Source organism: Halolamina sp. C58, from assembly GCF_051195095.1.
GTDB lineage: Archaea > Halobacteriota > Halobacteria > Halobacteriales > Haloferacaceae > Halolamina.
The window spans coordinates 1,427,384-1,539,791 of sequence record NZ_JBNTJY010000001.1 but is presented as its reverse complement, the minus strand read 5'-3'; the positions used below and the strand labels follow the sequence as shown (position 1 = coordinate 1,539,791).

General features: G+C 69.2%; 105 protein-coding genes and 2 tRNA genes (2 of these 107 cut by a window edge). 62 read left to right on the top strand and 45 right to left on the bottom strand.

Annotated features, from left to right (window positions below):
- From rpsJ to ACQUSM_RS07985, 5 genes are all read right to left on the bottom strand, one after another.
- Positions 1-205, bottom strand: the 5' portion of a protein-coding gene (rpsJ, locus tag ACQUSM_RS08005) for a 30S ribosomal protein S10 (RefSeq protein WP_053947221.1). It extends 110 nt beyond the left edge of the window; the window shows 205 of its 315 coding nt (coding positions 1-205); its start codon is at positions 203-205; the stop codon falls past the left edge of the window.
- Positions 206-1,474, bottom strand: coding sequence for a translation elongation factor EF-1 subunit alpha (gene tuf / locus ACQUSM_RS08000; protein WP_435117509.1), 1,269 nt, complete (start codon positions 1,472-1,474; stop codon positions 206-208). It abuts the gene before it with no gap.
- Between the two features lie 126 nt (positions 1,475-1,600).
- Positions 1,601-2,557 (bottom strand): homoserine dehydrogenase, encoded by a 957-nt coding sequence (locus tag ACQUSM_RS07995; protein ID WP_435117507.1) that lies wholly within the window; start codon positions 2,555-2,557, stop codon positions 1,601-1,603.
- Complete coding sequence (locus tag ACQUSM_RS07990; RefSeq protein ID WP_435117505.1) at positions 2,554-3,078, bottom strand: amino acid-binding protein; 525 nt, start codon at positions 3,076-3,078, stop codon at positions 2,554-2,556. The genes ACQUSM_RS07995 and ACQUSM_RS07990 overlap by 4 nt, the downstream gene beginning before the upstream one ends.
- Positions 3,079-3,243: 165 nt before the next feature.
- Entirely contained in the window at positions 3,244-5,433 is a 2,190-nt protein-coding gene (locus tag ACQUSM_RS07985) for an elongation factor EF-2 (RefSeq protein WP_435117503.1), read from the bottom strand.
- 335 nt (positions 5,434-5,768) lie between these two features.
- On the opposite strand from ACQUSM_RS07985, the gene ACQUSM_RS07980 reads away from it, so the two are divergent.
- Positions 5,769-6,512, top strand: a complete 744-nt coding sequence (locus ACQUSM_RS07980; protein ID WP_435117501.1) for a DUF5781 family protein — start codon at positions 5,769-5,771, stop codon at positions 6,510-6,512.
- Here ACQUSM_RS07980 and ACQUSM_RS07975 read toward each other — a convergent pair.
- The 10 genes from ACQUSM_RS07975 to ACQUSM_RS07930 all read right to left on the bottom strand — a co-directional run bounded on the left by ACQUSM_RS07975 (position 6,509) and on the right by ACQUSM_RS07930 (position 18,643).
- Positions 6,509-7,876, bottom strand: a complete 1,368-nt coding sequence (locus ACQUSM_RS07975; RefSeq protein ID WP_435117499.1) for a PQQ-dependent sugar dehydrogenase — start codon at positions 7,874-7,876, stop codon at positions 6,509-6,511. The genes ACQUSM_RS07980 and ACQUSM_RS07975 overlap by 4 nt on opposite strands.
- 36 nt (positions 7,877-7,912) lie before the next feature.
- On the bottom strand, positions 7,913-9,127 hold the full coding sequence (locus ACQUSM_RS07970; RefSeq protein WP_435117497.1) for an MFS transporter: 1,215 nt from the start codon (positions 9,125-9,127) through the stop codon (positions 7,913-7,915).
- A gap of 86 nt (positions 9,128-9,213) precedes the next feature.
- A complete protein-coding gene (locus ACQUSM_RS07965; RefSeq protein ID WP_435117495.1) occupies positions 9,214-9,837 on the bottom strand; it encodes a 30S ribosomal protein S7 in 624 nt (207 codons plus the stop codon).
- Entirely contained in the window at positions 9,834-10,262 is a 429-nt protein-coding gene (locus ACQUSM_RS07960) for a 30S ribosomal protein S12 (RefSeq protein ID WP_049979636.1), read from the bottom strand. Before ACQUSM_RS07960 ends, ACQUSM_RS07965 begins: the two co-directional genes overlap by 4 nt.
- Before the next feature lie 105 nt (positions 10,263-10,367).
- Positions 10,368-10,790, bottom strand: coding sequence for a NusA-like transcription termination signal-binding factor (locus tag ACQUSM_RS07955; RefSeq protein ID WP_435117492.1), 423 nt, complete (start codon positions 10,788-10,790; stop codon positions 10,368-10,370).
- Positions 10,791-10,860: 70 nt separating this feature from the next.
- A complete protein-coding gene (gene rpoA2 / locus ACQUSM_RS07950; protein WP_435117490.1) occupies positions 10,861-12,096 on the bottom strand; it encodes a DNA-directed RNA polymerase subunit A'' in 1,236 nt (411 codons plus the stop codon).
- Positions 12,089-15,013 (bottom strand): DNA-directed RNA polymerase subunit A', encoded by a 2,925-nt coding sequence (locus tag ACQUSM_RS07945; RefSeq protein WP_435117488.1) that lies wholly within the window; start codon positions 15,011-15,013, stop codon positions 12,089-12,091. The genes rpoA2 and ACQUSM_RS07945 overlap by 8 nt, the downstream gene beginning before the upstream one ends.
- Complete coding sequence (gene rpoB / locus ACQUSM_RS07940) at positions 15,014-16,846, bottom strand: DNA-directed RNA polymerase subunit B (RefSeq protein WP_435117486.1); 1,833 nt, start codon at positions 16,844-16,846, stop codon at positions 15,014-15,016.
- Between the two features lies 1 nt (position 16,847).
- The gene (locus tag ACQUSM_RS07935; protein WP_435117484.1) at positions 16,848-18,416 is read right to left on the bottom strand and encodes a DNA-directed RNA polymerase subunit B''; all 1,569 of its coding nucleotides are present in this window, start codon (positions 18,414-18,416) and stop codon (positions 16,848-16,850) included.
- Positions 18,416-18,643 (bottom strand): DNA-directed RNA polymerase subunit H, encoded by a 228-nt coding sequence (locus tag ACQUSM_RS07930; protein WP_049979642.1) that lies wholly within the window; start codon positions 18,641-18,643, stop codon positions 18,416-18,418. Before ACQUSM_RS07930 ends, ACQUSM_RS07935 begins: the two co-directional genes overlap by 1 nt.
- 252 nt (positions 18,644-18,895) lie before the next feature.
- On the opposite strand from ACQUSM_RS07930, the gene ACQUSM_RS07925 reads away from it, so the two are divergent.
- Positions 18,896-18,968, top strand: a tRNA-Asp gene (locus ACQUSM_RS07925).
- A 201-nt stretch (positions 18,969-19,169) separates the two neighbouring features.
- Here ACQUSM_RS07925 and ACQUSM_RS07920 read toward each other — a convergent pair.
- Positions 19,170-20,723 (bottom strand): alpha,alpha-trehalose-phosphate synthase (UDP-forming), encoded by a 1,554-nt coding sequence (locus ACQUSM_RS07920; RefSeq protein WP_435117481.1) that lies wholly within the window; start codon positions 20,721-20,723, stop codon positions 19,170-19,172.
- Positions 20,724-20,852: 129 nt separating this feature from the next.
- Between ACQUSM_RS07920 and folP the strand changes: the two genes are divergently transcribed.
- Positions 20,853-22,112: a dihydropteroate synthase gene (gene folP / locus ACQUSM_RS07915; RefSeq protein WP_435117478.1), complete on the top strand. Its 1,260-nt coding sequence runs from the start codon at positions 20,853-20,855 to the stop codon at positions 22,110-22,112.
- Here the strand turns inward: folP and ACQUSM_RS07910 are convergent, their stop codons facing one another.
- Positions 22,113-22,412, bottom strand: coding sequence for a hypothetical protein (locus tag ACQUSM_RS07910; protein ID WP_435117476.1), 300 nt, complete (start codon positions 22,410-22,412; stop codon positions 22,113-22,115). It lies immediately after the preceding gene.
- Entirely contained in the window at positions 22,409-23,545 is a 1,137-nt protein-coding gene (locus tag ACQUSM_RS07905; protein WP_435117474.1) for an ATP-binding protein, read from the bottom strand. The genes ACQUSM_RS07910 and ACQUSM_RS07905 overlap by 4 nt, the downstream gene beginning before the upstream one ends.
- Positions 23,546-23,620: 75 nt before the next feature.
- Between ACQUSM_RS07905 and ACQUSM_RS07900 the strand changes: the two genes are divergently transcribed.
- Entirely contained in the window at positions 23,621-24,103 is a 483-nt protein-coding gene (locus ACQUSM_RS07900; protein ID WP_435117472.1) for an Ig-like domain-containing protein, read from the top strand.
- 112 nt (positions 24,104-24,215) lie between these two features.
- On the opposite strand, the gene ACQUSM_RS07895 is transcribed toward ACQUSM_RS07900, so the two are convergent.
- From ACQUSM_RS07895 to ACQUSM_RS07885, 3 genes are read right to left on the bottom strand one after another with little or no spacing between them, the layout of a single operon-like run.
- Positions 24,216-25,016, bottom strand: coding sequence for a protein-L-isoaspartate O-methyltransferase family protein (locus tag ACQUSM_RS07895; RefSeq protein ID WP_435117470.1), 801 nt, complete (start codon positions 25,014-25,016; stop codon positions 24,216-24,218).
- 42 nt (positions 25,017-25,058) lie between these two features.
- Complete coding sequence (locus tag ACQUSM_RS07890) at positions 25,059-25,994, bottom strand: class I SAM-dependent methyltransferase (protein WP_435117468.1); 936 nt, start codon at positions 25,992-25,994, stop codon at positions 25,059-25,061.
- A 42-nt stretch (positions 25,995-26,036) separates the two neighbouring features.
- On the bottom strand, positions 26,037-26,666 hold the full coding sequence (locus tag ACQUSM_RS07885; RefSeq protein WP_435117466.1) for a protein-L-isoaspartate(D-aspartate) O-methyltransferase: 630 nt from the start codon (positions 26,664-26,666) through the stop codon (positions 26,037-26,039).
- 87 nt (positions 26,667-26,753) lie between these two features.
- On the opposite strand from ACQUSM_RS07885, the gene ACQUSM_RS07880 reads away from it, so the two are divergent.
- The 3 genes from ACQUSM_RS07880 to ppsA all read left to right on the top strand — a co-directional run bounded on the left by ACQUSM_RS07880 (position 26,754) and on the right by ppsA (position 31,400).
- Positions 26,754-27,899: a DHH family phosphoesterase gene (locus tag ACQUSM_RS07880; RefSeq protein WP_435117464.1), complete on the top strand. Its 1,146-nt coding sequence runs from the start codon at positions 26,754-26,756 to the stop codon at positions 27,897-27,899.
- 77 nt (positions 27,900-27,976) lie between these two features.
- Positions 27,977-29,077 carry an aldo/keto reductase gene (locus tag ACQUSM_RS07875; RefSeq protein ID WP_435117462.1) on the top strand — a complete coding sequence of 367 codons (1,101 nt, stop codon included), beginning with the start codon at positions 27,977-27,979 and terminating at the stop codon, positions 29,075-29,077.
- Between the two features lie 55 nt (positions 29,078-29,132).
- Positions 29,133-31,400 carry a pyruvate, water dikinase gene (gene ppsA, locus ACQUSM_RS07870; RefSeq protein WP_435117460.1) on the top strand — a complete coding sequence of 756 codons (2,268 nt, stop codon included), beginning with the start codon at positions 29,133-29,135 and terminating at the stop codon, positions 31,398-31,400.
- Positions 31,401-31,428: 28 nt separating this feature from the next.
- Here ppsA and ACQUSM_RS07865 read toward each other — a convergent pair whose 3' ends face one another.
- Positions 31,429-31,761 carry a putative quinol monooxygenase gene (locus ACQUSM_RS07865; RefSeq protein WP_435117457.1) on the bottom strand — a complete coding sequence of 111 codons (333 nt, stop codon included), beginning with the start codon at positions 31,759-31,761 and terminating at the stop codon, positions 31,429-31,431.
- A 64-nt stretch (positions 31,762-31,825) separates the two neighbouring features.
- On the opposite strand from ACQUSM_RS07865, the gene nikR reads away from it, so the two are divergent.
- A complete protein-coding gene (gene nikR / locus ACQUSM_RS07860; protein WP_435117455.1) occupies positions 31,826-32,329 on the top strand; it encodes a nickel-responsive transcriptional regulator NikR in 504 nt (167 codons plus the stop codon).
- Between the two features lie 9 nt (positions 32,330-32,338).
- Here nikR and ACQUSM_RS07855 read toward each other — a convergent pair whose 3' ends face one another.
- Positions 32,339-33,769 carry an amidohydrolase family protein gene (locus tag ACQUSM_RS07855; protein ID WP_435117453.1) on the bottom strand — a complete coding sequence of 477 codons (1,431 nt, stop codon included), beginning with the start codon at positions 33,767-33,769 and terminating at the stop codon, positions 32,339-32,341.
- Positions 33,770-33,856: 87 nt separating this feature from the next.
- Between ACQUSM_RS07855 and ACQUSM_RS07850 the strand changes: the two genes are divergently transcribed.
- The 5 genes from ACQUSM_RS07850 (at position 33,857) to mutL (ending at position 41,549) form a co-directional block, all read left to right on the top strand.
- Positions 33,857-35,203 carry a GTPase gene (locus tag ACQUSM_RS07850; protein WP_435117451.1) on the top strand — a complete coding sequence of 449 codons (1,347 nt, stop codon included), beginning with the start codon at positions 33,857-33,859 and terminating at the stop codon, positions 35,201-35,203.
- Positions 35,204-35,254: 51 nt separating this feature from the next.
- Positions 35,255-35,905: a DsbA family oxidoreductase gene (locus ACQUSM_RS07845; RefSeq protein WP_435117449.1), complete on the top strand. Its 651-nt coding sequence runs from the start codon at positions 35,255-35,257 to the stop codon at positions 35,903-35,905.
- 226 nt (positions 35,906-36,131) lie between these two features.
- On the top strand, positions 36,132-38,807 hold the full coding sequence (mutS, locus tag ACQUSM_RS07840; RefSeq protein ID WP_435117447.1) for a DNA mismatch repair protein MutS: 2,676 nt from the start codon (positions 36,132-36,134) through the stop codon (positions 38,805-38,807).
- Positions 38,808-38,880: 73 nt separating this feature from the next.
- The gene (locus tag ACQUSM_RS07835; protein ID WP_435117445.1) at positions 38,881-39,267 is read left to right on the top strand and encodes an NUDIX domain-containing protein; all 387 of its coding nucleotides are present in this window, start codon (positions 38,881-38,883) and stop codon (positions 39,265-39,267) included.
- Positions 39,268-39,269: 2 nt separating this feature from the next.
- Positions 39,270-41,549, top strand: a complete 2,280-nt coding sequence (gene mutL / locus ACQUSM_RS07830; RefSeq protein ID WP_435117443.1) for a DNA mismatch repair endonuclease MutL — start codon at positions 39,270-39,272, stop codon at positions 41,547-41,549.
- Positions 41,550-41,587: 38 nt separating this feature from the next.
- On the opposite strand, the gene coaBC is transcribed toward mutL, so the two are convergent.
- On the bottom strand, positions 41,588-42,751 hold the full coding sequence (coaBC, locus tag ACQUSM_RS07825; RefSeq protein WP_435117441.1) for a bifunctional phosphopantothenoylcysteine decarboxylase/phosphopantothenate--cysteine ligase CoaBC: 1,164 nt from the start codon (positions 42,749-42,751) through the stop codon (positions 41,588-41,590).
- Positions 42,752-42,806: 55 nt separating this feature from the next.
- On the opposite strand from coaBC, the gene ACQUSM_RS07820 reads away from it, so the two are divergent.
- Positions 42,807-43,565 carry an NRDE family protein gene (locus ACQUSM_RS07820; RefSeq protein WP_435117439.1) on the top strand — a complete coding sequence of 253 codons (759 nt, stop codon included), beginning with the start codon at positions 42,807-42,809 and terminating at the stop codon, positions 43,563-43,565.
- A gap of 11 nt (positions 43,566-43,576) precedes the next feature.
- On the opposite strand, the gene ACQUSM_RS07815 is transcribed toward ACQUSM_RS07820, so the two are convergent.
- Entirely contained in the window at positions 43,577-43,855 is a 279-nt protein-coding gene (locus ACQUSM_RS07815) for a hypothetical protein (protein WP_435117437.1), read from the bottom strand.
- A gap of 74 nt (positions 43,856-43,929) precedes the next feature.
- Positions 43,930-44,505, bottom strand: a complete 576-nt coding sequence (gene thpR / locus ACQUSM_RS07810) for an RNA 2',3'-cyclic phosphodiesterase (RefSeq protein ID WP_435117435.1) — start codon at positions 44,503-44,505, stop codon at positions 43,930-43,932.
- A gap of 83 nt (positions 44,506-44,588) precedes the next feature.
- On the opposite strand from thpR, the gene ACQUSM_RS07805 reads away from it, so the two are divergent.
- The 5 genes from ACQUSM_RS07805 to ACQUSM_RS07785 all read left to right on the top strand — a co-directional run bounded on the left by ACQUSM_RS07805 (position 44,589) and on the right by ACQUSM_RS07785 (position 48,521).
- Positions 44,589-45,332, top strand: a complete 744-nt coding sequence (locus tag ACQUSM_RS07805) for a tetratricopeptide repeat protein (protein WP_435117433.1) — start codon at positions 44,589-44,591, stop codon at positions 45,330-45,332.
- A complete protein-coding gene (locus ACQUSM_RS07800) occupies positions 45,332-45,631 on the top strand; it encodes a DUF424 domain-containing protein (protein WP_435117431.1) in 300 nt (99 codons plus the stop codon). Before ACQUSM_RS07805 ends, ACQUSM_RS07800 begins: the two co-directional genes overlap by 1 nt.
- A gap of 266 nt (positions 45,632-45,897) precedes the next feature.
- Complete coding sequence (locus ACQUSM_RS07795; RefSeq protein WP_435117429.1) at positions 45,898-47,172, top strand: aminotransferase class V-fold PLP-dependent enzyme; 1,275 nt, start codon at positions 45,898-45,900, stop codon at positions 47,170-47,172.
- Positions 47,173-47,640: 468 nt separating this feature from the next.
- The gene (locus ACQUSM_RS07790; protein ID WP_435117427.1) at positions 47,641-48,060 is read left to right on the top strand and encodes an iron-sulfur cluster assembly scaffold protein; all 420 of its coding nucleotides are present in this window, start codon (positions 47,641-47,643) and stop codon (positions 48,058-48,060) included.
- Positions 48,061-48,185: 125 nt separating this feature from the next.
- On the top strand, positions 48,186-48,521 hold the full coding sequence (locus tag ACQUSM_RS07785; protein WP_435117425.1) for an ArsR/SmtB family transcription factor: 336 nt from the start codon (positions 48,186-48,188) through the stop codon (positions 48,519-48,521).
- On the opposite strand, the gene ACQUSM_RS07780 is transcribed toward ACQUSM_RS07785, so the two are convergent.
- The gene (locus tag ACQUSM_RS07780; protein WP_435117423.1) at positions 48,518-49,246 is read right to left on the bottom strand and encodes an RAD55 family ATPase; all 729 of its coding nucleotides are present in this window, start codon (positions 49,244-49,246) and stop codon (positions 48,518-48,520) included. The two genes, ACQUSM_RS07785 and ACQUSM_RS07780, sit on opposite strands and share 4 nt — an antisense overlap.
- Before the next feature lie 133 nt (positions 49,247-49,379).
- Here ACQUSM_RS07780 and ACQUSM_RS07775 point away from each other — a divergent pair, with 133 nt between their 5' ends.
- Entirely contained in the window at positions 49,380-49,991 is a 612-nt protein-coding gene (locus tag ACQUSM_RS07775; protein ID WP_435117421.1) for a HalX domain-containing protein, read from the top strand.
- Here the strand turns inward: ACQUSM_RS07775 and ACQUSM_RS07770 are convergent.
- The 3 genes from ACQUSM_RS07770 to ACQUSM_RS07760 form a co-directional block, all read right to left on the bottom strand.
- Positions 49,988-51,424, bottom strand: coding sequence for a DHHA1 domain-containing protein (locus ACQUSM_RS07770; RefSeq protein WP_435117419.1), 1,437 nt, complete (start codon positions 51,422-51,424; stop codon positions 49,988-49,990). The two genes, ACQUSM_RS07775 and ACQUSM_RS07770, sit on opposite strands and share 4 nt — an antisense overlap.
- A gap of 96 nt (positions 51,425-51,520) precedes the next feature.
- Positions 51,521-52,801 carry an MFS transporter gene (locus ACQUSM_RS07765; RefSeq protein ID WP_435117417.1) on the bottom strand — a complete coding sequence of 427 codons (1,281 nt, stop codon included), beginning with the start codon at positions 52,799-52,801 and terminating at the stop codon, positions 51,521-51,523.
- A gap of 3 nt (positions 52,802-52,804) precedes the next feature.
- Complete coding sequence (locus ACQUSM_RS07760; RefSeq protein WP_435117415.1) at positions 52,805-53,992, bottom strand: amidohydrolase; 1,188 nt, start codon at positions 53,990-53,992, stop codon at positions 52,805-52,807.
- A 418-nt stretch (positions 53,993-54,410) separates the two neighbouring features.
- On the opposite strand from ACQUSM_RS07760, the gene ACQUSM_RS07755 reads away from it, so the two are divergent.
- From ACQUSM_RS07755 to rnhB, 3 genes are all read left to right on the top strand, one after another.
- Positions 54,411-54,719 carry a hypothetical protein gene (locus ACQUSM_RS07755; protein ID WP_435117413.1) on the top strand — a complete coding sequence of 103 codons (309 nt, stop codon included), beginning with the start codon at positions 54,411-54,413 and terminating at the stop codon, positions 54,717-54,719.
- Between the two features lie 204 nt (positions 54,720-54,923).
- Positions 54,924-56,207: a tRNA pseudouridine(54/55) synthase Pus10 gene (locus tag ACQUSM_RS07750; protein ID WP_435117411.1), complete on the top strand. Its 1,284-nt coding sequence runs from the start codon at positions 54,924-54,926 to the stop codon at positions 56,205-56,207.
- Positions 56,207-56,857: a ribonuclease HII gene (rnhB, locus tag ACQUSM_RS07745; RefSeq protein ID WP_435117409.1), complete on the top strand. Its 651-nt coding sequence runs from the start codon at positions 56,207-56,209 to the stop codon at positions 56,855-56,857. The genes ACQUSM_RS07750 and rnhB overlap by 1 nt, the downstream gene beginning before the upstream one ends.
- Here the strand turns inward: rnhB and ACQUSM_RS07740 are convergent.
- The 5 genes from ACQUSM_RS07740 to ACQUSM_RS07720 all read right to left on the bottom strand — a co-directional run bounded on the left by ACQUSM_RS07740 (position 56,854) and on the right by ACQUSM_RS07720 (position 61,922).
- A complete protein-coding gene (locus ACQUSM_RS07740) occupies positions 56,854-57,387 on the bottom strand; it encodes an NUDIX domain-containing protein (RefSeq protein WP_435117407.1) in 534 nt (177 codons plus the stop codon). The two genes, rnhB and ACQUSM_RS07740, sit on opposite strands and share 4 nt — an antisense overlap.
- Positions 57,388-57,427: 40 nt before the next feature.
- Positions 57,428-57,691 (bottom strand): hypothetical protein, encoded by a 264-nt coding sequence (locus ACQUSM_RS07735; RefSeq protein WP_435117405.1) that lies wholly within the window; start codon positions 57,689-57,691, stop codon positions 57,428-57,430.
- Between the two features lie 41 nt (positions 57,692-57,732).
- Positions 57,733-59,337, bottom strand: coding sequence for a preprotein translocase subunit SecD (locus ACQUSM_RS07730; protein WP_435117403.1), 1,605 nt, complete (start codon positions 59,335-59,337; stop codon positions 57,733-57,735).
- Entirely contained in the window at positions 59,337-60,206 is an 870-nt protein-coding gene (secF, locus tag ACQUSM_RS07725) for a protein translocase subunit SecF (RefSeq protein ID WP_435117401.1), read from the bottom strand. Before secF ends, ACQUSM_RS07730 begins: the two co-directional genes overlap by 1 nt.
- Before the next feature lie 108 nt (positions 60,207-60,314).
- Entirely contained in the window at positions 60,315-61,922 is a 1,608-nt protein-coding gene (locus ACQUSM_RS07720; RefSeq protein ID WP_435117399.1) for a long-chain-fatty-acid--CoA ligase, read from the bottom strand.
- Between the two features lie 101 nt (positions 61,923-62,023).
- Between ACQUSM_RS07720 and ACQUSM_RS07715 the strand changes: the two genes are divergently transcribed.
- The 12 genes from ACQUSM_RS07715 (at position 62,024) to cgi121 (ending at position 75,803) form a co-directional block, all read left to right on the top strand.
- Positions 62,024-62,710, top strand: coding sequence for an NfeD family protein (locus tag ACQUSM_RS07715; protein WP_435117397.1), 687 nt, complete (start codon positions 62,024-62,026; stop codon positions 62,708-62,710).
- 72 nt (positions 62,711-62,782) lie between these two features.
- Positions 62,783-63,919 (top strand): SPFH domain-containing protein, encoded by a 1,137-nt coding sequence (locus ACQUSM_RS07710; RefSeq protein ID WP_435117394.1) that lies wholly within the window; start codon positions 62,783-62,785, stop codon positions 63,917-63,919.
- Between the two features lie 80 nt (positions 63,920-63,999).
- Positions 64,000-65,145: a thiamine ABC transporter substrate-binding protein gene (locus ACQUSM_RS07705; RefSeq protein ID WP_435117392.1), complete on the top strand. Its 1,146-nt coding sequence runs from the start codon at positions 64,000-64,002 to the stop codon at positions 65,143-65,145.
- Between the two features lies 1 nt (position 65,146).
- A complete protein-coding gene (locus ACQUSM_RS07700) occupies positions 65,147-66,922 on the top strand; it encodes an ABC transporter permease (protein WP_435117390.1) in 1,776 nt (591 codons plus the stop codon).
- Entirely contained in the window at positions 66,923-67,972 is a 1,050-nt protein-coding gene (locus ACQUSM_RS07695; RefSeq protein WP_435117387.1) for an ABC transporter ATP-binding protein, read from the top strand.
- A gap of 38 nt (positions 67,973-68,010) precedes the next feature.
- Complete coding sequence (locus ACQUSM_RS07690) at positions 68,011-68,778, top strand: SAM hydrolase/SAM-dependent halogenase family protein (protein ID WP_435117385.1); 768 nt, start codon at positions 68,011-68,013, stop codon at positions 68,776-68,778.
- Between the two features lie 62 nt (positions 68,779-68,840).
- A complete protein-coding gene (locus ACQUSM_RS07685) occupies positions 68,841-70,766 on the top strand; it encodes an ABC transporter ATP-binding protein (RefSeq protein WP_435117383.1) in 1,926 nt (641 codons plus the stop codon).
- A 54-nt stretch (positions 70,767-70,820) separates the two neighbouring features.
- Positions 70,821-71,108 carry a GYD domain-containing protein gene (locus tag ACQUSM_RS07680; RefSeq protein ID WP_435117380.1) on the top strand — a complete coding sequence of 96 codons (288 nt, stop codon included), beginning with the start codon at positions 70,821-70,823 and terminating at the stop codon, positions 71,106-71,108.
- Positions 71,109-71,162: 54 nt separating this feature from the next.
- Positions 71,163-71,399, top strand: a complete 237-nt coding sequence (locus tag ACQUSM_RS07675; protein WP_435117378.1) for a hypothetical protein — start codon at positions 71,163-71,165, stop codon at positions 71,397-71,399.
- Between the two features lie 43 nt (positions 71,400-71,442).
- A complete protein-coding gene (locus tag ACQUSM_RS07670) occupies positions 71,443-72,843 on the top strand; it encodes an amidohydrolase (protein ID WP_435117375.1) in 1,401 nt (466 codons plus the stop codon).
- 63 nt (positions 72,844-72,906) lie between these two features.
- Complete coding sequence (locus ACQUSM_RS07665) at positions 72,907-75,300, top strand: ATP-dependent DNA helicase (protein ID WP_435117373.1); 2,394 nt, start codon at positions 72,907-72,909, stop codon at positions 75,298-75,300.
- The gene (gene cgi121, locus ACQUSM_RS07660; protein ID WP_435117371.1) at positions 75,300-75,803 is read left to right on the top strand and encodes a KEOPS complex subunit Cgi121; all 504 of its coding nucleotides are present in this window, start codon (positions 75,300-75,302) and stop codon (positions 75,801-75,803) included. The genes ACQUSM_RS07665 and cgi121 overlap by 1 nt, the downstream gene beginning before the upstream one ends.
- Before the next feature lie 59 nt (positions 75,804-75,862).
- On the opposite strand, the gene ACQUSM_RS07655 is transcribed toward cgi121, so the two are convergent.
- Both ACQUSM_RS07655 and ACQUSM_RS07650 read right to left on the bottom strand, forming a co-directional pair.
- Positions 75,863-75,935 (bottom strand) — tRNA-Gln (locus ACQUSM_RS07655).
- Between the two features lie 213 nt (positions 75,936-76,148).
- Positions 76,149-76,703 carry a DoxX family membrane protein gene (locus ACQUSM_RS07650; protein WP_435117369.1) on the bottom strand — a complete coding sequence of 185 codons (555 nt, stop codon included), beginning with the start codon at positions 76,701-76,703 and terminating at the stop codon, positions 76,149-76,151.
- Positions 76,704-76,830: 127 nt separating this feature from the next.
- Here ACQUSM_RS07650 and ACQUSM_RS07645 point away from each other — a divergent pair, with 127 nt between their 5' ends.
- From ACQUSM_RS07645 to ACQUSM_RS07620, 6 genes are all read left to right on the top strand, one after another.
- On the top strand, positions 76,831-77,412 hold the full coding sequence (locus tag ACQUSM_RS07645; RefSeq protein ID WP_435117367.1) for an IMP cyclohydrolase: 582 nt from the start codon (positions 76,831-76,833) through the stop codon (positions 77,410-77,412).
- A gap of 37 nt (positions 77,413-77,449) precedes the next feature.
- Positions 77,450-78,109 (top strand): metallophosphoesterase family protein, encoded by a 660-nt coding sequence (locus ACQUSM_RS07640; RefSeq protein ID WP_435117365.1) that lies wholly within the window; start codon positions 77,450-77,452, stop codon positions 78,107-78,109.
- A gap of 250 nt (positions 78,110-78,359) precedes the next feature.
- The gene (locus ACQUSM_RS07635) at positions 78,360-80,786 is read left to right on the top strand and encodes a ribonucleoside-diphosphate reductase subunit alpha (protein WP_435117363.1); all 2,427 of its coding nucleotides are present in this window, start codon (positions 78,360-78,362) and stop codon (positions 80,784-80,786) included.
- Positions 80,786-81,781 (top strand): ribonucleotide-diphosphate reductase subunit beta, encoded by a 996-nt coding sequence (locus ACQUSM_RS07630; protein ID WP_435117360.1) that lies wholly within the window; start codon positions 80,786-80,788, stop codon positions 81,779-81,781. Before ACQUSM_RS07635 ends, ACQUSM_RS07630 begins: the two co-directional genes overlap by 1 nt.
- Positions 81,775-82,224, top strand: a complete 450-nt coding sequence (locus tag ACQUSM_RS07625; protein ID WP_435117358.1) for an acyl-CoA thioesterase — start codon at positions 81,775-81,777, stop codon at positions 82,222-82,224. Before ACQUSM_RS07630 ends, ACQUSM_RS07625 begins: the two co-directional genes overlap by 7 nt.
- Before the next feature lie 55 nt (positions 82,225-82,279).
- Positions 82,280-82,597 carry an RPA12/RPB9/RPC11 RNA polymerase family protein gene (locus ACQUSM_RS07620; protein ID WP_435117356.1) on the top strand — a complete coding sequence of 106 codons (318 nt, stop codon included), beginning with the start codon at positions 82,280-82,282 and terminating at the stop codon, positions 82,595-82,597.
- Between the two features lie 70 nt (positions 82,598-82,667).
- Here the strand turns inward: ACQUSM_RS07620 and ACQUSM_RS07615 are convergent, their stop codons facing one another.
- Positions 82,668-83,846, bottom strand: a complete 1,179-nt coding sequence (locus ACQUSM_RS07615; RefSeq protein ID WP_435117354.1) for an aspartate kinase — start codon at positions 83,844-83,846, stop codon at positions 82,668-82,670.
- Positions 83,847-84,001: 155 nt separating this feature from the next.
- On the opposite strand from ACQUSM_RS07615, the gene ACQUSM_RS07610 reads away from it, so the two are divergent.
- The 8 genes from ACQUSM_RS07610 (at position 84,002) to ACQUSM_RS07575 (ending at position 94,217) form a co-directional block, all read left to right on the top strand.
- Positions 84,002-84,289 (top strand): translation initiation factor eIF-1A, encoded by a 288-nt coding sequence (locus ACQUSM_RS07610; protein ID WP_379731374.1) that lies wholly within the window; start codon positions 84,002-84,004, stop codon positions 84,287-84,289.
- Positions 84,290-84,424: 135 nt separating this feature from the next.
- A complete protein-coding gene (locus ACQUSM_RS07605; protein ID WP_435117352.1) occupies positions 84,425-85,849 on the top strand; it encodes a S8 family peptidase in 1,425 nt (474 codons plus the stop codon).
- 307 nt (positions 85,850-86,156) lie between these two features.
- Positions 86,157-88,022 (top strand): PINc/VapC family ATPase, encoded by a 1,866-nt coding sequence (locus ACQUSM_RS07600; protein ID WP_435117350.1) that lies wholly within the window; start codon positions 86,157-86,159, stop codon positions 88,020-88,022.
- 147 nt (positions 88,023-88,169) lie between these two features.
- Positions 88,170-88,373: an HVO_0649 family zinc finger protein gene (locus ACQUSM_RS07595; RefSeq protein ID WP_435117348.1), complete on the top strand. Its 204-nt coding sequence runs from the start codon at positions 88,170-88,172 to the stop codon at positions 88,371-88,373.
- Positions 88,374-88,448: 75 nt separating this feature from the next.
- Positions 88,449-91,439, top strand: coding sequence for an excinuclease ABC subunit UvrA (gene uvrA / locus ACQUSM_RS07590; RefSeq protein WP_435117346.1), 2,991 nt, complete (start codon positions 88,449-88,451; stop codon positions 91,437-91,439).
- Entirely contained in the window at positions 91,439-91,906 is a 468-nt protein-coding gene (locus tag ACQUSM_RS07585; protein ID WP_435117344.1) for a hypothetical protein, read from the top strand. The genes uvrA and ACQUSM_RS07585 overlap by 1 nt, the downstream gene beginning before the upstream one ends.
- Before the next feature lie 41 nt (positions 91,907-91,947).
- Positions 91,948-92,952, top strand: a complete 1,005-nt coding sequence (locus ACQUSM_RS07580; RefSeq protein ID WP_435117341.1) for a WD40/YVTN/BNR-like repeat-containing protein — start codon at positions 91,948-91,950, stop codon at positions 92,950-92,952.
- A gap of 176 nt (positions 92,953-93,128) precedes the next feature.
- Positions 93,129-94,217, top strand: coding sequence for a geranylgeranyl reductase family protein (locus tag ACQUSM_RS07575; protein ID WP_435117339.1), 1,089 nt, complete (start codon positions 93,129-93,131; stop codon positions 94,215-94,217).
- Between the two features lie 18 nt (positions 94,218-94,235).
- Here the strand turns inward: ACQUSM_RS07575 and ACQUSM_RS07570 are convergent, their stop codons facing one another.
- Entirely contained in the window at positions 94,236-95,279 is a 1,044-nt protein-coding gene (locus tag ACQUSM_RS07570) for a glycine cleavage T C-terminal barrel domain-containing protein (RefSeq protein WP_435117337.1), read from the bottom strand.
- A gap of 48 nt (positions 95,280-95,327) precedes the next feature.
- Positions 95,328-95,627, bottom strand: a complete 300-nt coding sequence (locus ACQUSM_RS07565; RefSeq protein WP_435117335.1) for a DUF6432 family protein — start codon at positions 95,625-95,627, stop codon at positions 95,328-95,330.
- Positions 95,628-95,731: 104 nt separating this feature from the next.
- Here ACQUSM_RS07565 and ACQUSM_RS07560 point away from each other — a divergent pair, with 104 nt between their 5' ends.
- Together ACQUSM_RS07560 and ACQUSM_RS07555 are read left to right on the top strand one after the other, a co-directional pair.
- Complete coding sequence (locus ACQUSM_RS07560; protein WP_435117332.1) at positions 95,732-97,015, top strand: DUF7093 family protein; 1,284 nt, start codon at positions 95,732-95,734, stop codon at positions 97,013-97,015.
- A 42-nt stretch (positions 97,016-97,057) separates the two neighbouring features.
- The gene (locus ACQUSM_RS07555) at positions 97,058-97,438 is read left to right on the top strand and encodes a DUF5611 family protein (protein WP_435117330.1); all 381 of its coding nucleotides are present in this window, start codon (positions 97,058-97,060) and stop codon (positions 97,436-97,438) included.
- Here ACQUSM_RS07555 and ACQUSM_RS07550 read toward each other — a convergent pair.
- Positions 97,435-98,172, bottom strand: a complete 738-nt coding sequence (locus ACQUSM_RS07550; RefSeq protein WP_435117328.1) for an SDR family NAD(P)-dependent oxidoreductase — start codon at positions 98,170-98,172, stop codon at positions 97,435-97,437. The two genes, ACQUSM_RS07555 and ACQUSM_RS07550, sit on opposite strands and share 4 nt — an antisense overlap.
- 79 nt (positions 98,173-98,251) lie before the next feature.
- On the opposite strand from ACQUSM_RS07550, the gene ACQUSM_RS07545 reads away from it, so the two are divergent.
- From ACQUSM_RS07545 to ACQUSM_RS07535, 3 genes are all read left to right on the top strand, one after another.
- Positions 98,252-99,670, top strand: a complete 1,419-nt coding sequence (locus tag ACQUSM_RS07545) for an LVIVD repeat-containing protein (protein WP_435117326.1) — start codon at positions 98,252-98,254, stop codon at positions 99,668-99,670.
- Between the two features lie 92 nt (positions 99,671-99,762).
- The gene (locus ACQUSM_RS07540; protein ID WP_435117324.1) at positions 99,763-100,089 is read left to right on the top strand and encodes a NifU family protein; all 327 of its coding nucleotides are present in this window, start codon (positions 99,763-99,765) and stop codon (positions 100,087-100,089) included.
- A 59-nt stretch (positions 100,090-100,148) separates the two neighbouring features.
- On the top strand, positions 100,149-100,679 hold the full coding sequence (locus ACQUSM_RS07535; RefSeq protein WP_435117322.1) for a hypothetical protein: 531 nt from the start codon (positions 100,149-100,151) through the stop codon (positions 100,677-100,679).
- Here ACQUSM_RS07535 and ACQUSM_RS07530 read toward each other — a convergent pair whose 3' ends face one another.
- Both ACQUSM_RS07530 and ACQUSM_RS07525 read right to left on the bottom strand, forming a co-directional pair.
- On the bottom strand, positions 100,680-102,110 hold the full coding sequence (locus tag ACQUSM_RS07530) for a DUF402 domain-containing protein (RefSeq protein ID WP_435117320.1): 1,431 nt from the start codon (positions 102,108-102,110) through the stop codon (positions 100,680-100,682).
- Positions 102,111-102,206: 96 nt separating this feature from the next.
- Positions 102,207-102,563: a cell division protein SepF gene (locus ACQUSM_RS07525; protein WP_435117316.1), complete on the bottom strand. Its 357-nt coding sequence runs from the start codon at positions 102,561-102,563 to the stop codon at positions 102,207-102,209.
- Positions 102,564-102,682: 119 nt separating this feature from the next.
- On the opposite strand from ACQUSM_RS07525, the gene ACQUSM_RS07520 reads away from it, so the two are divergent.
- The 5 genes from ACQUSM_RS07520 to ACQUSM_RS07500 all read left to right on the top strand — a co-directional run bounded on the left by ACQUSM_RS07520 (position 102,683) and on the right by ACQUSM_RS07500 (position 108,246).
- A complete protein-coding gene (locus tag ACQUSM_RS07520; RefSeq protein WP_435117314.1) occupies positions 102,683-103,393 on the top strand; it encodes a DUF1028 domain-containing protein in 711 nt (236 codons plus the stop codon).
- A 70-nt stretch (positions 103,394-103,463) separates the two neighbouring features.
- Positions 103,464-104,984, top strand: a complete 1,521-nt coding sequence (locus ACQUSM_RS07515; RefSeq protein WP_435117310.1) for a carboxypeptidase M32 — start codon at positions 103,464-103,466, stop codon at positions 104,982-104,984.
- 542 nt (positions 104,985-105,526) lie between these two features.
- Entirely contained in the window at positions 105,527-105,967 is a 441-nt protein-coding gene (locus ACQUSM_RS07510; RefSeq protein WP_435117308.1) for a DUF5788 family protein, read from the top strand.
- Positions 105,968-106,015: 48 nt separating this feature from the next.
- Positions 106,016-107,785 carry a DNA polymerase/3'-5' exonuclease PolX gene (gene polX, locus ACQUSM_RS07505; protein WP_435117306.1) on the top strand — a complete coding sequence of 590 codons (1,770 nt, stop codon included), beginning with the start codon at positions 106,016-106,018 and terminating at the stop codon, positions 107,783-107,785.
- The gene (locus ACQUSM_RS07500; protein ID WP_435117304.1) at positions 107,782-108,246 is read left to right on the top strand and encodes a Mut7-C RNAse domain-containing protein; all 465 of its coding nucleotides are present in this window, start codon (positions 107,782-107,784) and stop codon (positions 108,244-108,246) included. Before polX ends, ACQUSM_RS07500 begins: the two co-directional genes overlap by 4 nt.
- Before the next feature lies 1 nt (position 108,247).
- Here ACQUSM_RS07500 and ACQUSM_RS07495 read toward each other — a convergent pair whose 3' ends face one another.
- Entirely contained in the window at positions 108,248-109,360 is a 1,113-nt protein-coding gene (locus ACQUSM_RS07495) for a DUF7139 domain-containing protein (RefSeq protein ID WP_435117302.1), read from the bottom strand.
- 121 nt (positions 109,361-109,481) lie between these two features.
- On the opposite strand from ACQUSM_RS07495, the gene ACQUSM_RS07490 reads away from it, so the two are divergent.
- The gene (locus ACQUSM_RS07490) at positions 109,482-109,775 is read left to right on the top strand and encodes a DUF5789 family protein (RefSeq protein ID WP_435117300.1); all 294 of its coding nucleotides are present in this window, start codon (positions 109,482-109,484) and stop codon (positions 109,773-109,775) included.
- Here the strand turns inward: ACQUSM_RS07490 and nreA are convergent, their stop codons facing one another.
- Entirely contained in the window at positions 109,776-111,035 is a 1,260-nt protein-coding gene (gene nreA / locus ACQUSM_RS07485; RefSeq protein ID WP_435117298.1) for a DNA repair protein NreA, read from the bottom strand.
- A gap of 232 nt (positions 111,036-111,267) precedes the next feature.
- On the opposite strand from nreA, the gene rnhA reads away from it, so the two are divergent.
- Together rnhA and ACQUSM_RS07475 are read left to right on the top strand one after the other, a co-directional pair.
- On the top strand, positions 111,268-111,861 hold the full coding sequence (gene rnhA / locus ACQUSM_RS07480) for a ribonuclease HI (protein ID WP_435117296.1): 594 nt from the start codon (positions 111,268-111,270) through the stop codon (positions 111,859-111,861).
- A protein-coding gene (locus ACQUSM_RS07475) for a DUF7108 family protein (RefSeq protein WP_435117294.1) crosses the window boundary here: on the top strand, positions 111,851-112,408 show its 5' portion. 81 nt of this gene lie beyond the right edge of the window; only the first 558 of its 639 coding nucleotides appear in the window; its start codon is at positions 111,851-111,853; its stop codon lies beyond the right edge, outside the window. Before rnhA ends, ACQUSM_RS07475 begins: the two co-directional genes overlap by 11 nt.

Genomic DNA, 112,408 nt, shown 5'->3' with positions numbered 1-112,408 from the left:
GCATCTCCCAGTGCTCCCACGTGGCGGTCCCCTCGCCGTCGGGGGACTTCCGCGAGGGCACGTTGAGCTCCGTCGTCGGGAGCGGGATGGGGCCGGACAGCGAGACGCCCGTCTTCTCCGCGATCTCGCGGACGTCGTCACAGATGTCGTCCAGGTCCTCGGGGCTCGTACCCGTCAGACGGACGCGGGCCTGTTGCTCGGGCATCTATCGCTCTTCGACGCTCAGGACCTTGCCGGCCGCGATGGTCTGACCCATGTCGCGGATGGCGAAGCTCCCCAGCTCCGGGATCTCGCTCGACGGCTCGATCGAGAGCGGCTTCTGGGGTCGGACGGTGACGACCGCGGCGTCGCCGGACTTGATGAAGTCCGGGTCCTCCTCGGCGACCTCGCCGGTCGACGGGTCGATCTTCTGGTCGATCGACTCGATCGTACACGCGACCTGTGCGGTGTGGGCGTGGAACACCGGCGTGTAGCCGGCGGTGATCACGCTCGGGTGCTGCATGACGACGACCTGCGCCTGGAACGTCTCCGCGACGCTGGGCGGGTCGTCGGCCGGGCCACACACGTCGCCACGGCGGATGTCGTCCTTGCCGATGCCGCGCACGTTGAACCCGACGTTGTCACCGGGCTCGGCGCTGGGCACCTCCTCGTGGTGCATCTCGATCGTCTTCACCTCGCCGCCCACGTCGCTGGGCTGGAAGGAGACGTTGTCGCCCGTGTTGAGCGTCCCCGTCTCGATCCGTCCGACCGGGACGGTCCCGATGCCGGAGATGGTGTAGACGTCCTGGATCGGCAGACGCAGCGGCGCGTCCGTCGGCGGCTCCGGCTCCGGGAGGTTGTTGAGGGCCTCCAGCAGCGTCGGGCCGTCGTACCAGGCGGTGTTCTCCGAGGCCTCGGAGACGTTGTCGCCCTCGAACGCCGAGATCGGGATGAATGTCGTGTCGTCGGTTGCGAACTGGACCTGGTTCAGCAGGTCCTCGACCTCACCGATGACCTCCTTGTAGGAGTCCTCGCTGTAGTCGACGAGGTCCATCTTGTTGACGCCGATGATGAGCTCGTTGATACCCAGCGTGCGGGCCAGGAACACGTGCTCTCGGGTCTGGGGCGCGACGCCGTCGTCGGCCGCGACGACGAGCACCGCGTTGTCGGCCTGCGAGGCGCCCGTGATCATGTTCTTCACGAAGTCACGGTGGCCCGGACAGTCGACGATGGTGAAGTAGTAGTCGTCGGTGTCGAACTCCTGGTGGGCGATGTCGATGGTGACGCCTCGCTCTCGCTCCTCGGCGAGGTTGTCCATGACGTAGGCGAACTCGAAGCCGCCCTTGCCCTTCTCCTCGGCTTCCTCTTTGTGCTGCTCGATGACGTGCTCGGGGACGCTCCCTGTCTCGTAGAGGAGCCGGCCCACGAGCGTACTCTTCCCGTGGTCGACGTGGCCGATAATGGCCAAGTTCTGGTGCGGTTTGTCTTCGCTCATGGTGGATTCACGCGCTAAAGGCGCTGTGGGGAAACGTTCGGCAGAACGCCGTAAAACCATTTCGATACGCCCGGCCGGAATCCGGCCGTGTACGGCGGTTTGTGCCACTGTACCGTGGTTCTGGTCTCAGCGCGGGGGGAGTCGCCCCACGTCGGACAGCACTGCCGACGCCGTCTCGGGCCCGCCGGCGCCGTGTCCCGAGATGTTCAGCCGCCCGGCGTGGCCGGTTTCGATCTGGACGATGTTCTGGGTGCCGGTCACCGCGAGCGTCCCGTTTTCGGGCACTAACCGCGGCCCGACCCGGACGCCGTCCGGCGTCGCCTCGGCGATCAGCCGAACGGTCCGGCCGTCCTCGCCGGCCAGCGAGAGCGCACTCACGGGGAGGTCTTGGATCCCGCTCACCGACGCGTCGTCGAGAGTGAGCGCGTCACGCCCCCGAGCCTCCCGGAGCACGTTCGCGACGATCACCCCCTTCAGTGCGGCGTCGGTGCCGTCGACGTCGAACGTCGGGTCCGCCTCCGCGACGCCGAGGTCCTGGGCCTCCGAGAGCACGTGATCGTAGCTCAGCCCCTCCGCGGCCATCCGGGAGAGCACGAAGTTCGCGGTGCCGTTGAGCACGCCCCGGACGCGCTCGATGTGGCGCGGGCCGAAGTCCTCGACGGTCCGCACGGCGGGGATGGCGCCCCCGACGGTCGCCTCGAAGCGGAGCCGCCCATCGCTCTCCCGGGCGACGGCACGGAGCTCGTCGTAGCGCTCGGCGACGGGACCCTTGTTCGCGAGCACGACGTGCCGGTCCCGTTCGAGCGCCGTAACGGCGTTGGAGAAGCCGGGTTCGGCGTCGCCCAACGTCGTCGGCGTCGCTTCGACCAGTACGTCGTAGTCGGCCTGCAGCAGCGCCTCGTGTGGCTCGCGGCCGACCGTTCCTGTCTCGGACTTGCGGTCGAGCGCCGCGGCCACGTCCAGCGGATCGCCCAGCGCCGCGCCGGTCGAGTCCGCGATCCCGACGATCTCGTGGCCGTGCTCGCCGGCCAGCTCCGCGACCGACCGGCCGACCGCACCGACGCCGACGATCGCCAGCCTCATGCGCTCGCCTCCAGCGGCTCGACGACCGTCAGTCCCTTGCGGTCGGCGATCTCCCGCACCTGCTCCAGCGCGGCGCCGCGCTCGCCCGAGCGGGCGCCCAGCCGCAGGTACGCGCTCGACACCGACTCGACGCCGTCGGGCGCCGACAGCGAGAGCTCCTCGACGGCGACCGTCGACGCGCTCTCGATCTCCCGCAGCGTCTCCGAGAGGTCCGTGTCGACCAGGTGGCCGGTCAGCAGCACGCGGAACGCCTCGCCGTAGTACTCCTCGTCGGCCGCGACGACGGTCACCCCGCGGTCACGGAGCCCCTCGATCACGTCGTCGAACCGCTCGGCCGGGCAGTCCAGCGCCACCTCGACCGGGATGCGCCCGCCGGGTGTGCGACTCCCGCGCTCGTGGAACACCGAGAGGAGGTTTCCCCCGTGTTCGGCGATGGGTTCGAGCGCGGCCGCGAGCTCGCCCGGCTCGTCGTCGAGCTCGAGCCGGAGCGTGTGTGTCGTCACCCCGTCGGCGCGGCTCATCGTGGTACGACACCCCCGGCGATCGACTGTGGACGGAACACGGACGGACGGAGCGCCGGGGTGGACATAAGCCTTCTCGGGGTGTGGCAACCGCGCCACCCCGAGACGGCGCTGTCGCTGGAGGGTTCGAAAAGAGCGAAGAGAACCGCAGGCGGTCGAGCCGAGTTAGATGTAGTCGACCGACTCGGGGAGTTCGAGCTTCATCCCCTTGCGCTCGCGGATCTCCATGATCTGCTCGCGCTGGAGGTTGTCGGCCATCACGCGGAAGCCGGCGTTCTCGGTGTTCCAGGACGCACGACCCTCGGTCGCGCTCCGGATGTCGCTGGAGAAGCCGATCATCTCCTCGACGGGCGCGACGCCCTCGACGACCATCAGGCCGCCCTCCTGATACATGTCGTCGACGCGGCCACGGCGACCCTGAATCTCGCCGGAGGCGGCGCCCATGTGCTCGCTAGGCACGTCGATCCGGACGTTCTGGATCGGCTCCAGCAGTCGGATCTCGCCGTCGATCAGCGCGCGGTGGACCGCCTCGCGGACGGCGGGGATGACCTGTGCGGGACCGCGGTGGATGGTGTCCTCGTGGAGGCGGGCGTCGTGCAGGCGCAGCAGCGTCCCCTGCACGGGCTCGGCCGCCAGCGGGCCGTCGTCGAGGGCCTCCTGCAGCCCCTCGACCACCAGCTCCATCGTCTCGTTCAGGTGCTGGATCCCCTTCGTGTCGTCGATGAGGATGTTCGTCCCGTGGATGTGCTCCACGTTCTGGGACGTGTCCTTGTCCATGCCGGCGTCCTGCAGCGCCTCACGGCGCTCCAGTTCGGGCATGTCCATGGAGACCTCGCCGAGCTGGATCGCGTCGACGATGTCCTGATCCATCGGGTGGATGGAGATGTAGAACTTGTTGTGGCGGTTGGGCGAGACGCCCTCGACCTCCCGGGAGTCCTGCTGGGGCTGCTCGCGGAACACGACGATCGGTTCGCCCGTGTTGACCGGGATGCCCTGCTCCTTCTCGATACGCTGGGTGATCACTTCGAGGTGGAGCTCGCCCTGCCCGCTGATCAGGTGCTCGCCGGTGTCCTCGTTGATCTCGATCTGGATCGTCGGGTCCTCCTTGGCGACCTGCTGGAGCGTCTCGATCAGCTTCGGCAGGTCGTCCATGGTCTGGGCCTCGACGGACTTCGTGATCACCGGCTCCGAGATGTGCTCGATCGACTCGAACGGCGTCATCTCCGTGGAGGAGACCGTCGAGCCGGCGATAGCGTCGCGCAGCCCCGTGACGGAGGCGATGTTCCCCGCGGGGACGCGATCCACTTCCTCGCGTTCGCTCCCCATGAACAGCCCGACGGACTGGATCCGGTTCTTGCCCGCGGTGCCGGAGACGAACAGGTCCTGTCCCTTCTCCAGCGTGCCGGAGAACACACGACCCGTCGCGATCTCGCCGGCGTGGGGGTCCATCGAGATGTCGGTCACCATGAACACCACGTCGCCGTCCTCGTTGACCAGCCGCATGTCCTCGGCCAGCTCGGACTCGGAGTCGCCGCGCCAGATGCGCGGGACACGACGGGGCTGGGCGTCGACAGGGTTGGGGAAGTGCTCACAGACCATGTCGAGCACCACGTCCGACAGCGGCGAGCGCTCGTGGAGCTCGTCGCGCTTGTCGTTACGCTCCATCTCGATGATGTCCTCGAAGGAGATGCCGGTACGCTGCATCGACGGCATCGAGACGCCCCACTTGTACAGCGCGGAGCCGAAGCCGACGGTGCCGTCCTCGACGGAGACGGTCCAGTCGTCGTCGATGTCGTCCATCTCCTCGATCATCCCGCGGATCAGCTCGTTCACGTCGGCGATGACGCCGAGGAGACGCTCCTGCATCTCCTCCTCGCCCTCCTGCAGCTCGGAGATCAGGCGGTCGACCTTGTTGATGAACAGGGTCGGCTTCACGCCCTCCCGCAGCGCCTGTCGCAGCACCGTCTCCGTCTGGGGCATCGCGCCCTCGACGGCGTCCACGACGACGAGCGCGCCGTCGACGGCACGCATCGCTCGGGTCACGTCGCCACCGAAGTCGACGTGGCCCGGCGTGTCGATCAGGTTGATGAGGTGGTTGGTGCCCTCGTACTCGTGGGTCATCGAGACGTTCGCCGCGTCGATGGTGATCCCACGCTCCTGTTCGTCCTCCTTCGTGTCCATCGCCAGCTGCTCGCCGGCGGTGCCCTCGGAGATCATCCCCGCACCCGCGAGGAGGTTGTCCGAAAGCGTCGTCTTCCCGTGGTCGACGTGGGCGGCGATGGCGATGTTCCGGATGTTCTCCGGCGTGTCCATCAGCCGCTCACATTCTTGGACAATTTTCTTACGTCGGCCCATTGGGGTGGGATACCCGTGGCGGGGTCAAAAGGGTAGTGTTTCACGTAGCGGGTGTGCCACCGACACACGCCTCTGTGGCCGCCACAGCGGGCGATTCTGTCACTCGACTGGTGCCCGATCACCGGCGGCTGTCAGACGCCACGTTACACGACGATATCGGCGGCTGCTAGACGCCGCCTCACACTGCCGACATCGGCGGCTGACAGACGCCGCCTCACACTGCCGACATCGGCGGCTGACAGACGCCGCCTCACACTGCCGACATCGGCGGCTGCCAGACGCCGCCTCACATTGCCGAAACCGTCTTCCCCCTCTACCCCGTGGTACAGTTACACATGGATATACGACTCCCCGACAACGGCCCCGCGGAGCCGTTTCTCGGCGCAGCAGACCTCTTGGAGACCGAGAGCGAGATCGACCTCCCCGTTCACGTCCGCGTTCGCGACGACCCCGACGAGCGCACGTGGGCCGGCCACTACGAGGACCGACACGTGCTCAACATCTCCCGACAGGCCGCGACGAGCGCGATGGCGCGGGAGCTGGCGCTGCACGAGCTCTCCCACATGGCGCGGTACGAGCAGCACCACCCCTCCCACCACCAGTCGACGCGGGAGGCGATCTTCCTCGCGCTCGCGGGCAAGAGCGTCGAACAGCGCAAGCTGGCCCACGTCCACCAGCTCGCCAACCACATGAAGGACATCTACGCCGACGACATCACGCTCTCGGTCGCGCCGGGCGGGAAGCTCGTCACGTTCCTCGAGTCCCGGCTGGCCGATGCCGTCGCCGACCGCCCGCCCGCGGCGCCGTCGGGCTGGCAGCTCGCGACGCCGGGGTCGGACCCGGAGATCACGGCGGTCAACGCCGCCTTCGCACTCGCGCTCGTGGAGCGCCACGACCTCGTCGATCCCGACCACCGGATCTACGACCTCGCACACGCGGCCGCGGACGACGCCCCGGAGGTCGGCGTCGAGGAGTTCGCCGAGGCGTTCCGATCGCTCGACGACGACCCCTCCGAGAGCGAGTACCGCAAGGCGCTGGTCGACGTGACCCGGAGCTACGTCGGCGCGGGCGCGGACTAGGCCTCGGTGATCCGCACCAGCACGTCGTCGATCTCGCGGGGGAACGGCTCGTTCGCCCGGCCGTCGCGGTTGGAGGTGATGGCGTACAGCGCGCCGTCGGGCCCCTCCTCGACGTGGCGGATGCGCCCGAGTTCGTTCACGAGCAGGTCGTGGCTGGTCACCGTGTACTCGTCGTCGAGCCAGTCGGCGTCGTGGCGCTTCCCCGTCTCGCCCAGCTCGGGAAGCTCCTCGCCGGCGGGGGTGAGCGTGAACGACTTCAGCCGCTGATTGATCAGCGCGCCCACGAGCAGCCGGTTCTGCAGCGTCGGCGCCGCGTCGCCGCGGTAGAACGAGGAGCCGGAGGGCGCCCACGTCGCCGACACGAGCGCCGAACTCGCGACCGGCCGGTGGTAGTCGGTGCCCTCGTACTCGTCGGGCCGGCGCGCCTCGGGCCAGCCGTAGTTGCCGCCGGCCTCCAGCACGTTCACCTCGTCGGGGCCGGGGCCGTGCTCGTCGGCGACCGGCGTCGCGTCGGGCAGCCAGCTCAGCCCCTGAACGTTCCGGTGGCCCATCGTGAAGATCCGGGGGTCGCCCGGGCTCTCGTTCCCGGGCGCACCCTCGCCGTCCGGCGTCATCCGGAGCACCTTCCCCGCCAGGGTCTCGGGGTCGGCGGCGAGTTCGCCGTTGCCGGCATCGCCGGCCGTCACCCAGAGGTAGTTCGCGGGGCCGAACCGCAGGCGGCCGCCGTTGTGGATGTTCGTTCTGGTCCCGGCCCGAGCGGGCGACTCCGCGAGCACGGAGACCGGCTCGCCCGGGTTCTCGCTGTCGGGCTCGAACGCCGCCAGCCGGACGACGGGCTCCTCGTCGGTCGTCGCGGTGTAGTAGACGTACACCAGCGGCACGTCAGGGTAGTTCGGGTGGACTTCGACGCCCATCGTGCCGCCCTCCCCGCCTTCGACGAACCAACTGTCCTCGTCGCTGCCGGGTTCGACGGAGCCGGCGGGGATCGCGTCGGCGGGTTCGAACGACAGGCTGATCTCGCCGTCCGCGTAGCGCAACACCTGCCCGGTCCGCTCGGTCAGGAACAGCTCGCCGTTCCCGGTGAAGGAGAGGTCCCACGGGATCTCGAGCTGTTCGGCGAGCACCTCGGTCTCCAGTTCGGTCTCGGCGGCGCTCGTCGGCGCCGACCACTCCGGATCGTAGCCGTCCCACGCGGTCTCGTCGTGGTCGAGGCTGGGGTCGTACTCCCCGGAGTCGGTCGGTCCGCCGGGGGAGGGGTCGGTCCCGGGGTCGGTGTCGCTGGGGTCGTCCGGGGCGCTACAGCCGGCCAGTCCGACGGCCGAGAGGGCAAGCAGCGTTCGGCGGGAGAGCGTATCGGGGTCCACGTTCGATAGTCGCCATCGCCGCCCAAAGTCTTTCTGTCAGGCTGCGTCCCCCGGTCCGGCTCCGCCGTCGAGCAGTCGGAGCGGCCGCGTGACCGTCGATACCGCGGCGACGAGGAGGAACACCCCACCGAGCACGGCGACGGCGCTGGTCTCCCCCAGCGCGTCCGCGAGCACGCCAGCGCCGACCGCCAGCGGTAGCTTGTACAGTCTGGTGAGCATCGACACCGCGGAGACAGCCGTGGCCCGCCCGGCGTCGTCGACGGCCTCGCTCACGCGGGCGTTGACCACCGGGAGCAGCAGCGCCCGCGAGGCGCGCTGGGCGACGAACATCGGGAGCGCGGCGACCAGCACCAGTCGCGGGAGTGCGAGCAGCCCGCTCGTGAGTACGGGGACGACGAGCAGGAGCCGGCGCGCCCCCAGCCGATCCTCGAGCCATCCCGCCCGCTGGCTCGCGACCGCGGTGACGCCGCTGAAGCCGGCGTACAGCAACCCCAGCGAGAGCCCGACCGGGAGCCCGCCGGGGATCGCCGTCTCCAGCAGCGACTCGGCGATCGGCTGCACGTACGTCGTCGACGCGCTCACCACGGCGAAGAAGAGGCCGACGTACAGCGCGAACGACCGCAGCGACGGGCGGGCGACCGCCCGGCGGAGCACGCCGAACGTCTCCGCCGCGCTCGGACCGCTGCTCTCGTCCCCGCGGTACGCGCGGTTCTTCGGCAGCGAGGTCAGCACCGCCAGCCCGAGGAGGTTCACGCCGACGCTCGCGAGGAACGGCCACGTCGGATCGACGCCGTACAGCGCCCCGCCGCCGATCGCGGTGACGACCGAGCTCCACGCCGTCACGGCCTCCCCGCGCCCGCGGATCCGGGTGAACTCGCCGGCGTCGAGCCGTTCGCTGAGCGTGTCGTACAGCCACGCATCGATGCTGCCCGACGCGAACGTCAGCCCCAGCGCCCACGGGACGTACAGCGCCGCGTACCCCAGGGGCGACCGGACGAACACGAACCCGAGCAGCGACGCCGCCTTCAGGCCGATACTCAGGCCGATGCTCGCTCGCCGACCCAGCCGATCCCCGACGTACCCCGTCGGCACCTCGCCGAGCACGACGACCGCGGCCGACAGCGCGCTCAGGGAGCCGACGACGGTGAAGGAGAGGTCCCGGAGCAGGAACAGCGTGAAGATCGGGGCGATGAACCCGACCGACCGGGTCGCCTGCAGCAGGTAGAACTTCCGGACGACGTTGGAGGGCACGACTCGGCGGTTCGATTCCCACTCCGCAAAAACGCATCGAGAGCCGTCGCTCGTATCCTGCTAAAAACGGGAAAAGCGGAGCCGAGTTAGCGGGCCGCGGCCGCGACGCGCTCGGTCTCCTCCTTCTGGGAGATCGGGTAGACGTTCACGTCGTAGTCGGCGGCGCCGATCAGCTGCTGGGCCAGCGCCTCCTCGACGGGCGTGGCCGTGTTGCGCGAGGCGTTGAGCGTCCCCTGCGCGATAAACTTCAGCCCCTGGTCGACACGGCGCTGGGGCGCCACGTCGACGGCCTTCGGGACCGAGATCCCGCCGTACTTCAGGCGGACGGTCTCCTCACGGGGGGCCGCGTTCTCCACGGCGGTGACGAGCACCTGCGCGGGGTTCTCCTCGGTCCGCTCGTGGACGATCTCGAAGGCGTCCCGCACGATGCGGGTCGTCTTCTGCTTCATGCCCGTGTTGTCCTCGGTCTGCATCAGTCGGTTGATCAGGCGCTCGACCACGCTGATCTCGGACTTCTCGAACTGCTTGCTCGCGTGGCGGCCCATCGTGTGCGCGACGGGCGTCACGTTGAGGTAGCGCTGGGTCGAGGGGTCGGAGTACTCGATGTCGCTCACGTCCCAGACGCCGAACAGGTCGGCGCCGGTCGACGTCTCCTCCGTCGTCTCCTCGGCCTCGACGTCCTCGGCCTCGGGCTCTTCGCTCTCGCTCATCTGACTGGCTTCTCCGCGTTCCCGCGCACCAGTTCGATCAGCGACACGCCGTTGACCTTCTCGACCTTGTAGTTGACACCGGAGATGTCACCCATCGCACGACCCTTCGAGCCACCGATCCCCGCGATGGTGACCTCGTCGTGCTCGTCGATGAACGAGATCGCGCCGTCACCGGGACAGAACGCGGTGACCTGCTTCCCGTTCTTGATGAGCTGGACCCGGACACATTTCCGGATCGCCGAGTTGGGCTGTTTCGCTTCGATGCCGACCTTCTCCAGCACGATCCCGCGACCCTGCGGGGCGCCCTCGAGCGGGTCGGACTTCTCCTTGAGTCCGCGTTCGCGGCGCGCGTACTCCGAGTCGGACCACCGTCGCTTCTGGCGGTCCTTCTTGAGTTTCCGCGCGGCGTACTTGCCGTTCGCCATACCCCAACTCCTCGACGGAGCCACTTAAGCGTCCCCTTTCGAGGAGAGAAGACGGATCGAGAACGCGTTAGAGGTGGCGCTACTCCGATCTGCGCCGGTCACGCTCTACGCCAACTGCACGTCGTCGATGTCGAAGTGGCGCGCCGCCAGCCGCCGGGCCGCCTCGATCGACTCCCCGCCGGCCCCGATCGCGACCCCGCGGTCGCCCTGCGGCACCTCGACGTACGCGACGGTGCTGCCGCCCTGGGTCGACAGGGTGACGTTGCGCACGGCCGCAGGCGCGAGGCAGTTGGCGACAAAGGCCGCGGGCTCGTCGGCGTTCTCCACGAGATCGACGCGGCTGCCCAACTGCGACTCGACGGCCTCGACGGTCTCGCCGTCCGGCCCGATCGCCGCCCCCATCTCGCCGGCAGGGATCACGAACACCGCGCGGTCGTCGTCGACCAGACAGTCCACCGGCGTCACGTCGGCCACGTCTGCGAACGCGGCGATGTGCCGGCGCGCCTCGTCCGACAGCGTCAGGCTCATCGCTGCCCCTCCGTGGGCCGGCGAGGCCGCCCGACCGCTGCCGCCGTCGAGTGGGAGCGCGATCGTCCCATCAGTCGTCGGCGGATTTCGCGGCGCCGCCCGAGCCCATCCGGAGGTCCACGTCGCCGGTGCCGATCGACACCGGCTTCCCGACGATCACGTTCTCGATCACGCCGTCGAGGTCGTCGACTTCGCCGTGGACGGCGGCGTCGAGCAGGTGGTTCACCGTCACCTCGAACGCCGCACGGGCGAGCACGGACTCCTTCGAGCCGGAGATCCCGTGCCGGCCGATCGACTCGATCGTCCCGCGGTTGGTCATGATGTCCGCCACCAGCATCAGGTGCCGGACGTTCACGTCGTCGAGCCCCTGTTCGGCCAGGGTCTCGTGGGTCTCGTTGATGATCGTCTCGCGGGCGGCCTCGATCCCGAGGTTGTCGTAGATCTCGTGGATGTTGTTACACGTCGAGCGGCTGGTGTCGACGCCCTCGATCTCGAGGATATCGCCGAACGCCGACCCCTCGGTGTAGAGGACGAACTCCTCCTCGTCGTCCTCGACTTCCTCCTTCCGGATCACGACGCGGGAGATCTCCTCGATCCCCTTGAACACGACCTCGCGGAGCTCCTCGACCAGCTGGAGCAGCTCGCGGTAGCTGGGCTGCTCGGGGCCGAACGCGATCGTCGTCCCCTTGCGCTTGGTCGCGACTTTGAGCTCGCTCTCGATGGTGTCCTGGATCTCCTCGGCGACCTCGCCCACGTCGTCGTAGGTGGGCCAGCGCTTCTGGAGCGTGTCCTCGTTCAGGTCGATCGTGACCTGCATGTCCGCGACGTTGGTGGAGACGTTCCCCAGCGCGAGGATCTTCGTCGCCTCGATCTGCCAGACGACCTCGCGGGCCTTGTCGCGGTCGGTCGCGTACTCCTCCTCGAGGTGGACCGTCATCGTCGGCGTGTCCGGCGTCTTCCGGGCGTCGACGAGCTCGATCAGCCGGGGCAGCCCCTGCGTCACGTCGATCTCCGCGACGCCCGCGAAGTGGAACGTGTTCATCGTCAGCTGGGTGCCCGGTTCCCCGATGGACTGGGCCGACACCGTCCCGACGGGGTCGAGCGCGTCGACCCGGGTGTCCTCGTAGCGGGCGACGACGGCCTGGACGATCTCCTCGATCTCCTCGCGGGTCGCGCCCTCGTTCTCCTCGATGGCGCCGTAGATGCGGTCTTTCAGTCGCCGGGGCAGGTCGGTGTCCTCGACCAGCGCCTCGGTCGACTCGTCGATGTGCTCGAAGCTCTCGGGGAGCGCCTCGGCGTCAGTCATCGCTCACCCCCTGTCCCGCCTTGTTCAGGCCGGGACCGGCGTACTCCGAGATGTTGGTGGTCTCCTCGCTCTCGCCGAGGAAGCGGGCCTTCTGCTCCTCGCTGCTGAACTCGGCGTCCAGCACGCGCTGGGTGATGGCCTCCACGTCGACGGGGTCGTCCTCGTCGGAGGAGACTTTCACCGGCGAGGTGCCGTCCTCGCCGAACTCGAACTGGACGACCGTGCCGGAGGTGTCCCGGACGGTGCCGTCGTACTGCGCCTCGAGTTCCGAGAGCGCGTTGATCAGGCGGCGCTGGAGGTAGCCGGACTTGGAGGTCCGGACTGCCGTGTCGACCAGCCCCTCGCGGCCACCCATGGCGTGGAAGAAGAACTCCCGCGGGGTGAGCCCCGAGCGGTACGAGTTCTCTACGAACCCGTGGGGTTTGGCGCCGAGGTCGCCGCGCTCGTAGTGGCTGAGCGTCCGACCCTCGTAGCCGCGGTTGATGCGCTCGCCACTGACGGACTGCTGGCCGACGGTGGCGGCCATCTGGGTCAGGTTCAGCATCGACCCACGCGCGCCGGAACGGGCCATGACGATCGCGGGGTTGTCGTCGGCGAAGTGGTCGCCGGCGATGTCCTCCGCGGAGTCACGCGCCTTGCCGAGCGTCTGCATGATCTTGAGCTCGAGCGTCTCGTCGACGGTCCGGCCGGGGATCGAGTTCAGATCGCCCGCCCGGTACGTCTCGATCAGCTCGTCGACACGCTCGTAGGCGTCGTCGATCGCTTCGTCGACCTGCTCGTCGGCCGTCGGCGGGACGGACTCGTCGTCGATCCCGATCGAGAACCCGAAGTGCATGATCGAGCGCATCGCGAGCGTCGCCACCTCGTTGACGAACACGCGGGCGCGCGTCTTCGAGTACTCCTTGGTGATCGTGTCGACGATGTCGCCGCCGAAGGCGCCGATGGCGCCCTCGTCGATCGTCCCCTGGACGAGCTGGCCGTCCTCGATCACGACCTCGTCGTCGGCCTCGGAGCGGAACTCGAGGTTGAGGTCGTCGGGCAGCAGCTCCGAGAACACCGTCCGGCCGTTCCAGACGGGCTCGCCGTCCTGCTCGCCGTCGGGCTCGGGCAGCTCGTCGACGCTGGTCGCACGCAGCAGGTCCAGCGCTTGGTTCTCGGTGAACTCGGGGTTGTTCCGCGTGAGCAGGTACGTCCCGGAGACGTGGTCCTGGATGGCGCCGATGATATTCTCACCGAAGCGCGGGCTGAGCATCTGCTCCTGCACCCGCATCAGCACGCGGGCCTCCGCACGCGCCTCCTCGTTCTGGAGCGCGTGCATGTTCATCTCGTCGCCGTCGAAGTCGGCGTTGTACGGCGTACAGACCGTCGTGTTCAGCCGGAACGTCTTGTACGGCATCACGACCACCTCGTGGGCCATGATCGACATCCGGTGCAGCGACGGCTGTCGGTTGAACACGATGATGTCGCCGTCGGTCAGGTGTCGGGAGACCTCCCACTCGGGCTCGACCTTCTCGGCGAGCTCCTCGCAGTTCTTCTCGGTCACCTTCAGTCGGCGGCCGTCGGGTCGCTTGACGTAGTTGGCGCCGGGGTGGCCCTCGGGGCCGTTCCGGACGTACGTCCGGGCCTCCTCGAGGTTGCGCTCGGAGACGTTCATCGTCTGGGTCATCTCCCGGGCCACGCGCTCGGGGACGCCGACCTCGTTCAGCGAGAGCGTCGGGTCCGGCGAGATCACGGTTCGCGCCGAGAAGTTCACGCGCTTCCCGGACAGCGAGCCACGGAAGCGACCCTCCTTCCCCTTCAGTCGCTGGGAGAGCGTCTTCAGCGGCCGACCCGAGCGGTGGCGGGCCGGCGGCGTCCCGGAGATCTCGTTGTCGACGAACGTGGTGACGTGGTACTGGAGCAGTTCCCAGAGGTCCTCGATGATCAGCTGGGGCGCCCCCGCCTCGCGGTTCTCCATGAACCGCTGATTGATGCGGATGATGTCGACCAGCTTGTGGGTGAGGTCGTCCTCGGAACGCTGGCCGTTGTCCAGCGTGATCGAGGGACGGGTGGTGACCGGCGGCACCGGCAGCACCGTCAGGATCATCCACTCGGGCCGGGAGGTCTCGGGGTTGACGCCGATGTTCGCGAGGTCCTCGTCCGGGATGTCCTCGAACCAGTCCCGGATGTCGCTGGGCATCAGCTTGTTCTCGTCCTCCTCGGTGAGGTCGATGTCCAGCGCCTTCTCCAGCGCCTTGCGGTCCTCCTCGCGCGGGCGGAACTCGCCGCCGAGGATGTCGTTGATCCGGTCGAGCGCGATGCCGGTCTCGTCGGCGAGCTCCTGCGGCGAGATGCCGTCGTCGTCCTCGTCGTCGGGCTGCATCGCCTCGGCGATGATCTCGGAGTACTCGCCGGCGAGGACGTCCTGCACCTCGTAGTAGGTGGTCGGCTTCTCGTGTTTGATGTCGTACTGGGTCTCGCCACAGAACGGACACCGCGACGTCTTCCGGGCCTGCCGGATGGCGGCCTTCAGCACGTCGTCGGGGTCGTCGCCGAGCTCCTTGGCGCGTTCGAGCCGTTCGGCGAACTCGGCCTGCTCGTCCTCGGTGAGCGAGAGCCGGCCGCAGTCGCGGCAGGTGCCACGCAGCAGGCGGCGGATCAGCTTCGCGAAGCCGACGTGGATCACCGGCGCCGCGAGCTCGATGTGGCCGAAGTGGCCGTTACACGAGCCGGAGTGCTGACCGCAGGTCCGACACTCCAGCCCGGGGTCGATGACGCCCAGTCGGGGGTCCATCAGCCCCATGTCGATGGGGTAGCCGTCGTCGTCGTACGTGTCGGCGGTGATCACCTTCGTGGCGCTCATGTCCCGGTACGTCTCCGGGTCCATCAGGCCGAAGCTGATCTCGCCGATCTCCTTGGGTGAGCCTGAGATTGACATTTATACTGCGTCCTCCAGTTCGAGTTTGGGTCGGATGCCGAGCGCCTTCATCTCGTCGAGCAGCAGCTTGAACGCGTAGCTGACCTCCAGCTCGTGGATGTTGTCCTCGTCTTTCGTGATGGGGTCGTACACCCGGCGCTGCTCCACGTCCTCCACCGCGACCATCCCGGTGTCCTCCGAGATGTACACCGTCTCGCGGTCCGAGGAGTCGAGCAGGCGTTCCTTCAGCGCCATCGCGGCGCCGTGACCGATCAGCACCTCACGCTCCATCTCCCCCACGCGGAGGCCACCCTCGCGGGCGCGCCCCTCGGTGGGCTGTCGGGTGAGCACCTGCACGGGCCCGCGGGAGCGGGCGTGCAGCTTGTTGCTCACCATGTGGTACAGCTTGTGGTAGAAGATCGTGCCGACGAAGATCTCGGCCTCGATCTTCTCGCCGGTCACGCCGGAGTACATGACCTCCTTGCCGGAGGACTTGAAGCCGCGTTCCTCCAGACTCTCGCGGAGTTCCTCCTCGCCCTCGCCCTGGAACGGCGTGCCGTCGACGCGCCGGCCTTCCAACGAGCCGACCTTGCCGCCGAGCATCTCCAGCACGTGGCCCACGGTCATCCGCGAGGGGAGCGCGTGGGGGTTCATCACGAGGTCGGGGATGAGCCCCTCCTCGGTGAACGGCATGTCCTCCTGGGGCGCGAGGTGGCCGACGACGCCCTTCTGGCCGTGCCGGGACGCGAACTTGTCCCCGAGCTCGGGGATGCGTTCGTCCCGGACCGAGACCTTCGAGAGCTTCGAGCCGTCCTCGCCCTCCATCAGCGTCACCGTGTCGACGATGCCGTCCTCGCCGGAGCGCATCGTGACCGAGGTCTCACGCCGCTTCTGGGGCGAGAGGCCGCCGAGGTCCTCCTGCTCCTCGAGGAACCGGGGCGGCGAGGTCTTCCCGAGCAGCACCGAGCTCTCGTCGACCTTCGTCTCGGGGTTGACCAGCCCGTCCTCGTCGAGGTGGGTGTAGGCGTCCTCCCCACGTGCGCCGCGCACGTCCTGGGAAGGCACTTCGAAGCGGTCCTCCTGACCGCCGGGGTAGCGTCGCTCCTCGCCCTCGTACGTGCGGAAGAAGTGCGAACGGGCGAGGCCACGCTCAACGGAGCCCTGGTTCATGACGAGGGCGTCCTCGATGTTGAACCCCTCGTAGGACATGACCGCGACCGTGAAGTTCTGGGCCGCGGGACGCTCGTCGAACCCGATCTGCTCGGTGGTCTGGGTCTTGACCATCGAGAGCTGCGGGTAGTGCAGGAGGTGCTGGCGCGTGTCGGGCCGGATGCGGTAGTTCGCCGAGGGCAGCCCGAGGGACTGCTTCATCATCCCCGCGCCCATCGTGATCCGCGGCGAGGCGTTGTGCTCGGGGTAGGGGATCATCCCCGCGCCGATCCCGAAGATCAGCTGCGGGTCGACCTCGAGGTGGGTGTGCTTCTCGGTGAGGTCGTCCTCGTCGACGGCGACGAGGATGTCCTCCTCCTCCTCGGCGTCGATGAACTCGACGATACCGCGGTCCACGAGGTCGTCGAACTCGAGCTCGTCGTCCTCGATCGCCTCGATGTGCTCGTCGGTGAGCCGCGGCTCGCCGTCGTCGACGACGATCAGCGGTCGGCGCGCGCGGCCGGAGTCGGCGTTGACGATGACCTCGCGGGTGCGGTCCTTCACCGCGACGTTGACCATCTCGCTGACCTCGCCGTTGCGCCGTGACTCTCGGATCTGTGCTGCTAGCTCCTCGGGGTCCGGGTGGGTCCCCACGAGGCTGCCGTTGACGTAGACCTTCGCAGGTCGTTCTTGTTTTCCTGCCATCTCAGTCGTCCGCGGGTGTTGCTCGTTCGACGCCCTCGATACCGGGGATACCCTCCACGCCCATGTCGTCGAGCTCGCGCTTCAGTTCGCGCTCGTCGTCGACGTGCTGGGAGAGCTCCATCGCCTGTGCGAAGTTCTTCACGAGACCGCAGTTCGGCCCCTCCGGCGTCTCGGAGGGACAGATACGCCCCCACTGGGTGGCGTGCAGGTCACGCGCGTCGAAGTGGGGCTGGGAGCGACTCAGCGGCGAACGGAGCCGTCGCAGGTGGGAGAGAACGCCCATGTAGTCGGTCCGGTCGACCAGCTGGGAGACGCCCGAGCGGCCGCCGACCCAGTTCCCGGTCGCGATCGGGTGCTCCAGCCGTTCGGTGAGCACGTCCGACCGGACGACCGTGTTGACGCTGAGGTCGCGGTTGCGCATGTTGGCGCGTTCGAGCTGGTACTTCACGTCCCGGGAGAGCTTGTTCAGCGCGGTCCGGAACAGGTCCTTCATCAGGTCGCCGCTGACCTTGAGGCGCTTGTTGGAGTAGTGGTCCTTGTCGTCGGAGTCGCGCCGCCCGAGCGCGAGCTCGAAGCACGCTTCCGCCATCCGACAGAGGTAGTACGCCTTGTTGATGCGGACGTCCTCCTCCTCGACGCCCTCCTCGTGGAGGTGCGGGAGGAGGTAGCGGTCGATCACGTAGTTCGCCCGCTTGAGCTGGTAGTTCTTCCCCTGCCCGGAGGCGACGCGCTTCCCGAGGGTCTCGATCGCCTCCTCCTCGGTCTGCACGTCGGCCTCCTCCAGGTTCTCCAGCATGAACTTCACGATCTCGGGGTCCTCCGAGACGCGGTGGACGATCTCCTCGTCGGACTCCAGCCCGAGCGCTCGGACCAGCGTCACGAACGGCACGGAGCCGGAGACGGAGGGGAAGCTGACTTCGAGGATCCCCTCGCGGTTGCGCTCACACAGCACGAGCGCGCGGTAGCCACGGCGCTGAGAGAACGTCTTGGCGACCTGGATGTCGTCGCCGTACTTGGTGTCGTGCTCCGCGAGGATCTTGTTCGGCGCGAGGTCCTCGCTGGTCATCAGCACGCGCTCGGAGCCGTTGACGATGAAGTAGCCGCCGGGGTCGACGGGGTCTTCGCCGATGTCGATCAGCTCCTCGTCGGAGAAGCCGTCGATGTTACACTTGTTCGAGCCGACCATGATCGGCATCCGGCCGACCTTGGTCTCGGTCTGATCGACGACCTCCTCGGGCTCCTCCTCGCCGCCCCGGACGATGGACATCTCCATGAACACCGGCGCGGCGTAGGTGATGTTGCGCAGGCGGGCCTCCTGCGGGTAGAGCAGCTCCTCGGAGCCGTCGGCCTCGCGGACGCGCGGCGTCAGGATGCGCACGTCGCCGAGTTCGACCCAGACGGGCTCCTGCCCTTCCTTGTCGCCGATGTCGGTGCCGATCGTCTCCTTCTCGTCGACCACGTCCTGCATCCCGCGGTCGAGGAAGTTGTTGAACGATCGGAAGTGATGCTCCGCCAGTCGTTCCTGGGAGAAGTACTCCCGGGAGACCGCGCGTCGGTCCTCTCGATCCATTATTCGACCACCAGCCTGTAGACGACCGCAGTGTCTGTGGTACGCGAGTCGCGTTCGATACGGACGACGTCGCCGGGCTCTGCCTCCTTGGGCAGGGCGGGATCCCTGCGCTTGATCTTGGGTAGGTTGGTCTTCTTCACTTGGTACTCCTCCAGCACCTCCTCGACCTCGGGCTCGTCGAGGAGCGTGTGCTCCGGAACCAGTTCGTGTTGGCTTACGTCTACCATAGGTGTGGGGCGTTCAGAGAATCGGTCACGAGATACTACGGCTGTATTTTAGCCGGCCGCACATAACGCTTGCTAATGTAGGTTGCGCGTGCGCGAGCGGTTGACGCACGCGACCCCGGCCGCGTCGCCGGTAGGGGTGCGGGTCGACGCCGCCGCGGCGACGCCACGCCACGCGGTTGCCTCCCACGGCGCCGATGGATGGCAAGCCTTATTTACAACACGGCGGTACAATTGAGTGCAGCGAGGCAGCGTGCCCGGATGGTGTAGTGGCCCATCATACGACCCTGTCACGGTCGTGACGCGGGTTCAAATCCCGCTCCGGGCGTTTCTTCGGATCGCAAGTGAACGAGGAGCGAAGCGACGAGTGAACCGCGATCCGAGAACGACTATCGAGGGATTCTGAACCCAGAGAACGAGCGAAGCGAGTTCTCGCTATTCAAATCCCGCTCCGGCGCTTTCTGTTGCGACCAACTGACGAGCGTCGAGTCCAGCGACCCGATCAGCGCCGGTAACGAGTCCCGGGAGATCAGTCGTCGTCCGCCGCAACCGCCTGCTCCTCGCCCGTCAGCACGTCCACCTGCGCCGAGAGCCACGCGTCGATGTCCGCCTCGCGGACCGACGCCTGCAGCGACTCCATCCGCTCGTGGCGTTCGGGCTCGTTCATCTCCAGCGCCTCGCGGATCGTCTCGGCGAACCCCGCCACGTCGTAGGGGTTCACGGAGAGCGCCGCGGGACACAGCGACTCGGCGGCACCGACGAAGCGGCTCAGGACGAGCGTTCCCGGCGCCCGCTCGCGGGCCGGATCTTCGAGGGGCGTCGACTGCGCGAGCCCGGCGTTGGGGAACGGCTGTCCCTGTGCGGCGACGAACTCCTTCGCGACGAGGTTCATGCCGTCGCGTCGGGAGCTCACCACCGCGGCGTCGGCGTGACGGTACAGCCCCGCGAGTTCGCGGTCGTCGATGTCGTCCTCGATGTAGACGACCGGCGTCCAGTCCGCGGTCCCGTGGGCCCCGTTCAGGTCGGCGATCCGGTCGCGGACCTCGTCGTAGTAGCGCCGGTAGGCGGGGATCCCCTCGCGAGTCCGGGTGCCCTTCTGGACGTAGGTGAACTCGCCCGCCAGTTCGGGCGTCGTCTCCAGCAGGTGTGCGAGCGCGTCGAGGCGTTCGATCACCCCCTTCGTGTAGTCGAGTCGGTCGACCCCTAGGACGATCGAGCGCTCCGGGTCGAGGTCGTACCGATCGGTCACCCGACTCCAGTAGTGGGTCGCGGCGTCGCTCCGGGCGTTCGCCGCGACGCGTTCCGGATCGACGCCGATGGGTGAGGCGTACGTCTCCACGGTCCGGCCGTCGTAGCGGATCGCGCCCGACGCAGTCACCTCGGCGTCGGGGACGAACCGCGCGACGCAGTCCCGGAAGTTCGCGGCGTAGCGGTCGAGGTGGAAGCCGACCGCGTCGTTGCCGAGCAGCCCCCGGAGCAGTTCGGTTCCCTGCGGGCAGATTTCGAAGAAGTCCGGCGTGGGCCACGGGACGTGCCAGAACTGCACCAGCCGCGCGCCCGGCCGCTGCTCGCGGACGTACCGCGGCGCCAGCGCGAGGTGGTAGTCCTGAAACCAGACCACGTCGGGGTCGGCCTCGACTGCGCGCTCGGCGAACCGGCGGTTGGCCTCGCGGTACGCCGGCGCGAACGCGGGGTCGACGGTCACGGGGTCGGCTTCGAGGTGACAGATCGGCCAGAGCACCTGATTGCTGTAGCCGTAGTAGTAGTTCTCGACCAGCCGGCGGGGGAGGTCGAGCCGCGAGAGCGTGTAGCCCGGCCGGTCGGCGTCAGCCGCACCGGCCCCGTTGCTGTCCGGCGGAACGTCGACCTCGCCGTCGGGCGCCACCGCTGGGTCGAAGTCGGCGTCGCCGCTCCCCCACGCGACCCACGTGCCGCCCGTCTCGGCCACCACGCCGTCGAGCGCGGTCACGAGTCCGCCGGCGGGGCGCTCCGCCGTCGGCTCGCCGTCGGCGTACTCGTGGACGTACGGCTCGCGGTTCGAGACGACCACGAGCGAGCGGTCGCCGAGCGCGTCGTCGATCACGGGCGGTCGTGGTCGCCGGGCGGAGTTGAACCCATCGGGACCGGCAGAGCGGCGTTTTGCTGACGGCGCGACTCCCCCGGCGTCGGCCGCTTCCAGCACGCTTTAGCTTCCGCCGCCGGACCCACGACCATGAACCCCGTCGACGTCGCTGGCCTCCCGGTCGGGGACGGCCACCCGCCGCGGATCATGGGCGTGTTGAACATGAGCGTCGAGTCGAACTACGACCCCAGCACGTGGGGCGACGTGGACGGCGCCGTGGAACACGCCGAGCGGATGGCGGCCGAGGGCGCGGACATCATCGACGTGGGGCTCCAGTCCTCGAACCCGAAGAACCCGTGGCAGGCAGTCGATACGGAGCTCGAACGACTCGAACGCGCGCTGGAGGTCGTCGACCGTGCGGACTGCGATGCGGTCTGGTCGATCGAGACGCGCTACGCCGAGGTCGCCGACGAGGCGCTCGCCCGCGGCTTCGACATGGTGAACGACGTGTGTGGCTTCGCGGACCCCGACATGCCCGACGTGTGCGAGAAACACGACGCCGCGGTCGTGAAGATGGCCTCCCCGCCGGACATCCAGTCGCCGGGCCACCTCCGCTCTATCGACGACTGCGTCGCCGCGCTGGCCCGCGGCGGCTTCACCGAGAAGACGATCATCGACCCCGCCTTCGGCGGCTGGTACGACGAGAAGACGTACGAGGACAACTGGGAGATGTTCCGCCGGCTCCGCGAGTTCCGGGCGTTCAACCGTCCGATCCTGACCGCGACCAACCGCGAGGACTTCCTCGGCGACATCGCGGACCGCCCCGACACGGAGGACCAGCTCGCGGTCAGCCTCGCGGCGGCGACGATGGAGGTCGAACGCGGCGCGGACATCGTCCGCACTCACGACGTGCCCGAGACCGCGGACGTGGCCGCCGTCGCCGACTCCCTCGGCGACCGGCGCGCGATCGAGACTGGTCCCGCGGCCCGCGAGAGCGACGACCAAGCGGGCGTCCACGCTGCCGAACTCACCGGCGTCACGCCCCGCGAAGTCGCGCGGAACACCGCCCTCCGTGAGACGGACGGCGCCGACCCGGCAGCGGCGGGGACGCTCACGTTCGCCGCCGGTGACCTGCCCACGCCCGCTCACGAGGAACTCGCGGCGGTCGGCGGCGAGCACGGCCTGCTCGTCGCTGCGGGCGACGCCGGCGACACGATCCCGGCCGACGAGGTCGAGGCTGCCGACGACGACTCCCGAGGCGGCCACGGCGACCGACCGGCCGGCGAAGGAACGTTCGTCTCCGGCACCGTCGCGGCGTACGAGGACGCGCTGCCCGAACTCTCCGGCACGCCCGGGCTGGAGGCGCTCACGGCGGCGATCCGTGAGGCGATCGATCGGGAGCAGCTGTAGTCAGGCGCGGCGCAGGAGCAGCGTCACGGTTCCGACGCCCATCAGCACTACCGCGACCGCGAGCAGCGCGGGTAGGTCTCCGGAAAGCACGGCCGACGCGAAGCCGACGATCGCTCCCCAGATCGCGTCGCGGAACTCGATCATCCCGCCGACGAGAAACGCCAGCGAGAGCAGGAACAGCGCGGCGATCACCATCCCGCGAACCGGGTTCTGTCGGATCGCGAGCCCGAGTCGCTCCTTGAACGTCGGCACGCCGTCGTCCCACGCCCGCTCGCCGCTCCGATCGTCTGGTCGGCTCACGGTCCCCCCTTCGAGCGCTCGCACCTGTCGTTTTCCCTTCGCGCGTCGGCCGACTCACTCGCGGCGGTGTCGCTGGCCCGCGGCGTGTCGCCGCCGTGGGGAGTGTGCCGCTCCCGAACGCGGACCGTGTGCGTCGACTCGGTCGCGTCGTCGACGACCAGCGCCTCGCCCCGCCCGCTCGGCAGTCGCTCCCCGAGCGTTCCGGCGAGGTACGTCGGACTCGTGGCCGCGAGTGCGTCGATGTCCGCCTCGCTCGTGAGTCGGTGCGCGACCAACAGATCGGCCTGCGAGGCGGCGACTGCAGGGAGCGCCGACGGGCGCTGCGTCGCGAGCACCAGCGAGACGCCCGGTGCGCGCCCCCGAGTGAGGAGCGTCCGGAGCGCCGCGCCCGCGACGCCGTCGACGGCGACGTGCGCCTCGTCGACGAACAGCCACGGCAGGCGGTCCGGACACTCCTCGCCCGTTCGAGCGTCGTAGAGTAGCCGCGCCACTGCGGCCACGACGGCGCTCGTCGGCGCGTCGTCGACACCCGACAGCGAGAGGACGGTCGCCGCCGGACCGAACAGGTCGTCGGCGCCGAGTCCGTCGGCGTCGAACACCGCCCACTCCCGCGCCCGCCGGAGGTGATTCCTCGCGGTCCGCCGGAGCTCGTCCCTGCAGTCGGCTCCCTCGACGCGATCGAGCATCGCGGCGAGCGTCGGCGACGACGCGGCGGCCTCCCAGACCACTCCACCGGCCCCGCTCGTCGGGTCCAGCCCGATCAGTGCCGGCCACTCCGACGCGGGCAGCGCGTCCGCCCGGATCGTCGGTCTCTCGATCACGTTCGCCGGGACGCTCTCGGTACCGCCGATCGTCTCGGCCGCGAGCCCGCCGAACGTCCCCATCGGATCGACGACGACCGGCGCGAGCCCCTCGGCCCGCGCGGTCGCTTCGGCGAGCACGCCGAGCGTGTGTGACTTCCCGGCGCCGCGCTTGCCGACGACGAGCGCCGCGTGCGGACGGTCGATGTCGATCCCCACGCGAGCACCGCGACTCCCGTCGCGGGCGAGATACCGACCGAGATGGCCGGCCATCGGTGGCGGCGCTGCGCCGTTCCCGCTCGGTTCGTCGCGCTCGCGACCGACGACGTGCATACCCGGGGCTGGTCGCGTCATCCCCCTTGAGTGCTCGTCCGCTCTTTCAAGTGCGATGACGGGACCACCGTGCCCATGCTCGATCCGAACCGAGTTCACAGGCGACTCGCCGACGGTATCGCCGAACTGCGCGACGACGAGCGCGCGATCGAGGGGCTCCCGGTCCGCCTCGTCGTCTCGCTGGTCGTCGGCGCCGCGTGTCTGAGCGTGATGTTGAACCTCGTCAACGGCGTCGGCGGGCTCGCGGCGTCGGAGGTCGACGTGCGCCCGACGCCGGAGGTGGTAGAGACCGGGGCACAGGAGCTGACGCTGCGGGTCGTCGACGCCGACGGGAACCCCGTCTCGGGGGCGACGGTGATCGTCGACGGCGGGACGGCGAGCCTCGACGGGGTCGCGACCGCGAAAACCGGGTCGGACGGCAACGCCACCGTCTCGATCGACCCCGCCCTCGGCTCGAACCAGGCCGAAGGGACGCTCTCGCTCGACGTGAAGCCGCCAGCAGGGGGGTCGTACGTCGACCGACGCGAGAACAGTCACGTGCTGGTGATCGGCGAGTGAGCCGTTCGGAACGCCCCGACGGTTCGCCGCCGCCGCGACCGCTGCCGCAGTATCCGCTCGTTCGGCCGGCGCTGGCCGGCGTCACCGCGAGGGAGGTGGTCCGCGCGTCGCCCTACCGCCGGTCGCCGTAGTCGCCGTAGTCGGGCGCGCCCGAGCTGCGTTCCCGGCCCGAGAGCCGCTCGTCCCAGTCGAGCCACTCGTGCTCCCAGCCGGGCGAGGCGCCCCGCTCGGCGCGCTCGCGGTCCTCCCGCCGGGTTCGGTTCCGGGTGACGCCGGGCTGTTCGCCGTCGACGAGCAGCGGCGCGAACTGGACCGGCCCACGCTCGTCGACGCGCCGGTAGCCGTCCGGGGCGTCGGGGTCGTGCGTGACGGCGACGAGCGTCTGGTCGCCGTTACCTTTCGGGAACACCATCCGCCCGTCGTCGGCCAACTGCTCGAGCAAGCGACGGGGTGGCTCCACGACGCCGGCCTCGATCAGAATCCGGTCGTAAGGGGCGTACTCCGGCAGCCCGGCGGAGCCCTCGCGGCAGTCGACGAGCACCTCGCCGTAGCCCGCCGCCTCGAGGTTCGACCGGGCGCGGTACACCTGCTTCCGGGCGATGTCGAGCGCGTGGACGTGGCGTCCGCCGAGAATCTCCGCCAGCACGGCGGCGGTGTAGCCACCGCCCGCGCCGACGACGAGCGCCTCGTCGCCCGCCCGCGGGTCGAGCGCGGTCAGGAGTCGCGCGACCGTGCCCGGCGCGAGCGTGACCGCGCCGTCGACGGTCCGCGGACGGTTGTCGTACGGCGCCTCTTCGACGAACTCCCGGCGCGGCACCGTCCGCATCGCGAGCCCGATCTCCTCCGGGAGCGGCCGGCCGAGGGTGTGTTCCAACCCGTCGACCATGTCGTCCCGGAGCACCGCGGGGTCCATAGCCGCGGTTCGGTGACGCGGCTATTTGAACTCGGCGGTGCGTCAGATCGCCGAGCCGTCTCGTCGGCCGACGGCGGCCTGATACGGCGTTCCGGGCACGTCGCTCGTTTCGACCCCCGCGAGCCCGGCGTCGAGGAACCACTCCGCGACCGTCGACTCGGGGTAGGGTTCGCCGGTGCCGGTCGCGAGCGCGGCCGCCGCCACCTCGACTGCGGCCCCGGACCGGTCCCGGAGCGGTTCGACCAGAACGACGGCGCCGCCGGGAGAGAGCGCATCCGCCGCAGCGAGCACGGTGAAGCGGTTCTCCTCGACGCCCTGCCGCCACGCGCCGTCGACCGTCAGGACGAGATCGAACGTCGCCGCCACGTCCACGAGGCTGCCCGCTCTGGGCGTGACGGGTGTCGAAGCGAGCAGCGGTTTGACGGCCTCGATCACGGCCGGGCCGTCGAGCAGCGTCACGTCGAGCCCCCGACCCGCCAGCGCGGTCGCGTGCCGGCCGGGACCGTCGGCGACGACGAGCGCCCGCTCGGCGTCCGGGTTCGCGGCGAGCGCGGCGTCGACGGTGGCTTCGACGGTGTCGTCGTCGACCGCCGCCGCGGCGCCGAGGCGGTGTCGAACGCGCTCGTCGGGATCGACGGGCGGGACGCCGCTCTCCATCGTTCGCGGGAGCTCGGCGTAGGCGTCGAAGCGGTCCAGCGCGGCCGGGACCGTGCCGACCGAGCGGAGGTCACGCGTCGCGAGCAGTCCCAGCGCGCGGTTGGCGGGCTCGACGGCGCCGTCGACGCGGCGCAGGAAGCCGAGGTCGATCAGCGCGTCGGTGACGATCCGGGCCGCGCGTTCGGTCACGCCGGCGGCGTCGGCAGCCTCGCGTTCGTCCCCGGCTCCGTCGACGAGCGCCGCGAGCAGCCCCGTCTCCCGGGCCGCCCACAGCAGCGCGAGCGCCGGGGTGTCGAGCTCTGAGTCTCCTGCGGTCGGCATCGTTGTTCAGATGGGGAATTCGTGTGAAAGCAGTTTGGGTCCTCACCCGCCCTGCATCCGGACGAACCGGACGCCGCCGAACGTCTCGCGCTCCGTTCGACCGTCCTCGCGGACAGTCAGTCGGACCAGCTCCTGTCGCGCACTCCCGACGGGGGCGAGCACCCGCCCGCCGGGGCGTACCTGCTCGACGACCGCCGACGGCACCGCCTCGGCCGCACAGGTCAGGTAGGCGGCGTCGTAGGGCGCGTGTTCGGGCCACCCCTCGTGGCCGTCGCCGGTCCTGACCGCGATATCGTACCCCAGTCGGTCGAACGTCTCGCGGGCGCGATCGGCGAGCTCCGGGACGTACTCTACCGAGAAGACGTTCTCCTCGCCGACGACTTCGGCGGTCACCGCGGCGTGATAGCCACACCCCGTCCCGATCTCCAGCACTTGGTCCCCGGGTTCGAGGCGGAGGCGATCGACCATCACCACCACCATGTGCGGCGCCGAGACCGTCTGCCCCTCGCCGATCGGGAGGGGCTGGTCGCGGTAGGCTTCGCTCCGTCGGTCCTCGGGCACGAACTCGTGGCGCGGGACCGACCGCAGCGCTTCGGCGGTCACGTCGCGCTCGATCGTCCCCCGGTCCCGGAGCCGCTCGACCAGCTGCTCGCGGCGTCGCTCGAACTCCATAGCCCGGTTTTCGGGGGGAACGGATAAAGACGGTTCGGCGGGACGCGTGCCGAAACTACTTCCCCTCCCGGCCGGAGAGGATCACCTATGCAGGCCGCCGGCTACGCGGACGCGCTCGCGAGGGCCGAGCAGTTCGTCCGGGGCAACCCCGAGCTGGTCGCCGGAGCGGTGGCCGTCGCCGTGCTCGCTGTCGTCGTCGCCCTCGGGCTGCTCCGCTACCGCCGCCCGATGGGCGTCCGGTTCAAGGAGGCGCTCGCGGACCGCGACCGGGTCGCGGTGCTGATGCACCCCGACCCCGACCCGGACGCGATGGCGGCCGCGATCGGCATCGCCCGGCTGGCCGAGCAGGTCGCCTGTGAGCCGACGATCCAGTTCTCCGGCCAGATCCGCCACCAGGAGAACCGCGCGTTCAGGAACGTGCTCGATCTCGACATCGAGGGGATCGACCACGTCTCCGAACTCGCCGCGGAGTCGGTCGTGTTGGTCGACCACAACCAACCCCGCGGGTTCGAGGGGGCCGACGGCGTGCTCCCGTTCGCGGTCGTCGACCACCACCCCGGCGAGGGGACGGGCGAGGAGTTCACCGACGTTCGGACCGACTACGGCGCGGGCGCCAGCATCGTCGCGGAGTACTTCGACGACGTGGGCGGCAAGCCCGTCCCGCCGGACGTCCACGAGAGCGAGGTCGACGCCCGCTTCACGCTCCCCTCGCGGGAGTGTACCGGCCTCCTGTACGGCATCCTCGCGGACACCCGCCACCTCACCACGGGCGCGGCGGCAGAGGACTTCGAGGCCGCGGCCTCGCTCGCGCCCGGCGTCGACGAGGACTCCCTCGACCGGATCGCGAACCCGCAGGTCAGCGGCGAGACGCTCGACGTGAAAGCCCGCGCCATCGCCGGCCGACAGGTCGAGGGCTCGTTCGCGGTCAGCGACGTGGGGACGCTGTCGAACGCCGACGCCATCCCGCAGGCCGCGGACGAGCTCATCACGCTCGAAGGCATCACCGCGGTCGTCGTCGTCGGCGAGCGCGACGGGACGGTCCACCTCTCGGGGCGCTCCCGCGACGACCGCGTCCACATGGGTCGCGCGCTGGAGAACGCCGTCGCGGACGTCCCGAACGCCGGCGCGGGCGGGCACGCCCGGATGGGCGGCGGGCAGGTCCCCGCCGACGAGGAGGAGTCCCGCGAGGAGCTGATCGAGCGTCTCTTCGACAGCCTCGAGGGCGACGTGTAGGCTCCGCAGCGACACGACGGCCGTGACGCTGCCTCTCGTCCGGCAGCCATATCCCGGCCCGCGCCCTCCCTCCGACAATGGCGACCCGCGACGCGACGTGGCGCTACCGGGATCGGTTCGGCGACCGGTACGGGCGCACCTTCTTCCGGCGGTTCGGCCCCGGCGTGGTCTCCTCGATCGGCGCCGGCAGCTATCAGGGGGAGCCGACCGTCGCCGTCGACGACCGGCACCGCGAGGCGCTCGTGACCGCGCTGGAGAACGGCTGTAACGTGATCGACACCGCGCCGGACTACCGCTGTGGCCGCGCCGAGGGCGTGGTCGGCGACGCGCTCGACGCGGCCGACGTGGACCGCGACGCGGTGCTGCTCGCGACGAAGGGCGGGTTCGTTCCGTTCGACGGCGAGCGCCCCGCCGATCCGGCCGAGTACGTCCGCGAGCAGTTCGTCGAGCCCGGGCTCGTCGACCCGGACGACTTGGCTCGGGGGAGCCACGCCATCACGCCCGAGTTCCTCGAGACGATGCTCGACCGCTCGCTCGACGCGCTGGGCGTCGAGACGATCGACTGTTACTACGTCCACAACCCCGAGACGCAGTTGGAAGAACGCTCTCGCGAGGCCGTGTACGACCAGCTCGAGGCCGCCTTCAAGCAGTTGGAACGCGAGATCGCGACGGGCCGGATCGGCCGCTACGGCGTCGCCTCGTGGGAGGCGTTCCGCGTCCCGGCCGACCACGACCAGCACCTCTCGCTGTCGCGCGTGCTCGACTGCGCCCGTTCGGCCGCCGAGTCGGTCGGCGGCGACCCCGACGACCACGGGCTCGACGCGATCCAACTGCCGTTCAACGTCCACATGGCCGACGCGTTCACGAGCACCCACCACGAGGACCCCGGGAGCGGCGAGGCGGTGAGCGCGCTGGAGTTTGCCCACCGCGAGGGGCTCTCGGTGTTCGCGAGCGCGGCGCTGATGGGCGGCGAACTGGTCGACGGGCTGCCCGAGGAGATCTCCGCAGAACTCGCCGGCGACAGCCCGGCCCAGCGGGCGATCAACTTCGCGCGCTCGGCGCCGGCGGTCGCCGCGGCGCTCGTCGGCATGGGTCGGCCCAGCCACGTCCGCGAGGACTTGGCCGCCGGAACGTTCGACCCGCTGGGAGCGTCGGCGTTCGACGCGGTGTTCGAGTAGGCCCCACCCGAACTCTCCGGAACCTTCTTTATCGCTACACCGGCATCCCTACCTGATGGGAGTACTCTGGCTCGACGACGTTCGCGCCGCGGACCTGGAGACGGTCGGCGGGAAGGGAGCTTCACTCGGTGAACTCACCGGGGCCGGGCTTCCCGTGCCGCCGGGATTCGTGGTCACGGCGGGGACGTATCGGGCGTTCATCGAGGAGGCGGGCATCGACGACGAACTGTTCGCGGCGATGGACGTGGATCCCGAGGACTCCGCCGCGCTCAAGGAGGCCTCCGACACCGCCCACGACCTGATTCTGAACACGCCGTTCCCCGACGAGGTGCGCGAGGAGATCCTCGCCGCCTACGGCGACCTCGACGACGGCGAGGCGTTCGTTGCCGTCCGCTCCTCGGCGACCGCCGAGGACCTCCCCGACGCCTCCTTCGCGGGCCAGCAGGAGACGTTCCTCAACGTCACGGAGGCGGACCTGCTCGAACGCGTCAAGGAGTGCTGGGCGTCGCTGTTCTCACAGCGCGCGATCTACTACCGCGAGCGCAAGGACTTCCCCCACGACGCCGTCGACATCGCGGTCGTCGTCCAGAAGATGGTCGACGCCGACAAGTCCGGCGTGATGTTCACCTCCCACCCCTCGACGGGCGAGCCCCGACTGATCATCGAGGCCGCGTGGGGGCTGGGCGAGGCGGTCGTCTCGGGGACGGTCTCCCCGGACAACTACGTGTACGACCGGAACACCGACTCCGTCGAGGAGGTGACCGTCGCCGACAAGAAGGTCAAGATGATCAAGGACCCTGAGACGGGCGAGACCGTCGAGGAGTCGGTGTCGCCGGATCGGCGGAACGAACGCGTGCTCTCCGACGACGAGATCGAGGAGCTGGTCGCGCTCGGCGAGCGCGTCGAGGACCACTACGACGAGCCACAGGACGTGGAGTGGGCGGTCGCCGACGGCGACATCTACATGCTCCAGTCCCGGCCGATCACCACGATCGACGACGGCGACGCCGATCTGGAGGAGGAGCGCGAAACCGAGAACGAGAGCGAGGGCGACGTGCTGCTCCGCGGGCTCGGCGCCTCGCCGGGCGTCGTCGCGGGCGAGGTGCGGGTCGTCACCCAGCTCGACCAGCTCGACAAGGTCGGCGACGGCGACATCCTCGTCACCGAGATGACGATGCCGGACATGGTGCCCGCGATGAAGCGCGCGGCGGGAATCGTCACCGACGAGGGCGGCATGACCAGCCACGCGGCGATCGTCTCCCGCGAACTCGGCGTCCCCGCGGTGGTCGGCACCGGTAGCGGCTCGCGCGAGCTCGTCGACGACCAAGTGGTCACCATCGACGGCGACCGCGGCACCGTGATCGAGGGCCGGACCGAGCCCGCCGAGCCCGACCACGAGCCCGTCGAGGAGGTCCGACCCAAGACGCCGGTCAAGCCCATGACCGCGACCGAGGTGAAGGTCAACGTCTCTATCCCGGAGGCCGCCGAGCGCGCGGCCGCGACCGGGGCCGACGGCGTGGGGCTGCTCCGGATGGAGCACATGGTCCTCACGCTGGGCAAGACCCCCGAGCGGTACATCGAAGACGAGGGGGCGGAGGCGTACCAGGACCAGCTCGTCGACGGGATTCAGGGCGTCGCCGAGGAGTTCTACCCCCGGCCCGTTCGGGTGCGCACGCTCGACGCCCCGACCGACGAGTTCCGCTCGATGGAGGGCGGCGAGGACGAACCCAACGAGCACAACCCCATGCTCGGCTGGCGGGGCGTCCGCCGCAGCCTCGACAAGCCGGAGGTGTTCCAGCACGAGCTCGCGGCGTTCCGGAAGCTGTTCGAGATGGGGTACGACAACGTCGAGCTCATGCTCCCGCTGGTCAACGACGCCGAGGACGTGATCCAAGCCAAGAAGCTGATGCAGGAGGCCGGGATCGACACCGAGAAGCGCAACTGGGGCGTGATGATCGAGACGCCCGCCAGCGCGCTGATGGTCGAGGAGATGGCCGAACAGGGGATCGACTTCGCCTCCTTCGGCACGAACGATCTGACCCAGTACACGCTGGCGGTCGACCGCAACAACGAGCACGTCGCCGGTCGCTTCGACGAGCTCCACCCCGCGGTGCTCGAGCTGATCAGCGAGACGATCGAGACCTGCCGCGAGCACGACGTCGACACGTCGATCTGCGGGCAGGCCGGCTCCAAGCCCGAGATGGTGGACTTCCTCGTCGAGGAGGGGATCAGCAGCATCTCGGCGAACATCGACGCGGTGCGTGATGTCCAGCACGAGGTCAAGCGCGTCGAGCAGCAGCTGATCCTCGACTCGGTGCGCTAACGCCGGCCGTTCGGTCCGCCGTTTTGCTTCAGACTTCCACTTCCGAGGCGTCGCTGACTTCGTAGCGCATCACGTCGGGCTCGCCCCCGAGCAGCTCCGGAAGCTTCGCTTCGAACGCTTGGAAGTGGTCGCTCTCGACGTGGGCCGCGAACGCGTCCTCGTCCTCGTACACTTCCACGAACCGCAGGAGGTCAGACTCCACCAGATCCGTCACGGCGCTGTACTCGATCACGCCGGGCTCCTCCCGCGTCGCCTCCACGAGGTCGGCGGCGCGGTCGAGCGCTTCCTCGCGCTGTTCTGGGTCGATCGGGAACGTCGCGTGCACGACGAGCATCGCCGGCGGTTCGGCGCCGTCCGGCATACGCGTTCGGGTCGTCACACGCGGACTACTAATCATTATTAACGAGAGGCGCCTCAGTTGCTACATGACCGTCGTCAGCGTCTCGATGCCCGAGGAACTGCTCGAACGGATCGACACGTTCTCCGAGGAACACGGCTACACGGGCCGAAGCGAGGTGATTCGGGAGGCCGCCCGCAATCTGTTGGGCGAGTTCGAGGACCGCCGGCTGGAGGACCGCGACCTCATGGCCGTCGTCACCGTGCTGTTCGAGTACGAGACCACCAGCGTCGAGGAGCGCATGATGCAGCTGCGTCACGAGCACGAGGGGCTCGTCGCCTCGAACTTCCACTCCCACGTCGGCGAGCACCACTGCATGGAGCTGTTCGTCCTCGAAGGGACCCTCGAAGAGGTGTCGGCGTTCGTCGGCAAGATCCGCGCGACCCGGGACACGCTCACCGTCGACTACTCCGTCACGCCCGTCGACGGGTTCGACCCCGCGTCGGGGCTGGGACCGCTCTCGGGCCACAGCGATCCCGAGGACGGGGAGTCGGCGAGCGACGCCGCGGACGATGCCGGCCACGGTCACTGAATCGCCGGCCTAGAGCCAGCCGTCGTCGACGGCGGCGACCAGTTCGGAGTCCGCCGCGCGCCAGTCCACGCTCGCGCGCTCGTACAGCGCCCGTGCCCGCTCGGTCGCGTCCGCGACGGCCGCCTCCGGGTCGGCGTCGACGAACGCGCCGTCCCGGACGATCGCTTCCCCGGCGACGAACACGTCCCGGACCTCCCGCCCGGTCGTCGAGTAGACGAGGTTCGGGATCGCGGTGTGCAGCGGCGAGTCGACTGCTGGCGCGGTGGAGAGCCGATCCGTGTCGACGACGAGGAAGTCCGCACGCGTCCCCTCCTCCAGCGTCCCGACCTCGTCGTCGATCCCGAGTGCCTCCGCGCCACCGACGGTCGCGAGCCGCAGCGCCTCGGGCGCGGTGAGCGCGGTCGGATCGGTGTGCTCGACTTTCGACAGCGTCGCCGCGGTGCGGGCCTCGCGGACCATCGAGTGGTGGCCCGGCCCGGGCGCCTGATCGGTGCCGATCCCGACCGCGGCCCCGTACTCCCGGAACTCGGCCACCGGGGGGACGATCCCGTCGATCGCCGCGATCGAGGACGGGCAGCCGAGCATCGCGGCACCGCCGTCGGCGAGCCGCCGGCGTTCCGCGGGCGTCGCGCCGTGGCAGTGGACCGCGACGAGCGAATCGTCGACGATCCCGAGCTCGTCGAGCACCGAGACGGTCGACTCGTCCGCCCCGTAGCGCTCCTCGATCTGGATCGCCTCCCGCTCGCCCTGTGCGGTGTGGAGGTGGAGCTTCGCGCCCCGATCGTGGGCGTGTTCTTGGACCGTCCCGAGAAGCTCGGGCGACACCATATCAAGCGCCTGCGGGCCGTACGCGGGCGTCACGAGCGGGTCGTCGCCGAACCGCTCGAACAACCGATCTGCCCGTGCGAGCGCTTCCTCCCCCTGCTCGCGGTCGAACGGGTAGAGCTCCCGCGGCCCGAGATCGCCGCGCTCGTCGGGCACCTCGTTGATCGTCTCGACGGCGACCACGTCCACGCCGAGGGGTTGGTACACCGCCTCGACGAGCGTGCCGACCTCGCCGGCGTACTCACAGATCGTCGTCGCGCCGCCCCGGACCGCCTCCAGCACGCCCAGTCGAGTGCCGGCGATCCGGTCTTCCTCGTCGGCGTGGGCCGACAGCGGGCCGAGCGCACGGTTCATCCACTCGATCTCGGGCACGTCCTGTGCGCCGCCGCGGAGGAGGGTGTGGGCCATGTGGGCGTGGGCGTTCACCAGCCCGGGCATGACGACGCCGCCCTCCGCGTCCACCACGTCGTCGGCGTCGCTCGGATCCGGAGCGTCGCTCTCCGGGCCGACGTAGCGTATCCGACCGTCGTCGACCCCGACGGCGCCCGAATCGACGATCCCGAGCCTCTCGCCCCGCATCGTGAGCAGCGTCCCGTTCGTGACGAGCGTGTCCATGCGCGGGGGCTCGGCGGGGGCGTGCTTGAAGCTTCGGCGCCCCGCGGCGAGTAGCCTTTTCGTCCCGCCGGCCCAACGCCGGAGCGAATGACCGAGCGCGTGCTCATCATGGGCGCGGCGGGGCGGGACTTCCACGACTTCAACACCGCCTACCGCGGCCGCGACGACGCCCGGGTCGTCGCGTTCACGGCGGCGCCGGGACAGAACCTCGGCGAGACGACCGCGGGCGGCCACGACCGCTACCCGCCCGCGCTCGCCGGCGAGGGCTACCCCGAGGGAATCCCCATCCACCCCGAGTCCGAACTGGAGGAACTGATCCGCGAGGAGAACGTCGACACCGTCGTCTTCTCCTACTCCGACGTGAGCCACGAGGACGTGATGCACGCCGGCTCCCGAACGATCGCCGCGGGCGCCGACTTCGAGATTCGCGGCCCCGACACCGCGATGCTCGAGGCGTCGGTCCCGGTGATCGCCGTCGACGCCGTCCGGACCGGCTGCGGGAAGTCACAGGTCAGTCGCGCGCTGGCGGACGAGCTCCAGTCCCGCGGTGTCGAGCCCGCGGTCGTCCGCGAGCCGATGCCGTACGGCGATCTCGTCGAGGGCCGCGTCCGGCGGTTCGAGACGATGGCCGACCTCGACGAGGCCGGCGTGACGATCGAGGAACGCGAGGAGTACGAACAGCACATCGAGCGGGGCCACGTCGTCTACGCCGGCGTCGACTACGCCGACGTGATCGAGCGGGCCGCCGCGGAGGCCGACGTGCTGCTCTGGGACGGCGGCAACAACGAACTCCCGTTCGTCGAGCCCGACGTTCACGTCGTGCTCTGTGACCCGTTGCGGGCCGGCGCGGAGACGCGCTACCATCCCGGGGAAGCGAACCTCCGGATGGCCGACTACGCGCTGGTGAACAAGGAGAACAGCGCCGACGAGGCAGCGATCGAGCAGGTGGTCGAGAACGTCGAGTCCGTCAATCCCGCCGCCGAGGTCCTGCACGCCGACTCGGTCGTGAGCGTCGCGGATCCCGACGCCGTCGACGGCGCCGAGGTGCTGGTCGTCGAGGACGGCCCCACGCTGACCCACGGCGACGCGAGCACGGGCGCCGGCACGGTCGCCGCCGAGCAGTTCGGTGCCGCCGAACGGCTCGACCCCGAACCGCACGCGGTCGGGACGGTCGCCGACACGCTCGCGAACTACCCCCACCTCGACCGCGTACTGCCCGCGATGGGGTACAGCGAGGCGCAGATCGCCGACCTCGAAGCGACGATCGAGAACGCCGATCCGGATCTCGTGCTCGCGGGGACCCCCCACGACCTCGGCCGCGTCGTCGACGTGGACGTGCCGGTGGTGCGAGTGCGCTACCGGGTCGACCCCACGGGCTGGCGCTTCGCCGACCTGCTCGACGATCACGCCGACGCGCTCGGCCTGTCGACGTAGCGCACAGGCCGCTACCCCGGTGCTTTTCCCGGTTCAGCGTCTGGAAACGGTATGTCCGAATCCGACGGCGTCGTCGACACCGACGCCGAGGCCGACGAGGTAGTGGTGTTCAGCGACTACGTCTGTCCGTTCTGCTATCTGGGTCGCGCGTCGCTGGCACAGTACCGCGAGAGTCGGGACGCCCCGCTCGCGGTGGAGTGGCACCCGTTCGACCTCCGGGGGTACAAACGGGACGAGAACCGCGAGATCCAGACGGACGTCGACGACGGGAAGGACGACGACTACTTCGAGCAGGTCCGGGAGAACGTCGACCGCCTGAGCGAGCAGTACGACGTGGCCCTCGACATCGACGCGGTGCCCGACACCGACTCCTGGAACGCCCAGCAGGCCGCGTTCTACGTCCGCGAGGAGCACCCCGAGCAGTTCGCCGCCTTCGACGACGCGCTGTTCGCGGCGTACTGGGACGACCACCGCGATATCGGCGACCTCGACGTGATCGCCGACGTGGCCGACTCGGTCGACCTCGACAGCGAGGAGATCCGCGAGGCGGCGACCGACGAGGAGTGGGCCGACCGGCTCGAAGCGCAGTTCCAGGAGGCTCGCGACCGCGGCGTCACCGGCGTGCCGACGTTCGCCGCCGACGGCCACGCCGCCCGCGGCGCGGTGCCGCCCGAGCAGCTGGAGCGCCTGATCGAGGGCTGATCGCCCGCTTCCCACGAAACACTTATACTTCGACTCCGTTCGCTCGGATGTCGCGATGCCGTCCCGGTTCGGGGTAGGGGCCTTATCGGGATGGCACCGCGGCGATGCGCGCATCGCCGTGCGGTCGGCCAGACGTGGCCGGTCACCCACGGCGGGTTTATTCCGAACGGCCGACGATCACCAGCGACCCGCAGGGCTTTAGCCCCCGACACGCCGAGACCGTCCCATGTCGCAGGGAATCGTCGAGGAGTTCCTCTCTCTGAAGGCCGAGACCGACGCGGATCTGCTGATGATGCAGTGTGGCGACTTCTACGAGCTGTTCGCCGACGACGCCGAGACCGTCGCCGACGAGCTCGACCTCACGATCTCCCAGAAGTCCTCTCACGGCTCCTCCTACCCGATGGCGGGCGTGCCGCTCTCGGAGCTCACCCCCTACCTGACCGCGCTGGTCGAGCGGGGCTACCGCGTGGCCGTCGCCGACCAGTTCGACGCCGAGGACGGCTCGAAGTACCGCGAGATCACGCGGCTCGCGTCGCCGGGCACGCTCGTGGAGACCACCGACGACGACGCGCAGTACCTCGCGGCGGTCGTCGACGGAACCGAGGAGTACGGCCTCGCGTTCGCCGACATCACCACGGGTCGCTTCCTCGTCACGGCCGTCGACGGCGCTGACGCCGCGAGCGCCGAACTGTACCGCTTCGCCCCCACCGAGCTCCTGCCCGGCCCCGACGTGCGGAACGACGATCCCCTGCTCTCGCGCCTGCAGGAACGCCTCGACGCCACCCACACGCTGCGCCCGAGCGACGAGTTCGGGCCCGGCCGCGCCCGCCACCGCGTCCGCGAGCGGTTCGGCGAGTCCACGCTTTCGAGCATCGGCCTCGACGACGACTCCCCAGCCGTGCAGGCCGCGGGCGCGATCCTCGCGTACGTCGAGGACACCGGCCTCGGCGTCTCGGCGGCGATGAGCCGGCTCCAGCACTACCAGCCCGACGACCACCTCGACCTCGACGCCACCACCCAGCGCAACCTCGAACTGGTCGAGACGATGCAGGGCGGTAGCGAGGGGTCGCTGTTCGACACCATCGACGCGACCGTCTCCTCGCCCGGGCGCCGACTGCTCCGCGAGTGGATCACCCGCCCGCGCCGCGATCGGGAGCTGCTCGCGCGCCGCCACGACGCCGTCGAGGCGCTCGCGAGCGCCGCGCTGGCCCGCGAAGCGCTGCGTGACTGCCTCGACGACGCGTACGACCTCGAACGGCTCGCGTCGCGCGCCGCCTCCGGCTCCGCGGACGCCGGCGACCTGCTCGCGGTGAAGAACACGCTCGCGGTGCTGCCCGCGCTGGAGGACGCGATCGACGGCACGCCGCTCGCGAACTCGCCGCTGCCGGACGTGCTCGCCGAGCCGGACCGAGAGGCGGCCGCCGACCTCCGGGACGAACTCGACGCGGCGCTCCGGGACGATCCGCCGAAAACCGTCACGCAGGGCGGCATCTTCCGTGCGGGGTACGACGACGAGCTCGACGAGCTGATCGAGCGCCACGAGGAACTGGAGCGCTTCCTCGACACGCTCGCCGACCGCGAGAAACGCCAGCACGGGCTCTCACACGTCACCGTCGACCGGAACAAGACCGACGGCTACTACATTCAGGTCGGCAAGAGCGTCGCCGATCAGGTGCCCGAGCACTACCGCGAGGTGAAGACGCTCAAGAACTCCAAGCGGTTCGTCACCGACGAACTCGAGGAGAAAGAGCGGGAGATCATGCGCGTCGAGGAGGCCCGCGGCGACCTCGAGTACGAGCTGTTCGAGGAACTCCGCGAGCGCGTCGCCGCCCACGCCGAACTCCTGCAGGACGCCGGGCGCGCGATCGCGGAGGTCGACGCACTGGCCTCGCTCGCGGACCACGCCGCGCGCAACGACTGGACCCGGCCGGAACTCACCGACGGCGACGCGCTGCACGTCGAGGCCGGCCGCCACCCCGTCGTCGAGACGACGACCGAGTTCGTGCCGAACGACCTCCACCTCGACTGCGACCGGCGGTTCCTGATCGTCACGGGGCCGAACATGAGCGGGAAGTCCACCTACATGCGGCAGGCCGCGCTGATCACCCTGCTCGCGCAGGCGGGCAGTTTCGTGCCCGCCCGCGCCGCCGAGGTCGGCCTCGTCGACGGCATCTACACCCGCGTCGGCGCGCTGGACGAGCTCGCGCAGGGCCGCTCGACGTTCATGGTCGAGATGCAGGAGCTGTCGAACATCCTCCACTCGGCCACGGAAGACTCGCTCGTCATACTGGACGAGGTGGGCCGCGGAACGGCGACGTACGACGGCATCTCGATCGCGTGGGCCGCGACGGAGTACCTCCACAACGAGGTGCGGGCGAAGACGCTGTTCGCCACGCACTACCACGAACTCACGACGCTCGCGGACCACCTGGAGGGGGTCGCGAACGTCCACGTCGCGGTCGACGGCGAGCCGGGCGAGGAGAACGACGTGACGTTCCTCCGCACGGTTCGGGACGGCCCGACGGATCGCTCCTACGGGATCCACGTCGCGGACCTCGCGGGCGTGCCCGGCCCCGTGGTCGACCGCGCGGGCGACGTGCTCGACCGCCTGCGCGAGGAGAAGGCGATCGAGGCCCGCGGCTCGGGCGGCGACGGCGAGACGAAACAGGCCGTCTTCGACCTGAGTTCGGGCAGCTTCGCGGGCGGGGCGAGCGCCGCCGGGAACACCGCCGAGCCGAATCCGGAAGCCGTCGGCGACGGCGGCGGGGGCGCCGAGAGCGAGGCGGTCGATCCCGCGGCCGCCGACGTGCTCCACGAACTCGACGGGACGAACGTCGCGGAGATCTCGCCGATCGAACTGATGCAGCGCGTCGAGGAGTGGCAGTCGCGGCTTGAGGAGTGAGCGCATCGTTCTTTATCGCGCGCCCTGTTGGTGTCCCCATGCACGCACAGCGAGTCGACGCGGGGGATCGACCGTGAGCCGCCGGTTCGCGGTCACCCAGAAGGCGGTGCTGCTCGGCCCGGAGCCCGAGCGCCGCCTGCTGTTGCTGGAGAACGAGGACGGCGTCTGGGAGCTCCCCGGCGGGCAGCTCCGAGTGGGCGAACAGCCGGTTCCGGGGCTGCAACGCGCGATCCGCGACGCAACCGGGCTCGACACGGACGTGGGCGAGCCCGTGCTGAGCACCGCCTGGGAGATCGACGAGGGCGGCGCGTTCGCGACGATCTACCGCGCCCACAGCCCGACAGAGAGCGTGACGCTGGCGGGCGATCACGTCCGGGCGGTGTGGCTCGCTCCCGAGGAGGCCGTCGAGCGGAACCTGAACAGCACGCAGAAACGCGCGATCGAGCGGGCGGTGTTCTGACCATGGCCGAGGAGACGCCGACCATCACCGCACTCGACGACGAGACGGTCCAGCGCATCGCCGCCGGCGAGGTGGTCGAGCGCCCGGCGTCCGTCGTCAAGGAACTGGTCGAAAACAGCATCGACGCCGACGCCGACCGCGTCTCGATCGCGGTCGATCGCGGTGGGAAGGACGGCATCCGCGTCCGGGACGACGGCGTCGGCATGACCGCCGAGGAGCTCGACCTCGCGGTCCGGGACCACCACACCTCCAAGATCGGCGACATCGCCGACCTCGAAGCCGGCGTTGGGACGCTCGGCTTCCGCGGCGAGGCGCTCGCGGCGATCGGCGCGGTCTCCCGGACGACGGTCCGGTCGAAGCCCCGCGGCGGCGGGATGGGCCACGAACTCACCGTCGAGGGCGGCGAGATCGGCGAGCCCGAGCCCGCGGGCTGCCCCGAGGGGACCGTCGTCGAGGTCGCGGACCTGTTCTACAACGTCCCCGCCCGACGGAAGTTCCTCAAGACCGACGCCACGGAGTTCGACCACGTCAACACCGTCGCGACGCAGTACGCGCTGGCAAACCCCGGCGTCGCCGTCTCGCTGGAGCACGACGACCGCGAGGTGTTCGCGACCGACGGCACCGGGAACCTCCGCTCGACGGTGCTCTCGGTGTACGGCCGCGAGGTGGCGGAGTCGATGGTCGACGTGGAGTGGGCCGCAGAGGACGACGACGCCCCCGTCCACTCCGTGCAGGGGCTCGTCTCCCACCCCGAGACCACCCGCGCGGGCCGGGAGTACCTCTCGACGTTCGTCAACGACCGCTACGTCACCGCTTCGACGCTCCGGGAGGCGGTGCTCGACGCCTACGGCGGGCAGCTGGCGCCGGACCGCTACCCCTTCGCGGTGCTGTTCGTCGAGCTCGACCCCGCGACGGTCGACGTGAACGTCCACCCGCGGAAGCTGGAGGTCCGCTTCGACGACGAGGCGGGCGTCCGCGACGCGGTGAGCGAGGCCGTCGAGGAGGCGCTGCTGGCCGAGGGGCTGATCCGGACCTCCGCGCCCCGCGGGCGCTCGCAGGCCGACGAGACGCCGGTCCGGCCCGGCACCGACGACGACGAGGCGGTCGGCGGCGCCGGCACGCGCCACGAGGCAGCGAGCGGCGTCGGCGATCGAGGCTCGTCCGGTCGGACGCCGGCCGACGACAGCCTGAATCGACCTTCTGGCAGTGACACACCGACCGGGAAACCGGGAACCGAGTCGTCGACGAACTCGACGGCACCCTCGGGCGGCGTCCGGGACGGCGAGTCGACCGCGAACGAGTCGGCCGAAACCGAACTCGAGGACTGGCAGGACGAGTCGGGAACGGCCGACACCGACGAAGGAGCGACGACCGGCGACTCGGCGACCGACGAGCCGGACGACTGGTCGGTCGACCTCTCGGGGAACTCCGCGGCGTCGGCCGGGGGATCGCGTTCGCGGCCCGGCAGTCGGGACCGAACTGCCCGTGACGACACGCCGGACGCCGCCGACTCCCCGGAGACGGCCGCCCCCTCACGCGATCGCTCCGACTCCGGAACGGCTGAACAGTCCCGGACGGCGTCCGACCGATCGACGGACGACGGTCGTTCGTTCGCTACCGCGACCCAGCAGGCGCTCGGCGGGGGGACCGCCGAGGCCGGCGGGAAGTTCGACTCGCTGCCGACGCTGCGCGTACTCGGGCAGCTACAGGACACCTACGTCGTCGCGGAGACCGACGACGGGCTGGTGCTGATCGACCAGCACGCCGCCGACGAGCGCGTGAACTACGAGCGCCTCCAGCGGGAGTTCGACGGCGGGATGGCGAGTCAGGCGTTGGCGGCGCCGGTGACGCTCGAACTCACCGCCCGCGAGGCCGAACTGTTCGCGAGCCACGCCGACGCGCTGGGAGAGATGGGGTTCGAGGCCGAGCGGGTCGACGATCGTACCGTGGAAGTGACCGCGGTCCCCGCGGTGTTCGACGCGACGCTCGATCCCGAGCTTCTGCGGGACAGCCTCTCGGCGTTCGTCGCCGCGGGCGACGACGAGGCGGCGGTCGACGACGCCGTCGACGAGCTACTCGCGGATCTGGCGTGCTACCCGTCGGTGACGGGCAACACGTCGCTGACGGAGGGATCGGTGAGCGAACTGCTGTCGGCGCTGGATGACTGCGAGAACCCGTACGCCTGCCCGCACGGCCGCCCCGTGATCGTGGAGATCTCCGGCGAGGAGATCGGCGAGCGGTTCGAGCGCGACTACCCCGGACACGGCGGACGCCGGCGATAGGAGCCGGCGTCGGGCGTGGGGATCGCCATTGCGAGTAGCTACTGTTCGCCCAGTACGTCCGCCAACTCCTCGGCCACGTACGCCCCCAGCTCCGCCTTGCTGCCGGTGAACTCCGCGTACCCCTCGCCGCGCACCAGCAGCGCCCGGGTCTCGTCGGCGCCCATCACGCTCGCGTCGTTCGCGACGACGAAGGAGAGGCCGGCGCGGTCCAGAATCCGCCTCGCTTCGTCGACCAGTGCTTCGTCCCCGCCGGCGGTCTCGGCCTTGAACCCGACGATCGGGAGGTCGGGACGGGCGTCCCGCACGTCGTCGATCAGCTTCGGCGCCGGGGTCAGCGTCAGCGTGCGCTCCTCGCCGGACTTGATCTTCTCGTCGGCGGCGTCGACGGTGAAATCCGAGATAGCGGCCGCGGAGATCAGCGCGTCCCCGCCGACCGAGAGCGTCTCCAGCACGGCATCGCGCATCTCCGCCGCGCGTTCGACTTGCCGGACCGCGGCGTAGGGCACGTCGCCGCCGTCGTGGACGAGCGTCACGTCCGCACCCCGGACGTAGCAGGCCTTCGCGACCGCGCGGCCGGTCTTCCCCGACGCGCGGTTGGTGAGCGTCCGGATCGGGTCGACCGGTTCGCTGGTCGCGCCGGCGGTGACGACGACGTGCCGGCCGGCGAGGGAGTCGGGTGTCGTGGCGCGGGCGACCTCCGTGACGATCGCCGCCTCGGTCGCGATCTTGGCTTTCCCCTCCTCGATCCGCGGGTCGACGAACTGGACGCCCCAGGACTCGACGGTCTCGATCGCGTCGAGCACGCCCGGGTGGTCGTACATCGGTTCGTGCATCGCGGGCGCGATCACGACCGGCACGTCGGCGCCGAGGGCGGTCGTCGCGGTCGTCGTCACCGGCGAGTCGTCGATCGCGGCGGCGATCTTCCCGACGGTGTTGGCGGTACAGGGCGCGATCAGGAGCACGTCCGCCCAGCCGTCGCGGCCGCAGAGCTCCACGTGTTCGACCTGCCCGGTGAGTTCGGTGATCGGCTCGCGGCCGGTCGCGAACTCCACCGCCCACGGGTGGACGATCCCCTGCGCGCTCTCGGTCACGACCCCCCGAACGTCGGCGCCCTGCCGCCGGAGTTCGTGGGCGAGTTCGACGACTTTGACCGCCGCGATGCTGCCGGTCACGCCGAGCGCGACGTTGGCGCCTTCGAGCATTCCTCGGGAGATGGGACGCCGGGGGCTTAAACACCGCCCGCGCCTACCCGGGACCGTGTGTACGCTGACGCTCGCTTGGCAGGTGTTCGACGACGCGCCCGTGGCCGTGGCCGCGAACCGCGACGAGCAACGTGACCGGCCGTCCGAGCCGCCCACGCAGATCGAAGAGGATCCCACCGTGATCGCCCCCCGCGACGCGAGAGCCGGCGGGACGTGGCTGGGGTACAACGAATCCGGCCTGTTCGTCGGGATCACGAACCGCTGGACCGACGCCGACCTCGCGGGCGAGCGCTCGCGGGGGCTGCTCACGCGCGACGCGCTCCGGGAGCGGTCCGCCGAGGACGCGGCCGAGATGGTCGAGAACGCCGTCGAGGACGACGAGTACGCGGGATTCAACCTCGTACTCGCCGACGCCGACGCGGCGTACCTGCTGGAGTGGGACGGCCGACTGCTGGTCCGCGAACTGGAGCCCGGCGTCCACGTCGTCGTCAACGTCGGCGCCAGCGACGCCCCCGCGATCCCGGCCTCGGCCGCCGAACGCGGGCAGGCGCAGGCCGAGGACGCCGCGGCCGTCCGGACGGCGCTCCTCCCCGGGCCCGACGAGGGGAGCGACGCGTGGCTGGCCCGTGCGACGGACGTGCTCGGCGACCACGACTACGGCGTCTGTGTCCATCAGAACGGCTACGGAACGGTGTCGGCGTCGCTGCTCTCGCTCGGGACCGATGGAAAAGTCAGGTTCGAGTTCGCGGACGGGCCGCCGTGTGAGACGGCGTTCGAACCGGTCGACGCGGCGGTCGACGTGGATTCGGCGTAGGTCAGTTCGTTCTACCGGCGGAGCATCGCGCCCGCGGCACCACCGACGACGAGGCCGGCGGCGAACCCCGCGGCGGCGACTCGCCGGCGTCGTGCGGCGACTTCCTCCGGGAAGTACTCCTCGGTCAGATCGATCGTCCGCTCGGCCAGCCGGTGGCGCGCGGCGGCGGCCTCCTCGCTGTCGGCCGCTCGGGCCCGGAGCGCGGCGTACCGCCGTCGGAGTTCGTCGACGGCCATCTCGCTGTCGACGCCGCGGTCGCCCGCGTACTGCTGAACGTTGCTGAGTTCCATACCCCTACTTCGCTGTCAGTGGTGATAACTGTTGCGTGCAGAAGGACAGAAGATGGCACGGCCGTTCTGGAGAGTCAGAGCGGGAACCGAGCGATCGTCCGGTGTTCCGCGCCGTCGTCGCCGAGGATCGACCGCTTCAGCCGGAGCTCTTCGGCGGTGAAGCGGCCGACCGTGGGGTCGGTGTTCCGGAGGCGATCCTGCACGAGATTCTTGCCGCGGGCGTCGTTCATGCGGGCGAGTGTGACGTGGGGCGTGAAGGGGTTGTCCGCGTCGTCGAACCCTCGGTCGGTGGTCTCGGTTTCGAGTGCGGCGGCAAGCGCTTCGAGGTCGGCGGCGCCGTCGCGGACGCCCGCCCAGACCACCGAGATGTACTCCGGGGAGGGGAACGCGCCGAGGCCGCCCACTTCCATCTCGAACGGCGAGAGATCGGCCGCATCGACCGCCGCCGCGCCGGCGACTTTCGCGTCGGCGACGGTGGGCTCGTCGTCGGCCTCGTCCTCGGTCGGCACGTCTCCGAGGAACTTCATCGTCAGGTGAGCCTGCTCGGGGTCGGTGAAGCTGAGCCCTTCGGCGGCCGCGAGGTCGTCCTGTATCGCGGCGAACGGCTCCCGGAGGTCGTCGGGCAGGTCGATCGCGAAGAACAGGCGCATACCGGGGAGGCAGGCCCCGGCGACGACTAAGCGTTGGGGCTGGACGCGTAACCCTTACCCCCGACGACCGCGAACTCCGGGTAATGAGTGATAACCCCCGTGAGGACCGCGACCACCAGTTCTCGGAGGGTCAGGGACTCCCCGACGAGTTCGAGGAGTTCGACATCGATCCGCCCGAACTGAAAGTCGATCCCGGCGAGGTCGACCCCGTCGACACCCGGGTGCTGTCGGACCTGCTCGACGAGCGCAACATCGCGAAAGACGAGGTCGACACCGACCAGCTCATCGACGTGGGCGTCTCCTACACGAAGATCAACCGCTTCGAAGAGGCGACCGAGACGTTCGAGCGCGCCGCGCAGTACGCCGAGGACCCCCACAAGGAGCAGGAGGCCTGGGTGAACAAGGGCGCCGCCCACGCCGAACTGGAGGAGTACGACGAGGCCATCGGCGCGTACAAGGAGGCGATCGACATCGACGACGACTCCGAGCACGCCGCCACCGCCGAGACGAACCTCGCCTACGCACTCTGGGAGTTCGGCCAGAGCGAGGAGGCGCTGCGCCACGCCGAGAACGCGGTCGAGATCGACCCGCGCTTCGCGCAGGCGTGGTACAACCGCGGCTTCTTCATGCTCGAACGCGGGCTCGCCGAGGACGCCGTCGACTGCTTCGAGAACGCCCAGCGCCTCGGGATGAGCAACGCGGAGGTACTCGAGGAGAAGGTCCGCGCGCTCGAGGAAGTGGGCCGCGAGGAGGAGGCCGAGGAGGTCCGCCAGCGCGCCGAGGAGATGCGCGAGGAGGCCGAGCAGCAGATGGTCGAAGAGTTCTGATGCTGCTGCGCGAACGCGAGACCGAACGCGGGCTGCTCGTTTCCGTCTGTGACCCCGATCTGCTCGGGGAGACGTTCGAGGACGGGGAGATCTCGCTGACGGTCGAGGAGTCGTTCTACGGCGGCGAGCACGCCGTCGAGGCCGACGCCGACGCCGTGATCGACGGCCTGCGCCGCGCCTCGGTCGCGAACCTCGTCGGCGAGGAGTCGGTCGGCGTCGCCGTCGAGGCCGGCCTCATCGACGAGGCGACGGTGCTGGAGGTCGGGGAGACCCGGCACGCGCAGTTGTTACAGATCTGAGCGAACAGTTTCTCGGGGACGCTCACGTTTCGGGACCGTTTGCCGTCGCTCGCTTCGGGACCGTTTACCGTCGCTCGCTTCGCTCGCTTCGGGACCGTTTACCGTCGCTCGCTTCGCTCGCGGGGTTTCCGTTCCACGACCGCGGCTCGCGGGTCGTTTCACTCCCCGCTCGCTTCGGGACCGTTTACCGTCGCTCGCTTCGCTCGCGACGTTTCCCGGTCCCGCTACCGAAGGGGTGTTGGTCCTCCAGCACCACGTATCACGTAATGGCTACCCACGACTCGCCGGCGCTCGACGTCGACGCCATCCGCGAGGACTTCCCCATCCTCGACCGGAAAGTCGGCGGCGACGTGACCGTTCCCGGCCCCGACGAGGACGACGACACGCCGCTGTACTACCTCGACAACGCCGCGACCAGCCACACGCCGAAGCAGGTCGTCGAGGCGATGACGGAGTTCTACTACGAGTACAACTCCAACGTCCACCGCGGCATCCACAGCCTGAGTCAGGAGGCCTCCGTGGCCTACGAGCAGGCCCACGACCGCGCGGCCGAGTTCGTCGGCGCCGACGGCCGCGAGGAGATCGTGTTCACCAAGAACACGACCGAGGCGTTCAACCTCGTCGCCTACACGTGGGGGCTGACCGAACTCGAACCCGGCGAGAACGTCGTCACCACGCAGATGGAGCACCACGCCTCCCTCGTCACGTGGCAACAGCTCTGTGAGAAACAGGGCGCGGAGATCCGCTACGTCGAGATCGACGACGACGGCCGGCTGGACATGGACGACCTGCGCGCGAAGGTCGACGACGACACCGCGATGGTCAGCACGGTCCACGTCTCGAACACGCTCGGGACGATCAACCCCGTCTCCGAGATCACCGACATCGCCCACGAGCACGGCGCGCTCTCCTTTATCGACGGCGCGCAGGCCGTCCCCACGCGCCCGGTCGACGTGGGCGCGATCGACGCCGACTTCTACGCGTTCTCGGGCCACAAGATGCTCGGCCCGACGGGGATCGGCGTGCTGTACGGCAAGGAGCGCCTGCTCGAAGAGCTGCCGCCGTTCCTCGTCGGCGGCGCGATGATCCGCCGCGTGGAGTTCGAGAACTCGACGTGGGAGGACCTCCCCTGGAAGTTCGAGGCCGGCACGCCGCCGATCGCCGAGGCCGTCGGCTTGACCGCGGCGATCGACTACCTCGAAGACGTGGGGATGGACGCCATCGAGCGCCACGAGTCCGAACTCGCGGGCTACGCCTACGACCGGCTGAGCCAGTTCGACGACATCGAGATCTACGGACCGCGCGAGGAACGGGGCGGCCTCGTCGGCTTCAACCTCGACGGCGTCCACGCCCACGACCTCTCCTCGATCCTCGACGATCACGGCGTCGCCGTCCGCGCGGGCGACCACTGTACCCAGCCGCTACACGACGTGCTCGGCGTCCCCGCCTCGACGCGTGCCTCGTTCTACCTCTACAACCGAAAGGAGGAGATCGACGAACTGATCGACGCCGTCGACACCGCGCGCCAGCTGTTCGCGTAGACGACGTTGGTACTGGCGGCGGTGGCGCGAATGCGGAGCGCGCTCCGTCGCGCGACGGGCGCGAGGTCCTCGCGAGCAACGCGAGCGAGGGCACGAGAGAGCTTGCTCTCTCGGAGGACGAACGAGTGACCGTAGGGAGCGAGTCGGTTGGGGAGGCGTGTGGGCTGTACGGTCGGGTGGGACTGAAAGGGGCTGCCGGCTCGGCGAACCCGGACGTTGACGAGAGCGAAGCTCTCGTCTGCCAACCAGAAATCGGAGATTTCTGGTGACGAAGTAAGCACGCGAGCGAAGTGAGCGCGCACAGCGAGTCCCGGGAGCCGAGCCGGCAGGGGCTTTCACGGTGTTGCTGACACCGACAGAGACAGCCAAAACAGTAGTCCGGAATCGACGCCGACCGACGAAACTCTCCCCCACTCATCGACCCAATACCCCGGAACCCTTTTCCCCGGAAACCGTCTGTTTCGAGCCATGAGTGGCTCGGACATGTACCGCCAGCAGATCCTCGACCACTACAAGAACCCCCGCAACTACGGGGAGATGGCCGACCCCGACTTCTCCCACGTCGGGGAGAACCCCTCGTGTGGGGACACCATCCAGGTCGACGTGAAGCTGGCCGACGACGACGAGACGATCGAGGAGGTCTCCTTCAGCGGCGACGGCTGTGCGATCTCCCAAGCCGCGGCGTCGCTTCTGACCCAGGAACTGCCCGGCACGAGCATCGAGGAGCTCTACGAGATGGACACCGACGACATCGTCGACCTCCTCGGCGTCGACATCTCGCCGATGCGGATCAAGTGCGCCGTGCTCGCCCGGCAGGTCGCCCAGGACGGCGCGAAGCTCTACCGCGGCGAGATCGAGGAGAAAGACCGCACGATCACCGAAGAGTAGTCGGTTATCGGAACTGATACCGGAAAATGACAGAATCAGAACTTCTCAAAACCGCCGAACGGGGGGCCGATTCCCGTCGAGAATGGCGGTACGTTTTTGAAAGGCCGTCTCATTCCCGATAACGAATGGCCTCGGACGAGATCATCGAGGTGCTCGGGAACAAGTACAACCCGGAGATCCTCGAAGCGGCGGACGAGCCCAAGTCCGCACAGGAGCTCTCCGACCAGCTCGACGTGCCGATCGCGACCTGCTACCGCCGGATCGAGGAGCTGACGGAGGCGAACCTGCTCGAACTCCACGACCGGCCGCTCTCGGAGGAGCACCGGCGAATCAAGGTGTACCGTCGCTGCGTCGACGAGGTGTCGATCGACTTCCGGGACGGGCTGAGCGTCGAACTCGAACAGCGCTCGGACGTGACCAACAAGCTCGACGAAGTCTGGCGGCGGATGTCCCAGAGCTAGAACTGCGGCCGCTCCTCGCTGCCCATCATCGAGAAGCCGCCCGCTCGCTCGTAGACGGTGATGCCGCCCTCGCCGATCTCCATCGGGAAGATGTCGGTGTTGATGTCCTGTTTGCGCATCTTCGCGACCCAGACGTAGCGGTTCACGCCGTTGTCCGTCGGCGTCTGGATGAAGTAGATGTTACCGTCGGTGAGGAAGTTCTCCAGCCCGATCTCGGTCTCGGGGAACACCGCGCCCTGCTCGTTGATCAAAAGCGAGGTGAGCCCGTTCTTCTTGAGGATGTCCGAGAACTTCAGCAGGTACGTGCGGTTCTCCTTCTCGTCGTCGAAGAAGAGGCTGAACATCGTCAGCGAGTCGAGCACCAGCCGGTCGTACGTGGTGCCCGCGAAGTCCTGCAGCAGGCGGTCGATCGCGGTGTTGAAGTCCTCCTCCCGGAGCATCGTCGACTTGTCGTACACCTTGATGTCGCCGCGCTCGACCATCTCGCCCCAGTCCTCGAACCCGACAGACTCCGCGGCCTGTCTGATGTCCTCGGCGTTCTCCTCGAAGGAGATGTAGATCCCCTTCTCGTCGAACTCTTTCACCCCGGTGTGGAGGTACTGGATGCCGAAGATGCTCTTGCCCGTGCCGGGGTTGCCGCTGACCAGGACCGTCGAGTTCTCGACGATACCGCCGTTGAGAATAGAGTCGAGACCGTCGACGCCGGTCTCGGTCACGTCGACCATGAGTACGGTGTGATAGCGGTGCCGGGGGAATTAAGCCCACCGGGTCGCCGGCCGAGGGCGTCGCGAACCCGCGGCACCGACCGACGATCGCACGACGGTAAAGTTAACTCAAAGCGGCCGAAGGGGTAGGACCATGAGCGAGGCGGGCACCGACGCAGGGGCGCGGGATGGATCCGACGACGCGGCCGACGTGCGGGTGTTGATCGTCGAGGACGAACGGGACGTGGCGGAGCTCTACTCTAGCACCGTCGGGGCCGCGGGGTACGACGTCGACGTCGCGAACAGCATCGACGCCGCGTCGTCGATGATCGACGAGCGGTACGACATCGCATTGCTCGATCGCCGGCTCCCCGACGGCCACGGCGAGGACCTGCTCGCGGAGATCCGCGACCGTGAGATCGACGTTCGGGTCGGGATGGTGACCGCCGTCGAGCCCGACTTCGACATCGTGGAGATGGGGTTCGATCTCTACGTGCTCAAGCCGCTCTCCCAGAGCGACCTGCTCGACGCCGTCGAGCGCCTCGAGACCCGGAGCCAGTACGACGATCGGCTCCAGCGCACCGCGTCGCTCGCCTCCAAGCGCGCGACGCTCGAAGCCGAGAAACCCCACGAGGCGCTCGAACGTAACGACCAGTACCAGCAGCTGACCGCCGAGCTCGCCGAACTCGACGACGAGCTCGACCGGATCACCGACCAGCTCGACACCGAGGACTACCGACAGCTGTTCGAGGACATCGGCGCCTAGTCGCCGAGCTGCTCGCCGACGATTCGGTCCGCTTCCGCGAGGAACGCGTCCCGCTTCTCCCGGGGGATAGTCGCCCCCGCAGCCACGTCGTGACCACCGCCGCCGCCCCCGACCGCGGCCGCCGCTTCTGACATCACGACCGAGAGATCCAGCCCGTCCCGGACGAGGAAGCCGCTGCCCCGGGCGGACACTTTCAGCTCCTCGTCGTTCTCTTGGGCGAACGCGACGATCGGCTGATCCCGGCGGATTCCCTCCGCGCCCAGCGCCATCCCGGCGATGATGCCGACGATCGTCTCGCGGATGTGGCTGCCGGCGTCGAACCACTGGAGATGGTCCTCGTGTTCGACGCCCTCGGTTTTCACCCACTCCAGCCCCTCCGAGAGGTTCCGGCGGTGGGTCCGGAGGAGCCGGCGGGCCTCGTCCAGCGCCTCGTCGCGGTAGCCCAGACAGACCGCCAGCCCCACGTCCGCGCGCTCGTATCGCGCGGTGGCGTTCAGCACCGTCGAGAACTCGCTCACGTCCCGAAGCTCGGTGCCAACCTCCTCGTCGGCGAGCGTGTACGTCGTCGTCGTGACACCGTTGACGCGCTCGGGCGGCACGCCGCGGGAGATGGCGTGACGCATCAGCGCGCTCGCGACGGTCTGTCGCTCCTCGAAGGAGAGATCCACCCAGCGCCGCCAGTCGCCGTCGACTTTCAGGTCCACGTCCAGCCCCGAGAGGAACCGGATCGACCCCTCCTCGTCGCCCGAGATGCCCGGGATCCGGAGTTCGCTGGCGTACTCGAGCAGTTTGGGCAGCGGGCGCGTCTGCCGCCCGTACAGCGAGATGTCCGTCACCTCCTCGATCGCGCCGGCCTCGACGCCCTCGACGACGATCCCCTCGTTCGCACCGACCAAGCCGCCGTCAGTGTCCTGCATGTCGCCGACCGCGCCGACCACGGCCAACGCTGCGAGGTCGCGGTTGTCGACGCTCTCGGGCTCCATCGCCCGGGCGAGCACGTACGTCGCGCCGGCGCCCGACAGCTCCGACGCGCCGTCGATGTCGAACAGGAGTGGGTTGAGGTGGTGGTCGATCTCGGGCGGCTCTTCACCCTCCTCGCCGGTCGCCGGCTGGTGGTGGTCCGCGACGACGGCGTCGAACTCCCCGGCCTGCTGGTGGGGGACGATGTCGTCTAGTTGGCCGCTGCCGAAGTCGGTGAACAGCGCGACGTCGTGGTCGGTCGCGGCGATCCGCTCGATCGCGGCGGCGTCTAACTGCTTCTCGAAGGTCGTCTCGAAGGGGATCCCGGCCCGATCCAGCGCGGTCGCGGCGATCGCGCCGCTGGTGAGCCCATCGGCGTCGATGTGGGAGGCCAGCACGACGGAGTCGGCGGCCAGCAGGCGGTCGGCGCAGGCGGCCGCACGCTCGGCCATCGCGGGGACGGGATCGCTCATCGCTCTGGTGGGAGTGGGTGCGCTCCCGGGTTTAAACTCTCGCTTGCGGGTGAGCGTGCGAGAGTGGAAAAACTCCGCGAGCGAAGCGAGCGGCGCTCAGTCGTCCGGGACGACCTCGGGCGAGCGAAGCGGTTCGGGGTCGCCGTCCAGCGTCGCGAGCACCATCGCCGCCGTCAGCACGGCGAGGCCGGCACAGATCAGGTACTCCATCCCGACGCCGATGGTTGAGGCCAGCGGGAGCGCGATCAGCGGCCCGATCGTCGAGCCCATGTCGCCGAACACGTTGTAGACGCCGCCGAGCTTCCCGACGTCCTCGCCGGGCGCGATGTCGCCGAGGTACGCTAGCAGCGGCGGCCCCGTCCCGCCGACGCCCACGCCGATCATCGCGACGCCGACGACGATACCCGTCACGGTCGGGACGACCACGAGCAGCGCGAACCCGGCCGCCAGCAGGCCCAGCGCGGGGAGCACGGTGTACGTCCGCGAGGAGAGCCTGTCCGAGAGGCGGCCGACGACCAGCGTCGTCAGCGACATCGCGAGCACGGAGACGGCCATCACGATGCCGCTCACGCCGGTCCCGGCCAGCGAGCCGAGCGAGATATCGTACTCGTTCGTGTACAGCACGACCGTCGAGAGCAGGATCCCGGCGTAGAGGAAGCGCACCGAGAGGTTGGTGGCGCCGATCCCGAGCACCCGCGCGTCGGCGCGCACGACCGCCGGGAGGTCACGCAGGCGGGTCGTCGTGGTCGCGCTCCCACGGACGTTCGGGAGCACGACGAACGCGACGACGGCCGCGAACAGGCCGGCGGCGCCGGCCGTCGCGAACGCCTCGCTGTAGCCGTACACGTCCGTCAGCAGTCCGCCGAGGATCAGTCCGACCGGGAACCCGAGGCTCTGCCCGCCGCGCATGTACCCGACCCACTTCCCGCGGTTCTCCGCGGTCGTGACGTGGGTGACGGTGGTGAACGCGCCGACGAACACGAACGCCGAGCCCACGCCCCAGCAGGCCCGGGAGAGGAAGAAGATCGCTGCGCTGGAGAGGGGGACCGGCCCGGGGTCGAGCGCCAGCACGTAGCCGAACGGCACCAGCCCTTGGACGAACAGCCCGACGAGCATCGGCTTCCGCGTGCCGATGCTGTCGAGCACCTGCCCCGCCGGCGTCGCCATCAGCAGCCGCGTGAAGCGGTTGACCGAGAGGATCAGCCCCACGACGAACGAGGAGATACCCAGCACCGTCCCCAGCGTGGGCAAGGTCGGGAACGCGACGCCGCCGCCGACGCCGCCGAAGAACACGCCGGCAATCACCGCGCCGACGACGACCGGGATGCTGGGGTCCTCGTCGTCGATCGCCGGCGTGGAGAGCGTTGGAAGCCGCACCGCTTACCAGGCGTACTCCTCGCGCGGGTCAGTCGCGTCGGCGGCGCGGTCGAACACGTGTTCGCCGTCGACGAACACGTGCTGGGTGCGCGTGTCGACCCGCCAGAACTCGCCGTCCCAGACCGCCACGTCGGCGTCCGTCCCCGGTTCGAGCGTGCCCACGCGATCCTCGATGCCGAGGATCTCCGCGGCGTTGGTGGTCACGGCGTCGAGCGCGGCGTCCGGGGGGAACCCCTCCCGGACCGCCAGCCCGACACAGACGTCGAGGTGCTGCTGGGGCAGGATCGGCGCGTCGGTCTGGATCGCGACCTTCACGCCGGCGTCGTGGAGGATTCCGGGCGTCTCGAAGGTGATGTTGCGGAGCTCGTACTTCGATGCCGAGGAGAACGATGGCCCGACGACCGCGGGCACGTCGCGCTCGACGAACTCCTCGGCCATGGTGTGCCCCTCAGTCGCGTGCTCGATCGAGAGATCCTCGATGCCGAACTCGTCGGCGATCCGGAACACGGTCCGGATGTCGTCGGCGCGGTGGGCGTGGACCCGCAGCGGGAGGTCGCCCGTGAGCACGCGGGCGAGGTTTTCCATTCCGATGTCGCGCTCGAACGCCTCGTCCTCGCCGGACTTCTCCTTCCGGTCGAGGTAGTCCTCGGCCGCGGTGAACTGCTCGCGGAGCGTGGCGGCGACGCCCGGCCGGGTCGAGGGCTGGCGCCCCTCCCGCTCGCCGTGGAACCGCTTGGGGTTCTCGCCCATCGCGGCCTTCATCCCGTCCTCCTTGATCAGCATCTCGTCGGCCTGATCGCCGTACGTCTTCATCGAGACGATCACGCCGCCGATCACGTTGCCCGACCCCATCCGGCTGGAGACGCTGGTGACGCCGTTCTGGAACGCGTGTTTGAGCTCCTCGTCGCGGGGGTGGAACCCGTCGAGCGCGTTCACGTGGGGCGTCGTCGCCGACGTGCCCTCGTTGAAGTCGCTGTCCTCGGGCTCGGCCCACTCCGCCATCCCGGCGTGGGAGTGGGCGTCGACGAGGCCGGGCGTGACGTGGGCGCCGTCGACGTCGATCTCCTCGGCATCGCTCGGCGCGTCGACCTCGCCGACGTCGGCGATCTTCCCGTCCTCCATCAGCACGTCGCCCTCGATCGTCCCGCGCTCGGTCTGCGTGTGGACGATCCCGTTGCGGATGACTCGCATACTCGCGAGTCGCTGCGGGGAGACAAATGGTTTCGGTTCGTAGCAGCCTGTGCCGCGGCGCCGGCTGGTCCCCACGCCGATCGCTATGCGACAGGGTCGCACGGTCGGAGTAGAATTAAGTAGGATGCCGACAGAGGGTTTCACAGGTCGAACGATGCGCGTCCCGACATCCCACTCCATGCTCACAGCGTCCAATAGCTGTGAGTCTGGGTCTACCGGAGCGGACCGGTTCGGGTATGTCGGGATTATCGCACTCGTATGCCCGCAGGTTCGGTCCGGTCGGCTCGCAGCGTGAATCGGTTCACGGCGGCCCGGTCGGTGCGAACCTGCACTCTCCTGGAGCCGTCTGTTCACGTTGTGGGCCAACTCCCACGGGAGCTGGTCCCCCAGCACGTTCGAGTCGTGGTGGGAGCATGCGATGAGCACCAAAAGCTCCGAAGGGTCGGCGGTTCGCCGCCAGCCCGTCGGCGTGGCCTGTACAGTGAGCGTCCCACGGAACGCGGCCGGCGACCTCGAAGCCGGCGTGCGCGACCGCCTCAGCGGCGCCGACGGCGTCGACGCCGTCGAGACGGTCGACCTCGAAGGCATCCGACCGGGGCTGAACGACCTGACGGTCACCGTCTCGGCGTCGTTGGTGGTCGACGATCCCGGCGACGCCGGCCGGCGGTTGGAGGAGCGGTTCGGCGTCAGCGACGTGGAGGTGGAGTTGCGAACCGGGCCTCCCTAGCAGCCACTGCGAGTGAGCGGTGACGACCTCCGTGTCGTCACCGACGAACTTGATGCCGTGGCTGTGCGTCGCTGAACTACGGTGATCGAATACGGGCGACGGATCGCCCGTTGCGTCACCCACCTCTTTTTCCCGTCGTCTCCGGCTGCCCAGCGCCGCCGAGGAAGGGCAAGGTAGTTACCCGTTCCGCCCCCGACTCCGCCCATGAGCGTACTCGAGGACGCCCGTGCGGTCGACGCGGTCGGCGGGGTCTGTGACGCCTGTCTGGGTCGGGCTTTCGCCGACCGGAGCTTCGGCCTCACGAACCGCGAACGGGGCCGGGCGCTGCGGACCACTATCGGCCTCGCGGACGACGAGCCACCGGAATCCGTCGATTCGGCCGACTGCTGGGTCTGTGAAGGCTACTGCGACGAGTTCGACGAGTGGGCCGAGCGCGCCGCCGCCGAAGTCGAGGACGTGGAGTTCGAGAGCTACCAGGTGGGCACTCGCCCGCCCGCGCTGGTCGAGGAGAACGAACGAATGCTCCGGGAGGACGCCGGCCTCGACGCCGACGCCGGCGAGGCGTTCAAAAGCGAGTTCAACCGCGAGGTGGGGAAACGCGTCGGCCGGCTCACCGACACGGAGGTCGACTTCGAGCGCCCGGACGTGCAGTTCCTGCTCGATCTCGGCGAGGACGAGGTGACCGCGGAGATCAACTCCGCGTTCGTCTACGGCCGCTACCGGAAGCTGGAGCGCGGCATCCCGCAGACGAAGTGGCCGTGTTCGGCCTGCAACGGCAGCGGTCGACAGGGCCGCGAGCCCTGCGAGGAGTGCGACGGCTCGGGCTACCGCTACCCCGAGAGCGTCGAACAGCTCACCGCGCCCGTCGTCGAGGACGTGATGGACGGCGTCGGGGCGACGTTCCACGGTGCGGGCCGGGAGGACGTCGACGCCCGGATGCTCGGCACCGGCCGACCGTTCGTGATCGAGATCGAGGAGCCCCGCCGCCGGACGGTCGACACCGACCGCCTCCAGTCGGACATCAACGCCTTCGCGGAGGGGAAAGTCGAGGTCGAGGGGCTGCGCCTCGCGACCCACGACATGGTCGAGCGCGTCAAGCGGCACGACGCCTCGAAGCGATACAGCGCGCAGGTCAGCTTCGACGAGCCGGTCGACGCCGAGTCGTTCGCCGACGCGCTCGCGGAACTGGACGGCGCGACGATCGAACAGGAGACGCCCAACCGTGTCGACCACCGGCGCGCGAGCAAGGTCCGGACGCGGGACGTGTACGAGATCGAGGGCGAACTGGAGGACAGCAACACGGCCACCGTCGAGGTCCACGGTGCAGGTGGGCTCTACATCAAGGAGCTGATCTCCAGTGACGAGGGCCGTACGACCCCCTCGCTCGCGGGGCTGCTCGGCGTCGGCGCCGAGGTGACTGCGCTGGACGTGCTCCGGGTCGACGGCGAGTCCGAGCCGTTCGAGAACGCCGCGTACTTCCGGGACTGATGGTCGTCGGCGCCGACGAGGCGGGCAAGGGCCCGGCGCTGGGGCCGATGGTCGCCGGCGCGGTCCGTGCCGACCCGGACGATCTCCCCGCGGGGCTCGCGGACTCCAAAGAGCTCAGCGCAACGCGCCGGGAAGCACTCGCTGCCGAACTCCGCGAACACCCCGACATCGCGGTCGCCACGGCTGCGATCGAACCGGCGCGAATCGACGCCCCCGACACGGACATGAACGGGCTCGGCGTCGCCGCGCAGGCGGAGGCGGTCGCGGCAGTCGCGGAGGCGGGCGACGACGTGCTCGCCGACGCCGCCGACACCGACGAAGCGCGGTTCGGCCGACGGCTTCGGGACGCGGTCGCCGAGGCCGGAACCGAGGTCGACGTGACGGCCGAGCACGGCGCCGACGAGACCCACGCGATCGTCTCGGCCGCAAGCGTCGTCGCGAAGGTCGAACGCGACCGCCGGATGGCAGAGATCGACCAGCGCTACGAACGCGAGGTCGGGAGCGGCTATCCGTCGGACCCGACGACGCGGGCGTTCCTCGCGGGGTACGTCGAGGAACACGGTGAACTGCCCGCCTGTGCGCGGGCGACGTGGACGACGTGTGAGGACGCGCTCGCGGCCGCCGAGCAGTCCGGGCTGAGCGACTTCTAGCTCTCGCTCTCGAAGACCAGCGACAGCCGCTGCCGGTCGATTTCGCGCGTGTTCTCGGTGTCCGCGTACATCTCTTCGGGCGTCCAGAACCGAAGATCGCTGGCCTCTTCGCCCGGATCGAGTTCGCCGCGGGCGTCGTCGTAGGCGAGCAGATAGGTGAGCATGTAGTAGTGGTAGCCGCGGTGGGTGCTGTGTGGTGCCGAAAGCAGCGTGAGGTCGTCGGCGTCGGCACGCAGTCCCGTCTCTTCTTCGAGCTCCCGGACCGCACCGTCCCGCGGCGACTCGTCGTACTCCGGGTGGCCGCCGGGCAGCGTCCACTCGCCGCCGGTCGCCCACTCGCTGTCGCGCTCGGCCTGCTGCATCAGCAACACGGCGTCGCCTCGACGGACGAACACGCCCGCGGAGGGGACGGCGTTCCGGAAGAACGGCCGCTCACACTCGGGACAGTACGCACGCTCGCGGCCGTGGACCTCGCGATCGATCAGTTCGGCGCCGCACTGATGGCAGAACTGGGGTTCGACGGCGACCATGGGCTTCGTTCGCCCGGCGGACGGATAGCGGTTCGCCCGGTCAGCGGAACGGCGGAAGCTTCCACGCGTACGCCCCCAACCCGAGCAGCGCGCCGACCCACAGGAGGAACACGACCGTTATCGGGACGTTCAGCACCAGCAGCACGCCGGCGAGTGCGGGGAGCACGAGGAAGCCGAACAGCAGGCCGCCGCCGATCTGGCTCAGGGCCCGGACCGCGCCGCGGAGCTCCTCCCGGACCGCCTGCCGGACCGCGGCCTCGGTCTCCGGGTCGAGATCGTCGGCGTCGCCGCTCGTGGAGGACATATCTCCCCCTTGGGGGGAGTCGAAGAAAAGTGTTTGCCCGCTTAGTGCTCGCCGGTCAGCAGCGAGCGCAGGATGTCGCCGTACGCGGGCCGCGTGACCAGCACGCCGACCAGCACGCCGAGGATCGTGAAGATCGCGAACCCGCGGAGCTGGCCGAGCGAGAGTACCGCCAGCGGCGACAGCGCGACGATCGTCGTCGCGGCCGCCGCACCGATCACCCAGAACGCCTTCCGGAAGCGGCTCTGGAACACGCGCTGGCTGCTCACCTCGCCCTCGCTCATCACCTCGTCGGCGATGATGATCAGGTCGTCAACCCCGGTCCCGATCGCGGCGACGAAGCCGGCGATCACCGAGAGATCGATCGGGTAGCCGAGCGCGGCGGCGGCGCCCATCAGCACCACCACCTCCGAGAGCGCGGTGACGATCATCGGCCCCGCGACCTCGATCCGGCGGTAGCGCGCGAACACGACGCCGCTGACCGCCAGCACCGCCGCGATTCCGGCGATCAGCGAGTCGGTCTTGAAGCGATCGGACTGGGAGGGGTCGACGTACAGCATCGAGTTCGAGTCCAGGTCAAGCTGGGTCGGCAGCGCGCCGGCGCGGAGGTTGATCGCGACCTCCTGTGCGGTCGAGAGGTTCCGGGTCGTCAGCCGGAACCGCGGGTCGTCGGCCCACTCGCCGGTCCGCATCGGCCGGGCGAGCCCGGACTCGACGCCGAAGGCGTTCAGCACCTGCCCGTCCTGCACGACCAGGATACACGGCTCGGTCCCGTTGGGGTTGTCCCGGTACGTACACCGAGTGCCGCCCTCCTGTGCGAGGCCGGTGTCGACGAACCCCTGCTGGACCTCTTGGGCGCTCCCCTCGGCGACGACGACGCTGACCTCGGCGCCGCTGTTCTCGCCCGGTAGCCGGCGGGCGTTGCCGACCTGCCGGAGGTCCTCAGCGTCCATGACGGTGGTCCGGACGTACGCCCCGCTCTCGTTCTGGTGGTACGCCTGGATCAGCACCTGCCCGCGGGACTCGATCAGGTCACGCACCGCGCTCTGGTTGGCGTTGGGCACCTCGACGACGATCACGTCGCCGCCGACGGTGCCGACGGTCCCGCCGGAGAGGCCGGCCTCGTTGACCTTCTGCCGGAGGACCGTCACCGCGGTCGCCTGCGTCACTTCGGAGACGCGGTCGGCGGTGTCCTCGTACTCGTAGCCCGCCGCGTTCAGCGCGCTCCCGAGTTGGGCCGCGGTGACGTTCGTGGTCCGGACCTCCACCACGGTCGTCCGCTGGGTGATGTCGCCGTACTCGCCGGGGTAGCGGACCGCGATGTCCTCGGCGGTGGCGTTCTCGAGTTCGCCGGCGACCTGCTCGCGGACCGCCGATGTCTCGGTGCCGTTCGGAACGTCGACGCCCGTCGCGTGCACGCCGACGAGCGGCGCCTGAATCCGGGTGCCGCCGGAGAGCTCGATCCCGTACTGGAGGTTGGTGATCCCGCCGCTCTCGGCCACGTCGCCGTCAGTACCGCCGGCCTGCGTCGTGGGCGCGAGCGTCGGGGAGAACAGCGCGAACACGCTCGCGAGCACGATCAGGACCAGCAGCACGACCCGCCAGTTCGACTTGATCGTCGCCCACGTCCCGCCCTCGTCGCGAGCCATCAGCGGTTCACCCCCTCGAACTTCCACCAGCGAAGCAGCGACATGTTGAGCATGTAGGTGTTCAGCAGGTCCGTCGCCAGCCCGAAGACGAGGATCAGCCCGATCGAGGAGAGCAGGCCGATCCCGAACGCGGTCGCGACGATCGTCATCACGAGCATCGCGGCGATGGAGGTCAGCGTCATCGTGATCCCGGTCTCCATCGCGCGGTAGGCCGACTCGTAGAACCCGCCCTGTCGCCGCAGGACGTGGTTGTTGAGCAGGATGTCGGAGTCGACGGAGTACCCGATGATCATGAGCAGCGCGGCGACCGAGCCGAGCGTGAGCGGGATGCCGAGCACGTTCATCAGCGCCACCGGGACGACGATGTCCGAGAACGCCGACAGCACGACGGCGATGCTCGGGACGAACGTCCGGAACATCGCGAACACCAGCACGCTCATCCCCGCGAACGCGACGGCGACGCCGCCGATCGCTTGCATCTGAGCTTCGTTCCCGAACGTCGGGGAGGTCCCGTCGACCGACTCCACGTCGAAGCCGGCCTGTTGGGCCTGTTGCTCCAGCCGCGCGCTGTCGGTTTCGGGGCCGTACGTCACGATGAAGCGGTTACTGTTCGCCACCGGCTGGATGTTGGCCGGGTCGGGACCGATCTCCGTGCGGATCTGTTGCTGTGGGTTCTCGCCGTCGACGGCGAGGCGCATCTCCGTCCCGCCGGTGAACTCGACTCCCAGATCGACTGGCGCCCCGGTCGTGAGCCAGACGCCGCCGATGATCAGGAGGGCCACCAACAGCACCGCGAGCGGAACCGCCACCAACTGCCGGTTCGAGTAGTCGGCGTAGTCCACCTCCGGGAGCCCGAAGGGGAGATCCACGCCGGGCACTCACCTCACCTCCCGGACGAACTGATTCATACCGCCGAGTTCCCCACGCGTCCCGAATAAGCCTTCTCTTACCGATCGCTACCGAACGGGCGTCGCCGCCTACCCCTGTCCGACCATCGAGTCCTCGTCCGCCCACTCCTCCTCGCGGAGTTCGTACTTCTGGACCTTCCCGGTCGCGGTCGTCGGGAGCTCGGTCACGAACTCCACACGTCGAACCGCTTTGTAGCTGGCGAGGTTCTCGCGGGTGAACGCGACGAGGTCGTCCGCGGTGACGCCCGGATCCTCGGGATCGCCGGACTCGGGGACGACGAACGCCTTCGGCGTCTCGCCCCACTCGTCGTGTGGCGACGGGATGACTGCGACGTCGCTCACCTCGGGGTGGTCGAACAGCGTGTCTTCGAGCTCGATGCTGGAGATGTTCTCGCCCCCGGAGATGATGATGTCCTTCTTCCGGTCCTGAATCGAGAGGAACCCGTTCTCGTCGACGACCGCGAAATCACCCATGTGATAGTAGCCTTCGAGCCGCTCGTTGAACGCTTCCTCCGTGGCGTCGGGCTTGTTCCAGTACCCCTCCATCACCTGGTTCCCGCTGACGACGATCTCGCCGATCGTCTCGTCGTCCCACGGGACGTCCTCGCCGTCCTCGTCGACGACGCGGACCTCGGTGCCGAGGAAGCCGATCCCTTGGCGTTTCTTGAGCGAGTAGCGGTTCTCGTCGTCGAGGAGTCGCCCGGCTTCGGACGTGGTGATCAGGGGGCCGGTCTCGGTGGCACCGTAAACGTGCACGAGCTCCCAGTCGAACTCCTCCTCGACGGTGCGGATGGTCGCCTCGGGCGGCGCACTCCCGGCGGTCGCGGCGCGAACGTCGGCGCTCCCGGTGGTTTCGATATCGTTGTCTGCGTAGTAGTCCTGGAGCATGTTCAGGACCGTCGGCGCCGCACAGAGGTAGGAGACGTCCTCGGCTCGGATGGTCTCGAAGATGTCGGCGGCGTCGACGCCGCGGGTGCAGACGTGGGTCGCGCCGGCGCCGGTGATCGAGAAGATGTGGCCCCAGCCGTTGACGTGGAACATCGGGAGCGTCCAGAGGTACGTGTCGGTGTCGCGGATGTTCTGGTGGTAGGAGACGAGGTAGGAGTGCAGCGTCTCGTTGCGGTGCGTGCGGCAGACGCCTTTCGGATCGCCCGTCGTCCCCGACGTGTAGTTGATCGTGATGACGTCGCTCTCGTCCATCGTCGGCCGGTCGTACGACGCCGACGTGTCCGCGAGCCGGTCGTCCACGTCCTCCCAGTCGCCGTCGACGGCGGCCGCATCGTTCGTGAGGAACGTCTCGACGGGAACGTCGTCCCGCACCGCTTCGATCTTCTCGGCGTACGCGTAGTCCGCGTAGATGGCGGTGACGCCGGCGTCGTTCAGGATGTACTCGAAGTCCTCGGGCGTGAGGCGGTAGTTGAGCGGGGTGTGGACGGCGCCGATCTGCATCGCGCCGTAGGCGGCTTCGAGGTGGTAGTGGGTGTTCGGGTCGAGGACGGCGACGCGGTCGCCCTTCTCGACGCCGCGTTGCTGGAGGAGTGCGGAGAACCGGTCGACGCGGTCGCCGAGCTCGTCGTACGTGTAGCGCTCGCCCGTGGTCGCAACGACACCAGTCTCGTCGCCGTAGTAGTTTCGTGCCCGATCGAGAAAGTCCGTGACGAGGAGTGGTCGCTCCATCTCTGGGTTATCCAATCAACGTTCGTGACATAGTCTTTCGGGTCGGGACGACTCCCGGACGGAGCCAACGTTGATACGTGGTCGGATCCATACGCAGCACGATGCTGCTTCAGTCCGGGCTGCTCGGCCCAGAGACGCTTCCCCTGCTGCTGGTCGCGGCGGGGATCGCGCTGTCGATCGCGGAGGCGCTAGCCCCGGGGGCTCACTTCGTCGTCGTCGGCGTCTCGCTGCTCGGGGCGGGGCTGGTCGGCCTGCTGCTCGGCCCCGTCGCGACGCCGTTCGTGCTCGCCGGGCTCGTGCTGCTGTTCGGGATCGTCACGCTGTACGGCTACCGCGAACTCGACATCTACGGCGGCAAGGGACAGGCCCAGACTAGCGACTCCAGCGACCTGAAGGGGCAGACCGCCCGTGTCACTTCGCGTGTCACGCCCAGCGAGGGCGAGGTGAAAGTCGACAACGGCGGCTTCAACCCCTACTACTCCGCCCGCACGCTGGAGGGCGAGATCCCCGAGGGCGAGGAGGTGATGGTGATCGACCCCGGCGGCGGCAACGTGATCACCGTCGAGTCGCTGGGCGCCGTCGAGGGGAGTATCGACCGCGAGCTCGAGCGCGCTCGGGCGGAGAACGCCCGCGAGGACGCCGAGGACGAACGGCCGGCGGACGTGGCCGAGGACGCCGAAACCGAGGGTGACCCGACCGCCGACGACGCCGGGAGCGACTCCGGCTGGACCCCACGGCCCGACGCCGCGGACGACACCGACGAGGAGCGCGAGACCGAGACGAACTGAGCACCGGGCGAGGCCGCCGCCTGTCGGTTTTTCAGGGGAACTATTAAGCCACCAACACCCCAACCCGAGGGTATGGTTATCGCACCCCTCCAGGCGGGCGCCGTCACCGGCGTCGTCGGCCTGCTGTTCCTTCTCGTCGTCATCGCCGCGGTCTGGCAGGCCGTGGAGATCGTCGACGCGACGGAGAAGAAGGCCCTCACCGTGTTCGGCGAGTACCGCAAACTGCTCGAACCGGGGATCAACTTCATCCCCCCGTTCGTCTCCCAGACCCACGCGTTCGACATGCGGACGCAGACGCTCGACGTACCCCGACAGGAGGCGATCACCCGGGACAACTCCCCGGTCACCGCCGACGCCGTGGTGTACATCAAGGTGATGGACGCCCGGAAGGCGTACCTCGAAGTCGACGACTACAAGACCGCCGTCTCCAATCTCGCCCAGACGACCCTCCGTGCGGTGCTGGGCGACATGGAGCTCGACGACACGCTCAACAAGCGACAGGAGATCAACGCCCGGATCCGCAAGGAGCTGGACGAGCCCACCGACGAGTGGGGGATCCGCGTCGAGTCCGTCGAGGTCCGCGAGGTCAACCCCTCGAAGGACGTCCAGCAGGCGATGGAGCAACAGACCTCCGCCGAGCGCCGCCGCCGCGCCATGATCCTCGAAGCGCAGGGGGAGCGACGCTCCGCCGTCGAGGAGGCCGAGGGGGAGAAGCAGTCCAACATCATCCGCGCACAGGGGGAGAAGCAGTCCCAGATCCTCGAAGCGCAGGGTGACGCCATCTCCACCGTCCTCCGGGCGAAGTCCGCCGAGTCGATGGGCGAGCGGGCGATCATCGACAAGGGGATGGAGACGCTGGAGAACATCGGGATGGGCGACTCCTCCACGTTCATCCTGCCTCAGGAGCTCACCTCGCTGGTCGGGCGCTACGGCGAGCACCTGACCGGCAGCAACGTCCAGGAGAAGGAGAGCCTGAACTCGCTGGACTTCGACGAGGAGACCCGCGAGATGCTCGGCCTCGACGACATCGAGGACATCCTCGGGCAGATCGACGAGGCCGCCGAGCTCGACACCGACGCGATGGAGGAGGAAGCCGAGAAGATCATGTCCGGCGACACCGAGCCCGACATCCAGTCCGCCGACGACGTGGTCGCGGAAGCCGACGAGGAGATGGGCGACGTCGAGATGGAGAGCGAGGAGTCCGGCTGACCGGCGGATCACTCTCACGAATCGGCAATCCTCTCATAATTTTCAAGAGTTATATACCGGCCGGATAGTAACGGGTAATCATGAAGCGACGTAGCTATCTTCGGACCGCGGGCGTCGGCGCGGCGGCGCTGCTTGCCGGCTGCTCCGCCGAGCCGGTGGATACCGAGACCGACACCGCGACCGACGCGAGCACCGATACGGGGACCGGAACGCCGGTCGGCACGACCGAGGGGACGCCGACGCTGCGGGTCGGCACGTACACCTCGTTCATCGACGCACCCAGCACCAGCCCCGGCGAGTGGGTCAAAGAGCAGTTCGAGGCCGAACACGACGCCACACTGGAGTGGTTCGCCCCCGACGGCGGCATCGACTACTTCCTCCAGCGCCGCAATCAGGGCGTCACCGTCGACACCGACCTGTTCGCCGGCCTCACGCCGGAGAACATGGTCCGGGCCGACGACAACCTCGAGGAGGGGGACTCGCTGTTCGACGCGGTGGACCCCAGCGCCATCTCGAACGCGGATCACATCGTCGAGGAGTACCAGTTCGACCCGCAGGGGCGGGCGTTCCCCATGGGGGCGGCGTACATCAGTCTGGTGTACAACCAGAACATGCTCGACGAGCGCGGCGTGAGCGGCCCCGAGACGTTCGAGGACCTCACGACCGACGACTACAGCGACGCGCTGCTGATCCCGAACCCACAGAACAGCGAGACCGGGCTGGAGTTCCTGTTCTGGACGATCAACGAGTACGGCGAGGACGGCTACCTCGACTACTGGCAGCGCCTCCTCGACAACGGGGCGCGTATCCTCGAAGGCTGGGGCGCCGCCTACGGCGCCTACAGCGAGGGCGAGGCGCCGGCGGTGGTCTCCTACTCGACGGATCAGGTGTTCGCCGACATGTCCGACGCCGACATGGCCGAACACCAGATCGGCTTCCTCAACGGCGAGGGGTACGCCTACCTCGAAGCGATGGCACGGTTCTCGGACACCGACCAGCCCGAACTGGCCGAGTCGTTCATGTCGTTCATGCTCCGCCCCGAGATTCAGGCCGAGGTCGCCCAGCGCAACGTCGCGCTGCCGGCCGTCGACAACGCCGAACTCCCCGAGAAGTTCGACGAGCTGACGCCCGAACCCGAGACGGTGGTCTCGTTCGACTACGATCGACTCTCCGGCAACGTGGACACGTGGCTGGACGAGTGGTCCCGACAGGTCGCCTCACAGTAGCGTGACGGTCCTCCGTGAACGGTTCGAGGCCGCCGCCCTCCCGCTGGCCGCGGTCGCTACCCTCGCGCTGCTGACGCTGCTGTTCTACTACCCGGTGGGGCGTGTACTCTCCGAAGCCGTACTGCGCGAGGGACGGCTGACGGTCGAACCGCTGGTGGCCGTGCTCACGGACCCCTTTTTCTTCGGCGTGCTCGCACAGGCCGCCGAGGACCCGTCGGTGCTCTGGACCGCCTTCGAACCCCACCGAATCGGGCCTCTCGTCGTCCCGTTCCCGAACTACCGGCTGGGGCTGTTCGGGTTCACCGCGTATCAGGCGCTGCTGTCGACGCTCGCGAGCGTCGTGCTCGGGCTGCCGGGCGCGTACGTGCTCGCACGCTTCGAGTTCCCCGGGCGGAAGACGATCCGGTCGCTGACCGCGGTGCCGTTCGTGATGCCGTCGATCATGGTCGCGATCGGCTTCATCGCCACGTTCGGCGCGAACGGGTTCGTCAACGACGCGCTGGCCGCGCTGGGGCTCCCTCGGATCGAACTGCTGTACACGCTGCCGATCATCGTCCTCGCCCACGCGTTCTACGACGCGCCGCTGGTGGCCCGCGTAACCGCGACCGCGTGGGAGAGCGTCGACGCCGGCACCGCCGAGACCGCCCGGAGCCTCGGCGCCTCGCCGCGGCGGGCGTTCCTCGACGTGGTGCTCCCCCAACTGCTGCCGGCGATCCTCACCGGCGCGCTGCTGACGTTCATCTTCTCGTTCATGTCTTTCGCCATCGTGCTCGCGCTGGGCGGGCTCTCGCTGGCGACCGTGGAGGTGTGGGTGTACCACAAGGTCTCCCAACTCGACTACGCCACCGCGTCGGCGCTCGCGACGCTCGAGATGCTGTTCTCGCTCGTGTTGACGTACGCCTACCTCCAGTACGAGGCACGCCAGCGCGCCGAGAGCGCCGCCCGGCCGGCGCCCCGGAAGCAGTTGGTCGGGCGACTCGACCTCGACCGGCTGGCGGTCTGGGCGTACGTCGTCGTCGCGCTGCTCGTGTTCGTTACGCCGATGGCGAGCATGATCATCGAGAGCGTCACCGGGCCGAACGGGTTCACGCTCGACTACTACCGCTTCCTGATCGAACGACAGACGACGGGCGCGGCGTTCCAGATCAAACCGCTGACGGCGGTAGTGAACTCCCTGCTGTACGGCGTCGGGACGCTCGCGCTGGCGGTGCCGATGGGCGTGCTGCTCGCGGTCGTCTCGACGCGGCAGTTCCCCGGCAGCAAGCTGCTCGACACGCTGTCGATGGCCCCCTTCGCCGTCTCGGGGATCGTCGTCGGGCTCGGCCTCCTGCAGGGGCTGGTGTTCGGGACGACCGCCTTCGGCTACCGGATCACGGTCACCGGCGCCGTCGCCGTCGTCGCCTCCCACGCCGTCGCCGCCTACCCGTTCGTCACGCGCAACGTCGCGCCGCTGCTGGCCACGATCGACCGCTCGGTCGTCGAGTCGGCCCGGACACTCGGCGCCTCCCGGACCCGGGTGCTGCTGGACATCGAACTCCCACAGGTGTTCGCCGGCGTGCTCGCGGGCGCCGCGTTCGCGTTCGCGATCAGCATCGGGGAGTTCGATTCGACGGTGATTTTGGCCAGCGGGAGTTCGGCCTACACCATGCCGGTCGCCATCGAACGCTTCCTCGGTCGACGGCTCGGCCCCGCGACGGCGATGGGCTGTGTCCTCCTGTTCGTCACCGCCGTCAGCTTCCTCGTCATCGACCGCCTCGGCGAAGGGAGGGGGATGTAGATGGTGGCGATCGACCTCGACTCGGTGCGGAAGGCGTTCGACGACGCCGTCGCGCTGGAGAGCGTCTCCCTCGCCGTCGAGGAGGGGGAGTTCTTCACGCTGGTCGGCCCCTCGGGCTGCGGGAAGACGACGACCCTCCGGACGATCGCCGGCCTCTCCTCGCCCACCGAGGGGACGGTCCGCTTCGACGGCGAGGACGTGAGCGACACGCCAGTCGAGGACCGCAACGTCGGCGTCGTGTTCCAGAGCTACGCGCTGTTCCCGCACATGACCGTCGCGGAGAACGTCCGCTACGGCCTGCGCTTCACCGCCCCGCCCCGCGGGCTCACCGCCGACGAACGCGTCGAGGAGCTGCTCGAACTGGTCGACCTGCCGGGGATGGGCGACCGCGACCCCGACGAGCTCTCCGGCGGGCAGCAACAGCGGGTCGCGCTCGCCCGCGCGCTCGCCCCCGAACCGGACGTGCTGCTGCTCGACGAGCCCATGAGCGCGCTCGACGCCCGGCTGCGCGAACAGCTCCGCCGCGAGATCAAGCGCATCCAGCGCGAACTCGGCGTAACGACGATCTACGTCACCCACGATCAGGAGGAGGCGCTCGCGGTGTCGGACCGCCTCGCCGTGATGCACGACGGCGGCGTCGAACAGGTCGGCACGCCCGTCGAGGTGTACGAACAGCCCGCGACGGAGTTCGTCGCCTCGTTCGTCGGCGAGAACAACGTGTTCTCCGGCGTCGTCGTCGGCCGCGACGGCGACGAGCTGGCGATCGAGATCGACGAGACGGCGCCCGCGGACCACCAGTTCCACGTCGTCGACGCCGACGACCACGCCGTCGGCGACCACGTGACGTTCTGTGTCCGCCCGACCCACCTCGATCCCGACGCCAGCCACAACCGCGTCCCGATGGCGCTCGGCGCCGCGGAGTATCTCGGCGGCACCACCCGGCTCTACGGCGAGTGGGCCGGCCGAGAGATGGTGCTCCGACTGCCCGAACCGCCGGCCGACGACACCCTCACGGTCGGGTTCGACCCGGACGCGGCGACGATCCTCTGAACCGACAGTTTCAGACTACACCCACACGACCCAGAACCATGATCACGCTCGCCTCCGACTTCGGCACACCCTACCCCGCAGCGATGAAGGGCGTCGTCCTCCGGCAGTCCGACGCCCGGCTCGTCGACATTGCACACGACTTCCCGCGACAGGACGTGCGCGCGGCGGCGTTCTGGCTCCGGGAAGTGCTGCCCGAGTTCCCCCCGGCGACCCACCTCGTCGTCGTCGATCCCGGCGTCGGCACCGACCGCGCCGCCGTCGTCGTCGACGTCGCCGATCACCGGATCGTCGCCCCGGACAACGGCGTCGCGCTCCCGGCGGCCCGCGAGATCGCGGCACGGGCCGACGGAGACGCCGAGATCAGCGTCTACGACGTGCCGTACGACGACGACACGACCGCGAGCAACACGTTCCACGGCCGGGACGTGTTCGCGCCCGCCGCCGCGCGGGTGCACGAGGCCGAGGAGGTCGCGGACGCCGACCGCGTCGAACCGACCGACGAGTGGGTCGACCTCGCGTTTCCGGAGCCCGAGGTCGGGGACGACGGCGCGACCGGCGAGGTACTGGTCGTCGACGACTTCGGCAACACGATCACCAACGTCCCCGGCAGCGTCCTCGACGGCCGCGACGCGGTGACGGTGAACGGCGAGTCCGCGCCCGTCCGGGACGCCTACGCCGAGATGGACCCGGGCGAGCGCCTCGTCACCGTGGGGAGCCACGGCAACGTCGAGTTCGCGGTCAATCAGGGCCGGGGCGACGACGCGTTCGGGCTCGGGGTCGGCGACGACGTGTCGCTCGGCTGGTGAGAACCCCGCACGGGTCGCCGACACCGGACAGTTTTCCCGCGGCGACCACGTGAGACTGTGTCGTGCCACCGGACGACGATGACGAGTTCGCGGAGCTACGGGCCGAGGAGGGCAACGCCATCCTCCGGCTGTTTCTGGAGTACGGTCGAAAGCGCCTGCCAACGTTCGTCGGCGGCGCGGCCGCGGCGGTCGTCCAGATGCTGATGGCGCTCGTGCCGTCGTTCGTGCTCGCGATCGCGATCGACTCGCTGTTTTTCGACACGCGAGCGTTCTCACTGCCGCTCGTTCCCGACGCGTGGATCCCCGGCACCGAGGGCGCACAGTTCCTGCTCGCCGGCGGCCTCGTGGGTGCCTCTTACGCGCTGAGTTCGATCTTCAGCTGGGCGAACAACTACCTCTGGAACAGCTTCTCCCAGCACTTCCAGCACTCGGTGCGCGTGGACACCTACGATGCGCTCCAGCGACAGGGCGTCGAGTTCTTCGACAACCGACAGACAGGCGAGGTGATGAGCATCCTGAACAACGACGTGAACCAACTGGAGGGCTTTCTGACGAACAACCTCAACAGCCTCATCACCATCGTCGTCCGCGTCGGTGGGATGGGCGCGGTGATGCTGCTGATCAACTGGCGGCTGGCGCTGATCCCCGTCGCCGCCATCCCCGCGCTGGGCTACCTGAGCTACTGGTTCGTCGAGACGATCCACCCGAAGTATCAGGAGGTCCGCAGCGCGGTCGGCCGGCTCAACAGTCGGCTGGAGAACAACATCGGCGGGATCGAGACGCTGAAGTCCTTTACCACCGAGCCGTTCGAAACCGAACGGGTCAGGGAGTCCTCCCGGGAGTACCTCGACTCCCAGTGGGACGCGATCACCACCCGGATCAAGTTCTTCCCCAGCCTGCAGGCCACCACCGCCGCGGCGTACGTCTCGGTCTTCTTCGTCGGCGGCTGGTGGGTCGTGACCGGGACGCCACCTCACCCGTTCTTCTCGGGCGGCGACCCCGACGCGACGCTGACCGCCGGGACGCTCGTGCTCTTTTTGAACTACTCGCGGCGATTCGTCTACCCGATGCGTCAGATGGGGCAGATCATCAACGGCTACCAGTACGCCGAGGCCGCGGGCGAGCGCATCGTCGGCCTGCTCGACGACCAGACGCGAGTCCGATCGGGGGGAGCGGGAACCGAACTCGACGGCGTGGCGGGCGACGTGGCGTTCGACGATGTTGGGTTCGCCTACCGCGACGAGGCCGGCGAGGCCGAGGAGACGGTGCTGCGGGGGATCAGCTTCGAGGCCGACGCCGGCGACTACGTCGGCCTCGTCGGCCCCACCGGCGCGGGGAAGTCGACGACGATGAAGCTGCTGTTGCGGTTCTACGACCCGGACTCGGGGACGATCACGCTCGACGGCCACGACCTCGCGGACGTGAACCTGCGGAGCCTCCGGCAGCACGTCGGCTACGTGAGTCAGGAGCCGTACCTGTTCTACGGCACCGTCGCCGAGAACATCGCCTACGGCGTCCCCGAGTACGACGACGCGGCGATGCACGAGGCCGCCGAGAAGGCGGGCGCCCACGAGTTCGTCGCCGAGTTGGAGGACGGCTACGACACGATGGTCGGCGAACGCGGCGTCAAGCTCTCGGGCGGGCAGCGCCAGCGGATCGCGCTGGCCCGGACGATCCTCCGGGATCCGGACGTGCTCGTGCTCGACGAGGCGACCAGCCACGTCGACAACGAGACGGAGGCGGTGATCCAGAACAGCCTCGACGCGCTGACCGAGGACCGCACCGTGTTCGCGATCGCTCACCGCCTCTCCACCGTCCGGGACGCCGATCGCATCCTCGTGATGGACGACGGCGAGATCGTCGAACGCGGCACCCACGAGACACTGCTCGACGACGGCGGACTGTACGCGAACCTCTGGCACGTGCAGGTCGGCGAGATGGAGGCGCTCCCCCAGCAGTTCGTCGAGCGCAGCCTCGAAGCCGAATAGCGGCCGCGAACCCGGCCCGAACCTTTTCGGTGGAGCCCGACAAATCGGGAAATTATGGGTACGTACATGGCGCTGGTCGACGTGACCGACGAGACCGTCCAGAACGTGCAGGATCTCGCGACCGTCTGGGGCGATCTCACCGGCGATATCGAGACGCTGGGCGGGGAGCTGGTCGACGCCTACGCGGTCCTCGGCGAGCACGACTACCTCGTCATCTTCGAGGCCGACGGCCGCGACGAGGCGTTCCAGACCTCGGTGTCGATCGAACGCTACGGCCTCGACACCCAGACTATGGAGCTCATCCCGGTCGACGATCTGGGCGAGCTCGTACAGGACATCTGAGCCGGAACCGGGACGGCGAGTAGTCTTTTCACTCGCGCGCTCCACCGATCGGGCATGCAGCACTTCACGCAGGAGCACGCGAACATGCCTGTCGTGGACGCACGGGGCGAACGACTCGGCCGCGTCGCCGGCGTCGAGGACGGCGAAGCCCGCCTCGAACCCGAGACGGGGGTGGAGTCACGGATGGACGCGGCCGCCTCGGCCGAGGCGGACGCGCTCGCGATCGACCCCGAGCAGGTGGTCGAGGTCACCGACGACTACGTCCGGGTCGAACTCGGCGACGAGGAGTAGCTCCGAGGGAACGTTTTTCGCGTCACGCCGACACGGCACAGCCGTGAGTAAACAGGCCCTGTTCGACGACATCGACGACGACGCCGACTGGCTGACCGATCTCGCCGAACAGCTCTGGTCGAACCCCGAACTCTCGCTGGGGGAGTACGACTCGGCGGCGCTCCTCCAGGACGCGCTCCGCGAGGCGGGGTTCACGGTCGACTCCGGCGTCGCCGGCATCGACACCGCGTTCGTCGCGCGCTACGGCGACGACGACCCCGTGGTGGGGACGATGGGCGAGTTCGACGCGTTGCCGGGGATGAGTCAGGCCGCGAAAGCCGAACGGGAACCGGTCGAGGAAGGCGCGCCCGGCCACGGCTGCGGGCACAACCTCTTCGGCGTCGGCAGCCTCGCGGGCGCGATCGCGGTCAAGCGCGCGATCGAGCGCGGCGACTGCGAGGGGTCGGTCGTCTACTTCGGAACGCCCGCCGAGGAGGTCGGCGCCGGCAAGGTGTACATGATTCAGGCCGGCGCGTTCGAGGCGGTCGACGCGGTGATCACGTGGCACCCCGACTGGTACAACGCGCCCAACGAGTGCTCCACGCTCGCGGTGGACGCCTTCGACGTGCAGTTCACGGGCGAGAGCGCCCACGCCGCCAAGTCGCCGGAAGCCGGCCGGAGCGCGCTCGACGGCGTCCAGCTGCTCGGCACCGGGATCGAGTACATGCGCGAGCACGTCCCGGACGCCGTCCGCATCCACTACGTCGTCACCGAGGGCGGCGAGGCCGCCAACGTCGTGCCCGAGTCGGCGGCGATGGAGGTGATGGTCCGCGCGCCCGACCGCGCCGCCGTCGAGCGCGTCTCCGACCGCGTGCGCGACGCGGCCGAGGGCGCGGCGCTGATGTCCGGCACCGACGCCGACGTGACACAGACGACCGGGATGTACGGCGTCCTCCCCAACGGCACGCTCGCGGACTCGATCCGGGAGAACATGGAGATGGCCGAGTTCCGCCTCACTGACGAACAGGCGTCGTTCGCGGCCGACCTGCAAGCGACGCTCGCCGACCCCTCTTACGACTCCGTTCCGCCGGACCGCCGCGACGAGGCCGCCGAGTCGGCGATGTTCACCCAGCCCATCGACGCCCCCGACGCGGGCGAGACCGCCGCCTACTCGACCGACTCCGGGGACGTGTCGTGGAACGCTCCCCTCGGGCGGTTCCGCGCGGCGACGTGGCCGGCGGGGACGCCGCTGCACTCGTGGCAGGCCGTCGCGGCCGGGAAGGATCTCGGCACCGCAGGGATGCTGTTCGCGGGGAAGGTCGTCGCCGGCTCGCTGTACGACCTGCTGACCGACGAGGCGCTGCTGGCCGAGGCCCGCGCGGAGTACGAGCAGCGCAAGGGCGACCGCGAGTACGAGTCGCCGCTACCGCCCGACGCCGACCCGTACGAGCTGGCCGAGCGGTGAGGCGCCGTCCGCGCCCGCTCGGGACCCGACAACTTAACCCCGAGAGCGGGCAACTCACTCCCAATGAAGCCGACGGAGCTGTCGGGCCTCCCCGACGGCGTCGCAGACCACCTCGAGGGCGAGGGCGTCGAGGAGCTCTACCCGCCACAGGCCGAGGCCGTCGAGCGCGGCGTGACCGACGGCGAGAACGTCGTCGCCGCGGTGCCGACCGCCTCCGGCAAGACGCTGATCGCCGAGCTCGCGATGCTGTCGGCAGTCGAGCGCGGCGGCACCGCACTCTACATCGTCCCGCTGCGCGCGCTGGCCAGCGAGAAGAAGACCGAGTTCGAGCGCTGGGAGCAGTACGGGATCGACGTGGGCGTCTCGACGGGCAACTACGAGTCCGACGGCGAGTGGCTGGGCTCGCGGGACATCATCGTCGCCACCAGCGAGAAGGTGGACTCGCTCGTCAGGAACGGCGCGCCGTGGATCGACGACCTCTCCTGTGTCGTGAGCGACGAGGTCCACCTCGTCGACGACCGCGAGCGCGGCCCCACGCTGGAGGTGACGCTCGCGAAGCTCCGGCGCATCAACGCGAACCTCCAGACGGTCGCGCTGTCGGCGACGGTCGGCAACGCCGGCGAGATCGCCGACTGGCTCGACGCCGAACTGGTCGACTCCGACTGGCGCCCGATCGACCTGAAGACGGGCGTCCACTTCGGGAACGCCATCAACTTCGCCGACGGTTCCCAGCGCGAGGTGCCCGTCGACAGCGGCGGCAAGCAGACGCCCGCGCTCGTCGACGACACGCTCGACGAGGGCGGGTCGAGTCTGGTGTTCGTGAACTCCCGGCGGAACGCCGAGTCCGCGGCGAGCCGACTGGGCGGCGTCACGAGCGACCACCTCTCCGACGGGGAACGCGGTGAACTCCGCGAGCTCGCGACGGCGATCCGGGATGTCTCCGACACCGCGACCAGCGACGACCTCGCCGACTGCGTCGCGAAAGGTGCGGCGTTCCACCACGCCGGCCTCTCCAGCGAACACCGCGACCTCGTCGAGGGCGCGTTCCGTGACCGCCTGATCAAGGTGATCGCGGCGACGCCAACCCTCGCCGCCGGTGTGAACACCCCTTCCCGCCGAGTGATCGTGCGGGACTGGCGGCGCTACGACCCGGAGTTCGGCGGCATGAAGCCGCTGGACACGCTCGAAATCCACCAGATGATGGGTCGGGCGGGCCGGCCGGGACTGGATCCCTACGGCGAGGCGGTGCTGCTCGCGTCGAACAACGACACGAAGGAGGAGCTGTTCGACCGGTACGTCCACGGCGAGCCCGAGCCCATCCGCTCGAAGCTCGCCGCCGAGCCCGCGCTGCGGACCCACCTGCTCGCGACCGTCGCGTCCGGCTTCGCGAACACGCGCGAGGAGCTGCTCTCGTTCCTCGACAACACGCTGTACGCCGTCCAGAGCGCGGGTAGCGCGCAGTTGGAGTCGGTGACCGACACCGTGCTCGACTATCTCGCGGCCAACGAGTTCGTCGACCGCGACGGCGACACGATCACCGCGACCGAGATCGGCCACACCGTCTCGCGGCTCTACCTCGACCCGATGAGCGCCGCCGAGATCATCGACGGGCTCCGGGACGCGGAGGGCGGCCGTTCGGGCGGCCAGTACGGCTCTCGCGGTGCGATCGATGCCGACGACGCCGACGAGTCGGCAGGGTTCGTCTCCGGGAACGAACTGCTCGACGACGACGCGCTGGCCGACGCCCCGGGCGAGAACGACGCGGAACCGGACGACGCCGAGTCAGAGGCCGACGACATCTCCGCGCTCGGGCTCTACCACCTCGTCTCCCGCACGCCGGACATGTACCAGCTCTACCTGAAGTCCGGCGACCGCGAGGAGTACGAGGAGGTGCTGTTCGAGCGCGAGACGGAGCTGCTCGGGCGCACGCCGTCGGAGTACGACGACGTGGCGTTCGAGGAGTGGCTCGCCGCGCTCAAGACCGCCCGGATGCTCGAAGACTGGGCCAGCGAGGTCGACGAGAGCCGCATCGCCGAACGCTACGGGGTCGGCCCGGGCGACATCCGCGGCAAGGTCGACACCGCGGAGTGGCTGCTCAACGCCGCCGAGCGGCTGGCGGGCGAGCTCGACCTCTCGAACGTGGTGGCGGTCCGGGAGGCGAAAAAGCGCGTCGAGGACGGCGTCCGGGAGGAGCTGCTCGACCTCACGGGCGTCCGCGGCGTCGGGCGCAAGCGCGCGCGGCGGCTGTTCGAGGCCGGCATCGAGTCCCGGGCGGACCTCCGCGAGGCCGACAAGTCGGTCGTACTCGGCGCGCTGCGGGGGAAGAAGACCGCGGAGAACGTCCTCCAAAACGTCGGCCGCGAGGACCCCTCGATGGACGGCGTGACCGCCGACGCCGAGGCGGAACGCGCCGGCCGCGAGGAGGAGGGCGGGCAGGCCTCGCTGGGTGATTTCTGATGCGGCTACTCGACGGGACGACGATGGTCGACGACCTCGACGCGTTCCTCGGGGTGCTCGACGACGTGGCCGCAGCGACAGACACCACCGTGCAGGCGTTCGACGCCGACTACGTGGTCTCCGAAACCCACCTCCGGCGCGCGCTCGACCGCGCCGACCGCGCGATCGCCCGCGGCGAGAACGTCGCTCGGGAGCGTGCGGTGGAGGTGCTCTGCTACGCGGCGGGGCGTCGGCAGATCAACCGCGCGCTGGAGATGGGCGTCTCAGAAGGTGAGAACCGCGTCGTCGTGCTCGTGGACTCGCCGGCGGGCGACGACGAGGCCGAAGCGGACGCGATCGAGATGCTCCGGGACCACATCGACGAGGCGTCGGTTCTGGGGGCGTACGACGAGGGGACGGTCCGGGAGTTTTTCGACATCTCCGAGGCCGCGCTCGACGCCGTCGACGGCGGGCTAGCGGACCTGGTGCTGGAGCGCGTGGCGCTGCTGGACGTCGAGAAGTAGGGTGCCGATTTCGGGTGAACTCGGTGGCTATCGCTGACCGGTCGAGAACTGCGAGAAGATAGTTCCACCAGGATTCGAACCTGGGTCGGAGCCCCCAGAAGGCTCCAGGATTGGCCGCTACCCCATGGAACTACTCTGACACGTTTGCCGTCTTCCGCTCGGCGGCGTGCTTCGCAACCATCGGTAGTCCGCTGGGAAGTATGAGTGTTTCGGAGTCGATCACGGTGCCGGCGGCCGGTGTGCTACTCGGTCCCGTGGCGTCTCCGATGGCAGTTCGCGCACAACATCTCCCGTTCGCTCGCCACACCCTGCTTGCTCCGGCTTCTCCGAAAAAGGTTCGCGAGGCTACCCGAGCAGGTAGCGCATCCACGGGTAGCGCTCGACCAGCGGCCGGCCGTCGATCTCGTACTGCTCGATGTACTGATCGACGCCGAGGATGCGGCCCGCACCGAACGCTGCCACGGCGAGGAACACGAGCATGTACGCGAAGTCCCCGTTGATGTAGCCGTGGTCCACGCTCCAGTTGCCCAGGTAGAACATGAGCATCATGAACGCGCCCCAGAACGCGGCGAGGCGGGTGAGGCCGCCGACGAGGAGGCCCAGCCCGATGAGCACCTCGCCCCACGGGACCGCGACGTTCACGAAGTCGAGGAACAGCGGCGACGACCCCATCGCCTCGAACAGTCCAGCGGCCGGGCTGCCGTTGGCGGCCGGGGCGTTGTTGAGGTAGCCCGCGGCCGAGAAGCTCCCGCTGAGCACCTTATCGAGGCCGCTCTGGAGGAACGCCAGCCCCATCATCAACCGCAGCGCGAGGATGAACCACACGCTCAGCGTGTGGAGCTTCCCCTCCGCGGTGAACCCTGCGACCGTGCTTCGGAGTTTGACTTCCTGTGTTGCCATATCTGGACGTTCGACCCGTGAGGGCTTAGCCGCAATGGCGGTTCCCGGTCGGTGGGAACCACCGTAGACCCGGTTCTCGCTGATCAAGAATCACCACCTACTTGCCGGTCTACGCCACAGAGACGGTATGTACGTCGGCCGCTTCCTCGTCGCCGCCCCCGGACTGGCAGCTTACCGCGTCTCCTCGCGTTCGTTCCCGAACCGGAAGGTCATCGAACGCGACGGCAGCCTCACGGTCGTCCCGACCGACGACGCCGAACCCACGGACAACCCGTACGTCTCCTACAACTGCGTCCGGACAGTCGGCGACCGTGGGCTCGCGGTCGTCGGCAACGGCTCCCACGTCGACCCGGTGGCGGAGAAGCTCGGGCTGGGCTACCCGGCCCGGGACGCGCTCGTGAGCGCGCTGTTCGCGCTGGACTTCGAGAAGGACGACTACGACACGCCCCGGATCGCCACGGTCGTCGGCGCCGACTCCGCGGTCGTCGGGACCGTCCGCCGGGACGCGCTGCTCGTCCGCGAGGTCGACGAGCCGACGCTGGTGGCCACCTACGAGAAGGACGACCCCGAGCCGTTCGCGCTCGCCGCCGACGGGCCCGGCGCGGCCGCGAGCGAACTGTACGACCACGCGTTCGAGCACGCCGTCTGTGCGGCGGGCGTCGGCGTCGACGCCGCGGGGATCGAGACGGCCATCTACAACGGGGAGTAGCGCGGCGCTTTTCCCGGTCGCGCTGTTTTCGTCCCCCGTGCAACTCGGGGTCATCTCCGACGTCCACGGCAACCTACCCGCGCTGGAGCGGGTGCTCGACGCGATGCCGTCGGTCGACCTGCTCGTCTGTGCCGGCGACGTGGTCGGCTACAACCCGTGGCCGGCGGCGTGTGTCGACGCGGTTCGGGACCGCGGCATCCCGACGGTGCAGGGCAACCACGACCGCGCGGTCGCCAGCGGCGACGCCGTCGGTTTCAACGGGATGGCGAAGGCGGGCGTCGACCACGCCCGCGACCAGCTCGACGCCGGCGCGATCGGCTGGCTGGGCGCGCTGCCGACCGAGCGCCGCGTCGCCGACGGCCGGGTGAAGATCGTCCACGGCCACCCCGACGACCCGGACCACTACACGTACCCCCGGGAGTTCACGCCCGACCTGCTCGACGGCGAGGCGCTTCTGATCATGGGCCACACGCACGTTCAGCACCACGCCGTGTTCGACGAGGGGATCGTCCTCAACCCCGGGAGCGTCGGCCAGCCCCGCGACCGCGACCCCGACGCGGCGTACGCGGTCGTCGACCTCGACGACCGTTCGGTCGAGGAGCACCGCGTGAGCTACGACGTCGACCGCGTCGTCGACGCCGTCGAAGACGCCGCCCTCCCGCCCGAGATCGGAGAGCGCCTCCGAGAGGGGCGCTGACGCCCGAACTGCCGACCGCCGCCGTCGTTCTCTCCCGCCAGTACCGCCCGCACAGCGACGCGTCGGACCCTCTCGCCCCATCTAAACAATCTAGCTTGTACTACTCCAAGCAAGCTGGGAAAGTCTTAACCCGGTCGCCGAAAACCGATCAGACGGCAGGGCTCGGTTCGCGGGAGCGATCCGAAATCGACCGATAGCGGTGTCAGTAGTGGCGACGCCGTCGATCGCTCCCGGCGGGCCCGCCGTCGACATGACTCAGGCAACCCCACCGACGACCGATCGAATCGAGGACCGACTCGCCGCGGCGACGGCGGATCTCGACCTCGCGAGCGACCGCGAGGAGCTCGCCCGGGCGGCCGAGCGCGACAGCTACGACGGCGCCGACGCCGACGAGATCGACGAGGCGCTGATCGGCGTGCTGACCGCGCGCACCGAGCGCGACCCGACCCACGACGACGCGGCCGCACGGGTCGCGCGCTGGCGGCACGCCCGCAACGTCACGGGGACAGACGGCCCGCTCTCGGGCGAAACGTACCGCGCGTCGTTCGTGGAGGCGATCGAGACGGGTGTCGAGCGCGACCTGCTCGACGAGCGCATGGCGGAGTACGATCTCGAGTCGCTCGCCCACGCGCTCGTGCCCGAGCGCGACGAGCAGTTCGGCTACATGGCCGTCTCCACGCTGGTCCAGCGGTACTTCCTCCGGACCGTCGAGGGGGACGAACCGCTCGAACTCCCGCAGGCGTTCTGGATGCGCGTCGCGATGGGCGTCGCGCTCGCGGAGGACCCCGAGGATCGGGAGTCCCGCGCCGTGGAGTTCTACGACGCGCTGTCGACGCTGCGGTTCGTCCACTCGACGCCGACGCTGTTCCACGCCGGCACCACCCACCCACAGCTCTCCTCCTGCTACCTCACGACGGTGCAGGACGATCTGGAGGACATCTTCGACTCCTACAAGGCCCACGCGAAGCTCTCGAAGTGGTCCGGCGGGCTGGGCAACGACTGGACGAACGTCCGCGCGGAGGGCTCGCTGATCGAGTCCACCGGCGTCGAGTCGACGGGCGTGATCCCGTTCCTCAACATCTCAGACGACGTGACCGGCGCGATCAACCGCTCCGGAAAGCGCCGCGGCGCCGCCTGTGCGTACCTCGCGGCGTGGCACATGGACTTCCCGGCGTTCCTCGACCTCAAACGGAACACGGGGGACGAGCGCCGACGCACCCACGACATGAACACCGCGGCGTGGGTGCCCGACCTGTTCATGAAGCGCGTGCGGGCCGGCGAGCAGTGGACCCTGTTCTCGCCGGACGAGGTGCCCGAGCTCCACGAGGCGACGGGACAGGAGTTCGAGGAGCTGTACGAGGAGTACGAGCAGGCCGCCGACGACGGCGAACTCCGCCAGTACGAGCGCGTCGAGGCCGAGGAGCTCTGGCGGACGATGCTCACCCGGCTGTTCGAGACGGGCCACCCGTGGATCACGTTCAAGGACCCCTGTAACGTCCGCTCGCCGCAGGACCACTACGGCACGATCAACAGCTCGAACCTCTGTACGGAGATCACGCTCAACACCTCGCAGGACGAAACCGCGGTCTGTAACCTCGGCTCGGTCAACCTCGCGAAGCACGTCGACGGCGAGGAACTGGACCGTGAGGCGCTCGCGGACACCGTGGAGACGGCGATGCGGATGCTCGACAACGTCGTCGACCTGAACTTCTACCCCACCGACCGCGCCGAGCGCGCGAACACGCGCCACCGGCCCGTGGGGCTCGGCGTGATGGGGTTCCACGAGATGCTCACCCAGCAGGGCGTCGGGATGGCCAGCGACGAGGCGCTCGATGTGGCCGACCAGACGATGGAGCAGGTCGCGTACCACGCGATCCTGAACTCCTCGCGCCTCGCGAAGGAACGCGGCACGTACGACTCCTACGAGGGGTCGAAGTGGGACCGCGGGCTGCTCCCGCAGGACACCGTTTCACTGCTGGAGGAGGAGCGCGGCGAGGAAGTCGATGTGGAGCCCGAGGAACGCCTCGACTGGAGCGAGGTGCGCGACCACGTCGCCGAACACGGGATGCGCAACTCCAACACCACCGCGGTCGCGCCGACGGCGACCATCTCGACCATCGCGGGCACCACGCCCTCGATCGAGCCGCGCTACTCGAACCTCTACGTGAAGTCGAACATGAGCGGCGACTTCACGGTCGTCAACGAGCATCTCGTCGAGGAGCTCGACGAACTCGGCCTCTGGACCGACGAGATGCTCGACGAGATCAAGTTCCACGACGGCGCGATCCAGGAGATCGAGTCGATCCCGCCGGCGATTCGGGAGCGCCACCGCGGCGCCTTCGAGATCGACCCGCGCCACCAGCTCGAACTCACCGCCCGGCGGGCGATCTGGGTCGACCAGTCACAGAGCCACAACGTGTTCTTCCCCTCGACGGACGGGACGCTGCTGGACGACGTGTACCAGCGGGCGTGGGAGCTCGGGCTGAAGACGACGTACTACCTCCGCACGCTCGGCGCCAGCCAGTTCGAGAAGTCCACGCTGGACATGGAGGAGTACGGGCGCACACAGCGCCGGGACGCGGACGGCGACCAGAGCGAGGCGGCCGCCGACGGCGAATCGAGCGACGGCTCGGAGATTCCGAGCGTCGAAGACCCCACCTGCGAGGCCTGTCAGTAATGCCGATCACCTACCTCACCGACAGCGACACGCACGACCCGAACAAGATCCTCCCGTTCGACTACGAGTGGGCCCGCGAGTACTACGAGGCCGGCGTCGACAACAACTGGGTGCCCGAGGAGATCCCGATGGGCAACGACGTGACCCAGTGGAACGGCGACGAGCTCTCCGACGCCGAGCGGCGGCTGGTCGAGTGGAACCTCGGCTTCTTCTCGACGGCGGAGTCGCTGACCGCGAACAACATCGTGCTCGCGGTGTACGACCACGTGACGGCGCCGGAGTGTCGGCAGTACCTCCTCCGGCAGGCGTACGAGGAGGCGGTCCACACGGACACGTTCATCTACTGCTGTGACTCGCTGGGGTTCGAGCCCGACTACCTCTACGGGATGTACGACCGCATCCCCGCGATCGAGGCCAAAGACGAGTTCGTCGTCGACCTCACCCGAGTCGTCGACGACCCCGAGTTCACCATCGACGACGAGGCCGACGTGCGGGCGTTCCTCCGGGACCTGATCGGCTTCTACGTCATCATGGAGGGGATCTTCTTCTACGCCGGCTTCGCGATGATGCTCGGCCTGAAGCGACAGGGGAAGCTGGAGGGGATCGGGCAGCAGTTCGAGTACATCATGCGCGACGAGTCGCTGCATCTCGGTTTCGGGATCGAGCTGATCGACGCCATCCGGGGGGAGACCGACGCGTGGACCGACGAGTTCGAGGCCGAGATCCGGGAGCTGATCCTCGAAGCCGTCGAGCTCGAACAGCAGTACGCTCGCGAGGCCTGTCCCGAGGAGATCCTCGGCATGGGGCCGACCCAGTTCGCGGAGTACGTCGAGTACGTCGCCGACCGCCGGCTCACGCAGTTGGGGATGGACGAGGCGTACGGCACCGAGAACCCGTTCCCGTGGCTCTCGGAGGCCGCCGACCTCAACCGCGAGAAGAACTTCTTCGAGACGCAGGTGACGGAGTACCGCTCCGGGGGGTCGCTCGAATGGTGAGGCTGATCGACTCCTACACCGAGACCAGCGAGGTGGTGATGCCCGACGCGACCAACAACCTCGGGCGCGCGCTCGGCGGCTGGGTGCTCCACCGCATGGACCTCGGCGGCGTCGTCGCCGCCCGGCGGTTCGCCCGCTCGCAGGTCGTCACCGCGAGCATCGAGCGCGTCGACTTCCACGCGCCGATCGACCTCGGCGACATCGCGGTCCTGACCGCCTACGTCTACGACACGGGCGAGACGAGCATGCAGGTGCGCGTCGACGTGACCGCCGAACGCCCCAGTGAGGGCGTCGAGCGCGAGACCGCCTCCTCGCATCTCACGTTCGTCGCGATCGACGACGAGGAGTCGGTCCAGCCCGTCCCGGACCTCGCTGTCGAGACCGACGAGGAACGGCAGTTGCGGGAGGCCGCGATGGACGCGGAGTCGCCGCCGGTGCCGTAGGGCCGCCCCGGACCCGAAGTTAACGCATAAACCGGGCAGCCGTCTCCCGTCGTGTATGAATTTCTGCGACGAGTGTGGTTCGATGATGCGCACGGCGGGCGACACGTGGGTGTGTGGCTCCTGTGAGAACGAGGAGCCCCGGGATGCGCAGGCGGAGGCGGCGATGACGACGCAGGACGAACAGCAGGACGACGGGGCTCCCCCCGTCGTCGACGGGACGGAGAACGCCAACGAGACGATGGAGAACTCCTGTCCGGCCGAGGGCTGCGACGGCAGCCGGGCCTACTACGAAACACGGCCGAAGCCGGGCGGCTCCTACGAGGTTCGGGTGTTCACCTGTGTCGAGTGCGGCCACACGTGGCGCGGCTCCTGACGGCGCGTCTCGCGACTCGTCGCCGGCTTTCGCTCCGGCTTCCGCCCGAAAACCGCGGAACCGTTCCGTTTCAGAACTGCTCGTGAACGATGTCGAGCGTCTCCTCGCGGTCCTCCCACGCGACGAAGATCGCGACGGATGTCGCGGAGGTGATCAGGTCGTGGATGTTGATCCCCGCCTCCGCGAGCGGGTCGACCAGCGAGCGGATCACGCCCGGCTGGTTCGGCAGTTCGCCGCCGGTGACGCGGATCACGGCGATCTCGTCCTCGACGGTGACCGAGGAGAGCGAGTCGTCCTCGACGACCGCGTCGTGGAGCGTCGCCTCGGCCTCCTCGGCGACCTCGGTCTCGACGTAGTACGTCAGCGAGTCCATCCCGCTGGCGACGGCGTCGATGTTGATCCCGGCGTCGCCGAGCTTCTGTGAGACCTCCGCGAGTATCCCCGGTCGGTTCCGGATCGCCCGCCCGGCGACGGTGAGACAGGACAGCGGCGCCTCCTCCATGTCGATCAGGTGCTCGAAGCTCCCCTCGACGCTGGTGCCGCCCGAGAGGAGGTCGCCGTGCTGGTAGTGGACCACCCGAACGCCGAGGTCCTCGTCCTTGTAGACGAGCGCGGAGGGTGCCACGACTTCGGCGCCGCGGAACGAGAGGTTCCGCAGTTCGTCGACGGTGATGGAGCCGACGTTGCGCGCGCCCTCGACGACGCGTGGGTCGCCGGTCATCACGCCCTCCACGTCGGTGACGATCACCACCTCGTCGGCGTCGAGGTAGTTCCCCAGCATCATCGCGGTGGTGTCCGACCCGCCGCGGCCGAGCGTGGTCACGTTGCCGGCGGGGTCCTCCGCGAGGAAGCCCGTGATCACGGGGACGGTGTCGTCGAGCGTCGCCGCGAGCGCCTCGACTCGCCGCTTGGTCTCCTCGGCGTCGATCTCCCCACGTTCGTTCGTGACGACCGGCCAGTTCTCGTCGCCGGGCTCGAGGAACGTCGCGTCGACGCCACGGGCCGCGAGCGCGGCCTTCAGCATCCGGACCGAGGTGCGTTCGCCCATCGAGACGATCTCGGCGCGGTCCTCGTCGCTGGCGTCGAAGGCGATCTCGTCGAGCAGGTCGTCGGTCTGTGAGCCCATCGCGCTGGCGACGACGGCGATCTCGTGGCCCGCCGCGACGGCGTCGGCGACGGAGTCGGCAGCCCGATCGACCCGGTCGCCCGAGCCCAGCGAGGTGCCGCCGAACTTCGCGACTACGCGCATCGATGGACACCCCCGGTGTCGTGCGTTCCGTTCATACGCCCGCTTCTCGGAGGGACGGGTTAACGCTGTCTCTCTCGGCGTCGGCGCCGGGGGTGTGTCACTCCGTTTCGGGGACGTATCCCACGGCTTATCCGTGGGTGTGCCGTAGTACCCGTATGAGCGACGATTCATCAGGCCGGAAGAACCTCCGGATGCCGGACGACGACCAGGTGTTCGGCGTCGTCACCGAGCACCTCGGCGGCAACCACGTCCGGGTTCGGTGTGCCGACGGCGAGACCCGACTCGGGCGCATCCCGGGTCGGATGAAGTACCGCACGTGGATCAACGAGGACGACGTGGTCATCCTCGAGCCCTGGGACTGGCAGGACGAGAAGGGGAACATCGAGTGGCGCTACGACGAACAGGACGCCGAGCAGCTCCGCCGCGAAGGCCACATCGACTGATCTGCCGTTCTCTTCGGTTTCTGACTCCGGGTCGATAGCGCCCGCCGAATCGACTGCTGTTTCGGGAATGAACTGTTTACAATTCAAGCAAAATTTACGTAAGGTTTTAGCGACCAGTTCCGTCATAGTGTGTGGATGCGTAACAGTAGCAGGCGAACGTTCCTCAAGGGTACAGCGGGCGTAATTGGCGGTTCGGTATTTGCGACGGGGAGTGCGGTTGCGACCGGCGATGAGGGAACTGAACGGTTCCTTATCGATCTCCAGGAGGTCGACCGTAGTGACGTTCCAGACAGTGTAGACATCATCCACGACATCGGAGAGATCGACCTGCTTGCCGCAAGTGGTGACCCGGACGAGGTTCCGGGTGTGGCCTCGACGACGCCCGATATCGCCGTCTATCAGGACGATACGGGGCCGGCGGTCGAACACTCGGGACCGAACGGGAAAGGAAACAGCGCAAGCCACAACCACGATGGTCCGGCGACGAACACCGAACTCCAGTGGGACAAACGCGTTCAGGAGGTTGATAACCTCACAGACAAGCCCGGCGGCGGTAAGACCGTCCACGACGTAACCGAGGGTGCGGGAACTCGCATCGCGATCGTCGACTCCGGCGTCTACGACGGCCACCCCGATCTTGCTGATGTAGTCAACCCTGAACTATCCCAGAACTTCACGACGGACCCCTACGACTTCCGGCCGAACGGCGCAGGCGACCACGGAACCCACGTCGCGGGGACCGTCGCTGCAACGAACAGCAACGACGGTCCCGACGGCGGCGTGCTGGGAAGTGCGCCCGAAACCGAGCTCGTCGCCTATCGGGTCTTCTCCGGCGTTGAGGCGGCGTCGGGCGACGTGCTGGGAGCGCTCGTCGAGGCCGCCAAAGACGGGTGTGACGCGGCGAATATCAGCCTGGGCTACCCGCCTCTCCCAGCCGAAAACCCGGCAGTCATCGAGATCAAGGAAGCCTACGAGCGGACCGCCGCCTACGCACGCGAGCAGGGGATGCTCATCGTGAACTCGGCTGGGAATGACAGCCAGGACATGGACGAAGACGGCATTCTCAGCCTCCCAACGGAGGCGGAGGGCATATTCGGTGTCTCTGCGACCGGTCCGATCGGCTTCGGTTGGGGTGGCAAACACTCGGACAACGAAGAGAAGTGGCTCACCGGCAACCGTCTCGAGGAGCCGACAACCCAGCCCGCATTCTACACGAACTACGGCTCCGCCGTCGACGTTAGTGCGGGTGGGGGCAACGCTGACTTGAATGGGCCCGAGGAGTACTACCGCGACCTCGTTCTTTCGACAGTCGTGTCCGACGACGGCACCGACGACCCAACTTCGGGGTACGCCTGGAAGGCCGGCACCTCGATGGCGGCGCCGCAGGTCACCGGCGCCGTCGCGCTGGTGCGCTCGCTGAACCCCGACGCCTCCGTCGAGGAGGTCGAGTCGCTGATCCAGGAGACCGCGTCGATGCCCGACGAGGGCGAGACGTACCACGGCGCCGGCCACCTCGACCTGCAGGCGCTCGTCGACGCCGCGAGCGGCAAGGGCAAGTAGCGCCGACTAGCTCGCCCCGGGCGGCGACTGTTCCGCGATCACGTTTTTCGACCCGTTTTCACCGCGACCCGTGCGGCTGTGGCCGTCAGGTTCTTGTGTGTCACTCTCTAACGTGAAACTGAACCCCGTTGAGGCGGGTTCCGACGGGAACTACCGTCGTAGCGGCCGGGAGGCGTACCGGCGACCGACTGATTAGACCCAGCGACGCCGAGCACGTCGACGCTGCCGGGCGGCCGGTGTTGGCCGCCCGGCGCGACACGCCCGACGTGGTATACACCCTTTTGAGCCTCCGCCGTCTATCTCGCGTGTGAACGTCGTTCCCGACACCAGCGTCGTCGTCGACGGCCGCGTCTCCGAACGCGTCGCCGACGGGCGCTACGAGGGTGTCACCGTCTACGTCCCCGAAGCCGTCGTCGGCGAGCTCGAAGCCCAGGCCAACGCCGGCTACGACCCCGGCTGGAAGGGGCTGGAGGAGCTCCAGCGCCTCGCCGACTACGCCGACGAGGGGGAGATCGAAGTCGAGTACGTCGGGCGCCGACCGAACGCTGCCGAGACCGAAGGCGCCGGCGAGGGCGACATCGACGCGCTGATCCGCGACATCGCCGCCCAGCAGGCCGCGACGCTGCTCACGAGCGACGGCGTGCAGGCCGAGGTCGCCCGCGCGAAGGGGCTCGACGTGGACTACCTCGAACCGGTCGTCGACACCGAGTCCGCCGAGCCCGAGAGCGAGGGGCTGGCCATCGAGGAGTTCTTCACCGACGACACGATGAGCCTCCACCTCCGCTCGGACACCCGGCCGAAAGCGAAGCGGGGCAGCATCGGCGAGATGTCCTACGAGCACGTCGCCGACGAGCCCACCAGCGACGAGCAGATGGAGGAGTGGGCGACCGAAGTGATCGAGACTGCCCGCGCCTCCTCGGAGGGGTTCATCGAGCTCAGCGAGGAGGGGATGGACATCGTCCAGTACAAGAACTACCGGATCGCCGTCGCGCGGCCCCCCTTCGCCGACGCGATCGAGATCACGGCCGTCCGCCCGGTCGCGAAGACCACGTTCGAGGACTACGCGATGGCCGACGAGCTCAAACAGCGGTTCACCGAGCGCCAGCGCGGCGTGCTGATCTCGGGCTCGCCCGGCGCCGGGAAGTCCACCTTTGCGCAGGCGGTCGCGGAGTACCTCAACGACAACGACTTCGCGGTCAAGACGATGGAGAAGCCGCGGGACCTGCAGGTCGGCCCCGAGATCACCCAGTACACCGAGCTCGGCGGCTCGATGGAGAACACCGCCGACTCGCTGCTGATGGTCCGGCCGGACTACACCGTCTACGACGAGGTCAGGAAGTCCAGCGACTTCGAGACGTTCGCGGACATGCGGCTGGCGGGCGTTGGCATGATCGGCGTCGTCCACGCGACCCGCGCGATCGACGCGCTCCAGCGCCTCGTCGGCCGCGTCGAGCTCGGGATGATCCCGCAGGTCGTCGACACCGTCGTCTACATCGAGGCCGGGCAGATCCACACCGTGTACGACGTGGAGACGGAGGTGAAGGTGCCCGCCGGCTTGACGGCGGAGGACCTCGCGCGCCCGGTGATCATGGTCTCGGACACCGAGACGGGCGAGCCGAAGTACGAGATCTACACGTTCAACCGACAGGTCGTCACCGTCCCGCTCGACGACGAGGGCGAGGAGACCTCCGGCGTGAACCAGATCGCGAAACAGGAGATCGAACGCGAGATCCACTCGGTCGCCCGCGGCCACGTCGAGGTCGAACTCCAGGGGCAGGACCGCGCGGTCGTCTACGTCGAGGAGGACGACATCTCCTACGTGATCGGCAAGGGCGGCGGCCGGATCAGCGAGATCGAGGACCGCCTCGGCATCGACATCGACGTGCGCACCCACGAGGAGAACCCCGCGCCGGCGAGCGCCAACGGCGGCACGGAGAGCGTGGGATCGCCGCAGGGCGAGGTGGTCGAGCCGGAGATCACCGCCCGCCACGTCGTGCTCCGACTCGACGAGCACGTCGGCGAGACCGTCGAGGTCCGCGCCGACGGCGACTACCTGTTCACCGCCACCGTCGGCCGCGGCGGCGACGTGCAGGTGTCCCGCGGCTCGGCGATCGCCGAGGAGCTCGAGGACGCCATCGACCGCAAACAGCAGATCACGGTCGTCCCGGCCTGATCGAGACCCGCCACACTGGCGGCGACACCTTTCGAGGCGCTTCTGCGGTCGGTTTCCACAGCGACGTGACCGATCTCTCCCTCTCTCTGTGGTAGTTGTGAACTATGCACAAGGGTTTATGTCGGTCGGCCCTAAAACATCCACGTTATGGCCACGAGCAACCGCGGCATGAACCCCCTCGACACGCTTCGGGATCGCTACGACGAGGTCGAGACGGTCTGTCCGGCCTGTGGCTACGACGACGCCGACGGCAACTGGACCAGCGAGACCGACGGTGCGGAGGTCAGGTACGAGCACACCTGTCCGAGCTGTGGGAAGGTGGCGGTTCGACGGATCACCATCCAACGCTGAGTAGCCCGGTTCCGCGTGCGCGCGACCCCCCGGGACCGACGGGTTCAACCCTGCCGACTCCGTAGCCGGCGCTGAATGAGTAAGGACTTCATCGAGGTCCGCGGGGCCGAGGAGAACAACCTCGCGGATCTCGACGTGGAGATCCCGCGGGAGGAGTTCAGCGTCGTCACCGGGCTCTCGGGGTCGGGGAAGTCCTCGTTGGCGTTCGACACCGTCTACGCCGAGGGGCAGCGCCGCTACATCGAGAGCCTGTCGGCGTACGCCCGGAACTTCCTGGGCCAGATGGACAAACCGCAGGTCGAGTCCGTCGAGGGGCTCTCGCCGGCCATCTCGATCGACCAGAAGAACGCCGCGAACAACCCCCGATCGACCGTCGGCACCGTCACCGAACTGCACGACTACCTGCGGCTGCTGTACGCCCGCGTCGGGACGCCTCACTGCCCGGAGTGCGGTCGCGAGGTCGGCACTCAGAGCGCCCAGCAGATGGTGCGCCGGGTGTTCGAACTGCCCGAGGGGACACGGGCGAAGATCGCCGCGCCCGTCGTCCGCGACCAGAAGGGTGCCTTCGAGGACCTGTTCGAGGAGCTCGTCTCGGAGGGGTACGCCCGCGTCGAGGTCGACGGCGAGCGCTACGACCTCACGACCGACGACCCCGACCTCGACGAGAACTACGACCACACGATCGACGTGGTGGTCGACCGCGTGAAAGTCCGGGAGGAAGACCGCTCGCGGATCACCGACTCCGTCGAGACCGCCCTCGAGGAGGGCGACGGCGTGCTGAAGGTGATCCTCCCCGAGCCGCCCGAAGACCTGCCCGAGTCGTTCGGCGGCAACGTCTCCCGGAGCACCGGCGACCTCGCCGACGACGAGACGGACGCCGACGAGGACGACCGGCTCGTCGTGGAGTTCTCCGAAGAACTGGCCTGCACCCACTGCGGGATCGACTTCTCGGAGATCGAGACGCGATCCTTTTCCTTCAACTCCCCCCACGGCGCCTGCCCGGAGTGTGAGGGAATCGGCGAGACGAAGGAGGTCGACGAGAACCTCGTGGTCGTCGACCCGGACAAGCCGATCAAGGACGTGTTCGAGGCGTGGAGCTACAACCGCTCGTACTACCAGACCCGGATCGACAGCGTGGCCGCCCACTTCGGCGTCGACGTGACGACGCCGTTCTCCGAGCTCACCGACGACCAGCAGCGCCAGTTCCTCTACGGCACCGACGAGCAGGTGGTGTTCCAGCGACAGACCAAGAACGGCACCCGACGCAAGGAGAAGCGCTTCGAGGGCGTCATCCCCAACCTCGAACGCCGCCACGTCGAGACTGACAGCGACTCCACCCGCGAGCACATCGAGGAGTACATGGCCGTCACCACCTGCCCGGCCTGCGAGGGGACCCGGCTCAAGCCGCAGTCCCGCTCGGTGCTCGTCGACGGCACCGACATCACCGAGGTCAACCGACTGAGCATCGCCGACGCCCGCGAGCACTTCGAGGGGATGGAGGCGAACCTCTCCGAGCGCGACCGGACGATCGCCGAGGAGATCCTGAAGGAGATTCGCGCCCGCCTCGGCTTCATGGAGGAGGTCGGACTCGACTACCTCACGCTCGACCGCGAGGCCTCCACCCTGTCGGGCGGCGAGAGCCAGCGCATCCGGCTCGCGACGCAGGTCGGCTCCGGCCTCGTCGGCGTGCTGTACGTGCTCGACGAGCCCTCGATCGGGCTCCACCAGCGCGACAACGACCGCCTCCTGAACACGCTCGAAGGTCTGCGCGATCTCGGCAACACGCTGCTCGTCGTCGAGCACGACGAGGAGACGATGCGCCGGGCCGACCACGTGATCGACATGGGGCCCGGCCCGGGCAAGCGCGGCGGCGAGATCGTCGTACAGGGCGACTTCGACGACATCGTGAACACCGACGCGTCGGTCACCGGCGACTACCTCGCCGGCCGGAAGGGGGTGCCCGTCCCCGACGAGCGCCGGGAGAGCGACGCGGCGCTCACGATCGTCGGCGCCCGCCAGCACAACCTCAAGAACGTCGACGTGGATCTCCCGATCGGGCAGTTCACCGCGATTACGGGCGTCTCCGGATCGGGCAAATCGACGCTGATGCACGACGTGCTGTACAAAGGGCTGGCCCGGAAGATGAACGACAACACCAGCGTCGATCCCGGCGAGCACGACGCGATCGAGGGGACCGACGAGATCGAGACGGTCCGACTGATCGACCAGTCGCCGATCGGTCGCACCCCCAGATCGAACCCGGCGACGTACACCGGGGTGTTCGACCACATCCGCGAGGCGTTCGCCCAGACGAAGCTCGCCCAGCAGCGCGGCTACGACAAGGGGCGCTTCTCGTTCAACGTGAAGGGCGGCCGCTGTGAGGAGTGCGGCGGGCAGGGAACGGTCAAGATCGAGATGAACTTCCTCTCGGACGTGCACGTCCCCTGCGAGGAGTGCGGCGGCGCGCGCTACAACGACGAGACGCTCGACGTGGAGTTCAAGGGGAAGACGATCGCCGACGTGCTCGACATGGACGTGGCCGAGGCGTACGACTTCTTCGAGGCCAACAGCCAGCTCCGCCGCCGACTGAAGCTCCTGAAGGACGTGGGGCTCGGCTACATGAAGCTCGGCCAGCCCTCGACCACGCTGTCGGGCGGTGAGGCCCAGCGCGTCAAGCTGGCCGAGGAGCTCGGCAAGAAACAGACCGGTGAGACGCTGTACCTGCTCGACGAGCCCACCACGGGCCTCCACAAGGAGGACGAGCGCAAGCTGATCGAGGTGCTCCAGCGGCTGACCGACAACGGCAACACGGTCGTCGTCGTCGAGCACGAGCTCGACCTGATCAAGAACGCCGACAACGTCGTCGACCTCGGCCCCGAGGGCGGCGAGGGCGGCGGCGAGGTCGTCGCGAGCGGCACGCCCGAGGAGGTCGCCCGAATTGACGGCTCCCACACCGGCCGCTACCTCCGCGACTACCTCCCGAAGATCGATCTGGAGGGGCCACGCGCGGACCGCCGGAAGCCGGCGAAGGAGGAAGCCGAAGCGCCCGCGGCCGACGACGACTGATGCCCGAACTCTCCCGCCGCCGGCTGCTCGCCGTCGGCGCGACGGCGACGCTCGCCGGCACCGCCGGCTGTACGGCCGCCGAGCGCGCCCGGCTCAACCCCTTCGCCGAGCCGCCGGTGTCGATGACCGTCATCCGGGCCAGCGGCGACGAGACGGAGACACGCTGCAGCCTCGACACCGAGGCAGTCGCGGAGATCCCGGAGCTGCAGAACCCGCTCGACGAACTCGCCGACGCCGAGGTCGACACTCGGGTCGATCGCGGGCTCTCGATCCCGACGGGACGACAGATAGCCAACATGTTCACCCGGCAGTGTGACGGCGACGTGGGCGGGATCTATCGCTACGACGGTGCAGCCTACCTGATCGGACTGACCTACCGCGATCAGGCCGACCATCAGGACCACCACGACCACCTGGCCGAGAGCGCGACCGAGACGGAGACCGACGACGGAACGAGCGAGCAGTAGCGGACCCCACCTTTTCGACGCTCGGTGCCCACTCTCCGGTCATGTCCACCGTCTACGCCGCCTACGAGGACGCGCTGTTCGTCGTCGACGCCGACCGCGAGACGATCGTCCGCGAGCAGCGGTTCGACTCCCGTCCCGAGTGTGTCGCCGTCACGGACGACGCCCTGTTCGTCGGAACGTTCGAGCACGGTCTCCAGCGCTGGACTGACGAAGGAGCGTCGTGGGAGCGCCCCGACGGGATCGAACAGGACGCCGTCACTTCGCTCACGATCGCGCCCGACGACCCCGAGACGGTCTACGCCGGCACCGAACCCAGTCGCCTCTACCGAAGCACCGACGGCGGTCGGACGTTCGAGCGACTGCCGGGTATCACGGACCTCCCCTCGTCGGCGGAGTGGTCGTTCCCGCCGCGGCCCGACACCCACCACGTTCGCTGGATCGAGCCCGATCCGGCCGACCCGGCTCTCCTGCACGTCGCGGTCGAGGCCGGCGCGCTCCTGCGTGCCCGTGTCGACGCCGACGGCAGCGTCGACTGGACCGATCGCGTGCCGAGTGCTCGCCGGGACGTGCACACCATCGCAACCCATCCCGAAAGGCTCGACCACGCGTGGGTCGCCGCGGGCGACGGTTACGCCGAGACGACGGACGCCGGCAAGTCGTGGCAGCACCCGCAGGCGGGGCTGGACCACACGTACTGCTGGAGCGTCGCGGTCGGACTGGCGCCCGAACAGGCCGACAGCTCGCAGCCGCGGGTTCTGCTCTCGGCCGCGACGAGCGCGCGCGAGGCCCACCGTGTCGGCGAGTCCTACCTCTACTGTCGGACAGGGGACGCGTGGGAGCGGCTCGACGACCGCGGGGTTCCGACCGGTGAGGGGGTGTACCGGGCGGTGCTCGCGAGCGGGACGAACGAAGCGACGTTCTGGGCGGCGAACAACCACGGACTGTACTGCACCGCCGACGGCGGCGACGCCTGGACCGAGATCGACGTGTCGTGGCCCGATCGGGTCAGCGAGCAGCCGTGCCGCGGGCTCGCGATCGTCGACTAAGCACCGCGGCCGTTCCCCGAGTTCAAGTACCAGAACGCGACCAGTGCCGTCGATGCAGTAACCGACTGCGCGGGTCGAACACGGCCGGAGCCCGACGCACCGGCCCGCGAACTGTGGCGCGTCGGCTGTCAGCCCCAACCACGAGACATATGTCCGGAGCCCGGATAGTCGGGGGTATGTACGACTTCGCCGTCGTCGGCGTCGGCCCCGCCGGCGCGCGCGTCGCCCGCCGCGCGGCCGAGGCGGGCTACGACGTGGTCGCCTTCGAGCAGGGGGAGATCGGCACGCCGCTGGCCTGCTCGGGACACGTCTCCAGGGACATCTGGGAGTACACTCCGTCGGGCGCCCGCGAGGAGCTGCTCCAGAACGAGGTGTACGGCGCCGACTTCCACGTCGGCGGCCCCGAGAGCGACGCCTACCCGTTCTACAAGGACGAGCCCGTCTCCAACGTGATCGACCGCGAGGAACTGGATCGCACGCTCGCTGGCGCGGCCAGCGACGCCGGCGCCGAAGTTCACGACGGCCACACCGTCACGGACGTCGACGAGGGGATCGACAGCGTCGAGCTCACCGTCTCGCCGGACGACGGGGACCCATTCGCGGTCGAGGCGAAGATGGTCGCCGGCTGTGACGGCCCGGTTTCGCGGACCAGACGTGCGGTCGACCTCCCCGAACCCGACGAGAAGCTCCACGGCGTGCTGGGGTTCGACCCCGAGCCCGACCACGGGGATTTCGTCGACGTTCACCTCACGGTCCCGAGCTTCTTCGCGTGGCGCATCCCTCGGGGCGAGGCCGGCGTCGAGTACGGGCTCGCGGTCCGGCCGGACGCCCAGAGCGATGCCCGTGCCCGGTTCGACCGGCTCGTCGACGCCTACGGCGCGGAGATCGACCGCTTCTGTTCGGGTGCCATCCCGATCGGGCCGCCGGAGTCGGTCACCTCCCACCGCGTGTTTCTTGTCGGCGACGCGGCCGCACAGACGAAGCCGTTCACAGGCGGCGGCATCCTCTACGGAATGCGCTCGGCAGACCACGCGGTCCGGGCGATCGATCCCGACGATCCGGCCACGCTGTCGGCGTACGAGGCGGCGTGGCGCGACGAGCTCGCGACGGAGATTCGGCTCGGCCACTGGCTGCGCCGCGCGTACTCGCTTCCGAAGCCGGTCAAGCGCCTCGGCCTCCGTCTCACGTCGGGCGAGATCGGGGTCCACATGGACCGCCCCACAACGCTGTTCTCCCGGGAGCACCTGCGGAGCTATCTCCCCTGACTGCCCCTGCCGGACCGCTCAGTACGACGGAAGCCGTCCGGACTGCTCGCCGCCCTCGACGAACGGGAGCGACGACCGTGTCGCCGGGATCTCTCCGCTCTCGGCCCGGACGCCACGAACCGACGCGTCCCGCTCGACCCGCGCGAACGCGATCGGTGCCGACAGCGACGGGCTCCACCGCGCCCGCGTCACGCGACCGATCGGGCTGTCCGAACCGACCACGGCGGCCCCGCTCTCGGGGATCCGGTCGTCGTCCGCGGCGTCGATCCGGAGGCCGACGAGCCGGTGGCTCGGCTCACACGCGGTGTCCTCGACCCCGGCGACGCCAGTCAGTCCCGTCGACTCGGGGGACTCGCCGCGGATGTCGGGCTCGAACAGCGGCGTCCCGGCTTCGAGCGTGAGCGTCTCGTACGTTCGGTAGCCGAAGGGGGCGGCGCCGTTGCCCCGCGAGAGCAGCGTCATCCACACCTCTTCGGCGTCGTCGGCGGCACAGATCACCTCGTAGCTCTCCTCGCCGCCGGGTGCGTCGCCGGCGACGACGGAGACGCCGGCGTCGCCCATCGACCCCCGGACGAACGAGTACGCGCCCGTCGGCGCACCGGCGTTGTGCAGCACCGACGCGATCTTCTCGGTCGCCATCGGGCCGTGGACGCCGAACACGCCGAACTCGGTCGTCGCCTCGCGGACGGTCGCGTCACGGTCGGCAGCGACGAGGCGACGGACCAACGGGTCGGCACGGCCCGGTGGCGTGAACAGCAACAGACGCTCGCCGGCGTCGTACACGAACAGCTCGGTCTCGATCGTCCCGTCCTCGAGCACCAGCGCGTAGCAGCCCTCGCCGTCGGCGCCGGGTGGCTCGTTGGTGACCGCCTCGCCGACGACGGCGCGGCGATCGTTCCCGGTCACGACGACGACGCCGTACCCCATCTCGATGGCGCCGACACCGTTGCGGACCGCCCGAACCGTGCGCTCGGGCCGCCCGTACTCCTCGACCACTTCGCGACCGCCGCGCTCGCCGAACGTCGCGCCGTGATCGGCGTGGCTCCCGCCGACTAGCGTCATTGCCCGTCGGTTCGGCGTCCGCGGGAAAAACTCCGCCGGTTCGGCGGCTCAGAGCCCGAACCGGTTTCGGATGATCTCCAGTACGCTCGGCTCCTCGTCACCGAGATCCTCGGGGTCGGCGACGACGCCCTCTGCCGGGTAGAGCACGACCCCGTCACCGTTGCTCTCGACGTCGATCAGCCCCTCGTCTTTGAGGTCGCCGAGCGCGGGTTCGAGTCGGTCGATGTCGGCGTCGACCGCCGCGCGCAGTTCGAGCACGCTCATCCCCTCTTCGGCGCGGTCGGCCAGCGCCGCGAGCACCTCGAACTCCACTTCGTCCCTGTCGCGATGCTCCGGACTGACGGCCATACCCGCCCGTGGGAGTGCGAACGGCTTACCTCTACCGGCGACCGGCGGACCCGCCACGGCGGGTGGCGGGGTATTTTTAGCCTTCCGCCCGTCTAACACGGGTAATGGGACTCAGGTGTCTGCTCGGACACGACTTCGGCGAGCCGGAGACCGAGCGTGAACGCAACGAGGAGGGTAACGAGGTCGTCGTTACCGTCCGGGAGGTCAAGACCTGCGAGCGCTGCGGGGAGAAGCAGGTAGTCAGCGAGAACAAGGAGATCACGTCGATCGATCAGCTCCGAGAATCGGCTGCCGACGAGCAGCCCCGGGAGGAGTCGGCATCGGACATCGGGGTCAGTGCGGGGACGGACGCCGGGGAGCAGTGGGGCGACGACGACCTCGCAACCGGGCAGACTGAGCCCGCGACGGCCACGGAGCCGGAACAGCCCGGCGAGCAGTCGGCGACCGTCGAACCCGACGAGGACCCGATCGAGCGCGGCGTCGCCGACATCATCGAACAGGCGGAGAAGGACGACGACATGCTGGAGGGCCCCGCCGAGGAGCCCGCGTCCGAGGAGGCCGCTGGTGACGAATCGGAGCCGGACGACGAGCCGGTCCACCCCGGCCAGCGCTCGGCGGCGGCCGAGGAGTCCGACGCCCCCGACGCGGCGGAGGACGACGGCGTGATCCTCGACGACGACGCGGCGTCCCCGCCCGAAGAGGGCCGCCACCAGTGGGAGGAGGAGGCCAGCCCGGACGAGGTCCCGGGCGACGAGCTGAGCGTCGGCGACTCCGCCACGCCCGAGGAGCCGGACGAGGACGACGCCGAGATAATCGACGCGAGCGACTCGTCCCCCGATCCGTCGTCCGCCGACCCGGCCTCGGAGCCGTCGACCACGGACGACGAACCCCAGCAGTCCTCGACCCCGTCGGCGGTCGAGTCCGAGGACGCCGAGATCGTGGACGCCGACCCCGCCACGGGGCCGTCGGATCCGTCGCCGGACGCGAGCCAGCCCGAACCCGCCTCACCTGAACGGGAGGAGACCGACGAGGGGCACATGCCGTGGCCCGAAGGTCCCGGCGAGGACGAGGGGCACGACGCGACGGCGCCCGACGGCGAGCCCGTCGACGTGGACTTCGGCGACTTCGTGCCGGCGGAGGAGGAGTCGAACGACGCCGAGACCGACCGCGCGAACGGCCACCGGACCGACGAAGGCGAGTCCAGCGAGCAGTCGACGGCGCCGACCGCGAACGTCGATCTCGAGCGGTCGAGCCGGGACGCCGAACTCGAGTACTTCTGTCCCGAGTGCGGGCTGACCCGCGACGTGGGCACCTCCTCGATGCGCGCCGGCGACATCTGCCCGGAGTGTCACGTCGGGTATATATCGGAACAGCAGAAGGCGGAGTAGCGACCCACAACTCGTAAACCGACCGCTCGCGAAACGGCTCGCATGAAGGAGTACAAGATGCGCCGCGGCGAGACGCTCGAGGAGCGCATCCCGGACATGGAGGCGACCGTCGAGGAGTACTTCGGCGAGATCACCGACACCGAGGAGTACAAGGGGAGCGACCTCTACGTCGTCGAGGAGCCGGACAACCCCGTCTTCGAGCGCGTCGTCGCCGGCGCGGTGAAGTACTCGGGGAAGAAGGACTGGCTCGGCGTGGAGTTCGAGGAGCGCGACCCCACCGAGCTCGGCCCCGACGAGCTCGAGGCAGCCGGCGACGCCGTCGACACGAAAAACGAGTTCCTGCTCGAAGCCACCGGGCGCGACGCCAAGTCCCGCCGCGACTCGCTCAAGCGCGAAGTCGAGGACGACGCACCGGACTACTAGATCTCTTCGGGGAGCCAGCCGCCGTCGATTTCGACGTTCTCACCCGAGACGTAGTCGCTGTCGGATCGACAGAAGAACAGCGCCGCGTTCGCCACGTCCTCGACGGTCGCCCAGCGCCCGCGCGGCGCCTCGTCGGGGAACTCGTCGCTCGTCTCGATCACGTACGGCGACACCGCATTGACGGTGATCCCGTCGTCCTGCGTGTCGGCCGCGAGCATTCTGGTGAACATCAACACGCCCGTCTTCGCGACGAAGTACGGGAAGTTCGTCGCACCCACCATCGCTTTCTCGCTGCTCGCGTAGCCGACGTTGACGATTCGTCCCCACGCCTGCTCGCGCATCGCGGGCAGCGCGCGCCGCGAGCAGAGCATCGTCCCGTTCAGGTTCGTCTCGAGCACGCGGTTCCACGTGCCGAGGTCGATTTCTTCCCAGTGTTTCGGCGCGAAGTCGCCGACGTTGTTCACCAGTACGTCGACCGATCCGAGTTCGGTTTCCACCTCGTCGAACAGCGCGTCGACGCTCTCGGGGTCGGTCACGTCCCCCTGCACGGCCGTCGCGTCGGCGCCGAACGCCCGCGTGTCGGCCGCCGTCGTCGCCGCCTCGTCGTCGCTGCTGTAGTAGTGGACCGCCACGTCGGCGCCGGCGTCGGCCAGCGCGAGCGCCAGCCCGCGGCCCAGCCCCGCGGCGCTCCCGGTCACCAGCGCGACCCGTCCGTCGAGATCAGCGTCCTCCATGGCCCACCGTTCGTCCCGACCCCCAAGCGGGTTTCGCCCGACCCCGCCCCTTATGGGCACACGCCGCCTCCCCGGAACCATGCGCAGGCGCGAGGCGCTGTCGCTGCTCGGCGGCGCCGCCCTCCTCTCCGGCCGTGTCGCTGGCCACCCCACGCCCCCGGCGGGCGACCCCGACGGGACGCCGCCGACGCGGACCGACACGGGGTACGGCCCGCTGGCCCGGCTCCCCGTCGAGGGCGCCACCGAGGCAGTCGTCTCCGACGACGGGACGACCGCCTACGTCGCCGCGACGACGGGGTACGCTGTCGTCGACGTGTCCGATCCCGACGAGCCGCGCGTGCTCGCCGAGCGCCGCGACCTGCTGGCCGACCGCGACGGCGGCCCACTCGGCGGGATCTACGACGTGAAGCTCTCCGGGGAGACGCTGCTAGTCGTCGGCCCCGCCAACCCCGGGATGAGCGAGCTCTCGGGCGCGCTGTTCGTCGACGTCTCCGACCCCGCGGAGCCCCGAGAGCGGTCGTTCTACGAAACCGACTACCCGATCCACAACGCCTACCTCGACGGTGACCGGGCGTACCTCACCGCCAACGACGGCGGCGACCGCGAACTCGCGATCGTCGACGCCGACGAGCCGGCCCGTCTCGGCGGCTGGTCGCTCACCGAGCACGACGAGCGCTGGACCGACCTCTCGCCGCTCCCGCGTACGCTGCACGACGTGTACGTACAGGACGGCGTGGCCTACCTCGCCCACTGGGACGCCGGGACGTGGCTGGTGGACGTGCGCGACCCGACCGCGCCGACGGTGATCGCCCACATCGGCCGCGACCCGGAGACGGTCGCCGACGAGTACGAGTCAGGCGCGGACGGCTACGACGGGCTGCCCGGAAATTCACACTACGCCGCGGTCGACGAGGCGGGCGACCTGCTCGCGGTCGGCCGCGAGGCGTGGGCGACCGAGGAGCGCCCACAGGGCGGCCCCGGCGGGATCGACCTGTACGACGTCTCCACTCCCGCGGAGCCGGTCCACCGTTCGACGATCGATCCCCCGCCCTCGCCCGACGCGACACAGGAGGGGACGTGGACGACCGCGCACAACTTCGAGTTCCGGGACGGGATCCTCTACAGTTCGTGGTACCGCGGCGGCGTGAAACGGCACGACGTGAGCGATCCGGCCGCGCCGCGGGAGCTGACGTGGTGGGCGGATCGCCCCCACGCGGAGTTCTGGACGGCGCGGGTGGCCGTCCCCGGGTCGACGTTCGTCGCCGCCTCGCGGGCGACGCTCGACTCGCCCGCCGCGCTGTACGTCTTCCCGGACGCCGACGGACGGACGCTTTGGGGGTACGACGACCTCGTGACTCCGACACCGACGCCGACGAGTGCGGAGACGCCGACCGACGCCACCGCCCGCGTCGAGTCGCCGGGGTTCGGCACGCTGGCGGCGCTGGCGGGCGTCGGACTGGGCTCGCTCGCGTGGCTTCGCGGCCGAGATCGGAACTGAGCGGCAGGAACGACCGTGACACAGTTTTGTCGCGCCCACTGGCGTGCAGGGAAACCGCAAGCTACCAGTGTCCCCGTCCCGAAGGGGAAGCAATGAGCCAGGAGAGCCTGAAACAGCGCGTCGAGGACTGGATGACGGGGCAGATGCCCATCATCCAGATGCACGGCGGGCGGAGCGTCGTCCGGGAGGCCGACCCGGAGACGGGAACCGTCACCGTCGAGCTCGGGGGGTCCTGCGCCGGCTGCGGGATCAGCGACCTCACCGCACAGAACATCAAGCGCGACATGATCGTCGCGTTCGACGAGGTCGACGAGGTCCACGTGCTCGTTCCCTCGACCGGCGAGCAGGGCGACGCGACCGTCGAGGGCGGCCGCGGTGGCGAACTCCAGCACGGCACCGAACACCCCAACCACTTCTGAGCGAGTCCCGGCGTCTCCCCTCGCGGTGGGTTGATACCCTCTCCATGAGACCCGCCAGTATGAACCGACGACAGCTCCTCGCAGCCGCGGGGCTCGCGGTCGCCGTCCCGGTCGCGGGCTGTACCGCACCGACTGACGGGACGGAGACACCCGGCTCTCAGCGCGTGACGGTGAACTTCCGTAACGAGAGCGACCGGACGCTCGTGTTCACCGCCGCCGCGATGGCTGCGGGGTTCGACGGGGTAGAGCTCACGTACGCCGACGACGAGACGGAGTCGTTCCCCGACGCCGAGACCGTCGACGACGTGCCGGCGCGGGCGTGGGAGCAGGCGGTGACGTTCACGCCGTTGGGCGACGCCCAACGCCGGGAGTTCCGCTCGACGGCCGGCTCGGGCACCGGGATCGAGTTCGAGCCGACGCCGTACGGCACCACCGTCGTCACCGCGGTCGCCGACCCCGACGCCGAGCTACCGATGTTGAGCATCGGCTCCGGAACGTGTGGCACAGCCGAGGAAGCAAGCGTCGAGGTCGCCGTCGACGCCGCGGGGCTCGTCCACCAGTCGACCGCCTGTACGGACGCGTCGTCGTAGTCAGATCGCGCGCTCGATGCTCGCGGCGACCTTCCGGGCTTTCTCCGCCAGTTCCTCGGACAGCTCGCCCGCGTCGACCGCCGCGTCGAGCTCGTCGTCGTCGACGCGCTCGACGGTGCCGTCGGGGTGTTTGATCACGTCGACGTGGAGGTCGACGTAGCACACCGAACCCGGGAACAGTTCGACGGGCGTACAGATATTGACGTACGTCCCCTTGTGCTCGCCGTCGGCGCTCCGGTAGGTGGTCGGGTACCACCAGCGCCCCTCGCGGAACTTCGTGCGCGCGGTGTCGCCGGACTCCCGGCGGGTGCCGAGCGCGTCGTACGTCCCGCCGCCGCTCATCTCCCGCTCGACCGTGAGTTGGTCGTCGTCCCGCTCGACAACCTCGCCCTCCCCGAGCACGATCCGGCGCCCCGACGGCTTCCCGTGGTCGATCCGGACGCGACCGCCCTCGTGCGGTCCGAACTGGTCGGCGACGACCGGGAACGGGAACTCACCGCCGAGATCGTCGCCGCACAGCGCCTCCGCGAAGTCGACGCCCGCGCTGGCGGCCTCGGTGCCGGCCTTGGTCCGGTGGTGACCCGGCATCGTCGCCGTCACCTCGCGCCTGATCTCGTCCAGCGCGAACCGCGACTCGCGGCCGAACCAGACCCACGCGCCCGCCGTGGGGGTCGCGACTTCACGGACTGGCTCCGGATCGCCGGCGTCGTCGAGAGCACGCTCCACCGCCGCGGCACGCGAGTTCGCCCGTTCCAGTGCGTCGCCCAGCGTCCCCATCTCGGCGTCGCGGGCGTCTCGTGCCCACTCCAGCCCCCAGCCGTCGGTCGGTTCGGTGTCGAGCAGGTCGGTCAGTCCCGCGAGTTCGCGGCCGGCAGCATCGTCTCGTCCGGCGACACGGACGCCATCGCGCCCGCGAACGAGCGTCGCGAGCCCCGCCTCGACCCGTAGGCCAGTGTCGAGCACCGCGCGGTCGTCGTCCCACGGTGGGGCCGCCTCGACGACCTGTACCCGGACCGCGTCGCCGTCGTCGACCTCCCCGTCGACGTTGCGGTACGGGAGGAACCCGCTCGTCTCGCCCAGTTCGACGACCGCGCCGCTGCCGAGCGTTTCGCTCACGCGGCCGTCGAACACCCCGCCGACGGGAGCAGGGTCGTCCCACGCGAGCGTGTCGATCTCGGTGTCGGCGAGCAGCGACCGAACCGACGCCACGGCGTCGGGCTCGCCGGCGACGTTCACGCCCTGTCGGTCCGGCCCGGTCTCGATCGCGGCGTCGTGGTCCGCGGCGGGGAGGTCGGCGTCGAAGCGCCGCTGGATCGGCGGCGAAGCCTGTACCACACGGTGGCCGGCGTCGAGCAGCGCCCGGGTGAGCGCGGTAGCGTAGATCCCCCGGACCCGGACGCTCGTCGCGCCGGCGGCCGCATCCTCAGTCATGGTCGGGGGTTCGATCGGGGGGGACAGGTAGGTGACGGTATCGAGTCTGCCGTCGCTCTCGGCGCGGGTCGGTTCGGCGGAGAATCGGGGGCGGCGTTAGTTCAGCTTCTCGCGGGCGATCCCGACGCCGGTGGGGGTGACGACGATCTGATCGTCGCCCTTCTTGACGATGTCGCCGTCGACCTCGTCGGCGACCTGCCGGAGCTCCTCGATGATGCGGTCGCTGGCGGTGTCGGTCGTCGAGTGGCGGGTGATGTCAGCGACGACGAGGTCGCCGTCGTAGACGGCGTCCTTGATCGCGATCACGTCCTGCTGGCCGCCGATCTCGGCGAAGTGGACGCTCATCGTCCCGGCGGCGCCGGGGCTCTCGAAGTCCTCCTCGAGGTCGAGCGTGACGTAGTCCTCGGTGCTCCGATCGCCGCCGCCGCCGAGGATCTTACTCATGATTCCCATGTCCGAACGCTCCGGGGCTGCGGCATTAGTTCTTGCGCCGTCCGTCCGCGCCCCGGCGACGCGCCGTCCGTTTCGCCGGGAGAGCACGACTTTTCCCGACTCCGGGCACAGGCTCGCCCGTGACGTTCAGCATCTGCGTGCGCGAGGAGTACGAGGACGAGGACGGCAACGAGCAGCGACGGTTCGGCGTCGCCGTCACCACCCGGCTGCCCGCGGTCGGGACGCTCTGCCCGTTCGTCTCCGAGAACGGCGCCGTCGCGACACAGAGCCTCGTGAACGTCGAACTCGGGGAGCGGGGAGTCGAGTACATCGACGACGGGCTCGCGGTCGAGGACGCGCTCCAGTCGCTACTGAACGCCGACGACGGCGCCGAGAACCGCCAGCTCCACGGTGTCGACGCCGACGGGGCGTTCACGTTCTCCGGCGAGGAGTGTCACGGCTGGTACGGCCACCGCGAGGGCGAGAACTACACCGTCGCGGGGAACCTCCTCACCGGCGAGGCGGTGATCGAGAGCGTCGCCGAGACGTACGCGGAGTCGGACCGCGACGCGCCGCTGGCCCAACGCCTGATCGACGCGCTGGGCGCGGGCTACGCGGAGGGCGGCGACAAGCGCGAGGAGCTCCACGTCCAGAGCGCGGCGCTGAAGGTGCGCAGCACCGAGGCGGACGACGAGCCGTACTACAACGATCTGCGCGTCGACGCGACCGAGACGCCGATCCAGGAGCTCCGAGAGACGTATCGGCTCGCCAGCGACGGGTTCGAACAGGCGATGCAGCGCTACGAGGAAGCGATGGAGGCGGACGACCTCGGCGCGGCCGACGAGGAGTAGCGGCTCGCCCCGGCGAGCCGTCGACTGCCGGCTCCAAGGGATTGATAGGGGGCCGGAGCCATGCCAGCCTGTGTCTATCGAGGAACCCTCCGAGGACGCCCCCGACGCGTACCGCGACCTCATCGAGCAGCACCGGCGCATCTCCTATCTCGGCGACGCCAGCGGCGTGCTGGGCTGGGACCAGCAGGTCACCATGCCCGAGGGCGGCGCTCCGGCCCGGGCGAAGCAGCTCTCGGCGCTCTCCTCGGTCACCCACGACCTGATGACCGACGACGAGTTCGAGGCGGCGCTCTCCGGCGCCGAGGACGCCGCCGACGAGCTCGACTGGCGCCAGCAGGCCAACGTCCGCGAGATCCGGCGCAGCTACGACCGGACCGCCGACGTGCCCGGCGACCTCGTCGAGGAGCTCTCCGAGGTCCAGAGCGAGAACCAACAGATCTGGCAGGAAGCGAAGGCCGAAGACGACTTCGAGCTGTTCGCGCCCCGGCTGGAGCAGCTGCGTGATCTCTCGATCCGGCGGGCCGAGCACATCAGCCCGGATCAGGCACCCTACGAGGTGCTGTACGAGGACGGCCTTCCGTACATCTCCCGGGAGCGCATTCAGGAGATCTTCGACCGGCTGAAGGCGGAGCTCGTGCCGCTTATCGAGGAGATCGAACAGCACGGCGACGAGCTCGCCTCGCCGTACGAGGGCGGGGAGTACTCCGAGGCGAACCAGCGGGCGCTCTCGGAGGCCGCGCTGGACGCGATCGGCTACGATCGCGATCACGGCCGACTGGACATCTCCGCCCACCCGTTCACGTCGGGCAATCAGTTCGACGCCCGCGTGACGACGCGGTACAAGCCCGGCAACCCGATGGACGCGCTGACGGCGACGATCCACGAGTACGGCCACGCGAGCTACATGCTCGGCCTGCCCGAGGAGCACTACGGCACGCCGCTGGGGCAGTCGCTCTCCTCGGGCGTCCACGAGTCCCAGAGCCGCTTCTGGGAGAACCACGTCGGCCGCACGAAGCCGTTCTGGGAGTTCTTCCTCCCCGAGGTGAAGGAGCACCTCGACGGCGTCGACGACCTCACCGCACAGGAGGCGTACGAGGCGGTGAACCGCATCTACCCGAACAACCTGATCCGGGTCGAGGCGGACGAGCTCACCTACCACCTCCACATCATCCTCCGGTGTGAGATCGACAGCGCGTTCGTGGCGGGCGAGATCGACGTGGAAGAGATTCCCGAACTGTGGAACGAGAAGATGGAGGAGTACCTCGGCGTGACGCCGGACGGTGTGGGCGAGGGCTGCCTGCAGGACATCCACTGGTCCTCGGGCTTCGCGGCGTTCCAGGGGTACACGATCGGCAGCGTGCTGGCGGCGCAACTGGACGCGGCGATGCGCGACGACATCTCGGACGTCGACGGGAAGATCCGCAACGGGGAGTTCGAGCCGATGCGGGAGTGGATGAACGAGAACGTCCACAGCCACGGCCGCGCGTACAAGTCCGACGACCTGATCGAGGAGGCGACGGGCGAGCCGCTGACGGCGGACTACTTCCTCGACTACGTGGAGGAGAAGTTCACCGACCTGTACGGGTTGTAAGTCGGGTTGTTCGGTGTCGTTTTTCGTGTAGTGAGTAGGACGAGTGACGATGGTCGTAGTTGATCGTCCGAACCGCGACAGCAACCGCAACAGCATCTCGACGCCTGACCACTTGTGGCCGCACCGCCCCGCACAGCCCACACGCCTCCCCAGCCGACTCACTCGCTCACGTCCGTTCGCTCGCTCGTCCCTCGCGCTCGGTTCGCGTCCGTCGACGCGAACGCTTCGCGCCGACAGCCACTGTGATGCGGCCGCGGTGGACGCGAGGGCTCGCCAGTCGTCGGCGAGCGATGGCGAGAGCCGACGGCTCTCGCCCGCTCTCGTTCGGTTCCCTCACGAGAACCCGTGGGGAGGATGCGGGGAAGACCATCGCGGTGCTGTGTGGTTGCGGTACAAGTGGCCCGGCGTCGAGATGCTGTTGCTGTCGCCGTCGCGGTCCCGATCCTTAGAGAACGCTTCGTCACTGCCGCAGTCAACGCATCACCCACCAACCACGAATAGCGCCCGAAGAAGCAAAGAGCCGCGGCCACCAACCACCCCCCGTGAAGGAGTACGAGCGCAAGCAACTGCTCGAACGGGTCGGCCGCGAGGCCGCCACCATCGGCGCCGACATCCCCGAGGAGATCGAGGTGCAGGGCGACACCCTCGAACTCCAGCAGTTCGTCTTCGAGATCAAGCGCCGCGACACCGTCCCCGCCGAGGAGCGCGAGCGCGTCGACGAGGCCAAGAAGAACCTCCGCCGGGAGCGAAACGAACGCCTCGAACTCATCGAGGAAGGCGAGGTCAGCTACGAGCGCGGCGAGGCGCTCGCCCGCAGCATCATCGGCATCGACCGGGCGCTCAACGCGCTCGAACAGCTCGAACCGGCCGACATCGAGGGCGAAGCCGCCCGCAAGGAGGCCGCCGATCAGAAGCGCTGGATGAACTTCCTCCAGCAGGCGCTGGGCCACGACGACGGCAGCCCCCGCCGCAGTTCGCTCTGATCGCGTTCCGCGCGCGAAACCACCACATCGACGCCAGAACCCCACTTCATGCCCACGAACGACGAACTCGCGACGCTGCTCGAAGAGATGGCCGACCTGCTGGACGCGAAGGACGTCGAGTACAAACCCACGGCCTACCGCCGCGCCGCGGAGAACGTCCGGGAGTACCCCGAGCCCGTCGAAGAGCTTGCCGAAGAGGGCGAAGCGGCCGTCGCGGAAATCAACCGCGTCGGCGACGCCATCGCCGCCAAACTGGTCGAGTACGTCGAGACCGGCGAGATCGAAGAGCTCGAAGAACTCCGCGAGGAGCTCCCCGTGAACATGGCCGCGCTCACGAGCGTCGAGGGCGTCGGCCCCAAGACGGTCGGCACGCTGTACGAGGAACTCGGCGTCACCGACCTCGACGAACTCGAGGACGCCGCCCGGAACGGCGAGATCCGGGCGGTCGAGGGGTTCGGTCCCAAGACGGAGCAGAACATCCTCGACGGCATCGACTTCGCGCGGCAGGCCCACCAGCGCACCCTGCTCGGGACGGGCCGTCCGCTCGGGGAGGCCGCTCGCGACTTCCTCGCGAGCATCGACGCCGTCGAGGAAGCTGAACTCGCTGGCTCCAACCGACGCTGGAAGGAGACCATCGGCGACGTCGACGTGCTCGCGGCCAGTACCGACGGCGAGGCGGTCGTCGACGCGTTCCTCGACTGGGAGAACTCGACGGAGACCATCGAGTCCGGCCCCACCAAAGCCAGCCTCCGGACCGGCGACGGGGTGCGTGTGGACCTCCGGGTCGTCGACCCCTCGGAGTTCGGTGCGGCGCTGCAGTACTTCACCGGCAGCCGCGACCACAACATCCACCTGCGCAACGTCGCGATCGATCGCGATCTGAAGCTGAACGAGTACGGCTGCTTCGACGTTTCGGGAGTCGAAAACCCGGACGCAGGCCAGCGCGTCGGCGACCGCGTCGCCGGCGACACTGAAGAAGGAATGTACGAGGCGCTCGACCTCCCCCTGATCCCGCCGGAACTCCGCGAGAACGCCGGCGAGATTGAGGCGGCCCGTGAAGGTGAGCTTCCGGACCTGATCGAGGAAGACGAGATCCGCGGCGATCTCCACGCCCACACCGAGTGGTCAGACGGCGACGCGACCGTCGAGGAGATGGCCGTCGGCGCCGCGGAGTTCGGCCACGACTACCTCGCGATCACCGACCACGCCGAGGGACCGGGCGTGTTCGGCAACACCGGGCTCACCCCCGAGGAGGTCCGCGAGCAGACCGACGAAGTCGAGGAAGCTCGCGACGCACTCGACGACGCGGGCCACGACCTCGACCTACTCCACGGCGTCGAGACGAACGTCGACGCCGACGGCGGGCTCTCGACCCCGGACGACCTGCTCGCGGAGCTCGACGTCGTCGTCGCCTCGCCCCACGCCGCGCTGGGACAGGACCGCGAGGAAGCCACGGAGCGACTGGTCGCAGCGATCGAACACCCCGAGACGGACATCCTCGGCCACCCGACGGGGCGACTGATCAACGAGCGCCCCGGGCTCTCCCCCGACTTCGAGCGGTTGGCTGCGGCCGCGGCTGACGCCGGAACGGCGCTCGAACTCAACGCCAACCCCAGTCGGCTCGACCTCCCCGACGCCGCGGTCCGAGTGGCGGTCGAGGCCGGCGCCACGATCGTGATCGACACCGACGCCCACCGACCTGGTGCGTTCTCGGAGGCACGCTTCGGCGTCCACACCGCACGCCGGGGCTGGGCCGAGACCGACGACGTGCTCACCACACGCGACGCCGAGGGCGTGCGGGCGTTCCTCGGCCAGTGACCGGCGAAGCGACCGATTCCCGGGAGGACCGGTTCCTCCTCGACGTGATGCTCGGCAAACTCGCGACGTACCTCCGGATGTGTGGCTACGACACCGCGTACGCGCTGGATCGGGGCATCGAGAGCGACGACGCGATCCGCAGCCTCGCCGCGGCCGAGGACCGAACGCTGCTCACCCGGGACGAGGCACTCGCGGCCTCGGCGGACGGCGCCGTGTTGCTCACCGAGCGCGAGATCGAGGCCCAGCTCCGGGAGCTCCGTGCGGCGGGAGTCGACCTCTCGCTGCCCGACCACCCACAGCGCTGTAGTGCCTGTAACGGCGAAGTCGTGCCTGTGGCCGCTGCTGATTCGCCCGAACATGTCCCCGATGACGCCGAGCCGTACCGCTGTCGGGACTGCGGGCAGTGGTTCTGGAGCGGATCACACTGGGACGATGTCGCCGAGACGCTCGCGGCGTTGTGAGCTACTTCCGGGGGGTGTACTCGTCGCAGGCGTCCATGTCCTCCATGATCTCGTCGTGGAAGCCACAGTAGGGCTGCATCCCCTGATCGGTCTGGACGTACTCGAACTGCTTGCAGGAGCCGCAGTAGCTGTCCCGGTCGGGGCCGCCTGCGGCGTTCTCGGGGGTGGAGCCCGTCGGCGTCCAGTCGTCCTCACGTCGGGCGGAGTTCCCGGTTCTAACGTCTCTCACTTCGCCCGCGGATCGGTCCTCGGTCGCGCCACGCCCCGCGGCGTCGTCGCGGTTCTCTCGTCGCGGCGGTTTGGAGCCGACAGAGTCGTCGGTCCCCGAGCGCGGGTCGGTCGTCGATGGGTCGCTCGGCCCGCGGTTCGGCGCCGAGCCGGAGGTACTGGGGGTGCTCGGCCCGACGTCGGCGATCTCGGACTCGTCGACGAACGCGCCGCCGGTGCCCACGTCGTCGATCGTGTTCGTCGACGCGCCGCCGTCACTGGCGGCGCCCCCGTCGTTCCCCCCGCCGGCGCCCGGCCGGTCCGGCGAGTCCACGTCGGGCGTCCCGCCGAGGACGCCCATGCTGCCGGAGAACTTCGAGAGCTCCGAGGTCGGCACTTCGATCACCTTCGTCTCGCCCTGCGTGGTCACCTCGACCCGGGCGGTGCCGCCGGGGCTGTTCCGGGATTCGAAGTTGACGATCCCGGTGAACAGACACCAAAGCGTCGTGATGATCCCCGCGGAGTACAGCAGCGCGACGGGGAGGGTGAGGAGCGATCGGTCCCCGAGGCAGTTGGTCCCCACCCACTGGCAGGGGTAGGCGTGAGCGAACAGCGCGACGCCGAGCAGCGAGAGCGCGGCGCCGATCACGGCCGCAACCCGGGTTCGGCGGCCCGAAGGAAGCACGATGAACACGCCGAGGATCGCTGCGGGAACGCCCAGCCCGGCGAGGATTCCCGCCCACTCCCACGAGGCGGTAAGGGAGCGGAGCGGCGTCGTCGCCCCCACGACGACTCCGGCGATCGCGAGGAGGCCGCCGAGCGCGAACAGCCCCAGCCCCGCGTACAGTCGTCGGAGGCTGGTCTGGAACTCCGCGTCGGGCTTGTACACCTCCGAGAGACTGGTCATATTGAGGGTAACAGGGCCCACGGACTAAAAGCCGTACGTCAGACATCTGTTTGCGAACGGAGGTGTCGCCGCCGTCGACGCCATCGAAAGCGTTACCGTCCGGACGGGCGATGTGCCGGGTATGAGCGAAGAGGAGACCGAAGAGGAGGAGGAACCGGCCGTCGAACTCGGCGAGGGGGCCGACGTCGAGGGCGCCCCCGTCGCTCGGGTGGCCGCACGACTCACGTGGCCACAAGAGCGCAGCCGAATCGTCGAGAAGGAGGGTGACGCGACCATTCGGACACCCCACGGTGCGCGGATCCTGGGCAACGTGCTGGAGGAGACCGACACAACGTACTTCGACACTCGGCAGTCCTTCGTCGAAGCGGTGAAGGAGGTCGTGGGGCACGGCCCCGTCGAGACCGACGAGGAGTAGTCAGAACTCCAGCAGGCTCGACTGGAGCCCCGCAGCCATCGTCGACTTCCTTCGCAGACGTGCTTCCGAAACCGGCAGGTGGGCCCCGACCTCGCTGATCGCGCCCGACAGCGTCTCCGCGGTGCCGTGTTCTCCCTCGAAGGCGTGCCGGACGGCTTCCCGGACCTGCCAGACGCCGACCGGACCCCAGTAGTCATCGGAGACGTGCCGCAGGACGAGCGCCTTCGCCTGCCGCCCGATGTCGGAGAGGTGTTCGAGCACGCCGAGCCGGGCGGCGTAGTACGCACCGGCGGTCTCGTCGACGTAGCTCGTCCGTCCCTCGAACTCCTCGTGGGCGCTCGCGAGATACGTGCCCGCTTCCGGGTCGGGGTTCCAGATGCTGCCCGGCGCCTTCATCTCGACGAGCTCGTACTCCCAGTTCCCCGGCGCGAGGATCACCCAGAAGCTGTTGCCGAGATACTCGTTATGGTGGACCTGCACGCTGTCGACGCTCTGGTTCCCCCTGAGCGTCCCGCGGAGGTACTGCCCGACGGTGTCGTCGACGGCCGTGATCGACCACCGTGTCGGGACGAGCTTGCGGTTCTGCGCCTGCCCGAGCGCGCCCGCCGAGAGGATCGTGTTGATGTCGTACACGTCGAACCCGCGGCGGTAGAGGTAGTTGATCGCCCCCTGGGCCTGCCAGTCGTCGTCCTCCAGCGTCTTCTCCACCGGGCGGGGGACGTGCGGGTTCTCGGTGAGATCCGCGGATTGAGCGGTGGCTCGCGGCCCAACGGGCGTCGCCACGTCGTCACGGGACACGTCGTAGTTCACGTCCGGCCGGCCGTCGAGCCCGACTTCGACGCCGACGGGGCGGTCGGCGATCGCGATCTCGCGCTGGACGCCGGTGAACCCGTCCCACGCGTCGTGCACGTCGACGCCGACGCCCGTCCGGTTCGAGTTCAGCAGGCTGGTCCGCCGCTCGAACACGTCGGCGATCCCGACGCCCTCGTCGTACCACTCGCCGCTCGTCTCGAAGCGGCCGGCGTCCTCCTCGTGGCCCACCGGCGAGAGGATTCCCGTCGACACTTTCGGGTAGTCCGAGCGGCCGACGAAGATCGAGGGGGAGACGCTGCCGACGAGCGCGTCGTCGGTGACGTGCTCCTCGAAGCGGCTCTCGAACTGTTCGAGGTGGTCGAGTATCTCGTAGTTCTTCTCCTCGGCGAGCCGGCGGCGTTCGGCCGCCTCGTCCGCCTCGTACTCGAGATACTCGTCCAGTCGCATCACCCCGAACTCGGCGCTACGTCGGCTTGAAAGTTCTGTGCGCGGCAGCCGCGGCTGCCACACGGGTAGCGAACAGGTGTCACGAACGCCTCCCGGTCGGTGTGTCACACTCCCGCCTCGGCCGAACCGGGACCGGTCTTAGCGCATACCGTGGATGGTCCCGTTCTGCTACTTGAGTATCGGGGTGACCCAGAACGGAGGCGTCTTTACGCGGCCGGGAGGTAGCCTACCCATGCCGACGGTCACTGTCGACCCCGCGGACGCGCGTGAGCGCCTCCGCGAGGCCGGCGTCGAGATACGCGAGGGCAACACCGAGCACGAGCGCTGGCGGGCCGAACGCGGCGACGCCGTCGCCGTCGCCTACGACGACAAGGTCGTCGTGCAGGGCGGATCGCCCACTGACCTCACGCTGCTACTGAAAGACGGCAGCGGGCGCGCTCACGTCTACTTCGACGGCGCCAGCCGGGGCAACCCCGGGCCGGCGGCCGTCGGCTGGGCGATCGTGAGCAGCGACGGCGTCGTCGCCGAGGGCGGCGAGGAGATCGGCCGCCGAACGAACAATCAGGCGGAGTACGAGGCGCTGCTGCGGGCGCTCCGGGCCGCGCGGGATCTCGGCCTCGACGAGATCGACGTTCGCGGGGACTCACAGCTTGTCGTCAAACAGCTCCGCGGGGAGTGGAACACCAACGACCCCGAACTCAGGGAGCTGCGCGTGACCGCCCGGGAGCTGCTCCGCGAGTTCGACCGCTGGGACGTCGAGCACGTTCCACGGGAGATAAACGAACGCGCCGACGACTTGGCGAACGAGGCACTCGATGACCGATAGCGAGCCCGAAACGACCGAGCGACCCGACGGGGCCGACGGCGACGAGGAACGCGTGCCGGATATCCCGGCCGACGCCGTCGACGAGACCGAACGACTGACGCGACTGGCGCGTGCGGCCGAACGCCGCGAGGACGACGCCGCGGCCGAGGAGGCCTCGGTGTACCGGGAGCGTCGGGAAGAACTGGTCGAAGCGCACGACTACGAGACCCGTCTCCGCGACGAGGACGACACGCTCGTCCTCTACCCCGAAGAGTGGCTGGAAAACGGCGTCGTCCAACTCGACCGCGTCGAGGAGACCGACCGCGCGGTCGAGATCTCCCTCTCGGGGCCGGGCGACCCCGAACACTGGCAGGAGATCGCCGACCACAACGACGAGCTGGTCGAGGCCGTCGCCGAGGAGTACCCGGATCACGAGGCCAACGCTCGGGCGCTGGCGGCGTTCGCGAGCAACCACTACGCCAAGCCCGTCGAGAAGCTGACCGCCGAGGAGGTCGAACTGTTCCTCGACGAGTACTACCCGCGAAACGCGTGGCCCAGCGAGACGGAC

What these genes read in the sequence shown, in the direction of transcription:
- mutL (WP_435117443.1), top strand. Translation starts at nt 39,270, where the DNA reads ATGGCCGAGGAGACGCCGACCATCACCGCACTCGACGACGAGACGGTC.
- ACQUSM_RS07630 (WP_435117360.1), top strand. Translation starts at nt 80,786, where the DNA reads ATGCCGATCACCTACCTCACCGACAGCGACACGCACGACCCGAACAAG.
- ACQUSM_RS07755 (WP_435117413.1), top strand. Translation starts at nt 54,411, where the DNA reads ATGAGCACCAAAAGCTCCGAAGGGTCGGCGGTTCGCCGCCAGCCCGTC.
- ACQUSM_RS07585 (WP_435117344.1), top strand. Translation starts at nt 91,439, where the DNA reads ATGCCCGAACTCTCCCGCCGCCGGCTGCTCGCCGTCGGCGCGACGGCG.
- ACQUSM_RS07575 (WP_435117339.1), top strand. Translation starts at nt 93,129, where the DNA reads ATGTACGACTTCGCCGTCGTCGGCGTCGGCCCCGCCGGCGCGCGCGTC.
- ACQUSM_RS07990 (WP_435117505.1), bottom strand. Translation starts at nt 3,078, where the DNA reads ATGAGCCGCGCCGACGGGGTGACGACACACACGCTCCGGCTCGAGCTC.
- ACQUSM_RS07850 (WP_435117451.1), top strand. Translation starts at nt 33,857, where the DNA reads ATGACCGAGCGCGTGCTCATCATGGGCGCGGCGGGGCGGGACTTCCAC.
- ACQUSM_RS07540 (WP_435117324.1), top strand. Translation starts at nt 99,763, where the DNA reads ATGAGCCAGGAGAGCCTGAAACAGCGCGTCGAGGACTGGATGACGGGG.
- ACQUSM_RS07895 (WP_435117470.1), bottom strand. Translation starts at nt 25,016, where the DNA reads ATGGACCCCGCGGTGCTCCGGGACGACATGGTCGACGGGTTGGAACAC.
- ACQUSM_RS07580 (WP_435117341.1), top strand. Translation starts at nt 91,948, where the DNA reads ATGTCCACCGTCTACGCCGCCTACGAGGACGCGCTGTTCGTCGTCGAC.
- uvrA (WP_435117346.1), top strand. Translation starts at nt 88,449, where the DNA reads ATGAGTAAGGACTTCATCGAGGTCCGCGGGGCCGAGGAGAACAACCTC.
- ACQUSM_RS07750 (WP_435117411.1), top strand. Translation starts at nt 54,924, where the DNA reads ATGAGCGTACTCGAGGACGCCCGTGCGGTCGACGCGGTCGGCGGGGTC.
- ACQUSM_RS07665 (WP_435117373.1), top strand. Translation starts at nt 72,907, where the DNA reads ATGAAGCCGACGGAGCTGTCGGGCCTCCCCGACGGCGTCGCAGACCAC.
- ACQUSM_RS07845 (WP_435117449.1), top strand. Translation starts at nt 35,255, where the DNA reads ATGTCCGAATCCGACGGCGTCGTCGACACCGACGCCGAGGCCGACGAG.
- ACQUSM_RS07715 (WP_435117397.1), top strand. Translation starts at nt 62,024, where the DNA reads ATGCTGCTTCAGTCCGGGCTGCTCGGCCCAGAGACGCTTCCCCTGCTG.
- ACQUSM_RS07720 (WP_435117399.1), bottom strand. Translation starts at nt 61,922, where the DNA reads ATGGAGCGACCACTCCTCGTCACGGACTTTCTCGATCGGGCACGAAAC.
- ACQUSM_RS07955 (WP_435117492.1), bottom strand. Translation starts at nt 10,790, where the DNA reads ATGAGCCTGACGCTGTCGGACGAGGCGCGCCGGCACATCGCCGCGTTC.
- coaBC (WP_435117441.1), bottom strand. Translation starts at nt 42,751, where the DNA reads ATGCTCGAAGGCGCCAACGTCGCGCTCGGCGTGACCGGCAGCATCGCG.
- ACQUSM_RS07760 (WP_435117415.1), bottom strand. Translation starts at nt 53,992, where the DNA reads ATGCGAGTCATCCGCAACGGGATCGTCCACACGCAGACCGAGCGCGGG.
- ACQUSM_RS07770 (WP_435117419.1), bottom strand. Translation starts at nt 51,424, where the DNA reads ATGAGCGATCCCGTCCCCGCGATGGCCGAGCGTGCGGCCGCCTGCGCC.
- ACQUSM_RS07980 (WP_435117501.1), top strand. Translation starts at nt 5,769, where the DNA reads ATGGATATACGACTCCCCGACAACGGCCCCGCGGAGCCGTTTCTCGGC.
- tuf (WP_435117509.1), bottom strand. Translation starts at nt 1,474, where the DNA reads ATGAGCGAAGACAAACCGCACCAGAACTTGGCCATTATCGGCCACGTC.
- ACQUSM_RS07875 (WP_435117462.1), top strand. Translation starts at nt 27,977, where the DNA reads ATGGCGACCCGCGACGCGACGTGGCGCTACCGGGATCGGTTCGGCGAC.
- ACQUSM_RS07695 (WP_435117387.1), top strand. Translation starts at nt 66,923, where the DNA reads ATGGTGGCGATCGACCTCGACTCGGTGCGGAAGGCGTTCGACGACGCC.
- ACQUSM_RS07985 (WP_435117503.1), bottom strand. Translation starts at nt 5,433, where the DNA reads ATGGGCCGACGTAAGAAAATTGTCCAAGAATGTGAGCGGCTGATGGAC.
- ACQUSM_RS07690 (WP_435117385.1), top strand. Translation starts at nt 68,011, where the DNA reads ATGATCACGCTCGCCTCCGACTTCGGCACACCCTACCCCGCAGCGATG.
- ACQUSM_RS07650 (WP_435117369.1), bottom strand. Translation starts at nt 76,703, where the DNA reads ATGGCAACACAGGAAGTCAAACTCCGAAGCACGGTCGCAGGGTTCACC.
- ACQUSM_RS07995 (WP_435117507.1), bottom strand. Translation starts at nt 2,557, where the DNA reads ATGAGGCTGGCGATCGTCGGCGTCGGTGCGGTCGGCCGGTCGGTCGCG.
- ACQUSM_RS07705 (WP_435117392.1), top strand. Translation starts at nt 64,000, where the DNA reads ATGAAGCGACGTAGCTATCTTCGGACCGCGGGCGTCGGCGCGGCGGCG.
- mutS (WP_435117447.1), top strand. Translation starts at nt 36,132, where the DNA reads ATGTCGCAGGGAATCGTCGAGGAGTTCCTCTCTCTGAAGGCCGAGACC.
- ACQUSM_RS07735 (WP_435117405.1), bottom strand. Translation starts at nt 57,691, where the DNA reads ATGTCCTCCACGAGCGGCGACGCCGACGATCTCGACCCGGAGACCGAG.
- ACQUSM_RS07935 (WP_435117484.1), bottom strand. Translation starts at nt 18,416, where the DNA reads ATGGATCGAGAGGACCGACGCGCGGTCTCCCGGGAGTACTTCTCCCAG.
- ACQUSM_RS07595 (WP_435117348.1), top strand. Translation starts at nt 88,170, where the DNA reads ATGGCCACGAGCAACCGCGGCATGAACCCCCTCGACACGCTTCGGGAT.
- ACQUSM_RS07890 (WP_435117468.1), bottom strand. Translation starts at nt 25,994, where the DNA reads ATGCCGACCGCAGGAGACTCAGAGCTCGACACCCCGGCGCTCGCGCTG.
- ACQUSM_RS07555 (WP_435117330.1), top strand. Translation starts at nt 97,058, where the DNA reads ATGAAGGAGTACAAGATGCGCCGCGGCGAGACGCTCGAGGAGCGCATC.
- ppsA (WP_435117460.1), top strand. Translation starts at nt 29,133, where the DNA reads ATGGGAGTACTCTGGCTCGACGACGTTCGCGCCGCGGACCTGGAGACG.
- ACQUSM_RS07490 (WP_435117300.1), top strand. Translation starts at nt 109,482, where the DNA reads ATGAGCGAAGAGGAGACCGAAGAGGAGGAGGAACCGGCCGTCGAACTC.
- ACQUSM_RS07855 (WP_435117453.1), bottom strand. Translation starts at nt 33,769, where the DNA reads ATGGACACGCTCGTCACGAACGGGACGCTGCTCACGATGCGGGGCGAG.
- ACQUSM_RS07545 (WP_435117326.1), top strand. Translation starts at nt 98,252, where the DNA reads ATGCGCAGGCGCGAGGCGCTGTCGCTGCTCGGCGGCGCCGCCCTCCTC.
- ACQUSM_RS07645 (WP_435117367.1), top strand. Translation starts at nt 76,831, where the DNA reads ATGTACGTCGGCCGCTTCCTCGTCGCCGCCCCCGGACTGGCAGCTTAC.
- ACQUSM_RS07620 (WP_435117356.1), top strand. Translation starts at nt 82,280, where the DNA reads ATGAATTTCTGCGACGAGTGTGGTTCGATGATGCGCACGGCGGGCGAC.
- ACQUSM_RS07615 (WP_435117354.1), bottom strand. Translation starts at nt 83,846, where the DNA reads ATGCGCGTAGTCGCGAAGTTCGGCGGCACCTCGCTGGGCTCGGGCGAC.
- ACQUSM_RS07780 (WP_435117423.1), bottom strand. Translation starts at nt 49,246, where the DNA reads ATGGTCGACGTGACCGAGACCGGCGTCGACGGTCTCGACTCTATTCTC.
- ACQUSM_RS07605 (WP_435117352.1), top strand. Translation starts at nt 84,425, where the DNA reads ATGCGTAACAGTAGCAGGCGAACGTTCCTCAAGGGTACAGCGGGCGTA.
- ACQUSM_RS07865 (WP_435117457.1), bottom strand. Translation starts at nt 31,761, where the DNA reads ATGCCGGACGGCGCCGAACCGCCGGCGATGCTCGTCGTGCACGCGACG.
- rpoA2 (WP_435117490.1), bottom strand. Translation starts at nt 12,096, where the DNA reads ATGACTGACGCCGAGGCGCTCCCCGAGAGCTTCGAGCACATCGACGAG.
- ACQUSM_RS07710 (WP_435117394.1), top strand. Translation starts at nt 62,783, where the DNA reads ATGGTTATCGCACCCCTCCAGGCGGGCGCCGTCACCGGCGTCGTCGGC.
- ACQUSM_RS07535 (WP_435117322.1), top strand. Translation starts at nt 100,149, where the DNA reads ATGAACCGACGACAGCTCCTCGCAGCCGCGGGGCTCGCGGTCGCCGTC.
- ACQUSM_RS07550 (WP_435117328.1), bottom strand. Translation starts at nt 98,172, where the DNA reads ATGGAGGACGCTGATCTCGACGGACGGGTCGCGCTGGTGACCGGGAGC.
- ACQUSM_RS07775 (WP_435117421.1), top strand. Translation starts at nt 49,380, where the DNA reads ATGAGCGAGGCGGGCACCGACGCAGGGGCGCGGGATGGATCCGACGAC.
- ACQUSM_RS07900 (WP_435117472.1), top strand. Translation starts at nt 23,621, where the DNA reads ATGCTCGATCCGAACCGAGTTCACAGGCGACTCGCCGACGGTATCGCC.
- ACQUSM_RS07635 (WP_435117363.1), top strand. Translation starts at nt 78,360, where the DNA reads ATGACTCAGGCAACCCCACCGACGACCGATCGAATCGAGGACCGACTC.
- ACQUSM_RS07795 (WP_435117429.1), top strand. Translation starts at nt 45,898, where the DNA reads ATGGCTACCCACGACTCGCCGGCGCTCGACGTCGACGCCATCCGCGAG.
- ACQUSM_RS07570 (WP_435117337.1), bottom strand. Translation starts at nt 95,279, where the DNA reads ATGACGCTAGTCGGCGGGAGCCACGCCGATCACGGCGCGACGTTCGGC.
- ACQUSM_RS07885 (WP_435117466.1), bottom strand. Translation starts at nt 26,666, where the DNA reads ATGGAGTTCGAGCGACGCCGCGAGCAGCTGGTCGAGCGGCTCCGGGAC.
- ACQUSM_RS07525 (WP_435117316.1), bottom strand. Translation starts at nt 102,563, where the DNA reads ATGGGAATCATGAGTAAGATCCTCGGCGGCGGCGGCGATCGGAGCACC.
- ACQUSM_RS07805 (WP_435117433.1), top strand. Translation starts at nt 44,589, where the DNA reads ATGAGTGATAACCCCCGTGAGGACCGCGACCACCAGTTCTCGGAGGGT.
- rnhB (WP_435117409.1), top strand. Translation starts at nt 56,207, where the DNA reads ATGGTCGTCGGCGCCGACGAGGCGGGCAAGGGCCCGGCGCTGGGGCCG.
- cgi121 (WP_435117371.1), top strand. Translation starts at nt 75,300, where the DNA reads ATGCGGCTACTCGACGGGACGACGATGGTCGACGACCTCGACGCGTTC.
- ACQUSM_RS07740 (WP_435117407.1), bottom strand. Translation starts at nt 57,387, where the DNA reads ATGGTCGCCGTCGAACCCCAGTTCTGCCATCAGTGCGGCGCCGAACTG.
- ACQUSM_RS07930 (WP_049979642.1), bottom strand. Translation starts at nt 18,643, where the DNA reads ATGGTAGACGTAAGCCAACACGAACTGGTTCCGGAGCACACGCTCCTC.
- ACQUSM_RS07530 (WP_435117320.1), bottom strand. Translation starts at nt 102,110, where the DNA reads ATGACTGAGGATGCGGCCGCCGGCGCGACGAGCGTCCGGGTCCGGGGG.
- ACQUSM_RS07790 (WP_435117427.1), top strand. Translation starts at nt 47,641, where the DNA reads ATGAGTGGCTCGGACATGTACCGCCAGCAGATCCTCGACCACTACAAG.
- rnhA (WP_435117296.1), top strand. Translation starts at nt 111,268, where the DNA reads ATGCCGACGGTCACTGTCGACCCCGCGGACGCGCGTGAGCGCCTCCGC.
- ACQUSM_RS07815 (WP_435117437.1), bottom strand. Translation starts at nt 43,855, where the DNA reads ATGGAACTCAGCAACGTTCAGCAGTACGCGGGCGACCGCGGCGTCGAC.
- ACQUSM_RS07785 (WP_435117425.1), top strand. Translation starts at nt 48,186, where the DNA reads ATGGCCTCGGACGAGATCATCGAGGTGCTCGGGAACAAGTACAACCCG.
- ACQUSM_RS07960 (WP_049979636.1), bottom strand. Translation starts at nt 10,262, where the DNA reads ATGGCGAACGGCAAGTACGCCGCGCGGAAACTCAAGAAGGACCGCCAG.
- ACQUSM_RS07905 (WP_435117474.1), bottom strand. Translation starts at nt 23,545, where the DNA reads ATGCACGTCGTCGGTCGCGAGCGCGACGAACCGAGCGGGAACGGCGCA.
- folP (WP_435117478.1), top strand. Translation starts at nt 20,853, where the DNA reads ATGAACCCCGTCGACGTCGCTGGCCTCCCGGTCGGGGACGGCCACCCG.
- ACQUSM_RS07945 (WP_435117488.1), bottom strand. Translation starts at nt 15,013, where the DNA reads ATGTCAATCTCAGGCTCACCCAAGGAGATCGGCGAGATCAGCTTCGGC.
- nikR (WP_435117455.1), top strand. Translation starts at nt 31,826, where the DNA reads ATGACCGTCGTCAGCGTCTCGATGCCCGAGGAACTGCTCGAACGGATC.
- ACQUSM_RS07730 (WP_435117403.1), bottom strand. Translation starts at nt 59,337, where the DNA reads ATGGCTCGCGACGAGGGCGGGACGTGGGCGACGATCAAGTCGAACTGG.
- ACQUSM_RS07610 (WP_379731374.1), top strand. Translation starts at nt 84,002, where the DNA reads ATGAGCGACGATTCATCAGGCCGGAAGAACCTCCGGATGCCGGACGAC.
- rpoB (WP_435117486.1), bottom strand. Translation starts at nt 16,846, where the DNA reads ATGGCAGGAAAACAAGAACGACCTGCGAAGGTCTACGTCAACGGCAGC.
- ACQUSM_RS07880 (WP_435117464.1), top strand. Translation starts at nt 26,754, where the DNA reads ATGCAGGCCGCCGGCTACGCGGACGCGCTCGCGAGGGCCGAGCAGTTC.
- ACQUSM_RS07680 (WP_435117380.1), top strand. Translation starts at nt 70,821, where the DNA reads ATGGGTACGTACATGGCGCTGGTCGACGTGACCGACGAGACCGTCCAG.
- ACQUSM_RS07495 (WP_435117302.1), bottom strand. Translation starts at nt 109,360, where the DNA reads ATGACCAGTCTCTCGGAGGTGTACAAGCCCGACGCGGAGTTCCAGACC.
- ACQUSM_RS07675 (WP_435117378.1), top strand. Translation starts at nt 71,163, where the DNA reads ATGCAGCACTTCACGCAGGAGCACGCGAACATGCCTGTCGTGGACGCA.
- nreA (WP_435117298.1), bottom strand. Translation starts at nt 111,035, where the DNA reads ATGCGACTGGACGAGTATCTCGAGTACGAGGCGGACGAGGCGGCCGAA.
- ACQUSM_RS07965 (WP_435117495.1), bottom strand. Translation starts at nt 9,837, where the DNA reads ATGAGCGAGAGCGAAGAGCCCGAGGCCGAGGACGTCGAGGCCGAGGAG.
- thpR (WP_435117435.1), bottom strand. Translation starts at nt 44,505, where the DNA reads ATGCGCCTGTTCTTCGCGATCGACCTGCCCGACGACCTCCGGGAGCCG.
- ACQUSM_RS07800 (WP_435117431.1), top strand. Translation starts at nt 45,332, where the DNA reads ATGCTGCTGCGCGAACGCGAGACCGAACGCGGGCTGCTCGTTTCCGTC.
- ACQUSM_RS07625 (WP_435117358.1), top strand. Translation starts at nt 81,775, where the DNA reads ATGGTGAGGCTGATCGACTCCTACACCGAGACCAGCGAGGTGGTGATG.
- ACQUSM_RS07565 (WP_435117335.1), bottom strand. Translation starts at nt 95,627, where the DNA reads ATGGCCGTCAGTCCGGAGCATCGCGACAGGGACGAAGTGGAGTTCGAG.
- ACQUSM_RS07560 (WP_435117332.1), top strand. Translation starts at nt 95,732, where the DNA reads ATGGGACTCAGGTGTCTGCTCGGACACGACTTCGGCGAGCCGGAGACC.
- polX (WP_435117306.1), top strand. Translation starts at nt 106,016, where the DNA reads ATGCCCACGAACGACGAACTCGCGACGCTGCTCGAAGAGATGGCCGAC.